This is a genomic window from Microbacterium sp. AK009, assembly GCF_013410955.1.
In the GTDB taxonomy this organism is placed as follows: Bacteria; Actinomycetota; Actinomycetes; order Actinomycetales; family Microbacteriaceae; genus Microbacterium.
In genome coordinates, this window is sequence record NZ_JACCCG010000001.1 from 168,375 (window position 1) to 276,780 (window position 108,406).

Genomic DNA, 108,406 nt, shown 5'->3' on the forward strand with positions numbered 1-108,406 from the left:
GGGTGTGATGAAGCGTCACAACTTCGCGGGCGTCTCGGCTTCGCACGGTGCACACCGCAACCACCGCAAGCCCGGTTCGATCGGCGCCTCGTCGACCCCGAGCCGCGTCTTCAAGGGCATGCGCATGGCCGGCCGTATGGGTGGCGAGCGCGTGACCGTCCTCAACCTCACGGTGCACGCCGTGGACGCCGAGAAGGGTCTGCTGCTCGTCAAGGGCGCCGTCCCCGGTGCCCGTGGCCGTACCGTCTACGTCCGCAACGCAGTGAAGGGTGCCTGATCGACATGGCTGACTCCACGCTCGCGCTCGACGTCCTGAAGGCCGACGGCAAGAAGGCCGGCTCTGTCGAGCTGCCCGCCGCGCTCTTCGACGTCAAGACGAACATCCCGCTGATCCACCAGGTCGTCGTCGCCCAGCGCGCCGCCGCCCGCCAGGGGACGCACGCGACCAAGACCCGCGGCGACGTCTCGGGTTCGGGTCGCAAGCCCTTCAAGCAGAAGGGCACGGGTAACGCCCGTCAGGGTTCGGTCCGGATGCCGCAGCACCGCGGCGGTGGCACCGTCCACGGTCCGCAGCCCCGCGACTACTCGCAGCGCACCCCCAAGAAGATGATCGCCGCGGCGCTCCTGGGCGCCCTGAGCGACCGCGCCCGCGGTGAGCGCCTCCACATCGTCGAGTCCCTCGGCGTGACCGATGCGCCCTCGACCAAGGCCGCGGCATCCGTGCTCACCGCACTCGGCGCCGTCAAGAACGTCCTGGTCGTGGTGGAGCGCACCGACGAGATCAGCGTCATGAGCGTCCGCAACCTCGCGTACGTCCACGTGCTGTCCTTCGACCAGCTCAACGCCTACGACGTGCTCGTCTCCGACGACATCGTCTTCACCAAGGCCGCGTACGACGCCTTCGTGTCGGCTCGCACGGCCACCACCCAGGAGGTCTCGGCATGAGCAACATCGCCGTCAACAAGGACCCGCGCGACATCATCCTGAAGCCGGTCGTGTCCGAGAAGAGCTACGGGCTCATCGACGAGGGCAAGTACACCTTCCTCGTCGACCCGCGGGCGACCAAGACCGAGATCAAGCTCGCCATCGAGAAGATCTTCGGCGTCAAGGTGGCCTCGGTCAACACGCTGAACCGCACGGGCAAGGCTCGTCGCACCCGCTTCGGCATGGGCAAGCGCAAGGACACCAAGCGCGCCATCGTGACCCTGAAGTCGGGCACCATCGACATCTTCACCGCGGTCGGCTGACCGGCGGGATAAGGACGAGAGAACATGGCTATTCGCAAGTACAAGCCCACGACCCCCGGTCGCCGCGGCTCGTCGGTGGCGGACTTCGCCGAGATCACCCGATCGACGCCCGAGAAGTCCCTCCTCCGCCCGCTGGCTAAGACCGGTGGCCGCAACAACCAGGGCCGCATCACGACCCGTCACATCGGTGGTGGACACAAGCGCCAGTACCGCGTCATCGACTTCCGTCGCGACGACAAGGACGGCGTGAACGCCAAGGTCGCGCACATCGAGTACGACCCCAACCGCACCGCGCGCATCGCGCTGCTGCACTACGTCGACGGCGAGAAGCGCTACATCCTCGCCCCGAACAAGCTGTCGCAGGGTGACGTGGTCGAGTCGGGTCCGTCGGCTGACATCAAGCCCGGCAACAACCTGCCGCTGCGCAACATCCCCACGGGTACCGTCATCCACGCCATCGAGCTCCGCCCCGGCGGCGGCGCGAAGATGGCCCGCTCGGCCGGCGCCGCGGTGCGCCTGGTCGCGAAGGACGGCCCGTACGCCCAGCTGCGTCTGCCCTCGGGCGAGATCCGCAACGTCGACGTCCGCTGCCGCGCGACGATCGGCGAGGTCGGCAACGCCGAGCAGTCCAACATCAACTGGGGCAAGGCCGGCCGCAAGCGCTGGAAGGGCGTCCGCCCGACCGTGCGTGGTGTCGCCATGAACCCCGTCGACCACCCGCACGGTGGTGGTGAGGGCAAGACCTCCGGTGGTCGCCACCCGGTCTCGCCGTGGGGTCAGGCCGAGGGCCGCACCCGCCACGCCAACAAGGAGAGCGACAAGCTCATCGTCCGCCGTCGCAACGCCGGCAAGAAGCGCAAGTAGGTAGGAACTTCAGATGCCACGCAGTCTTAAGAAGGGCCCCTTCGTCGACGAGCACCTGCTTCGCAAGGTTGTTTCGCAGAACGAGGCGGGAACCAAGAACGTCATCAAGACGTGGTCACGTCGCTCGATGATCGTCCCGGCCATGCTCGGCCACACGATCGCCGTGCACGACGGCCGCAAGCACATCCCGGTCTTCGTCACCGAGACGATGGTCGGCCACAAGCTGGGCGAGTTCGCGCCCACCCGCACCTTCCGCGGTCACGAGAAGGACGACAAGAAGGGCCGCCGCCGCTGACGCGGGGGCGCAAGGAGAGAGAAATGGTGGAGTCCATCGCACGCGTGCGACACATCCGCGTGACCCCTCAGAAGGCTCGTCGTGTCGTCGCTCTCATCAAGGGCAAGCAGGCTCAGGAGGCCCTGGCCATCCTGAAGTTCGCTCAGCAGAGCGCCAGTGAGCCCATCTACAAGCTCGTCGAATCGGCCATCGCGAACGCTCGCGTCAAGGCCGACAAGGAGAACGAGTACCTCGACGACGCCGACCTGTACGTGAAGAACGCGTACGTGGACGAGGGCACGACGCTCAAGCGTTTCCAGCCCCGCGCCCAGGGTCGCGCGTTCCAGATCAAGAAGCGCACCAGCCACATCACGGTCGTCCTCTCGACGCCCGAGGTGGCCGAGACCGCTTCGGCAGCCACGACGAAGAAGGCGAGCAAGTAATGGGACAGAAGGTCAACCCGTACGGCTTCCGCCTCGGCATCACCACCGACCACGTGTCGCGCTGGTTCTCCGACTCGACGAAGCCCGGTCAGCGCTACGCCGACTACGTGGCCGAGGACATCAAGATCCGTCAGCTGCTGCAGAAGCAGCTCGACCGCGCCGGTGTCAGCAACATCGAGATCGAGCGCACCCGTGACCGCGTCCGCGTCGACATCCACACCGCCCGCCCGGGCATCGTGATCGGCCGCCGCGGCGCCGAGGCCGAGCGCATCCGCGCCGACCTCGAGAAGCTCACCGGCAAGCAGATCCAGCTGAACATCCTCGAGGTGAAGAACCCCGAGGCCGACGCTCAGCTGGTCGCCCAGGGCATCGCCGAGCAGCTCTCGGCCCGCGTGGCGTTCCGCCGCGCGATGCGCAAGGGCCTGCAGGGCGCCCAGCGCGCCGGCGCCAAGGGCGTCCGCATCCAGGTCTCCGGCCGCCTCGGCGGCGCCGAGATGAGCCGTTCGGAGTTCTACCGCGAAGGCCGTGTGCCGCTGCACACGCTCCGCGCGAACATCGACTACGGCTTCTACGAGGCCAAGACCACCTTCGGCCGCATCGGCGTGAAGGTCTGGATCTACAAGGGCGACCTCACCAACAAGGAACTCGCTCGCGAGCAGGCCAATGCGCCGAAGTCGCGCGGTCGTGACGACCGCGGTGACCGCCGCCGTGGCCCCCGCAGCGAGGCCCCCGTCGCAGAAGGAGCGTCGGCGTAATGCTCATTCCCCGCAAGGTCAAGTACCGCAAGCAGCACCACCCGGGTCGCTCGGGCCAGGCCACCGGCGGCACGAAGGTCTCCTTCGGCGAGTTCGGCATCCAGGCCCTCACCCCCGCGTACGTGACGAACCGTCAGATCGAGTCCGCTCGTATCGCGATGACCCGTCACATCAAGCGTGGCGGCAAGGTGTGGATCAACATCTACCCCGACCGACCGCTCACCAAGAAGCCGGCCGAGACCCGCATGGGTTCCGGTAAGGGTTCGCCGGAGTGGTGGGTCGCCAACGTCAAGCCGGGCCGGGTCCTCTTCGAGGTCTCGGGCGTCAACGAGCAGCTCGCTCGCGAGGCGCTGACCCGTGCCATCCACAAGCTGCCGCTGAAGGCACGCATCATCAAGCGCGAGGAGGGCGACGCGTAATGGCGATCGGCACCAAGACGCTCGCACCGAGCGAGCTGGACACGTTCGAAGACCAGCGCCTGGTCGAGGAGCTGCGCAAGGCCAAGGAAGAGCTGTTCAACCTGCGCTTCCAGTCGGCCACCGGCCAGCTCGAGAGCCACGGCCGCATCCGCGCCGTCAAGCGCGACATCGCGCGGCTGTACACCGTGATCCGTGAGCGCGAGCTCGGCATCCGTGCCACGCCCGCGCCGGTGGAGACGGCGACGAAGACGAAGAAGACGAAGGCCAAGAAGGCGGATGCCGCCGACTCGGCCGCAAAGGAAGAGGGGGCTGAGTGATGGCCACCGCCAAGAAGGCCGACGCCGCCACGGAGCAGGTCAAGGGCCACGAGAGCGCCGAGCACGATGTGCGCGACGCCGATGCCCGCGGGTACCGCAAGGCCCGCCGCGGCTACGTCGTCAGCGACAAGATGGACAAGACCATCGTCGTCGAGGTCGAGGACCGCGTGAAGCACCCGCTGTACGGCAAGGTCATCCGCCGCACGTCCAAGGTGAAGGCGCACGATGAGGGCAACACCGCCGGCATCGGTGACCTGGTCGTCATCAACGAGACCCGCCCGCTGAGCGCGACCAAGCGCTGGCGTCTGGTCGAGATCGTGGAGAAGGCCAAGTGATCCAGAACGAATCCCGGCTCAAGGTCGCCGACAACACCGGCGCCAAGGAGCTGCTCACCATCCGCGTGCTCGGCGGCTCCAACCGCCGGTACGCCGGCGTGGGCGACGTCATCGTCGCCACCGTCAAGGACGCCATCCCCGGCGGCAACGTCAAGAAGGGTGACGTCGTCAAGGCGGTCGTCGTCCGGACGGTCAAGCAGACCCGACGTGCCGACGGCTCATACATCAAGTTCGACGAGAACGCCGCTGTCATCCTGAAGAGCGACGGGGAGCCCCGCGGCACCCGTATCTTCGGGCCGGTCGGCCGTGAGCTGCGCGACAAGCGGTTCATGAAGATCGTCTCGCTCGCCCCGGAGGTCATCTGATCATGGCGAAGATCAAGAAGGGCGACCTGGTTCAGGTCATCTCGGGCGCCAAGCCCGAGCGCGGCGGAGACCGCGGTAAGCAGGGCAAGGTCCTCGAGGTCCTTCCCGAGCAGAACCGCGTGATCGTCGAAGGCGTGAACTTCGTCACCAAGCACAACCGCGTGGGCCAGTCCCAGCGCGGCACCAAGACGGGCGGCATCGAGACGATGGAAGCCCCGATCCACATCTCCAACGTCTCCCTGGTCGACCCCCAGACGAAGAAGCCGACCCGCGTCGGTCACCGCGTCGAGGAGCAGGTCAAGGACGGCGTGAAGCGCACCGTGCGCGTCCGCTACGCGAAGAAGTCAGGCAAGGACCTCTGAATATGAGCAGCGCAACTGCCGTCGAGGCTGGCAAAATCCAGCCCCGCCTGAAGCAGAAGTACAAGTCCGAGATCCAGAAGAAGCTGCAGGACGAGTTCGGCTACGCCAACGTCATGCAGATTCCGGGCCTCGTGAAGGTCGTGGTCAACACCGGTGTCGGCGAGGCAGCTCGCGACAGCAAGGTGATCGATGGTGCGGTCGACGACCTCACCAAGATCACCGGCCAGAAGCCGGTCGTGACCAAGGCCCGCAAGTCCATCGCGCAGTTCAAGCTGCGTGAGGGCCAGGCCATCGGCGCGCACGTCACCCTCCGGGGCGACCGCGCGTGGGAGTTCCTGGACCGCCTGATCAACCTGGCTCTGCCCCGCATCCGCGACTTCCGCGGCCTGTCGGGCAAGCAGTTCGACGGCAACGGCAATTACACCTTCGGCCTGCAGGAGCAGTCGGTCTTCCACGAGATCAACCAGGACAAGATCGACCGCGTCCGCGGGTTCGACATCACGATCGTGACGTCGGCGAAGACGGATGACGAGGGCCGCGCGCTCCTGCGCCACCTCGGCTTCCCCTTCCGCGCCGAGGGCGCACAGCAGTAACACCTGACCATGGAAGGTCGTCAGTCGTGTAACGGCTGCCGATACCTCATGAACGAAAGAAGCTAAGAAATGACGATGACAGACCCGGTCGCTGACATGCTGACCCGTCTGCGCAACGCGAACTCGGCGCACCACGACTCCGTGTCGCTGCCGAGCTCGAAGCTCAAGACCCACATCGCCGACATCCTCAAGCAGGAGGGCTACATCTCCGACTGGGCCGTCGAGGACGCCCGTGTCGGCCAGACGCTGACCCTCACCCTGAAGTACGGCCCGAACCGCGAGCGGTCCATCGCCGGCATCAAGCGCGTGTCCAAGCCCGGCCTGCGCGTGTACGCCAAGTCCACCGAGATCCCCACGGTCCTCGGCGGCCTCGGCGTTGCCATCCTGTCCACCTCCTCCGGTCTTCTCACCGACCGTCAGGCCGAGCAGAAGGGCGTGGGTGGGGAAGTCCTCGCCTACGTGTGGTGATCTGACATGTCGCGTATCGGACGTCTCCCGATCGACATCCCCTCCGGCGTCACCATCGAGGTGACCGGGCAGGATGTCGCGGTCAAGGGCCCCAAGGGCGAGCTCGCGCTCACCGTGGCCCGTCCCATCGAAGTCAAGGTCGAGGACAACCAGGTGATCGTCACCCGTCCCGACGACGAGCGCGAGTCACGGTCGCTTCACGGCCTGACCCGCACGCTCATCAACAACAACATCATCGGCGTCACCCAGGGCTACACCAAGGGCCTCGAGGTCGTCGGCACCGGTTACCGCGTCGCGCAGAAGGGCAGCTCCATCGAGTTCGCCCTCGGCTTCTCGCACCCGGTTCTCGTCGAGCCCCCCGCGGGCATCACGCTGACGGTCGAAGGCAACAACAAGGTCACCGTCAGCGGCATCGACAAGCAGGCCGTCGGCGAGGTGGCTGCGAACATCCGCAAGATCCGCAAGCCCGAGCCGTACAAGGGCAAGGGTGTGCGCTACGCCGGCGAGGTCGTCCGGCGCAAGGCCGGAAAGGCTGGTAAGTAACCATGGCTGTGAAGACGAAGTCCGACGCGCGTTCGCGCCGTCACGCCCGCCTTCGCAAGAAGGTCGTCGGCACCTCCGAGCGTCCCCGCCTGGTCGTCACCCGTTCGGCACGCCACGTGTTCGTCCAGGTCGTCGACGACAGCAAGGGCCACACCGTGGCATCCGCATCGACGCTCGAAACCGACCTGCGCGGGTTCGACGGCGACAAGACCGCCAAGGCCCGCAAGGTCGGCGAGCTGGTCGCTGAGCGCGCGAAGTCCGCCGGCGTCTCCGACGTGGTGTTCGACCGCGGCGGCAACCGATACGCAGGTCGTGTCGCGGCCATCGCCGACGGCGCCCGCGAAGGGGGGCTCAACCTGTGAGTGACAACAAGGAGAACAACGTGACCGCAGAGGCCGCTGCCGAGGCTCCGGCCGAGGCCGCCACCGCTCCCGCCGAGCGTGAGCGCGAGCCGCGCCGCGGTGGACGTGAGCGCAACCCCAACCGCGACCGTGGGTCGCGCGACCGCAGCGAGAGCCAGTTCCTCGAGCGCGTCGTGACGATCAACCGCGTGTCGAAGGTCGTCAAGGGTGGACGCCGGTTCAGCTTCACCGCGCTCGTCGTCGTCGGCGACGGCAACGGGCTCGTGGGTGTCGGCTACGGCAAGGCCCGTGAGGTGCCCCTGGCGATCTCGAAGGGCGTCGAAGAGGCCAAGCGGAACTTCTTCCGTGTGCCCCGCGTCGCCTCGACCATCCCGCACCCCGTCCAGGGTGAGGCTGCCGCCGGTGTGGTGCTCCTGCGCCCCGCCGCCGCGGGTACCGGTGTGATCGCGGGCGGTCCGGTGCGTGCCGTCCTCGAGTGCGCGGGCATCCACGACGTGCTGTCGAAGTCGCTCGGTTCGTCGAACACGATCAACATCGTCCACGCGACCGTCGAGGCGCTGAAGCAGCTGGAGGAGCCCCGCCACGTCGCCGCGCGCCGTGGTCTGGACTTCGACCAGGTCGCTCCCGCCCGTCTGGTCCGCGCCGAGGCCGAGGCCGCGGCTGCAGCGAAGGTAGGTGCCTGATGGCTGCGCGTCTGAAGGTGACGCAGATCAAGTCCAAGGTGAGCGAGAAGCAGAATCAGCGCGACACCCTCCGGAGCCTGGGTCTCAAGCGGATCGGCGACACCGTCGTCCGTCCCGACGACGCCCAGACCCGCGGGTACGTGCGCACTGTCGCCCACCTCGTGAAGGTTGAGGAGATCGACTGATGGCGGAGAAGAAGGAAGAGACGGCCGAGGCCGTCGAGTCCGCGCCGAAGAAGACCGCGGCGCGCAAGGCTGCGCCGAAGAAGGACACCGCCGCGAAGAGCGCACCGAAGAAGGATGCCCCGGCTTCGCGCCCGGGCGTGCTCAAGGTGCACCACCTCCGCCCGGTCCCCGGTGCCCACACCGCCAAGACCCGCGTGGGTCGTGGTGAGGGTTCGAAGGGTAAGACGGCCGGTCGCGGTACCAAGGGAACCAAGGCCCGGTACCAGGTCAAGGCCGGCTTCGAGGGTGGGCAGATGCCCCTCCACATGCGTACGCCGAAGCTGCGCGGGTTCAAGAACCCGTTCCGCGTCGAGTACCAGGTGGTCAACCTCGACAAGCTCGCCGAGCTCTACCCGCAGGGCGGGGACGTGACCATCGGCGACCTGGTCGCCAAGGGCGCGGTGCGCAAGAACGAGAAGGTCAAGGTGCTCGGCACCGGCGACATCTCGGTCGCGCTCAACGTCTCGGTCGACAAGGTGTCGGGCTCCGCCGAGCAGAAGATCGTCGCCGCGGGCGGCTCGGTCTCCGCCGGCGAGTCGGCCGGCACCGCCCAGTAAGGCCTGCAGGAGGGGTCGGAGTTCGCTCCGGCCCCTCCTCGCGTTACCCTGGGAGTCGGCGTGCCCGCGTGGCCGTCGGCATCCCCAATGGAGGCAGCCTCTTGTTCAGCGCCATCGCGCGTGTCTTCCGCACTCCGGATCTGCGGCGGAAGATCGCTTTCACCCTGGCCATCATCGCCCTGTACCGACTCGGTGCGCACGTGCCGGCCCCGTTCGTGGACTTCCCGAACGTCCAGTCCTGCCTGCGCGACAGCGCGGGCACCGAGGGCCTGCTGTCGCTGGTGAACCTGTTCTCGGGCGGTGCGCTGCTGCAGCTGTCCATCTTCGCGCTCGGCGTGATGCCGTACATCACGGCGACGATCATCGTGCAGCTGCTGCGCGTGGTCATCCCGCACTTCGAGGCGCTGTACAAGGAGGGCCAGGCCGGGCAGGCCAAGCTCACCCAGTACACCCGCTACCTCACCATCGCGCTGGCGCTGCTGCAGTCCACCACCCTGGTGACCGTGGCCCGCAGCGGTCAGCTGTTCGGCACCACCGGCATCCCCGAGTGCGAGCAGCTGCTCACCAACGACGTGTGGTGGGCGCAGCTGCTGATGATCATCACGATGACCGCCGGCACCGGCCTCATCATGTGGTTCGCCGAGCTCGTCACCGAGCGCGGTATCGGCAACGGCATGTCGCTGCTGATCTTCACCTCGATCGCGGCGGCGTTCCCCGCCTCGATGTGGGCCATCGCGCAGTCGCGCGGCTTCGAGGTCTTCCTCCTCGTCCTCGCCGTCGGCATCGTCGTGGTGGCGCTCGTCGTCTTCGTCGAGCAGTCGCAGCGGCGGATCCCCGTGCAGTACGCCAAGCGGATGGTCGGCCGGCGCACCTACGGCGGCACCAACACCTACATCCCGATCAAGGTCAACATGGCCGGCGTGGTGCCGGTGATCTTCGCCTCGTCGCTGCTGTACATCCCCGCGCTCATCGCGCAGTTCAACCAGCCGCAGCCGGGCCAGGAGGTTCCGGGCTGGGTGGCGTGGATCCAGCAGTACCTCGTCTCGGGCGATCACCCGCTGTACATGGCGCTGTACTTCCTGCTGATCGTCGGCTTCACCTACTTCTACGTCGCGATCACCTTCAACCCGGTCGACGTCGCCGACAACATGAAGAAGTACGGCGGCTTCATCCCGGGCATCCGTGCCGGACGCCCGACAGCGGAGTACCTCGACTACGTGCTGACCCGCATCACCCTGCCGGGCTCGATCTACCTGGGCCTGGTCGCCCTGCTGCCGCTGTTCGCGCTGGCGCTGGTGGGGGCCAACCAGAACTTCCCGTTCGGCGGCGCCTCGATCCTCATCATCGTCGGTGTGGGTCTCGAGACCGTCAAGCAGATCGACGCGCAGCTGCAGCAGCGTCACTACGAAGGGCTTCTGCGCTGATGGCTCGCCTCCTCATCGTCGGTCCGCAGGGTTCGGGCAAGGGCACCCAGGGTGTCCGCATCGCCGAGGCGCTCGGCGTTCCGGTCGTCTCGACCGGCGACGTCTTCCGCGCGAACGTCGCGGGCGGCACCGAGCTGGGCGTGCAGGTCAAGGAGATCATCGACGCCGGTCAGCTCGTCCCCGATGAGCTGACGAGCGCGGTCGTGCGTGATCGGCTGTCGAAGGAGGACGCCGCGGACGGCTTCCTCCTCGACGGTTACCCGCGGAACCTCCCGCAGGTCATGCACCTCGACGAGTTCCTGGGTGGCCGCGACGAGGAGCTCGACGCGGTGATCGTCCTCGAGGTGCCCCGCGAGGAGTCGATCGCGCGGCTGAGCAAGCGTGCGCTCGAGCAGGGCCGCGCCGATGACACCGAGGCCGTCATCGCACAGCGCCTGGCGATCTACGAGAACGAGACCGCGCCGATCATCGGCATCTACGCCACGCGCGGCATCGTCGACGAGATCGACGGCACCGGCACGGTCGACGAGATCACCGATCGCATCCTCGCCGCGCTCCGGGCCCGGGGGCTCGGGAGCTCCGCGGCCGCGTGAGCCCGAACGTGGGACTGCGCCGCTCGATCTACAAGACCCCCGCTCAGCTGCGGGCGATGGTCGAACCCGGCCTCATCACCGCGGACGCCCTTGCCGCGGTGAAGGCCTTGATCGCACCCGGTGTCACCACGCTCGAGCTGGATGCCGCGGCATCCGATCTGATCGTCTCGCGCGGGGCGAAATCGAACTTCCAGATGGTGCGCGGGTACCGGCACACCGTCTGCGCATCGGTGAACGAGCAGGTCGTGCACGGGATTCCCGGTGACCGCCCGCTCGAACCCGGCGACATCCTCTCGATCGACTGCGGGGCGGAGTACAAGGGCTGGAACGGCGACTCGGCGTTCACCGTCGTTCTGCCCGACCCCTCGCGCCCCGAGCTCGTCGCCGAGCGCCAGCAGCTGTCGCGGGTCACCGAGGGGTCGCTGTGGGCCGGCATCGCGGCTCTCGCGTCGGCGCGTCACATCGCCGATGTCGGCGCGGCGATCGAGGACTACATCCGCGCGCACGGCGAGGATTACGGGATCCTCCGCGAGTACGTCGGTCACGGCATCGGGCGGAAGATGCACGAGTCGCCGTCGGTGTTCAACTACCGCGTCGACGACCCCGGCCCCGAGGTGCGGCCCGGCCTCGCCCTGGCGATCGAGCCGATGGTGGTCGCCGGGTCGGATGCGACGTTCGTCGAGGACGACGGCTGGACCGTCTCGACCGTCGACGGCTCGGCCGGTTCACACTGGGAACATAGCGTCGCGGTGCATGATGAGGGTGTGTGGGTGCTCACTGCGCCCGACGGCGGCGCAGCCGGGCTCGCGCCGTTCGGCGTCACCCCGGCACCCATCCGGTAGCGCCGGGATTTCTCGAGGAGGACGCTCATGGCGACGGCCACGCGCAAGGTGAACTGGTTCGCGATTCTGGTGAGCGTCGCCGTGGTGCTCGCGCTCGTCGTGACGGCGGCCGTCGTGGTCTGGTCGAACAATCAGTCGGATGACGCGGGGCCGGCGCCGCAGGCGGCGTCGATCAACGCCGAGACCGGCGCCATCGAGATCGGATCGGGGGAGCAGACCCTCGACACCTACATCGACTTCATGTGCCCGGTGTGCAACCAGTTCGAGCAGGTGTACGGCGAGCCGATCCAGGAGCTCGTCGATGACGGGACAATCACCCTCAACATCCACCCGATCGCGATCCTCGACCGTCTCTCGCAGGGAACCGAGTACTCGACCCGTGCCGCCAACGCGATGTACTGCGTCGCCGAGACTGCGCCCGACTCCGCGGTGTCGTTCATGCAGACGCTGTACGCCAACCAGCCCGCCGAGGGATCGACGGGCCTCACCGACGAGCAGCTCATCGAGATCGCCGGTTCCGTCGGTGCCGAGGGCGTCGACGCGTGTGTGAGCGAGCAGCGTTACAGCGGCTTCGTCTCGTCGATGACGGAGAAGACGCCGCCGAATCCCGAGACCGGGCGAGTGGGAACGCCGACGGTCCTGCTGAACGGTGAGTTCCTGCAACTCACGGGCGATCCATCGGTCGACCTCGCACCGCTCTTCTCGTAGCGAGTCGCCCGTCGGGAGCGCACGTGACTGCGCGCCCGGTACCCCGCGCGCCCCCACCCGCCGAACCTGCGCGGCCCCGCGCAGCGCCCCGCGGCCCTTCTTCTTTCCTTCATCCGTCACAGATGTACGCCTGGGTCCCACCGTGCGTGCATATGCGACGAATGAACCTTCACGGGGCGGCGGAGGGGCGACGGGTGCGCCCGCCCCCGTCCCCCGCCCGCTGCGCGCGCCCCGCCCGTTACCCGCGGCCCGTTGGGCGCGCCCGCCCGTTACGCGCGGCCCGCGCCCCGCGCCCCGCGCGCCGCGCCCCGCGCCGCGCCGCCCCGCCCCGCCCCCGCGCCGCGCCGCGCCGCGCCGCGCCGCGCCATCACCTTCCTTCATCCGTCGCAGATGTACGCCGAAGGCGTGCAGCGCGTACATATGCGACGGATGAACGGCACGGGGCGGCGGAGAGGGCGACGGGTGCGCGGGGGCGAGGGCGGAGGCGGCGGGACGGGCGGGGCGGGCCGGGCGCGGCGGGCGCGGGGGCGAGGGCGGAGGCGGCGGGTCGGGCGCGGCGGGCCGGGCGCGGCGGGCCGGGGCGCGACGGGTGCGAGGGGGCGAGGGCGGAGGCGGCGGGTCGGGCGCGGCGGGCCGGGGGCTGAGGGTCGGGCGCGGCGGGCCGGGGGCGGCGGGCCGGGCGCCGCGCCGACGGTTTGCCGCGGCATCCGTTATCACCTATGCTTGATCTTTGGTGCGTTGCGCCTTCATTGGCGTGTCGCCGCACCACAATCCCATCCACCGCAGACCGGCCGGTCTGCATGCAAGCGATAGCGAGTTTATGGCGAAGAAAGACGGTGTCATCGAGATCGAGGGTGTCATCTCCGAGGCGCTGCCGAACGCGATGTTCCGCGTGGAGCTCACCAACGGTCACAAGGTGCTCGCCACGATCTCAGGCAAGATGCGGCAGAACTACATCCGCATCATCCCGGAGGACCGCGTGGTCGTGGAGCTCAGCCCCTACGACCTCACCCGCGGCCGGATCGTCTACCGCTACCGCTAGACCGGTCGAGAAGTAACGCCCCACGCGGGGTCGGAAGAGTCCGCGTGCCCGGCGAAGACAGCGAACAGGAACATCATGAAGGTCAACCCCTCGGTCAAGCCCATCTGCGATCACTGCAAGGTGATCCGTCGCCACGGCAACGTGATGGTGATCTGCAAGTCCAACCCGCGCCACAAGCAGCGCCAGGGTTGAGCCGCAGGCGGATCAATGCGCGCGAAGCGCGCGTTGATGCGCAGCGGCTCAAGATCGAGTAGCGCCGCCGCAGGCGACGCGTATCGAGATCTCAACAACTGAAGACATCACGGCAGGATCAGAACCCGCAAGGGTGACACCTCGGGGCGGAGGCCCGGGCACCGATCCTGCTCCACACCTCCACCAACTCCTAGGAGAGCCGCATGGCACGTCTTGCCGGCGTCGACATCCCGCGCGATAAGCGCGTGGTCATCGCCCTGACCTACATCTACGGCGTGGGCCGTACCCGTTCGCACGCGATCCTCGCTGAGACGCAGATCGACGAGAACATCCGCGTGAAGGACCTCAGCGATGACCAGCTCATCGCCCTCCGCGACTACATCGAGGCCAACTTCAAGGTCGAGGGTGACCTCCGCCGCGAGGTGGCCGCCGACATCCGCCGCAAGGTCGAGATCGGCTCCTACGAGGGCATCCGTCACCGCCGCGGCCTCCCGGTCCGCGGACAGCGCACCAAGACCAACGCGCGCACCCGCAAGGGCCCGAAGCGCACCGTCGCCGGCAAGAAGAAGGCGCGCTGAGCGCGGCCTGCTGGGTTTAGGAGAACACGCACATGGCACAGGCCAAGTCCGCCGCGCGCAAGCCGCGCCGCAAGGAGAAGAAGAACATCGCCGTGGGTCAGGCCCACATCAAGTCGACGTTCAACAACACGATCGTCTCGATCACCGACCCGTCGGGCGCCGTGATCAGCTGGGCGTCCTCGGGTGGGGTGGGCTTCAAGGGCTCGCGCAAGTCCACCCCCTACGCCGCCGGTATGGCCGCCGAGTCGGCCGCCCGCCAGGCTCAGGAGCACGGCGTGAAGAAGGTCGACGTCTTCGTCAAGGGCCCGGGCTCGGGTCGTGAGACCGCGATCCGTTCGCTGACGGCCGCCGGCCTCGAGGTCGGTTCGATCCAGGACGTCACCCCGCAGGCGCACAACGGGTGCCGCCCGCCCAAGCGTCGCCGCGTCTGACGCTGTCGGAATTTCCGGATGCCGCGGGGCGCGGCCCCTCGTGGAGCGCGCTCTGGCGGCATCCCCGGACATAACTCAATACTTCACCCACCGCACGTGTCATATAGCGGGCACGTGATTGAAAGGAACACATCGTGCTCATCGCACAGCGTCCCACTCTGACCGAGGAGAAGATCGGGGAGTTCCGCAGCCGCTTCGTCGTCGAGCCGCTGGAGCCTGGCTTCGGCTACACGATCGGCAACGCGCTGCGTCGCAGCCTCCTGTCGTCGATCCCCGGCGCTGCCGTGACGTCGATCCGCATCGACGGCGTCCTCCACGAGTTCAGCACCATCCCCGGTGTGAAGGAGGATGTCACCGAGATCATCCTCAACATCAAGCAGCTGGTCGTCTCCAGCGAGCGCGACGAGCCCATCACCGCGTACCTGCGCAAGACCGGCGCCGGTGAGGTCACCGCCGCCGACATCTCCGCTCCCGCCGGTGTCGAGGTGCACAACCCCGAGCTGGTCATCGCGACCCTCAACGACACCGCGCGTTTCGAGCTCGAGCTCACGATCGAGCGTGGCCGCGGCTACGTGTCGGCGACCCAGAACCGCAACGAGTACGCCGAGGCCGGGCAGATCCCGATCGACTCGATCTACTCGCCGGTGCTGAAGGTGTCGTACCGCGTCGAGGCCACCCGTGCCGGTGAGCGCACCGACTTCGACAAGCTGGTGCTGGATGTCGAGTCCAAGCCCTCCATCGCGCCCCGCGACGCCGTCGCGTCGGCCGGTCGCACCCTCACGGAGCTGTTCGGTCTGGCCCGCGAGCTGAATGTCGAGGCCGAGGGCATCGAGATCGGCCCCGCGCCGGTGGAGACCGTCCTGTCGAACGAGCTGTCGATGCCGATCGAAGACCTCGACCTGTCGGTGCGCTCGTACAACTGCCTCAAGCGCGAGGGCATCAACACCGTCAGCGAGCTCGTCGCCCTCTCGGAGACGCAGCTGATGAACATCCGCAACTTCGGCCAGAAGTCGGTCGACGAGGTGCGCGACAAGCTCGTCTCGCTCGGCCTGTCGCTGAAGGACTCGGTTCCCGGGTTCGACGGCGCGCACTTCTACGGCGGCTACGACGACGAGACCGTCTGAGCTGCGGCACCCGACTGACTTTCGACTGGAGTAACTGACATGCCCAAGCCCACGAAGGGCCCCCGCCTCGGAGGCGGCCCCGCCCACGAGCGACTGCTGCTTGCGAACCTCGCCGCGGCCCTCTTCACCCACAAGTCGATCCAGACCACGGAGACCAAGGCCAAGCGCCTGCGTCCCCTGGCGGAGCGCCTCATCACCTTCGCCAAGCGCGGTGACCTGCACGCGCGTCGCCGGGTGCTGTCGGTGATCGGTGACAAGGAGGTCGTGCACGTCCTCTTCACCGAGATCGCGCCGCTGGTCGCCGACCGTCCGGGTGGCTACACGCGCATCACGAAGATCGGCAACCGCAAGGGTGACAACGCCCCCATGGCCGTCATCGAGCTCGTGCTGGAGCCGGTGACCCCGAAGGTCAAGAGCTCGCGCTCGTCGACCAAGGCGGCCCCGGCTGTCAAGCCCGCGTCGGATGACGCCGCGGCGGAGGAGACTGTCGCGGAGGACACCACCGAGGAGGCCCCCGTGGAAGACAGCACCGCCGACCAGAGCGCCGACGCCGGTTCGGAGTCGCCCGAAGAGGGTGCCGCCGCCGAGCAGGCCGCGGAGGACGCCGTGGTGGAGGGTGACTCCACCGCCGACGCCGACACCGACGCCGACGCCGACAAGAAGTAGCGACTCCGGTCGTACCGAGACCCGTCGCCCCGTGGGGTGGCGGGTCTCGTCATTTCTGTGCGCGGTGAAGGTGGCGCAGATTGCGGGGTAGATGACGCGAAGGTCGCCATCTGCGCCACCTTCGCGGGGATGATCGGGCTCGAGGTGGCGCAGATTGCGGGGCTGAGGGCGTGAAGGTCGCGATCTGCGCCACTTTCGGCGCCTGCGGCCGGACCTACTCGAACTCGCGACCGACAGTGAAGTGCGCGCGTCGCCAGGCGCGCATCTCCTGCTCGTAGACCAGCAGCGCGCGATGCTCCTCCGCGCGCTCGACGGCCTGTCCGACAGCGTCGGCGAACACCGTGCCGCCCCCGGAGTCGGGGTGGATCTGATCGCCGGCGAGCAGCTCGGGCCGCGGCGCGATCGCGCCCGACCAGTCGGCGATGAACACGCGCGGGTGCGTCGCGGCGAAGTCCGCCAGCTCGGAGTTGACGCCGGGGATCCAGTCGCGTGGCGCGAAGGCGTTGACGAGGATCAGTGAGCGCTCGGGCCCCGCGATCGCCGCCATCCGCTCCAGGGCGTCGCGATCGACGGGACCGTTGGTCCCGAGGCCCAGGACCACATACGGGCGCAGCTGCCCGGTGTCGGCGAGCTGCTGCAGGATGCCCGGCCCAGCCCACGCCGAACGCGACACGGCGGCGTCGACGGCGATGCCGGGGAAGCGCTCCAGCAGCGCCGGAGCCGAGGCGAGCATGACGGAGTCGCCGACCGCGGAGATCTGATCCCCCGTCACGGGCGTCGGGGCGGGGCGGGGCACGCTTTCGCCGGAGGGCACGCCCGGCATGGCCGCCGGGGGTGCGGATGCCGCGGACTCGACAGGTGACGGCGCGGGCGCCGCGGGGACGTCGACCTCGGCGAGCGCGCGCTGACCGGCATCCACCATCGCCTGTCCCGACGACACCGTCGGTGCCGCGGAAACTGCGGCACCGGTCCCGGCGACGAGCGCGACCGCGACGGCGCCGGCGGTCACCGCTCCGATGCGCGCACCCGCGCCGTGGCGCAGCGCCCGCCCGAGCAGGCGGAGAGATCCGCGGAATCCGTGCCGGCGCACCGGCATCTCGACGAATCGGTACGACAGCTCAGCGGCGACGAGGGTGAGCACGAGGGCGGTGAGGCCGACGCTCCCGGGGACCCCGGCCTCGGCGGCGGTGCCCTGGAGCCCGGCGAGAAGCAGGACGAGGATCGGCCAGTGCCAGAGGTAGATGCCGTACGAGCGGTCGCCGATCCACCGCAGCGGCTGGGCGTCGAGAGCGGTGCCGAACCGCGAACCGGGCCAGACCCCGGCGATGATCGCCGCAGCGGAGAGCACGCTTGCCGCCACGAGCGCGCCCGGGAAGGTCACGAGAGCATCGACCGGCGCCAGGAACGACAGCAGCACGAGTCCCGAGACGGCCGCCGCGCCGACCGGCCCGGCCCACCGCGGCCGCGACACCGCAGGACGCGCCAGCGCCCGTGTCGTCGCGAACGCCAGCGCCACCCCCAGCAGGATGCCGAAGGCGTGGGTGTCGGTGCCGAAGTACACCCGGGTGAGGTCGCCACCGGGTGTGCCGAGGCCGGAGGTCATCAGCACCGCCATCCACCCCGCCGAGGCGGCTGCCAGCAGCACCGCTGCCCCGGCACGCGCCCAGGCGCGGGGGAGGAGGAGGAACAGCGGCAGCACGAGCGGCCAGACGACGTAGAACTGCTCCTCGACGGCGAGCGACCAGAAGTTGCGGAAGAGCTCGGGGGTGGCCGCGGAGAAGTAGCCCCCGTCGCCGGCGAGCGAGACCCAGTTGTAGCTGAAGGTCGCCGCCCCCAGCACCTGCGTCCCCAGGCGCACGAGCACGTCGCCGCCGACGAGGAGTGCCGCGCTGGAGCAGACGAGCACCACCAGCGCGAGGGCCGGCAGGAGGCGTCGGGCGCGCCGCCGCCAGAAGCCGACGAGCGCGATCCGGCCGCTGCGGGCGTGCTCTCGCAGCAGCAGGCTGGTGATGAGGAACCCGCTGATGACGAAGAAGACGTCGACGCCGATGAACCCGCCCGGGAGCATCGCGGGGAAGAGGTGGTAGATCACCACGAGCGTCACGGCGACCGCTCGCATCCCGTCCAATCCCGCGTAACGGCGCGGAAGATCGGGGGTCTGCGAGCGGGGACTCGTGAGGCGTGTGGGGGCGGTGAGCGTCATGGGTAAACCGGTCAGGTCGACGATCCTGCGGAGGGGACACCACAGTGTACGTCGGTCCTCGCCCCGGCCCCCGGGGAATCTCCGAGAGTGGGACCGGGGGCGAACTACGCTGGTGCGGTGCGCATCCGCCTCGATCTCTCCTACGACGGCACGCACTTCCGCGGCTGGGCCCGCCAGCCCGGCCTTCGGACCGTGCAGGAGACGCTGGAGTCCGCCCTCGGCCGCGTGCTGGGCGGCGATCCGCGCGTCGTGGTGGCCGGGCGCACCGACGCCGGCGTCCACGCCACCGGGCAGGTCGCCCACCTCGACCTCGATCCGGCGCAGCAGGAACGCCTGGCCGCGGCCCGCCCCCCGCGCGGGCCGGCGAGCTCCGACAGGGAGCCGTTCGATCCGGCAGCCCAGCTCGCGCGTCGCCTCAACGGAGTGCTGGGCGCCTATGCCGATCTGGCCATACGGGCGACCTCGCTCGCCCCCGCCGGGTTCGACGCCCGCTTCTCGGCGGTGTGGCGGCGCTACGTCTACCGCATCGCCGACCGCGCGACCGGCTACGACCCCCTCGAGCGCCACCGCACCACGAGCGTGCGGTCGCACCTCGATGAGGAGCGGATGGATGCCGCGGCGCGTTCGCTCATCGGACTCCACGATTTCGCGGCCTACTGCAAACCGCGCGAGGAGGCGACGACCATCCGCACCCTGCTGGACTTCCGCTGGCACCGCGGCGCCGAGGGCGTGCTGATCGCCGACGTCACCGCCGACGCGTTCTGCCACAGCATGGTGCGCGCCCTGGTCGGGGGGTGCGTGGCGGTGGGAGAAGGGCGCCTGGATCCGGACGATCTCGCCACGATCCGCGATCGTGGCGGGAAGGTCCCCGAGATCCACGTCCTCGCCGCCCGGGGGCTGACCCTCGCCGAGGTCGGCTACCCCGCCGATGACCTGCTCGCGGCCCGTGCCGAGCAGACCCGGGCACGGCGTGCGGCGGACTGACGAAACCTGATCATCGCTTATGGGTCACCTCCCGGTCAGCCCGCGTTCGACGCCACGGCCCTAGGCTGGGCGTCGATGAGAGTGATCTCGTACAACCTGCGCAAGCATCGCGCCGCGGGCGAGCTGGCCGAGCTGGTCGAACGCCACGGCGCCGACGTGCTGTGTCTGCAGGAGTACGACACCTCCGACATCCCCGACGAGATCGCCGGGCTCCGCCTCGCCGAGGCGACCTCGCGCAACAGGCTGGGCCTCGCGGTCTACTACCGGGCCAACACGTTCCGCGCGGTCGATGTCCGCGCCCTGGCGTTGAAGAAGTCGCTGCACGATCACCTGTTGAAGCCCGCCGAAGAGCGGATGCTGGGCGTGCGGCTGCACGACATCGATCACCGCACCGACCTGATCATCGCGTCGTTCCATGCGGCGCCCCTCACCGCGCTGAACTCGCTGCGCCGCCACCAGATCCGCACGGCCCTGGCCGAACTGGAGCAGCTGGGGGAGGGCCTTCCCGCGCTGATGGTCGGCGATTACAACTACCCGGTGTTCAAGGAGAACCTCGGGCAGAAGGTGCGCGAGCAGGGGTACGAGCTCAGTCTCAGCGACTCGCGCACCTATACGCGGTACCGGTTCTTCCGCGGCCACTACGACTTCGTCACCTCGTCGGGCTTCACCATCGACCACGTCCGTACGCTTCCGCAGGGGCTGTCGGATCACCTCCCGATCCTCGTGACCGCGAATATCACCTCCGCCCAGCCGGCGGAGGTGCCGACGGCGAGCTGAGCGGCCACCGAGCCGGCGCTCGGGGCCGGCGGGTACGTGGCTAAACTCTGCGTATGTTCACGGGGGGCAGGTCGCGAACGGTCGACGCCGCCCCGGCGCCGTTATCGCCCGGGTCTGTCGGCCCCGACACCCGGATGCCGGTTCCCGCGCCGATCTCCAGCCGCACGCGATCGATCTGGCTGAGCCAGCTGGTCCTCGGGGCGACCGTGCTCGCCGTCGTCATCCTCCTGCTGTTCCTTCAACCGGCGCAGCTGGCCAGCTGGACCTTCACCGGCGGCATCCTCCTGCTGGTGGCGATCACCGCGGCGACGATGATCGCACCGTGGGCGCGGCTGTCCTCCGCCGCCGTGCTCGTCGTGCCGTTCGCCGACCTGTTCGCCATCGGGCTGCTGAACCTCGACGGCGATCTGCAGTTCGCGTTCCTGTGGACCTTCCCCATCGTGTGGATCGGCCTGCACTACGGCGCCCGCACGCTCGCCGTCGCCCTCGGCGCGGTCGGTCTCTTTCTGCTGATCGTCGCGAGCATCACCCCCGGCACCGCGTCCACGATCCGCGTGGTGCTGGTCATGGTCGTGCTGAGCTTCATCGGCATCACGCTGTCCGTCGGCTCCACGCGCACCCGGGCCTTCAAGCGGCTGCTGCGCCGGCAGGCACGGCGCCTGCGCGAGACCCTCGACCGCGCCACCGCGCAGGAGCGGCGGATCGCAGAGATGATCGACGGCATCGACCTCGGCATCGTGCGGCTCTCACCCGACGGCGAGCTGCTCGCCCTCAACGCCGCCTATCGGCGGCTCTATGGCCTCGGCGAGCAGGAGGATCCGGCCCACGCCGCTGTGATCGAGCACGCCGCCGTCGACGGCCCCGAGGTGCCCGCTGACGCGCGTCCGTTCGCACGCGCCGCACGCGGCGAAGCCTTCGCGCCCGAGACGTACTGGATCCCCGACGCCGAAGGCACCTGGCGGGCGGTGATCGTGTCGGCGAGCCCACTGGCATCGCGGAGCGAGGAGGAAGCGAGCATGCTGCTGGTCGTGCGTGAGGTGACCGCCCTGCTGCACGCCGAACGCGCACGCGATCAGGTCGTCGCGATGGCCTCGCACGAGATCCGCAACCCCCTCACCGTGATCCTCGGCCGCGCCGAGCTCGCCCTCGAACGGGACGTCGATCCCGCCAGCCGCGACGACTTCACGGTGATCGAGGCGTCGGCCGAGCGGATGCTCACGATGCTCGAACAGACCCTCCGCGACTCCCGATCGTCCTTCACCGCCCCTCGCGGCACCGATGAGATCGACCTGCGGGCCGTGCTCGAGGCGTCGCTGGTGGGGGTCAAGGCCAACGCGCGAGCGCGCAACATCACCCTGCACGCCGACTTCCCACCCGCGCTGCCGGTGCGCGGGGATGCGTTCCGACTTCGGCAGGTGTTCGACAACCTCCTCACGAACGCCGTGAAGTACACGCCCCGGCAGGGGACGGTGTCGGTGAGGGCCGCGGTCGATCGCGACCTGATCCACGTCGACATCGCCGACTCGGGGATCGGGATCCCCGCCGACGACATCGACCGGGTGTTCGAGCCCTACTTCCGCTCCTCCGCCGCAGGGGAGACGGCACCCGGGACGGGCCTGGGCCTCGGAATCGCGCGCGACATCGTCGAGGCGCACGGCGGCACCCTGACGCTGACGTCGCAGGCCGGCGAGGGGACCACGGCGAGCATCCGCCTCCCCCGGGCGGCGACGCCGTGATCGACGGCATCCCCTCCTTCAGCGGTCCCAACCTCGCCCTGGCGCAGGCGACGGTGGCCACCCTCGGCGTCGTCATCATGATCGGGGTCGCGTTCCTGGATCGCCCGCATCGCTCGACGCTGCTGTGGTCGATCGCCTTCCTGGTGGCGATGGTCTCATCGTGGGGGGTGGTGCTGGCCGAGACCGTGGACTCCGAGGTGCTCCGCCGCGTGTCGTTGGGCATCGTCCTGGGCGCGCCGGGCTTCATCTGGGCGGGGTTCCGCACCCTCCGCGGCTCGGCATCGCGATGGTGGCTCGCAGCATCGCTGTCGATCCTCAGCCCGCTCCTGCTCGTCGCGGCGGGCGCCACCGAGGTCTACAGCGTCGTCTTCCGGCTGGTCTTCCTCCTCTCGGCCGTTTTCGCGTTCCTGCTCCTCGTGGAGTGGCTGCGCCTTCCCGATCGCGGCGACACCGTGCTGTACCCCCTCGTGGTGATCTCGGTGCTGAACTCCGCGCTCGCCGCCTTCGTCGCGGTCGCGGGCCTGGTCTTTCCCGCCTCCAGCGGCGACGACCTGCAGTTCGTCCGCTCGGTCAACCAGCTGGGCTTCCTCGTCTACATGGTCTGCGCGCTGGTATCCCTCGTCGGCTTCGCCACCCGCCGCGAGCGGGTGGTGCTGCCGGGATCGCGCTCCCGCTGGGACGAGTTCGCCGCGGGATGCCGCGAACGACTCGTCCGCGCCGGACGACGCGGAGAGCGTTCGTGGGCCCTCCTGGTGTTCCGGCTCGACGACGAGGACGACGTGCGCGATGCGGTCGGGGTCTCCGGTTTCGACGTCGTCTGCTCCTGCTTCGCCGAGGCGATCTGCGCCGCGATCCCCGCCGACGCAGACATCGCCGAGCGCAAGCCCGGCACGATGGTCGTGCTGATCTCCCGGCCGGAGCCCGTGTTGCGGGCAGCGCTGCGCGGGGCGCTCGGCAGGGTCGGGCGGATGGAGAACGCCGGCGGCATGGAGATCCAGGTCTCGGCGAGCGTCGGATGGGTCTCGGCCGACGGCGAGGAGGATGACTTCGACACGCTGCTCGATCGTGCCGAGGCGGCCGCCGGCACGGCGCGCGCCGCCGGGGGCGACCGGTGGGAGCGGATCAGCCGCTGACGGCCGTGCGCCGGATCATCCGTCCGAATCCGAATCCGACCCCGGTGCCGCGGCGATCGCGACCGTGACGGTGTCGCTCGCGGTCTGCTTGGCGAACTCGTTCGAGGTCGGGGTGGTCTGGACGAGGAAGTCGTAGCTGAACTGCAGCTGCACGTGCGTCGCCTCGGCCGGCACCGATCCCACGTTGAAGGTCTGCGAGTAGCTGTACGGAGCAAGGACCAGATACCCGGGGGCGACCGAGGACTGGTCGATCTGCGCCTCCAACGGCGCCATCGCGCCATCCGGTCCCTGCGGCACCGCCACCATCACCGCCCGCTGCAGATAGACCTTCTGGCCGTCGTCGGGGGTGACCGTCGTCGTCATCGACAGGTTCACCGGCTTCAGGGCCTCAGCCGTCCATCGGTCCATCGACAGGGTCGACCAGTAGTCGACCGAGGCCGCGACGGCGCCGGCGACGAGCTCCCGGTTGGTCGACCCGCTGGAGAGGTCGTTGGGCACGGGCGCCGGTGCCGCCGACGCGGTGCGGCTCGGCGTGGCGCTGGGCGTCGGCTCGGCACCGAAGTCCCACGGCGCCGGCCCGCAGCCCGTCAGGGCGAGGGCGAGCGTCAGAGCGAGTGCGGAACTCGCGGCGCCCGTGACGGCACGACGATGGGGACCCATGAGACCTCCTGGGCGGGTGGGACCGAACGCCTTCCGGCCGGGAAGACAGTGGCGTCAGTCTACGGACCTCCCAGCGCAAGGCTGGCGCAAGATCACCTCAAGAAGCTCAAGATCGGCGATCGGCGTGGTTGTGTAACCGGCGAGGGGTGGGACCGGTCGATTTCGCGGCCGCTCGAACCCGAACCGGGCGGTGTGCCCACAGTTCGCAGAATCGGCCGGGCCCCACCCCGTCCCTTGCCGGGCCCCACCCCGTCCCTTCCGGCACGTCAGGAGTCCCGCCGTGAGCACCTCAGCCCCCCGTTCCCGCCGCTTCCGCCGGCCTCTGGCCGTTGCGGCCGCCGGCGCCCTCGTCGTGGCGCTGTCGGGGTGCGCCCAGGTCGCCGATGCGTTCAACCAGTTCCAGCAATCCGCGGGCGCACCGGCCGCGGCGGCGACTCCGACGCCGCTCGCATCGCCGTCGATGGACTTCGACTCGCAGTTCACCTACGACGGCTCGGTGGCGCTGTCCACCGAGGTCGCCGACCAGCTGGAAGTGCGCTTGGACGTCTGGGCCGCCGACCCCAAGCGCACCCTCGAGTGGACTCCCACCCGCGCGAAGACGCTCGGCTTCGCCGTGAACGTCCACGATCACCGCGTGGACGAGAAAGCCGTGCTCACCGAGAAGCGCCGCGTGTACCTCTCCTCGGTCTCGGTGACCTCTCAGACCGCGCAGACGAGCGGGCAGGTGCAGAGCCCGTTCCAGTTCAGCGCCGACCCCCGCACGCTGGTGCCGAGTGACACCCTCCGTTCCGATCGCGGGCTGCTTCTCAACAGCTTCCAGGGCGGCCTCCTGGTGCCCGAGACGACGATCAGCCAGCTACCCGGCGACACCTACGGCATCACGCTGGAGTTCGCTCTCACCGTCTGGGTCGAAGGCAACGCCAACGACGAGAACTCGTTCTCGCAGCAGACGGTCTACCAGTACCTGCCGGTGGCGATCTATCCCGACGGCTCGGCCGCGGTGGCGGGTCCCCCCACCCAGCCTTGAGAGAACCTTGCGGGGCAGTTGGCGAGACCTGGGGCTGGCGTCGCGGTCGGGCGGGCACGGTGTTCGTAGCGGCAGGAAGCCACCCGGCAGCAGCAGGCCGCTCTGAACGACACAGGACGTCACGATGACCGATCAGAACTCTCCCGTCGCCTTCCCTCGCACCGTGCCCATGTCGGCCGTGCCCCGGCCGCCGGCCGACGTGCCGCTGGAGGCCGGCTTCGCCGACGACTTCTCGTCGGTGCTGGAGAACCTCACCGGTCACCGCTCGACGATCGGCTGCGTCATCCCGGCCTACAACGAGGAGGAGTCGATCGCCGGGGTCATCGAATCCCTCCTCGCGCAGACCCGGGTGCCCGATGTCATCCACGTCGTGGTCAACAACTCCTCCGACGCCACGGTGAAGGTGGCCTCGGAGTTCGCCGGCCCCCACCAGATCACCAACGACCTGGGGGAGCAGTTCACCGAGGTCTTCGTGCACGACATCGGCAAGAACCCCGACAAGAAGGTCGGTGCGCTCAACTACGGCTACTCGCTCGTGGAGGGGTACGACTACCTGCTCGGTGTGGACGGCGACACGATGGCCGACCAGAAGGCCGTGGAGTTCCTCGAGACCGAGGCCGTGTCGGACTCGCGCATCGGCGGAATCTCGGCGATCTACTCCATCGACGACCGGCCCATCAAGGGGGTCGTCGGCAAGTTCCTCATCGCCGGCCAGCGCACGCAGTTCGCCGCGTTCAACCTGCAGAACCTGCTGCGCGGCCGCAACATGGCAGTTCTGGGAGGACAGTTCTCGATCTTCTCCACCAACGCCCTGCGCGACGTGATGCGCCAGAACCACCAGTCCACCCCGTGGGTTCGCGACAGTGAGGTCGAGGATTCGCTGCTGTCGCTGCAGATCAAGAGCGCCGGGTACCTCACCAAGATCAGCCCCTATGCCCGGGCGGATGTCGGCGGCATGACCACGCTGAAGGGCTACGACGCCCAGCAGGTGAAGTGGACCTACGGCGCCATCGAGCTGATGTGGCCGGGGCAGCGCGGAGACACCAAGGGCCAGCCCCTCCACCCGAACCTGCGGCTGCGCTGGTTCGAGAACTTCGGCATGCTCACCAACCTCTTCGTGCGTGTGGCCTTCCTGATCCTCCTCGCCGGTTCGCTCTCGATCGGGGCATTCATCTTCTCGCCGTGGTGGCTCATCCCGCCGGTGGTGGCGACTCTGCTGAACCTGCGCGTGGCCCGGACGATGAAGAGCCACAACTCGCGCGACCTGCTCTTCGCAGGGCTCATCTTCCCCGCCGAGATCTTCATGTGGATCCGGCTCAGCCACTTCCTGCGGTCGTGGACCCGCTTCCTCTCGCGCAAGAAGGTCGACAACTGGGCGATGCAGGCCAAGGCCGAGAAGGGCGGCGGCAGCGCCCATTGGCTGCCCCTGGTGCTGCTGATCGCCGTGCTCGTCTCCATGGCGGTGATCTGGACGATGCTCGGTCCGATGGTGCAGTCCACCATCCTGTGGATCGGCTGGCCGATCGTGGGCGTGGTGACCGTGCTGCAGACCCTGCTGATGTTCTTCAAGCTCATCCGCCGTCACCAGGGCTACAAGGTCTGACGCCGAGAGACCGCGCGGCATCGCAGGGCGGGAGATGTGTAGCATGACCGTGGACAGCGCTTACGCACAGCAGACCGTCATGGCTGCTCCGCTTTCCCTTCACAGCTGGGAGCATCCGCCGATGACCGACCCCTCGATGGCACTGCGCACAGCCGTCATCGTCGAAGACGATCCCGACATCCGTCACCTCCTCGTCGAGGTGCTGGAGGCGGCGGGATTCTCGACGGTCTCGGTCGGCAACGGCATCGACGGGGTGCGCGCGGTGGTGTCGTATCAGCCGCTCATCACGACGCTGGATGTCAACATGCCCGGGATGGACGGGTTCGAGGCGGCCCGCCGCATCCGTGCGCAGTCGGACACCTACATCATCATGCTCACCGGCCTCGAGGACGAGGCCGACGTGGTGCTGGGGCTCGGTGCCGGCGCCGACGAGTACATCGTCAAGCCCTTCCGCCCCCGAGAGCTCCGCGCCCGCATCGACGCCCTGCTCCGCCGCCCGCGCTCGCAGCAGGTCTCCCACGCGCCGCGCCAGGACAGCGTGGGTCCGTCCTTCCCCGGCGCCCGCCCGATCGCGCCGCGCGCCTACGATTCCCAGGCGCCGGCGCCCTACCCGTATCCGTATGAGGGGATGCCCGGGATGCCGCAGATGCCGTCGGGGCCTGCGATGCCCTACCCCGGCTACGCCGGTGGGCAGGGCGGGCAGCCGGGCCAGGCGCCCCCGCCGGCGGGCCCCGGTTCGCCCCTCGAGCCGATCGTCATGGCCGCACAGTCGGCATCATCCGCGGACGCCGATCCGGACGCCGGCACCGACCTGGTACCCGCAGACCAGGGACCGCGTGAGCTCGCCGGAGTCAACGTCCTGGCGCACCGCGATCTGCAGCTGGACCCCGACACCCGGATCGTCATGGTCGCCGGCGACACCCTGGATCTCACCCGCACCGAGTTTGACCTGCTGGCAACCCTCATGGAGTCCAAGCGCCGCGTCCGCAGCAAGGCCGATCTGACGCTGGTACTGCGGGGGGAGTCGTACGTCACTTCTTACTTCGTCGGCGAAGCCGACAAGCGGGCGATCGAGGCGCACATGACGAACCTCCGTCGCAAACTCGGCGACAACCCCACCAATCCCCGGTACATCGAGACGGTGCGGGGCGTGGGTTATCGTCTGACCTCGGAACTCGTCGCCGGGTCCTGAATCCCGTCGCGCCCGCTCAGCCGACCTCGCGGGTCAACTCGATCGCCGCCTTCGGCCACCACACCCCCGCCGCCGGACCGCCGTTGCACTCGCCGTCGGACTCGCCCGGGGGCTTGATCCAGAGGTTGGTGTCCACCACGTCATCGGCGAGGGTGCCGCCGGGCTCGCCGATGAGGCGGCCGCGGGGATTGCACCATTCGCCGTTGGATCCGGCGCCGCTGCGCGAGGTGTCGACGACGGCCTTGGAGCCACCGAGGAGACCTGACAGCTGCCGGGCGTAGACGAACTCCTCGCTGGCGTGGTTGTAGTTGGACACGTTGGTGGCGAAGCCCCGGATGCTGCCCGCACGGTCGAGCTGCGAGATGAGGCCCGCCATCTCCTCGGCCGGGAGCCAGGTGGAATGGCCGCCGTCGACGTAGATCCAGGTGTTCGGGCCCGCGAGGCGATCGATCACCCCGCGCAGCTGGTCGACGCGCTCTGTGACGTTTCCGCACTCGGGGGCGAGGGCCAGGCTGTCGGGCTCGAGGATCACGATCTTCTGCAGGTCGCCCGCCGCCCGCAGGCCCGCGCCGATCTCCTCGGTCCAGGTGGCATAGTCCGGTTCATCCAGGCCCCCGGCGGAGAAGTTCCCGCAGTCGCGGCCCGGGAGGCCGTAGACGACGACGGCGATCGAGGCGTCCTGGTCGCGCGCTTCCTCGGCCAGGTGCGTCATGCGTCCGAACACCTCCCCGATCGGGTCCTCCTCAGGGGTGAGCCAGTAGGCGGTGGGCTGTGCGGCGAGGTACTCCGTCGCAGCGAACTCTTCGGTTCCGGGTGTCTCGGTCTCCAGCGCCTTCGCCGCCTTCGACTCGTCGGGGACGACGATGGTCGTGCCGAGGGCGGGAGGCCGGGCGCCCAGCATCTGGAACCCCCAGGTGGCGACCCAGCCGATCGCCGCGAGGATGGCCAGCAGCCCCGAGGCGGCCAGCACGACGAACGCGACGATGAGCCACCGCGGCATTCCGCGGCGGCGGCGGCGCACGGGTGCGGGGGCGACGACCACGAGAGTGATGCTATCGGCGTGCGCGGCCGCGCACGCGCGCCCACCGACGCGCGCGCCACGCCACGCCGGCGATCGCGCGGTGCCACATGCTGCGTCGTCGCGCCCGTCGCAGCGCGCGTCCCCAGAGACGGGTCACGCGCTCGTCGGAGAACTGCGCCGCGCGTTCCCTCGCGGCCTGCCGCTGTGCCTCCCGCGCGGCCGCCGGCTGCGAGACCACGGCACGCACGGCCTCGGCCAGAGCGTCGACATCTCCGTCAGCCACCAGCATCCCGTTTCGTCCATCCTGGATGATCTCGCCGGGGCCGTAGGGGACGTCGTAGGCCACGGGGATGCAGCCGGCCGCCATCGCTTCGAGGATCACCAGCCCGAATCCCTCCGACCGGCTCGTGACGAGGAGGACCGACGCCTGCGGCAGCACCTCTCTGGCGGCCGGGTCGTGGTGATGCAGTCTGATGGCCGGATCGCCGCCGATCCTCGATGCGAGGGAGGCGCGCCGGGACCCGTCGCCCCAGATGTCGAGGGTGAGCGGGGGACGGAGGACGCCGTTGACCCGTTGGACAGCGGCGATCGCATGGTCGACGCGCTTCAGGGCCGACAGCCGCGCGAGCACCACAGCGCCCGCTCGTTCCTCCTCCGCGCGGGGCGGCGCGACGGGGAGCGTGATCCCGAGCGGGATCGTCACCAGGCGGCGCCGCCGGCCGGTCAGCCGGGCGACATCGTCTCGTTGGCGGCCGGTGAGGAAGACCACGGCGTCGAAGGCGTGCAGCTGCGAGAACACGGCCCGCCGGGACGGAACGACCTCCGCCGGTTCGGTGACCGCCGCGCCGTGCCGGCCGTGCGCGCCGTGCACGACGTGGACCATGACGGTTCCTCGCCTGCGGTAGCCGAGCAGATGCCGGGCGGTGGTCTTGCTGTCGACGATCAGCCAGGCCTTCGATCCAGTCGTCAGCGCGTCGATCCACGCCGCGTAGAGCCCGGAGATGTGCGACCATCCGCGTTGGGGCCGCCCCTCCTCGTCGCAGACGACGACCGATCGTCCCGCCGGACGTCCGGGTCGGTCGAGGTCGCGTCGATCCGACAGGACGAGCGATCCGTCACGGCGGTAGTGGTCGACCTGGAGCACCTCGCCGCCGGGTCCGTGCCGCTCTCGCCGCAGCACCGTCTCGCCCGAGCAGACGTCCGTCACGGCGTCCTCGTCGGCGCGGAGGGGCCGGAACGGATGACGGGTCGCGGGTGTCGCCGTGGCGGGGAGGGGGTGGGAGCGCAGCCAGTCGTAGAGATTCAGCAGGGACACCCCGTCGATCACCTCGCCTGCCTCCCGCAGGCGCGCCTCCACATCGGCGTAGTCGATGCGGTCGTCCAGGGTGAGGACGGCCACGTCGACCCCCGCCTCCCGTCGGAAGGCCCGGGAACGGTGCAGGAGTGCGCTCGTCATCCCCCCGAAATCGTCCGGGATCGACCAGGTCACCGCGAAGTGACGGCCGGCCGGGAGCGGGGCGGAGGGCACCGGGGTCCGCAGCTATCGACGTGCGCGACCGCGTCGGAGGACTGCGGCGATGGCGAGCGCGACCCCGGCCAGCAGCAGCGCGCCGCCGCCGACGAAGAGGCCGATGAGCGAGCCCGTCTCCATCCCGGTGATCGGCAATGCCCCATCGGGTGAGGTCACCGTCACCGCGGCGGTGCTCCCCGCCGACGTGGAGGAGACCGCGGCGATGTTGTAGGTGCCCGAGGCGTTCTGCGGGAGCGTGATCCGCACCGGGGAGATCGAGCCGTCCTCGGTCGCGGTCGTCGTGCCGCTGGCGGTGGTGATGGCGAAGCGGACCATGCCGATGTCGGCACCCGCGCCGTTCTCTCCGGTGACGGTGATGGTCACCTGCTCGGAGCTGGAGAACGTCGCCGGCGCGCACTGGAAGTCGAAGCCGCCCCCGGGCTCGACGGTCGCGGGGCTCGTCGTGCACGACCCGGAGGGCGGGTAGATCGACGAGGCGTCGGAGGCGGATGCCGCGTGCGCGGCGCCCGGCGCGCCGACAGCCGCCATCACCACGAGGGCGATGAGCGCGACGCGGGGGGAGCGGCGGGACACGCCTCGAGTCTAGGCGGGCTCGCAGACCGCGACGAGGTCGGGAGGGGAAACCAGGGTGGGGGTTGACACCAGCTCCAGCTGCGGCGCCGATCCTTCGGGTGCGGTGACGGTGACCGTCGCCGTCGCCGATGCGCCCGGAGCCACGTCGACGGCGAAGCTCAGCACCCGGCGCCCGTCGTGGGTGCCGCCGCCGAATCCGACATCGCCGGTGATGGTGGCATCCTGCAGCTCGAAGCCCTCGGGCAGATAGACATAGCCGACGGTCCGGGCGATGCCGGGGTCCACGTCGAACGCGCCGCCGCCGGTGATGTACCGGGGGAGAGAGGTCGCGGCGTCGGTGGGCGCATCGTTGGTCAGCGTGACGGTGAGAGTGGCCGTACCCGAAGCGGTCGGCGAGGCGGGGGAGCCCCCGGTCACGCACGAATCCCAGGTCAGGGTGGGTGTGACGCCGACGTAGTAGTCCATCTTCGAGCCCGTGCCGTCGTTGAGGTACACCCCGAATCGGGCGACGTCGTCGTCGGTCTCGGGGAGGGAGCCCGCGAGGGTGGTGCCGGCGAGGAGGGCCTGCTCGTCTTCCCGGGCGCTCCACAGCAGCAGTCGTCGCTCGTCGCCCGCGCGGGTCAGGGCGTCCACGAGGGCGGCGGGGTCGGTGCCGCCCGCCGTCAGCGCGCTGAACACCGAAGCGGCGGCGGCGGCGAAGAACGCGTCCTGGTCGGCAGGGTTCTCGTACCGGAAGTACACCTCGTTCAGCAGAAGCGGCACCGCGTTCTCGGCGGTGAGCACGTCGCCGGTGGGGAGGGTCACGGGACCGGTCGCCCCGAGGAGGTACGACAGGGCCACCGGGTCGATCGCGATCACGCCGTCGACCTGCTCGCCGCCGCGCTCGCGCGCCCACATCTCGCGGGCGAGCGCGCCGGAGACGGCGAAATCGGGGATCTGGGTGACGTTCTGGATGAATCGGCCGGGCCTGGCGGAGAAGATCCCCTCGACGTCTCGGCCGAGCGGGAGCACCGATTCGTCGTAACGGGGGAAGTCGGAGGAAGACGCCTGCTCCGACAGCGTGATCGCACCGCCGTCCGTCCTCACCAGGGCGGTCGCGCCGGGAATGCCGCCGAGCGAGCGCCACTCGGCGTTGTTCTGGAACAGCACGAGGTACGACCGTGGTCCGTCGGCGCCGAGCATCGCCGGCAGGAGCGTCGCCGCGCGCGTCAGCGCCCCCGTGGCGGTCTCGGTCTCGTCGAGGAGGGCGCCGACCTCGTCGACGGCCTCGCGCAGCGGACCCACGAGCGGGGCGCGGTCGATCGCCGCGACCGCCTCTGCCGCGCCGCCGATCGACGAGGCGCCGGTGGCCGCGGCCTCGCGGATGTCGGTGAACGGAGTCAGGTCGATCCTGCCGTCCTGGGGGCGGAGGGCGGCGAGGTCGAATCCGCCGGCGACATCGGCAAGAGGAGCCAGCGCCGACCCCGCGACGTCGTCGACCGCGGCGGCGACGGTGGAGACCGCCGACAGCTGCGGCCCCGCCCACGGGAGGGTTTCGGCGACCCGCCAGAGCGGGTCGGAGGTGAGGGCGCGGGCGGCCGCGGTGTCGGCCGCGACATCGGCGATGGCCGCGGACGCCAGCGCCGGGTCGGTCAGGTCCTCGCGCACCGCTGCGGCCGTCGCCTGGGCGTCGGCGAGGTGCTGGTACGCCAGGAATCCACGCACCCCCACCCAGCCGGCGAGGAGGACCAGCGCGACGAGGAAGGCGGCGACGACCCAGGCGAAGACGACGCCGGCCTGACGCAGGGCGCGGGGGTTGGCCGATTCGCTCACCCGATCACCCTAAGCGGTCCGTCCGGGCGTGCCGGTGCGCGAGGGAGTATGCTCGCACCATTCATCGCGCGGCAGGGTCGCGGCGCCGGACCCGAAGGGACCGCGTGACCGCACATCCGACGGCGCCTGCCCGCCCCCGCAGCCCGCACCTCGGTGCGATCCTCCTCCTGGGCGCCTACGGGCTCGCCCTCCTCGCGATCGCCTTCTGGCCGACCCCGGTCGACCGCGGAGCGGGTCCGCTGCTCCGAGCGATCACCCGGGCCTTCCCGTGGCTGACGTACGACGCGATCGAGTTCACGGCCAACATCCTGCTCTTCGTGCCGCTGGGGATACTGCTGGCGGTGATCCTCCGCGCCGAGCGCCCGCTGCTCCTCCCGGTGATCCTCGCCACGACCCTCCTCGTCGAGGGGGGCCAGCTCCTCCTCCCCGAACGCACCGCCACCCTCCGCGACGTCCTGGCCAACACCCTCGGCGGCCTGATCGGGTGGGGGATCGTGGAGCTCCGGGGCCGCCGAGGTCGACGTATGCCTTCGCATGGACCGTGAACATCTCGTTACAGCGGGCGATTCGATTGGCGGCGACCTCGGCCGCAGGAGCACAATGGCCGAGTTCGCGTCACCCGAAGATGCGGGCGAGATGAGGAGAGTCATGTCCGACGCCGACCGGCCGCCGCTGCGGCGGCGCACCTCGGCCTCCGCCGGCGTGCCCCCGGAGGCGCTCGACGGGGCCACCGCGGTCTATCGCCGCAGGAAGCTCGGAGCGATAGACGCCACCCCCCGGATCATCGCCGAGTATCACGGCATGCGCGGATGGGAACCGGTGAAGGACCAGCGCCTCGACCCCGACACGGCGCGGTCGCTCCTCGCGCTCGGTGTCTCGCAGGTGCGGATCCGCCGGGCGTTCTCCACGGTCGAGGTCACCCTTCGTCGCTACCTCGGACCCGCCTCGTGAGCCTCAGCCCCGAGGGGGTGCGGTTCGTCGCCGATCGGCATCTGGCCACCCTGTCGACCATCGGTCCGCGCGGGGAGATCCACGTCGTGGCGGTGGGGTTCACGCTCGTCGACGGCGTCGTGCGCGTGATCACGACGGAGGGGACGCAGAAGGTGCGCAACGTCGAGCGCGACGCCCGTGCCACCGTGGCGCAGGTGGAGGGGGCGCGTTGGCTGAGCATCGCCGGCGTCGCGCGCATCGAGCGCGATCCCGACGCGGTGCGCCTCGCCGAGCGTCTCTACGCCGAGCGCTACCGGACCCCCCGCGAGAATCCGCGGCGCGTGGTCATCCGGATGGATCCCGACCGGTTCCTCGCATCCGCGGGGCTCCTCTCCCGCTGACGTCGCAGCGCGCCGGGGCCCCGCTGGGTGGTGTCGGTGCGCAGGAGTACCCTGTGGTCATCGGCCGGAGAGAGGACTCCCATGGCCGAAGGATGGAACCCGATCCTCGCCGCGGTCGAGGGCCCGACCGGAACGTGGCGGATGGTCGATCCGGCCGGCGATGAGTACGGAACGGTGGAGATTCGACGGGTGATGAACGGCGCAGACGTGCGGTACCGCGCGACGTATCGCGGCGAGATCCTGGGGTGGTCGACCACCCTGCGACTGGCGTGCGAGCAGATCCACCGCGCGTACCTTCGCGCCCACGGACCCGGTGGCGGCGCGATCGCCGACTGGGGCAGACGCCCAGTGGCGCGATGATGCAGTGGCACGATGAGCACGGCGACGCGATGACCGACCCCGATGGCCTCGACGCCCTGGCGCAGCCGGCGTGTCCGGAGTGCGGCACGACGCTCCGCGACATCCCGCGGGGATACCGCTGCCCCGCGTGCGCCCTGGTGTTCCTCCCCGACCTCGCTCCGCGGGTCGACGACGACGCCCCTCAGCTGATGCGGCCGACGTCCACGGACACGGTCGCCCCCGCCGGCAGCTGATCGAGCAGGGCGTCGGCGACGCTGCGCGCCACATCGGCGGCGCTGGACGCGCGGTCCACCGCGATGCGCGTGGACACCGACACCAGCTCGCCGGCGGTCTCCACGACGACGTCGGGCGGAGGCACGGGCGCCCCGCGCAGGGCCGCGGTGGCCATGTCGGCGACCTGGGCGAGAGCCGGCCTCGGCGAATACGCGTCGGTCACCCCCGCGACGGCACGCACGATCGGAGACAGGCCGGTGCTGGTCAGCGGTGTGCTCATCGCTTCTCCTTCGAGGAACGGCCTCCGTGCACATCCTCCACCGTGACGTTCACGGCGGCGACGTTGAGTTCGGTGTGGCGGGTGAGGGCATCGTAGACGAGGGAGCGGAGGGTGCCGGCGACGGCCGCGAACGGCTCGCCGTAGGCCACCGACGCGCTGATGTTGATCTCCACCGGAGCCCCGGGGATCTCCGCGTCGCCGACGATCTGCGTGCGCCCCACGACGACGCCGTCCAGCGCGTCGCCGGTTGCCCGCAGGAGCGTGCGCACCGCGCCCTCCGAGACGGTGATCTTCACGCGCGGATCGGGGTGATGGATCGGGAAGCTCCGTCCCGCCTTCAGCTCGGACTGGATCGTGGCGAAGAGCGCATCGAACCAGCTGTCGGACGGGGGAGGAAGGCGCGCGGCGTCGTCGGCGACGAGATCGCGCGACAGCGCCCCGACCCGGGCGAGCGCGTCCAGCGCGTTCAGGCACTCCGGACACGTCTCGATGTCGGCGTCGTAGGGCGCACGACCTGCATCGAGGTACTCGCTGAGCTCCTCGATGGTCTTTCCGCAGTCGAGAACCACCCGATCGTCCTCGCTCATCGCCATCCCTCCATCTGCGCGGTGATCCGCGCTCTCGCGCGGGCGAGGGTGCCCCGCACAGTGCTCACCGGCATCTGCATCTCGTCGGCGATCTCGTCGTAGCTCAGCTCGGCGACCTCACGCAGTAGCCAACATCGTCGCTGATCCGAGGGCAGTGTGTCGAGCGCGGCCGACAGGGCCGACAGCTGTGCGTGGCGCATCGCGACGTTCTCCGGTTGCGTGTCAGCGCTGTACGGGGCGTCGAAATCGGTGATGTCGGCGTCCCTGGGGCGCCGCCGCAGGTGAGCGGATGCTTCGCGGCTGGCGATCCGCATGAGCCACGCCCGCACCGCGGAGTGCTCGCGCAGGCTCGGCAGCTGACGCCACGCGGTGACGAAGGCCTCCTGCACCACGTCGTCGGCCTCGGTGCGCGAACCGACCATGCGGATGACGTACGCCCGCATGAGACCCGAGTGGCGTCGGACGAGTTCACCGAAGGCCACGGTGTCCTGATCGAGCGAGCGCGCGACGAGCATCGCGTCGGACACCTCCACCAGCGCCTCGCTCACAGCGACCTCTCAGAAAAAACCGGCGACGAATTCGTGACGAATCCGCTGCGACCACCCTCTTATCTCTGAAGCGAACGTACTGCTTCGGTGCCGGGACACAGGCTCTTGCGCACGCTCGAACCATCAGATAGTGAAAGGACTTCTCATGGCCACTTCGGACCAGACCCCCCAGACCCCCGCCGCCCCCCAGGTCGCCTCGCGCGTCGACCGTTCGGTCTCGAGCTCGCTGACCCCCACCGACGGCACGGCCGGCGGTCGCACGGTGATCGCCGACAACGTGGTCGCCAAGGTGGCCGGTATCGCGGCCCGCGAGGTGCCCGGCGTCTACGCGCTCGGCGGCGGCGCATCCCGCGCGTTCGGTGCGCTGCGTGACGCCATCAACGCCACCGACCTGACGCAGGGCGTCAGGGTCGAGGTGGGCGAGACCCAGGCTGCCGCCGACCTCACGATCGTCGTGGAGTACCCCGCGGCCATTCAGGAGGTCGCCGCCGGCGTTCGTGCCGCCGTCGCCGGTGCCATCACCCGGCTCGTGGGTCTCGAGGTCGTCGAGGTCAACGTCGAGGTCAACGACGTGCACCTGCCCGGCGACGACGACACCAACGAGGAGTCGCGCGTCTCATGAGTTCGACGATGACCGGAGTCCTCGTGGGCGCTGTGCTCGCCTTCGCCGCTCTCCTGTTCGGGTTCTGGGGATTCCTCCTCGTCGCCCTGTTCATGGCGATCGGTGCCGGCGTCGCACGTGTCGCCACGGGACAGCTCGACCTCCGGGCCGTCGCCGGAGCCTTCAGCGGGAGGCGGACGTCATGACCCTCGCCGACTCGGTGGGACAGGCGGGGGGCGGCCCGCACCCGGCCGCCCCCGCCGGCCGGGTCGACGTCATGGAGCGCGTCTACGCCAAAGTGGTGCGGGCGGCCTCCGCCGAACTGATCGGGATCGAACGCGATGCCCTCAGGGCGGAGGTCGCCGGGTACCGCGGCGGTCTTGCCGTGCGCCTGGCGACACCCCTCCCCGTACCATCCCTCGACGATCCCGATGCCGTCCGGGCCATGCCCGACGTGATCGAGCGCAGCCGGATGCTGCAGGAGCAGCTCCAGCAGCGCCTGACGCGACTCATCGGCCGGGACGTCACGCGAATCGACATCACGGTCACCGGCGCGGTGACCCCGGAACGAAGGAGAGTGAGATGACCGACCGCACGCTGACGCGTGTCGTGCGTCGTGAGACGCACTCGCCGCGCACCGTGGCGATGTTCGTCGCGGTCATCCTGCTGATCCTCGCCCTGATCTACGTCGGTGTGGAGCTGGTGCTGTCACTGCTCGCGCAGCCGGCACTGGTGGCCGCACCCGGACTGATCGCCCAGTGGCTGGTCGCTCTTCCCGGCGACCAGCCGACGCCGCTGGTCATCGTCGGCGGCGCCATCTTGGCCGTCCTCGGTGTCGTGTTCGTCATCCTCGCGGTGACCCCGGGGCGACTGTCCAAGCACGAGCTCGCGCTCGACGGGTCCGACCGTGCCGTCGTCGTCGACAACGGCGTGATCGCTGCGGCCGTGGCCGAGCGCATCAGCGCGGAGACGGGCGTCGCCCGGGACCGCGTGACCGTGGGTGTCGCGCACCGCATCGCCGACGTGACCGTGCGGCCCGACCCCGGCGTCGTTCTCGATCGCGAGAGCGTCCGCCGCGCGGCGACCGAGGAGATCGACGCTTACCGGCTCACCCCGCGCGTGAAGGTCCGCGCCCGCGTCGAGCAGTCCCGACAGGAGGGGGATTTCCGATGAACAGCACCAACCGCGTGCTCAACCGCCTCGTGCTGTTCGTGGTGGGCCTGGTGCTCGTCGCCCTCGGAGCGGTGGCCATCCTCGCCACGGCCTGGAACCCCGCCCGTGAGGCGTGGTCGGCGGCCACCGAGGCCGGCGACTCCTGGCTCGTCGGCGCGGCCGACGCCACCGCCATCGGAGCGACCACGGCGTCCTGGGTTGCGATCGGTGCGGTCGTCCTGATCGTCCTCGCCATCGCTCTCCTGATCTTCCTTCTCACCCGCGTGGGGGGCGGACGCTCGCGCGTGGTGGTGCGAACGGAGGCGTCCGAGACGCCGCTGGGCCGCGTCGTGGTCCGCGAGGGCTTCGCCTCGGATGCGCTGAAGAACGCCCTGTCCCGTCGCGACGATGTCCTGTCGGTCTCGGTATCGGCCTCCGACATCCGCCGCCAGCCGGTCATGCACGTCGCCGTCACTCCCCGCCAGAACACCGACCCACGCGCCCTGGCCGAAGACGTCGACCGACTCGTGACGAACCTCGCCGTCGTCACCGGTCAGCAGATTCCGACCTACGTCTCGCTGCACTCGGGGCTGCGCGCCAAGCTCGCCGCCGACCATCGCCGGCTCGCCTGAAGTGAAAACCCATACAGACCTGAAGGAAAACCCACACAGGAAGGAGACCCCCATGGGACTCGACGACAAGATCAAGAACGCCGCACAGGAGATCGCCGGCAAGGCCAAGGAAGCGATCGGCAACGCCACCGACAACGACAAGCTCGTTGCCGAGGGCAAGGCCGACCAGTCCAAGGCCAACCTCAAGCAGGCCGGCGAGGACGTCAAGGACGCCTTCAACAAATAAGCCGGCCCCTCGAGCGCCCCGACCGTCCCACAGCGGTCGGGGCGCTCGCCTTCCGGCAGCCGTGTAACGCACCCGCGGTCCGCGCGCAAGTGCCTGGCGCGCCGCAGCGGCGCGCGTAGCGTCGAAGGCAGCCGATCGAAAGGAGAACCCTCATGGGACTCGACGACAAGATCCGAAACGCCGCCGAAGAAGCCACGGGCAAGGCCAAAGAGGCATTCGGCAAGGCCACCGACAACGAGCGCCTCGAGGCCGAGGGCGAGCGCGACCAGTCCAAGGCCAACGTCAAGCAGGCCGGCGAGAACGTCAAGGACGCCTTCAAGTAAGGCCGCTGACGTCCGCAGACGACACGCCCCGGCATCCCCTCGGGATACCGGGGCGTGTCGCGTGCGTCAATCGATCGGGTACTGACTGGGCGACCCGGGTGCGCCCTGGAGGGCGGCGTCGCTGCGGATCCGCGAGAGCATCCCCCGCAGCACCTCGTTGAGGGCAGCGACCTCCGACGCCTCCAGCCCCGCGGTGATGATCTCCTGGCCGCGCAGCGACACCGGGAGCATCCTGTCGTGCATCTCCGCGCCCGCGCGGGTGAGGTACAGCGGACGCGAGCCGCGCGGACCGTCGCTGAGGACGATGAGCGTGCGCAGCTGCAGCCGCGTCACCGAACGTGAGACGACGGCCTTGTTCATACCGAGGAACTCGCACACCTCCGTCGCCGACATGCCGGGTCGCATCGACAGCGCCGAGATCACCCGCCACTCGTTGGTGCCGAGCTTGAACTGCCGGCGAAGCTCGTGGGATTCCCGGTAGACCAGCGCGTTGGAGAGCAGGGCGAGAAGGCGCGGCGTGAATTCGTCGGGGTCGATGACCGTTCCGAGTGGGTCTGTGACGACGTCGTCGGTCGCGGCGGCGATCGGGGCGGAGGTCATCGGGAGGTCCCTTCGTCGGCGCCGCGGCGCGGGGTGGATGCGGCGAGGTCCGGCCCTGCGCGGACCGGACCCCGCCCTGTGTTGATCAACGCCTGTCGATCAGTGCGCCATTCCGGCGAGCGCCTCGGGGTCGATGGTAGCGATGGAGCGGGTGTCCTGGAACGCCCGCACCCCCTCGATCCCCTGCTCCCGGCCGAAGCCGGACTGCTTCATGCCGCCGAACGGTGCGCGCAGGTCGAGCCGCGTCGCGCCGTGGTCGTTGACCCAGACGTAACCGCAGACCAGTTGCGAGCCCACGCGCTGGGCCGACGCCGGGTCTCCGGTCCAGACCGACCCGCACAGCCCGCCCCACGTGTCGTTGGCGAGGCGCACCGCCTCCTCTTCGCTGTCGAAGGGGAGGATCGGGATGACGGGACCGAACTGCTCCTGCGTGACCACGCGCAGCTGCGGGTCGGGATCGACGACGATCGCCGGGCGCAGGAAGTTGCCACCGGCGAGGTCGCCGCCGGGCAGCTCGCCGAACTCGCGCACGTCGGCGCCGGCGTCCTTGGCCTCCTGGATGATCTCCTCGACGAACGCCTTCTGTGCCGGCTGGTGCAGCGGCCCCATCGTGGTGCCCTCATCGAGGCCGTAGCCGATGACGGCCTTGTTCAGCCGGGCTTCCAGTCCCGCAACGAGCTCGTCCATCCGCGAACGGTGGACGAACACGCGCTTGGCGTTCATGCAGATCTGACCGGTGGTGTCGAAGATCGCCGCGTAGAGACGGTCGAGGTGGGTGTCATCGAGGATGGCGTCCTCGAGGAAGACCGCCGCGTCGTTGCCGCCGAGTTCGAGGGTCACCCGGGTCAGGGTCTTCGAGGCCATCTCCATGATCCGCTTGCCGCCGTTGACGCTGCCGGTGAAGCAGACCTTGGCGATGTCGGGGTTCTGGATGAGGCCCGCCATGTTCTCGTCCTTGCCGGTGACGACGTTGAGCACGCCCGGCGGGAGCTTCTCGGCCACGCGCTGGACGACACGGGTGGTCGCCAGCGGCGCGGAGGGCGGCGGCTTGACGATCGCGGTGTTGCCCGCGAGGAGGGCGTGCGGCAGGGCGGCGCCCAGGATCGCGATCGGCCAGTTGAACGGCACGATCACGGTCACGACCCCGAGGGGCTGGTAGGCGACCTCGGTGTTCACCGGGATGGCTCCCGGCACCACCGGAAGGGTGTGGCCCTTGTCGACCTCGCCGGCGAGCATGAGCGCGAGGTTCCACCGGATCTCGAACACGAGGGCATCCACCCACGCCTCGAAGCGGACTTTGCCGTTCTCCTGGGAGAGGATCGCCGCGTCGGTGTCGCGGTCGTCGGCGATCCCGGCGATCGCCTCGGCCATGAGGCGGGCACGCTCCTCGGCGCCCATCGCCGCCCACGCGGGGAAGGCCGCCTTCGCCGCGGCGACGGCGTCGGCGACATCCTGGGCCGAGGCGGCGGCGGCCGTGCCGACCGTCGCTCCCGGCTTCGCCGGGTCGGCCACGGTCAGCACGTCGTCCGTGAACCGCTCCTCCCCGCCGATGAAAAGGCCCGTCGACACTCCTGCCGACGTCATCACATCTGTCATGGCTGAAACTCACCTCTCTGTGCGTTCTGGTTTCCCGGGCCATTGTCCATCACCGTGCGAACGTGCGGGCCGTCGCGGGCGGGGTGACCCCGTGCGATGAGTTTACGTGCAGTCCTCTTTACTTGTAAATGAGTTGGTGGTAACTTCACCGACATCCCTCCCCGGAGAGGGATCGCAGCCGGCCGGAGTGGGCCGACTGATCGACAACGACTGGTCAACACCGCGTCATTCAATGAGGAGGCATGTGGTGAGTTCGCCGACCCTGACAGCAGGTCGAGAGCGCAGCGTGGCTGAGCTGGAAGACCTCGCATTCGAGCTGCGATCGAAGCTCCTGCGGCTGTGCGGCACCTATGAGGGGGCCGTCCACATCGGGGGCGACCTCTCGGCCGCCGACATCCTGACCGTGCTCTTCGGCTACGGGCTGCGCGTGGACCCGTCCGACATCTCCGCCCCCGAGCGCGACCGCTTCGTGCTGAGCAAGGGACACGCGGCGGTCTGCATGTACATCGCCATGGCGATCCGCGGCTTCTTCGAATACGACGACATCGTCGCCACCTACGGCCAGCTCGACAGCGCCTACGGCATGCACCCGTGCAAGGTGCAGCTGCCGGGCGTGGAGTGCTCCACCGGGTCGCTCGGTCACGGTCTTCCGCTGGCGGTCGGGATGGCGCTGGGCGCCCGCCACCGGGGTGAGACGCACCGCGTGGTCACCCTGCTGGGTGACGGCGAGACCGGTGAGGGATCGGTCTGGGAAGCGGTGATGGCGGCCCGCAGCAATCGCCTCGGGAACCTCGTGGCCTTCGTCGACCGCAACAAGCAGCTCATGACGAGCTTCGCCGAGGAGCGCGTGATGTTCGAGCCCTATCCCGACAAGTGGCGTGCGTTCGGCTGGAACGTCGTCGAGGTCGACGGCCACGACATGGGCGAGCTCGTCGCCGCGGTCGATGCGCTCCCCGACCCGGCCAGCGAGGTGCCGACCGTGGTCATCTGCAACACCGTCAAGGGCAAGGGCGTGGACTTCATGGAGCACAACCTCGCCTGGCACGCCGGCTCGCTCGGCGCCGCCGACCTGGAGCGCGCGCTCGCCGCGCTCGACGCATCCCGTGCGAAGGAGAGTGTCTGATGCCCGTCACCTTCACCTTCGGTGAGTTCCTCGGAGCTCGATCGGTCATCGGCTCGACCCTGGCGGAGCTGGGGGAGGAGCGCGAGAACCTCTTCGTCCTCACCCCCGACATCGGCGCCACCCTCGTGGAGTTCCGCGACCGCTTCCCCGACCGCTTCATCGACGTCGGGCTCGCCGAGCAGGCGTGCGTCGGGATCGCGGCGGGACTGGCCTACGACGGCAACATCCCCGTCGTCTCCGGCATGCTGCCCTTCCTCAGCATGCGCGCGCTCGAGCAGATCCGCACCGACATCTGCTACCCGAACCTCCCGGTGAAGATCATCGGCACCCATGGCGGGCTCGTCGGAAACGGCGGGTCGACGCACTACGCCGTCGAAGACCTCGCGCTGATGTCGGCGCTGACGAACATGACGGTGACCTCGATCGGCGACCCGCTGATGGTCGGCGAGATCATCCGTCAGTCGATGAGCATGACGGGGCCGCTCTACATCCGCCTCGCGGTCGGCAAGAAGGACATGGTCCTCTACGAGCCCGGCCAGCACGACGTCCGCATCGGCAAGGGCATCATCGCCCGCGAGGGCACCGACCTCACCCTGTTCACCCACGGCACCACCGTCGCGCAGGCGCTGGCCGCGGCGGCGCAGGTCGCCGAGGCGGGGATCTCGGTCCGGGTCGTGGACATGTTCACGCTGAAGCCGATCGACGAGGAGCTCATCCTCGACTCCGCCGAGCGGACCGACGGGCGATTCGTCGTGCTCGAGGACCACCTCGCCTACGGCGGACTCGCCAGCCGCATCGCCGACGTCATCGCCGATCGCCGCCTGCACCTGACCGCGTTCGAGCGGTTGGGCATCCCGCAGGTCTACGCCGGCTTCGGGGAGGACGAGCAGCTCCGTGACAAGCACGGCTACGGCCTCGCCGCCACCGTCGCCGCGATCCGCCGGGCGCACGCGGCCTGAGACGGAGGGACGTCACCATGAAGACGGTCGCCGTCACCCGCGTGGGGAACCTCCGCGCCGAAGACCTCGACGAGCGCGGGCTCATCGGTCTCGCCGATTTCCCCGCGCAGCCGCTCGGTCCGGAGGACGTTCGCATCCGGGTCGCCTACGCCGGCATCTGCGGATCGGATCCCCACGTGGCGGAGGGGTACTTCGGGACCGAGGTTCCCATCGGGCTCGGCCACGAGATCTCCGGGGTCGTCGAGGCGCTCGGCGAACGGGCGCACCGCACGGGCCTGGAGGTCGGCGACCGCGTCGCGGGCAACTTCCTCCGCTTCTGCGGCACGTGCCTGCCGTGCCGCGACGGTCGCCAGCAGTTCTGCGAGTTCATCCAGGAGTACAACCGGCCCGGCATGGCCGAGACCGTCACGTGGCACGAATCGCAGGTCTACCGCCTGCCGCGCGAGGTGAGCCTGCGCCAGGGTGCCCTCCTCGAGCCGGTCTCGGTGGCCGTGCGCATCGCCGACAAGACCCGCCTGCGGGTCGGCGACCGGGTCGTGGTCTGCGGCGGCGGTCCCATCGGCCAGCTGGCGCTGCAGGTGCTGAAGCTGCACGGCGCGACGTCGCTGACGATGATCGAGCCGATCGCCGAACGCCGCGAGATGGCCCTCCGCGGCGGCGCCGACCATGTGATCGATCCCCTCGCCGAGGACCAGGCCGCCCGGGCGGAGGAGATCACGGGCGGAAAAGGCTTCGACGGCGTCGTCGATGCGTCGGGCTCGACCCGCGCCGTTCCGGGGCTGTTGGACCTCGCCGCGCACGGGGGCACCGTGATCTACGGAGCGATGTATCCGGCCGACTACGAGCTGCCGCTGAACCTCTCGTCGTACCTCTACCTCAAGGAACTCACCCTCACCGGCGTGTTCGTGTCGCCCTACGCCTTCCCGCGCGCCGTGCAGCTGCTTCCGCACCTGCGGCTGGACGATTTCACTCGGGCGGTCTACGACCTCGACGACGCTGTCGCCGCCTTCGCAGAACACCTGAGTGGACGTCACCCGAAGGTCCTCATCCGGTGCAACGACATCCCCGACGGGAGCTGAGGAGCATGACGACCGTGGAAGAACGTCCCCAGACGGTGGGAACCCCGACACCGACCCTCCAGGTGGAGGACATCGTCAAGCGCTTCGAGGGCGTGCACGCCCTCAACGGTGCCCGGCTGGAGGTGCGCCCCGGCGAGATCCACGCCCTGCTCGGCGAGAACGGCGCCGGCAAGTCGACCCTCATCAAGATCATCACCGGCATCCACGAGCCCGATGCGGGATCGATGCGCCTGAACGGCGAGGAGGTCCAGTTCACCAGCGTCCGCGCGGCCAATCGAGCGGGGATCGTGGCGCTGTACCAGGAGCTCTCCATCGTCCCCTCGATCAGCGTCGCCGAGAACATCATGCTGGGCGAGGAGACCCCGAGCGTGGGGGGTGTGGTGCGCTGGACGCAGCTGCGCCGGCGGGCGAAGGAGCAGCTGCAGCGCATCAACCAGAAGATCCCTCTCGGCAAGCTCGCGGGTGAGCTCTCGCCCGTGCAGCAGACCATGGTCGCCTTCGCGCGGGCGCTCGCCACCGATGCCCGGGTGCTGATCCTCGACGAGCCGACCGCGTCGCTCACCGACACCGAGATCCGCGACCTCTTCGCGGTCCTGCGGTCGCTGCGCGACGAGGGCGTGTCGATCGTCTACGTCTCGCACCGCCTCGAGGAGGTCTTCGAGCTCTGCGACCGCCTGACGATCATGCGCAACGGCGAGACGATCATCACCAAACCCGTCGCCGAGTCCCACATCGACGAGGTCATCTCCCTCATGGTGGGGCGTTCTCCCGATGCCCTCTACCCCAACCGGGGAACGACGACGGCCACCCCGGTGATGACCGTGTCCGGGCTCAGCGGTCGCCGCGTGTCGGATGTGTCCTTCACCGTGCACGCCGGCGAGGTGCTGGGGATCGGCGGACTGGCGGGGTCGGGACGCAGCGAGCTGCTGCGTCTCCTCGCGGGCGCGCAGCGCCACACCGCCGGCGAGATCGCCGTCGGCGACGTGACCCTCCCGCGCCGCGGCGGCGTCGGTCGAGCCCTCGAGGCGGGGATCGCCCTCGTCCCCGAGGAGCGCCGCAGCCAGGGCGTGATCCTCGGCGCGTCGATCCAGGACAACATCACCCTCGCCAACCTCGGCACTGTCAGCTCCGCCGGCTACGTCGCCGGGGCCCGCGTCGCCGACATCGCCAAGCGCGGCATCGCCGACCTCCGCATCAAAGCGCGAAGCCCCCGGCAGCACGTCGGCGAGCTCTCCGGCGGCAACCAGCAGAAAGTGGTGCTCGCCAAGATGCTCGCCCGCAACCCCCGCGTGCTGCTGATGGACGAGCCCACCCGCGGCATCGACGTGGGAACGAAGGCGGAGATCTATCGCCTCATCCGCCAGCTCGCCGCCCAGGGCACCGCCGTCATCGCGGTGAGCTCCGAGCTCCCCGAACTCATCGGGATGAGCGACCGCATCATCATCCTCCACGAGGGTCGCGTCTCGGGCGAAGTCCCGGCCGAGGGCGCGGACGACGAGATCCTCCTGTCCTACTGCTACGGAAAGGCGGTCTGACATGACCACCACGGAAAAAGAGCGCACCGGCGCCGTCATGGTCGCGGGTCACGCCCGCACCGTCGGCACACGGCTCATGCAGGGCGGCACCGTCGTCGCCCTCGTGCTCCTGGTCATCTTCTTCTTCGCCATGCGGCCCGACGTCTTCCTGACCTTCACCAACGTCCGCAACATCCTCTACCAGGTGTCGATCCTGGCGATCATCGCCGGCGCGCAGACGCTCGTCATGGTCGTCGGCGACTTCGACCTGTCGGTCGCGGCGACATCGGCGCTGGCCGGCGCGGTGGCGGCGTCCCTCATGCTCCAGGGCGTTCCGGTGATGCCGGCCATCGCCATCGCGCTCCTCGTCGGGCTTCTCATCGGCATGATCAACGGGGCGCTGGTGGCGTTCCTGAATCTCTCGGCGTTCGTGGCGACACTGGCGACGATGACCTCCGTCATCGGCCTGGCCTTCCTCGTGACGCAGGGGACGACGCTGTTCAACCTGCCTCCCGAGTTCAACGCCCTCGGCCAGGGGCGGTTCCTGGAGATCCCGCTGCCGGTCTTCATCGCGATCGCGATCTCGGCGGTGCTGTGGTTCATGCTGCGCTACACCACGCTCGGCCGCCGCTGGTACGCGATCGGCGGCAACGCCGAGGTCTCCCGGCTGTCCGGCGTGAACGTCAAGCGGGCCCGCTTCCTCGCCTTCTCGGCCGCCGGCCTCGTCGCCGCCATCGGCGGGGTGCTCCTGGCCGCGCGGCTGGGAAGCGCCAGCGCCATCCAGGGCGAGGACAACCTGATGTTCTCCGTCGCCGCGGTCTTCCTCGGCATGACCATCGTCCGCTCGGGGGCGGCGAACATCGTCGGCACCATGGTCGGCGTCGCGATCATCGGCGTGATGAGCAACGGCCTGAACATCCTCGGCGTCAACGCCTACGTGCAGCAGGTCGTCACCGGCATCATCATCATCGCCGCCGTCACCCTCAGTTCGTTCAAGAACCGAGAACGCTAGCCGTTCTCACCCTCCCGGCGACACCCGCGCCGGGCACCAAGAAAACGCAACCATCACAAAGGAGTAGAGAAGTGCGTAACAGAATCAGGGCATTCGCAGTCCTCGCCGTGGCCAGCGCCCTCGCGCTCGCCGGATGCGCCGGAGGTTCCGGCGGCGGCACCGACAACGGCGGGGGCGGCGACGCCGGCGGGGGCGACGAGCCGCTGCGCGTCGTGGCCTTCACCTCCGGCAACCAGACGCCCATCGGCGCCTGGTGGGTCAAAGAGGTCGAGGCGCAGGCCGAGGAGCTCGGCTGGGAGCTCACCATGGTCCAGGGCGACTTCGACTTCCAGAAGATGAACCCCGCCGTGGAGAGCGCGATCGGCCAGGGCGCCGACCTCGTCTACAACGGCTACACCGACGTCGCCTCGATCGGCTCGATCGTGACCGCGGTGAAGGATGCGGGCATCCCGATGTTCGCCATCGACGCCGGCGTCGAGCCCACCGACGCCTACGCGCTGAACATCACCACCGACCAGCAGGGAATCGTCGACCAGACCATGGGTGCGATCTCCGACGCCATCGGCGGGCTCGAGGGCAAGAACATCATGGTGATCGGGCACGACCCGCACGCCGGCATCCGCACCCGCGCTTCGCTTGCGGCCGAGGCGGTCGAAGCAGCGGGCGCCACCCTCGCCGGCGGAGAGATCCAGCAGGTCGTCTCGCCCGCCACCGGTCGCACCGAGGCGCTGGCGCTCGTCGCCGACTACCTCTCTGCCAACCCCGACGGCCTCGACGCCGTCTGGGTGGGCTGGGATGACGCGGCACTCGGTGCCGTGCAGGCCGTGACCGAGGCAGGCGCCACCGTGGCGGTCACCGGTGTGGATGCCACGAGCGAGGCCATCGCGGCGGTGAAGGCCGGCACGATGCTCGCCACGGTCGAGCAGCCCTGGCCGCTGATCAACGAGGCCGTTCTCGAGGCGATCGCCCAGTGGCGTTCGTCGGGATCGGCGCCGTCGAACAACTTCGAGGAGGAGGCCACGACGCTGGTCACCACCGAGAACGCCGACGACATCACCCCGTCCGACCAGCTCGGCTGACGCCATCCTCTCGGGGGCGGGCTCTTCTCTCGGGCCCGCCCCCGAGGTCCACCACGGAAAGGAATCCTCATGCGCCTGGAAGGCAAGGTCGCCATCATCACCGGCGGCGCAAGCGGCATCGGCCGCGCGACCGTCGACAAATTCGTCCGCGAGGGCGCGAAGGTGCTCATCGCCGACATCTCCCTCGAGGCGGCTGAGCGAGCCGTCGCCGAGGTCGAGGCCGCCGGCCACCCCGGCATGACCGCGGCGTGCGCGGTCGACGTGTCGGACTTCGCGCAGGTCGAGGCCATGGTCGCCACCGCGGTGTCGACCTTCGGCAAGCTCGACGTCATCTTCAACAACGCCGGCATCGCCGGCGGTGCGCCGCTGCTGGACCACGACCCCGCGAAGGACTACGTCCCGATGATCCGGGTCGATCAGGACGGCGTCTACTACGGCATCCTCGCCGCCGCCCGCCAGTTCCGCGATCAGGGGACCCCCGGGGTCATCATCAACACCTCTTCGATCTACGGCGAGCAGGCCGCGGAACTCGCCTTCAGCTACAGCGCCGCCAAAGCGGCGGTGATCTCCTTCACCCGGTCCGCAGCGTACGAGCTCGCCGAGCACGGGATCCGGGTCGTGGCCATCACGCCCGGCCGCGTGGGGACCGCGATCATCAACCAGTTCAGCGACGAACTGAAGAAGGTGTTCGCCTCGGAGCAGCTGCGCAACACCATGACGCAGCCGTCCGAGATCGCCGACGTCGTGGCCTTCCTCGCCTCCGACGAGGCGAACGTCATCAACGGCACGGTCGTGCACGTCGACGACGGCTACTCGGTGTTCAAACAGCGGCTGGACCTCCCGGTGTTCTGATGACCAGCCTCTCCGCAGACATCGCCATGAACCTGGATCTGGCCTGTCACCTCAACGTCCTCGTCGCCGACGCCGAGCCGGCAAGCCTCGACCGGGCGCTGCCGGAGCTCGCCGCCGCGGGGATCCGCCGTGTCGTGCTCCCGCCGCTGGACGCCGGCGCCACCGACGCGCCGGCCCTCCGGCGGATCTTCGAACGGTTCGGGATCACCCCGATCACGATCGCCGGTCAGGGTCCGGGCGCCGATGTCGCCTCGGCTGACGCCGAGGAACGGGCGGCGGGCGCGCAGGCGCTCCGGCGCATGGTGCGCCTGACCGCTGACCTCGGCGGCGACCAGATGAACGGGGTGCCCTACGGCCCCTTCGGGCCGGCCGGAGCGCCGGTGGCGCCGGAGCGGTTCGACCAGGCGGCGCGGCTGGTCGGTGCCGTGGCGGACGAGGCCGGTGACCACGGCATCGTGATGACCTTCGAGGTGCTGAACCGCTACGAGACCGCCGCGATCAACACCGCCGCCCAGGCGATGCGATTCGTCGAGGCGAGCGGGTCGGAGCACCTGCGGATCCACCTCGACACCTTCCACATGGCGGTGGAGGAGGCCGACCTGTCGGCGGCGATCCGCCATGCCCTGCCGCGCCTGGCGTACCTCGAGCTCGGCCAGTCGGGGCGCGGTCCGCTGTCGACGGGTGCCGTGGACATCCCTCAGATCGTCCGTCAGGCCCTGGATGACGGCTACCGCGGCCGGATCGGGATCGAGGCGTTCTCGCGGAGCGTGCTGGCCGAACCGGTCGCCGACATGCTGGCGATCTGGCGTTCGCCGTTCGACGACGGTGCCGCCCTCGTCGGCGACGCGCTGCGCGTCATCCGCTCCGGATGGGCCGCGAGCACCGCGGGGCGTCGGGAGATCCGGCTCGCCCGCGGGGCGATGGTCTGACTCAGCGGGTCGCTCGGCGCAGTGCCTCGTCGATGTCGGCGATGAGGTCGGCGGGATCCTCAATGCCCACCGACAAGCGCACGACCTCGACCGGCACCGCGGCTTCGGTGCCGCGGACCGAGGCGTGGGTCATCGCGTCGGGGTAGTTCACGAGCGACTCCACGCCGCCGAGCGACTCGGCCAGCTGGAACAGCTGCGTCGACTCGGCGAAGCGGCGGGCGACCTCGCCCGACTCGAAGGCGACCGAGACGATCCCGCCGAAGCCCGACATCTGGCGTGCCGCGATGGCGTGGCCGGGATGGTCCTCCAGGCCGGGGTAGTAGACGCGCGCGACGCGGGAGTGGCTCCGGAGCGCGTCGGCGACCGCCGTCGCGTTGGCGCTGTGGCGTGCCATCCGGATCCCCAGCGTCTTGATGCCGCGTGAGGCCAGCCACGCGTCCATCGGGCCCGAGACCGCGCCGACGGCGAACTGGAGGAAGCCGATCTTCTCGGCGAGCTCGTCATCATCGAGCACGAGCGCCCCGCCGACGACATCCGAATGTCCGCCGAGGTACTTCGTCACCGAGTGCACCACGACGTCGGCGCCGAGGGTGAGGGGGCGCTGGAGCGCGGGGGTGGCGAAGGTGTTGTCGACGACGACGCGCGCTCCGGCGTCGTGCCCGATCGCCGCGAGCTCGGCGATGTCGGTGATCTTCAGCAGCGGATTCGACGGCGTCTCGACCCACAGCACCTGCGCGGGGCGCTCCGCGAGCGCGGCGCGGACCGCCGCGGGGTCGGACATCTCGACCGTGCGCATCTCGACACCCCAGGGAGCGAGCACGCGGGCGAGCAGCCGGTGCGTGCCGCCGTAGACGTCGTTGCCGAGCAGCACGCTGTCGCCGGGCTTCAGCGTGGCGCGCAGCAGCGCGTCCTCGGCGGCGAGACCCGACGAGAACGAGAACGCGTGGGCGCCGCCCTCGAGCGCAGCGAGCTGGCGCTGCAGCGCCGTGCGGGTGGGGTTGCCGCTCCGCCCGTACTCGTATCCCTGCCGGAGTCCGCCGATGCCGTCCTGTGCGAAGGTGGTGGAGAAGTGCACCGGGGGGATCACCGCACCCGTGGTGGGGTCGAACTCCTGGCCCGCGTGGACGGCGAGGCTGTCGAAGCGGTGCGTCTCAGGGTTCACGCTCACGGGAGGTTCCTCGTCATCCACTCGTCGTCGAAGATCTTGCTGATGTAGCCGCGGCCCGAGTCGGGGAGGATGACGACGACGACGTCGTCCTCGCCGAGCTCGCGGGCAGTGCGGAGGGCCGCGACGACCGCCATGCCGCACGATCCGCCGACGAGAAGGCCCTCCTCACGCGCCAGGCGCCGGGTCATCTCGAACGATTCGCGGTCGTCGACCCGCTCGTAGCGGTCGACCACGCTCGGGTCGAACGTGGTGGGCCAGAAGTCCTCGCCGACGCCCTCGACGAGGTAGCCGTGCACGGGCCCGCCGGAGTAGATCGACCCCTCGGGGTCGGCGCCGATGACCGTGACGCGGCCGTCGGAGACATCCTTCAGATACTTCCCCGTTCCGGTGATCGTCCCCCCGGTGCCGATGCCGGCGACGAGGTGGGTGACCCGGCCCTCCGTGTCGTCCCAGATCTCGGGGCCGGTCGTCTCGTAGTGCGACAGGGGCCCGTTGATGTTGGCGAACTGGTTGGGCTTGAACGCCCCCGGGATCTCCTCGGCCAGCCGATCGCTGACCGAGTAATAGGAGTCGGGATGATCCGGCGGAACGTTCGTCGGGACGGTGACGATCTCGGCGCCGTAGGCGCGCAGGACGGCCGTCTTCTCGCCGGAGAATTTCTCGGGCACCACGAAGATCATGCGGTAGCCGCGCTGGAGGGCGACGAGGGCGAGCCCCACGCCGGTGTTGCCGCTCGTGGCCTCGACGATGGTGCCGCCGGGCTGGAGCTGCCCGCTCTCTTCGGCGGCGTCGATCATGCGGCGGGCGATGCGGTCTTTGACCGATCCCCCGGGGTTGAAGTACTCGACCTTGGCCAGCACGGTCGGCTTCACGTCAGCGACGACGCGGTTCAGGCGGACGAGGGGGGTGCGGCCGACGAGGTCGGCGACATGGGAGGCGTAGCGCACAGTGTGTTCCTGAGTCGGGGCTGCGGGTGGCAGCCGGAGGTCAGTGGTCGTCGAAGGCGCGCCGAGGGGCGCTCACTCACAACAACGACACGTCAGGGTCACGTCCCGAGGGTATCAGGCCCCGCCGCGCTCGCGCCCGCCCATGACGGGAAGGCCGACGCCGGGCAACCCGTTCGCAACGGCGGGACGCGGGCGAGCGCGCCGCGCCGATCCGCGAGAGACTGGAGGGTGATGATCACCCTCCCGGCCCGCCTGCGCGACGACTTCCCCTTCCTCGCCGCGCATCCCGATCGCGCATACCTCGACTCCGCGGCGACCTCGCAGCGCCCGCGACAGGTGATCGACGCCGAGGCGGCGTTCGCCGCCACCGACTACGCCGCGGTGCACCGGGGCTCGAGCATGGCGACCGGGGCGGCGACCCTGGCCTTCGAAGAGGCCCGCGCGCGCGTGGCCTCGTTCGTGGGGGCGGCGAGCGACGAGATCGTCTGGACCGAGAACGCCACCGATGCGATCAACATGGTCGCCCTCGGGATGTCGGATGCCGCGCTCGGCCTCGGCGGCGACGACGCCCGCGCCCGGTTCGGCCTCGGGCCCGGCGACGAGATCGTCGTCACCGAGGCCGAGCACCACGCGAACCTCCTCCCGTGGCAGCGCCTCGCGGCGCGCACCGGCGCGACGCTGCGCTGGGCGGCGGTGGACGATGACGGCCTCTGGGGGATCGACGATCTGGCCGCCGTGGTCACCGAGCGCACGCGGGTGATCGCGTTCGCCCACGTCTCCAACGTCACCGGCATGATCGCCCCGGTCGCCGACGTCGTCGCGCTCTCCCGGCGCCGGGGTGCGCTGACGGTGCTCGATGCGTGTCAGTCGGTGCCGCATCATCCCGTCGACTTCCCCTCGCTCGGGGTCGATTTCGCGGCGTTCTCGGCCCACAAAATGCTGGGTCCGACCGGCATCGGTGCGCTCTGGGGCCGCAAGGACCTCCTCGACCTGTTGCCGCCCGCGCGCACCGGCGGGTCGACGATCACCACGGTGACGATGGAGTCGGCCCAGTTCCTCCCCGCCCCGTACCGCTTCGAGGCGGGCACGCAGCCGGTGAGTCAGGCAGTCGGGTTCGGCGCGGCATCCGATTTCCTGCGGGGGATCGGTATGCCGGCTGTCGCGGCCCACGAGCACGAGATGACCGGCCTGCTGGTCGACGCGGTCGTCGGCACGCCGGGCGTGCGGCTCATCGGTGCGCCGCAGGGAGCGGAGCGCGGACCGCTCGTGAGCTTCGTCGTCGACGGGGTGCATGCGCACGACGTCGGGCAGTTCCTGGATGACCGGGGGATCACGGTGCGCACCGGGCATCACTGCGCTCAGCCCCTGCACCGCCGGCTCGGGGTGGCGGCGACCACGCGCGCCAGTGCCTACGTCTACACCGAGGCGGAAGAAGTGGCGCGGTTCGCCGATGCGCTCGCCGAGGTGCGCCCGTTCTTCGGAGCCGACCGATGAGCGAGCTGGAGAGCCTGTACCGCGAGGTGATCCTCGACCATTCGCGTCACCCCGAGGGGCGCGGCGACGTCTCGGGTTTCGCCGTCACCCATCACGAGCTGAACCCCTCGTGCGGCGACGAGATCACCCTCGGCCTCGTCGTCGCGGACGGTGTGGTCACCGAGCTCGCCTGGGACGGCCAGGGGTGCAGCATCTCCATGGCGTCGGCGTCGGTGATGTCGGGGCTGCTGAAGGGCGCCGACGTCGAGGCGGCCCGGGCGCTCATCGAGGATTTCCGCACCATGCTGCGCTCGCCGGGCGTCGAGCCGCCCGAGCGTCTCGAGGATGCCGCCGCGTTCCAGGGCGTCGCCCGCTACGTCATGCGGGTGAAGTGCGCGATGCTCGGCTGGGTCGCCGCCGAGGCGTGCCTGCTGCGCGCTGCGGGCTGAGCCCCCCGCTCTGAGTCCCGCGCTGCGCGCTGAGTCCCCCGCGGCGAGAAGGTGGCGCAGATTGTCGGGTTGGGGCGCTCAAGGCGACAAAGTGTGACACTTCCTTCCGCCCGGGCGGCGAGAAGTGGCGCAGATGGTCGGGTTGGGGCGCTCAAGGCGACAAAGTGTGACACTTCGATCGCGAAGCCCGAGCGCAGCCTCGGCATCGTCGATCAGAACGGCATCGTCGATCAGAACGGCACCGTCGATCAGAACGTCGCCGTCAGCCCGCCGTCGATCGTCAGGACCTGACCGGTGACGTACGTATTGGCGCGGCCGGCGAGGAAGGCCACCGCTTCGGCGACCTCCGCCGGAGCGGCCGGCCGCCCGAGGGGCAGGCGTCCGCCCTCGACATAGGTGGCGATGAAGGCCTCGGTCTCGGTCTCGTCGCGGCCGTCGGGCAGCATGCTCATCCGCGTACGCACGAATCCCGGGGCCACGGCGTTGACCAGCACGCCGTGGGGGGCGAGATCGAGGGCCGCGGAGCGCGTCGCCGCTTCCAGTCCCGCCTTGGCGACGTCGTAGGCCAGGCTCTCCCGGCTACCGACAGCGGCGTGGACACTGGTGATGTTGACGATCCGGCCGAAGCCGTTCATCGTCATCACCGGCGCGGCGAGTCGCATCACATCAAGAGGTGCCTCGAGATCGACGGCCCAGACGGGCGCCCACTCCGCCGGCGTCGAGGTGAGGACGCCGCCGGAGCGGAAGACGCCCGCGGCGTTCACCAGGACGTCCAGCCCACCGAGCTCGGACAGGGCGCGAGCGAATCCCGCGGCGCGGGAGCCGGGGTCGGCGAGGTCGGCGGCGACGAGGGGGAGGCTGCCCTCACCGGTCTCGATGTCGAGGCCGACCACGACGTTCCCGGCAGCGGCCAGTCGTGCGGCGATCGCCGAGCCGATCCCGCGGCGGGCGCCGGTGACGAGGCAGCGGAGCGGTTCGATCGCGTTCGGCGGTGACGTCATCGGCGTTCTCCTTTGACGGGACGGGTGAGGGTCGTGCGCTCGGTGACCTGCAGGTCCAGGCGCGTCGCCCACGTCATGCTCTCCCCGGGACCGAGCTCGACAATGCCGCCCGGGTGCGCCGTTCCTGCGCCGTGCGGGGTCGAGGTGGGCTCGACGCCGAGCGCATGGACGGCGCCGCCCCAGGGAGCCTCGCGGCTCGCGCCGAACTCCTCCCACAGCAGGGCGTGCTCCAGCCCCTCCCACGACACGGTCGCGCGAAGGTGCGGCCCGGTGACCGTGATCACCCGGGGGACGGGATGCTGCAGGGCGGCGACCCGCGCGGGTGTGCTCCGGTTCGCGCGATCCCAGCCGTGGCCGGGCCAGGCGGTGGCGCGCCCGGTCGGGTTCCCGGCGTAGTCCAGCTCAGCGAGCGTCCCCGACGCCTGGATCCCCAGCGTGCCGTCGGCCTCGGTGAGGTGTGCCAGCACGTCCTGCCCCAGGACGAGGTGCTCCGCGACGATGATCCGGCGCGCGTCCGCGCCGCCGTTGACGGCTGTTGTGACAGCCCCGAGCGTCCCCGCGCCGATGCTCCAGCGCCGGGCCGCGGACAGGCCCGCCTCGTCCGCCCATGCGAGCTCGGCGGAGCTTTCGCCGACGCGCCGGACGGTCCACGCGTCCTGCGAGGCCACGCCGTGGAAACCCTGGCGGGGACGAGCGTCAGGGTCCGCCGCCCCGGCGGTGGGGAAGCAGAGCTGCCATCCCCCGCGCCATCGGCCGACCCACGTCGCCTCGTCTTCGGCGGGCACCGGCGCGGGCCGCGCGCTCGCCGCCCACGGGGTCCGCGCCAGCACGTCGAAGGCCCCGACCGAGAGCTCGGCGGCGACGCCGCCCTCATCGGGCAGAACGAGCGCACGGGTGTCGCCGGCCCGCAGGGTGATGCCGCTCACGTGCGGTCGTCGTGCGATCCGCTGAGGGCCCGGATCAGCGCCGTCTTCCCGTCGAGCACGACGTCGAGCATCGCCTCGGCGGCCTGTTCGCCGCGTCCCCGGTGGATCGCATGCAGCACGGCGGCGTGCTGCTCGACGTCGCCCGCGAAGACCGCGTCGCCGGACGCGGTCTGCTGCTGGACGCTGAAGCTCAGGTACATGAAGTCCGCGATGACCGCCCCGAACTGCCGCAGGAGGACGTTGTGCGAGGCCCCGTAGACGGCGACATGGAAGTCGACGTCGGCGTGCGCATAGGTCTCGCGGTCGGCGGTGGCGGCGCGCATGGCGCCGAGCGCCGTCTCCAGCCTCCGCAGGTCCTCCATGCTCGCGCGTCCGGCTGCGAGCCGCGCCGCCTGGGGTTCCATGATCTGGCGCACCTCGACGAGGTCGCGGAGGATGCTCTCGCCGCGGCCCTCGTCGCTGTGCCAGCGCAGGATGTCGGCGTCGAAGACGTTCCACTGCTCGGTGCGTCGCACCCGCGTGCCGATCTTCTGCCGGATGTCGACCAGTCCCTTCGCCGCGAGCACCCGCATCGCCTCGCGGACCGAGGTGCGGCTGACGCCGTACGCCTCCGTGAGCTCGGCCTCCTTGGGGACGAGCTCGCCGGGGGCGTAGTCACCCCGGATGATTGCCCGGCCGATCCCTTCGATGACCCGGCCCTGCAGACCGCGCATCGTGTACCCCGAGCCGTGCTCAGGGTCGCGGGTCTCGGCCACCGTCATCTCCTCACGCCTTCGCGGTTGCCTTCACCTTATGCGCGGCGGCCGCCACCGTGGGGCTCCGAAAGGTCTGCTCGCCGTCGATGAGGATCTCCACCTCGCGCAGGTAGGGTGTCAGCCCCACCAGGTCGACATCGACTCCGAGGCCCGGAGCGTCGGGAGCGTGGATCTCGCCGTTGCGATCGGGACGCAGGTGATCGGTCGAGATCGCCAGGGCGACCGCCTTCGGCTCGACGGGGAACTCGGCGATCCGGTGATCGGCCAGGCCCGCGAAGGGCTGGAGAGAGGCCGAGAGCGCCAGGTGGGACGTGAAGGTGTGATTGACGAAGGTCACGCCCTTCGCTACGGCGTGCTGGGCGACATCCCACGCCGGTCCGATCCCGCCGATCCGGGCGGCGTCGATCTGGATGAAGCGGACGTGCCCGTAGTCGATGAGGTTCGTCGCCATGTGGACGGTGTGCGCCCCCTCGCCCCCGGCGATGCCGACCGTGCCCGACTGCCCGGCGAGCTCTGCGTACGCGGCGAAGGCGTGGGGGACGAACGGCTCCTCCAGCCATGTCGCGCGGGCCTGTTGGAGGGCCGCCAGTCGTCGGGATGCCCGCTCGGCGTCGTCGCCCCAGATCTGGCCGGCGTCGACGAGAAGAATCCCGTCATCGCCGAGCCCCTCCCGCGCCGCCACCAGGTGATCGCCGTCGATCCGGGGATCGCCGGTGCCGAACGAACCCCAGCCGAACTTCACGGCGCGGAAGCCGCGAGCGACCTGATCGCGAGCGCGCACGCGGGTGGCGTCGGGATCGGCGCCGAAGAGGAGGGAGGCGTAGGGGACCTTTCCGCGCGACGAGTCGTACCCCAGCATCCGCCACACCGGTTCGTCACGGGCGCGACCGAGCAGATCCCACAGGGCGATCTCGATGCCCGACCACGTGTGGGCGGCCTGGAGCAGGTCCATGCTGTTGCGCTCGACCAGTGCGGCGATGCGGCGGATGTCGACCGGTCCGTCGAGGCGCTCACCGATCACGCTCGCCGCCACGGGCTGACAGACACCGTGCGAGCGCGGGGTGACGAAGGCGGCGATGGAGGTCAGGGGAGACGCCTCGCACTCGCCCCAGCCCTCGTGGTCGCCGGCGCGCACGCGGACCAGGAGCGCATCCTGGCTGCCGTCCGCCTCGAGGGTGACCTCGGGCATGGAGACGTAGAAGAAGTCGACGGTGTCGATGTTCATCGGGCGTCCGTGTTCATGAGGTGATGCCGCCTTCGCATCTCGGGGATGAGTGACCGGAGGCCTCGCGCGCACACAGCCTCACTGCGGTCTGCCGCCTCAGGGTTACATCATATGTATAGCCGCCTCTTCTGCAAAGCGCGAAGAAGATTCCCCGCGACAAATCATGGATTTCTCCGTACACGTATGATGTAATCCTGTCACGCGAGGCCATCGGCCCGCGCACAGTCGATGTGGATGGGACGATGATGTCGCAACGCCCGAGCAGTGGGGCCCGTGCCGCCGCTGCATGTTCGCCGTCGCCCTCTTCCGCGCGCTCACCCCGTGAGCGGCAGCTGCCGCTCATGCGTTGCATCCAAGGAAGGACACAGCAATGAACACACGCGCGCTCGGCGGGCTCGTTCTCGCCTCTGGGCTCGTCGTCTCGTTGGCGGCGTGCGCCCCGGCGGGGGGCGGTGAGTCCGGCGACCAGGAGCTGGTCATCTGGGACACCGGCATCCTCGGCAGGACTCTCGAAAGCGGCGAGGCCGACCTCGAGAACTCCTTCATCGATCAGATGGCCGCCGAGTTCGAGGAGCAGAACCCCGGGGTGACCGTCACCGTCGTCCAGCAGGGTGGCGACATCTCCGCCAACTCCGCGCAGTTCCAGGCGGCCTCGATCGCCGGAGACGGCCCGGACATCCGCATCCAGTACGCCGGCGGCCCGACCATCTCCTTCGCGGAGTTCTTCGAGGACCTCGAGCCCTACCTGACCCCAGAGATCATCGACTCCATGGCGGGCTTCAACGTCAATCGCGCCGACTTCGATCCCGAGGGCGCCATCCTCGGCATGCCCTACGGAGCGGGCAACCTCTTCACGGTGTTCGCGAACAACGCCATGCTCGAGGAGGCCGGGCTCGACCCCGCCGACCCGCCCACCTCGTGGGAGGAGCTGATGGCCAACGGCGAGCAGATCGTCGAGAACACCGACTACAACGCCTTCTGGATGGCCAACCTCGAGGGGTACGTCGGTGCCTGGATCATCAGCGCGCTGGTCGGGGGCGAACTCGGAGAGACCGCCTTCACCCAGATGTACGCCGGCGACATCCCCGTCGACGACCCGGCGATGGTGAAGGCCTACGAGGCTTTCGCCGAGCTCGGAGCGTCGGGCCTTGCCAATCCCGACGCCGGGCAGGTCTCCAACGGCGAGTCGACGGCAGGATTCGTCGGCGGTGAGGGCGCCTACTACATCGTCGGCAGCTGGGAGAACAACAACATGGTCGACGCGTTCGGTGAGGACGTCAGCGTGTTCTTCATCCCCATGTTCGAGGACGCGCCGTATCCGAACATGGCGGCGGGCGGCCCGGAGATCTCGATCTCGATGACGAACTACTCCGATCAGAAGGAGCTCGCGGGCGAGTTCCTGCAGTTCCTCGCCGAGCCTGCGAACCAGGACCGGTTCGTCGAGCTGTACCAGACGCAGGCGTCCAACCACGAGGACGCCGACGCCTCGCTGATCGAGAACCCGCTGCTGCAGCAGGAGTTCGAGCAGCTCCAGGAAGCCACCGACGGCGTCGTCTTCGCCTTCGACTCGGTGATGCCGCAGGCCACGATCGACCTCTTCTACCGCGTGAACGCCGGCGTGTTCCTCGGCTCCATCACGCCCGAGGACGCCGTACGCCAGCTGGCGGACTCGTACGCCACGGAGATCGCCAACCAGTGACTTCCGCCTTCGAAGGCTCGCTGATGGGCGCCTCGGACGAGGCGCCCATCATCGAAGCCACCGCCCAGAAGCACCGCCGGCCCGGGGGCCTGCGCCGGCGCGACCGCCTCGTGGGACTCGCCTCGGTGCTCCCCGCCTTCCTGGTCGTGGTCGGCTTCATGGCCTTCCCGGTCGCCTTCGCCGTCTTCATCTCCTTCACCCGGACCAACGGACTCACCTTCGAGTGGAACGGGTTCGCGAACTACACCGCCCTGCTCACCGACCCGGTCGTGCACCAGGTCTTCCTGAACAACCTGAAGTTCCTCATCTCGGTGCCGCTGGTCATCTTCGTCGCGCTCATCGTCTCGGTGCTGCTGTTCGAGCGCGTGCGGGGGTGGCGGTTCTTCCGGCTGATCTTCTTCCTGCCGAACGTGCTGTCCGTGGCGGTCATCGGCATCATGTTCCGCAACGCCTTCGGGTACTACGGCGGTGTCAATCAGGCGCTGGCGCTGTTCGGCCTGGAGCCGGTGCAGTTCTTCACCGACGGCACGCTGGCGATCTCCGTCATCATCCTCGCGCTCGTCTGGTCGGGCTTCGGCTACCAGTCGCTCCTGCTGCTGGCGGGGCTCACCTCGATCAACCCGGCCGTGTTCGAGGCGGCCGCCATCGACGGGGCGGGGTGGTGGAAGCGGCTGTGGTACATCACCCTTCCCAACATCCGACGGGTGCTCGGCTTCGTCTTCATCATCAACGTGCTCTACACCTTCACGTCGCTGTTCGGCTTCGTCTTCGTCATGACCGCGGGCGGGCCGGGGTTCGAGACCACCACGATCGACTACCTCGTGTACCTCCGCGCCTTCTCCAGCAGCAACCTCGGATCCGGTGCGGCGCTCGCCGTGGTGCTGTTCCTCTTCATCGGCATCCTCACCCTGATCCAGAACCGCGTGTTCCGACTGCAGGAGGAGGACTGATGACCGACGTGGTGAGTTCCCGTCTCAGCAGCAGGCGCACGAGGTGGCCGATCTTCATCGCCCTGTGCCTGGTGGCGGTCTCGATCCTCTACCCGCTGTGGTTCGTGGTGATCACCTCGCTCCGGCCCAACGCCGACTATCTGCGCGATCCGTTCGGCCTTCCGGGGGAGTGGACCCTTTCGAACTACGCCACCCTGGCCAATTCCTACGGCCTCGGTCAGGCCTTCCTGAACAGCATGTTCGTCACGACCGTCTCGGTGGTGATCGTGCTCATCCTGGCCACGATCGCCGGGCATGCGCTGGCGAAGCTCCCGGTGCCGGGAGCGAAGTACATCACCGCGACCTTCGTGTCGGTGATGCTCATCCCCGGCCCGGTGCTCATCATTCCGATCTACCTGCTCCTCGCCCGTCTGGGGCTCGGAGGGTACGCCGGGCTGATCCTCGTCTACGTCGCCACGGGGCTGCCCTTCGCCACGTTCTTCCTGACGCTGACCTTCCGCGGCATACCCGACGAAGTGATGGAGGCGGCGCGCATCGACGGGGCAGGGCTCTTCCGCACCCTGTGGTCGATCGTGCTGCCCATGGGTTCCAGCGGCATCGCCACCCTCGCGGTGCTGCAGTTCCTCGGCGTGTGGAACGAGCTGATCTTCGCGATCATCCTGATCAGAGACCAGTCGATGTGGCTGCTCACCCCCACCCTGGCGACGATCGGTGAGAGGTTCGTCACCGACCAGCCGCTGGTGTCGGCGGGGCTGTTCGTCACGGCATCGGTGCCCCTGCTCCTGCTGGCCTTCGCGTCGCGCTACATCATGCAGGGTCTGCAGGTGGGTGTCAGTCGGTGAACCAGTCTCGGGGCTGATGGGTGGCGTCCAGCGGCAGCCCCCGGCCGCTCGGCGCCGCCCATCTCACCCCGTTGGCGAGCACGCGCTGGATGTCGGGGTGGTGGTAGACCGGGTACTCCTGGTCGCCGGGGGAGAAGTAGAAGACCCGCCCCGCCCCGCGGGTCCAGGTCGCTCCGGAGCGGAACACCTCGCCGCCGGAGAAGGCCGAGAGGAAGATCAGCTCCTCCGGGACCGGGATGTCGAAGAACTCCCCGTACATCTCCTGCTCGCCGATGACGAGGGGGTCGGGGATGCCCTGGGCGATCGGATGCCGCGGAGCGACCGTCCACACCACCTCGCGCTCTCCGTCGTTGCGCCACCGAAGCGAGCACGTCGTCCCCATCAGGCGGCGGAAGATCTTCGAGTAGTGCCCGGAGTGCAGGACGATGAGTCCCATCCCTCCGAGGACCGCGTGGTGGACGCGGTCGACGACGGCGTCATCGACGCCCGGATGGTCCTCGTGACCCCACCACAGCATCACGTCGGTGGATTCGACGACCTCGACGGGAAGACCGTGCTCGGGCTGCTCCATCGTCGCGGTGGTCACCTCGACGTCGGCGCCGAGGTGAGCGCGCAGGCCTGCGGCGATCGCTCCGTGAATGCCCTCGGGGTACAGCTCGGCCGGCCGGGTGCCCGCCCGGCGCTCATGCCGGTTCTCGTTCCACACCGTCACGCGGATCGTCACAGCGTCACCTCTTTCCCTTCGGCGGCCGACCGGTAGCAGGCATCGATGATCTCGGTGCGGTGGAGGGCGAACTCGCCGTGGTGGCCGGTCCAGTCGCCGGAGCGGACCACGTCGACGAACTCGGTGATGACGAGGCTGTGCTCGCCTCCGGCGACGGTGACGTCCGGGCGGAGCGTGACGGGCGCGCCGGCTTCGTGGCGGTACACCCACAGCGTGTCCTGCGGCTTGTACCGGGGGACGAACAGGCGAAGGCCGCCGTCGATGCCGAGGAGCTCGATGGAGATGTCCTCATCGTCGGCCGTGTGGCCGGCCCAGCTGATCTCCAGTGCGACGCTGGCACCGTTCTCCAGGCGCAGCAGGGCCGAGACGAGGTCTTCGACCTCGAAGCGTCCGGACCCCGCCATCTGCTCGCGGTTGTCCATCGCCCCGTACCCGGCGCGGCCCAGCTCGCCGTGGGCCACGGCGCTCACAGCGACCACCCGGGGCTCCCCGATCAGGTAGAGGAGGGAATCGATGACGTGAGGGCCGAGGTCGATCAGGGCCCCGCCCCCGGCGAGGTCGCGCGAGGTGAACCACGAGGTGAGGCCCGGGATGCCCGAGCGCCGCTTCCACGAGGCGCGGGCGTGGTAGATCGGCCCGACCCCGGTCTCCTCGAGATAGCGGTGGGCCCACTGCACATCAGCGCGGCGGCGATGGTTGAACGCCACCTCGAGAACCCGGTCGTTCTCTGTGGCGGCGGCCACCATGGCGCGGGCCGCAGCTGCCGTGATCGCCAGCGGCTTCTCGCAGAACACGTGCTTGCCTGAGCGGAGCGCAGCGATGGAGATCACGTCGTGCAGCGCATTGGGTGTGGCGACGCTCACGACGTCGATGTCGTCCCGGGCGACGATCGACTCCCAGTCGGGGTAGACATCCTCGACGCCCCAGGCGGCGGAGAGCGCCGCCAGCCGGTCGGCTTCTTTGCCGGCGACGGCCACGACCTCCACGCCGGGGATCGCGCGGTACGCCTCGCCGGCGGTGGTCCCGGCGTATCCGGTGCCGACGATCCCGACTCGCAGGGGCGCGGGAGGCTGGGGGGAAGAGATCACGTGTCCTCCATCGATAGGTCGATTGATCGTATCAAAGCGCATCCTCGGCGCTTAGCCGGTTCTCTTGACGGGGGAAGCCTCGCTTTAGATATGATCTAAGAACTCCCGCCACCCTGAGGACGATGATGACCCCAGATATACCGGCCGCCGCGTCGTCGGCCGATGCCGTGCCCGGCGACCACGGTGCCGACCTCCGCCTGAACGGTGGCACGATCGCGCGGCTGGACCCCGGGCAGGTGGTCGCCGACCGCGAAGGGCTCACTCGCGACTGGTCGACGCTGCGGATCGGATCGGGAGGGGTCTGGGAGATGCGACTCGCGCTGCGCAATGACGGCGCCGAGCCGATCACCGTGACGCGCATGGATGCCTGCGCTCTCACCCTCCGCGGTCCCGCAGCAGGCGCAGCCGTGCACTGGCGGACCAGCTGGTACCGGTCGGCCTGGGGGGATGAGTTCCGACCCCGCCACGGCACCACTCGTCACGACCTTTTCCTCGATGTGCGATCAGGTCGATCCTCGCACGGCGCCGCGCCGTGGCTCGGCATCGAGCGGGAAGACGACGCCGCCGCCCTCATCATCACTCCCGCGTGGAGCGGCAACTGGCACATCACCGCACTGTCGGGCGGGGTCGTCACCGCGGGGATCTCGCCGTGGCAGCTGTCGGTGACCCTTCAGCCCGGCGAGCGCCTCACCGCGCCGTCGGTCGTCGTCGCCGCCGCCGCGGATCTGGATGCCGCGGCCGTGGAACTGCAACGCGCCGTGCGCGATCACTGGCTCGCGCGCTCGCCATTCGCCGACACCGTCCCCACCGAGTGGAATCACTGGTGGCCCTACGAGGACGTCGAGGTCACCGAAGAGGTCATCGCCCGGAACGCGGCGGTGGCAGCCGAGGTCGGCCTGGAGGTCGCGACCGTCGACGCCGGGTGGTTCGGTGCGTCGGACGCGGGCAGCGACTGGCAGGAGCAGCGCGGGGACTGGACGGATGTCAACGCCGAGCGCTTCCCGTCGGGCCTCACCGCGCTGGGCGACGCCGTCCGGGCGGAGGGCGTGCTCCCGGGCATCTGGATCGAGGCCGAGGCGGTCGGCCGCAGTGCGCGGCTGAGGAGGGAGCACCCCGACCTCCTCGCGCTCGCCGACGAGTCCCGCGCGCCGGATCCGTCCTACCGGCGCATGACGGTGTCGCTCGATCCCGAGGACGCGGGGTTCCTGGGGTACGTCTGCCTCGGCTCGCCCGCCGGCCGCGCCCACGTCCGCGCCGCTGTCGGCGATCTCGTCGAGCGGCTCGGGGCGCGGTGGATCAAGCTGGACTTCAACATCGACCCCGATGCGGGGTGCACCCGCACCGACCACGGCCATGGGGCCGGCGACGGCCTGTTCCGCCACTACGAGGGTCTCTATCGGGTCCTCGACGAGGTGCGCGAGCGCTATCCCGAGGTCTTCCTCGAAGCGTGCTCCTCGGGGGGCCTCCGCATCGACCTGGGTCTCGCGCGTCACGTGCACGCCTTCTTCCTCAGCGACCCCGATTACACCGAGCACCACCTCGAGGTGCTCCACGGCGCCTCGCGCCTGCTGCCGCCGCTGGGCATCTTGCACTGGTCGCAGTCGCAGTGGCGGGGCGACTATCCGCCGCAGCAGCGGGAGTGGGCGTCCGTCGGCACGGCGGAGTTCGCCTCGATGCTGCGCGCAGCGATGCTCCATCGCTTCGGAGTGAGCCTGCGTCTGACCGACCTCGCGCCCCCACTCCGCGGCGTGCTGCGGGAACATGTGCGGCTCTTCCGCGAGGAGATCGCACCCCTCGTGCGCGACGGCGTGCTCCGGCCCCTCTCGCCGTCGCCCGAACGCGGCGGGATCGGAGAGCGCGCGCCGGCGTTCCAGCTGTCGTCCGATCGCGAGGACCGCCACGTCGTCGCCGCCTTCGTGCTCTCGGGCGGGCGCCCGCCCGCGCGCGTACGACTGAGCGCCCTTCACGCCGACGCGCGCTATCAGGTGACCGACCTCGCCACGGGCGAGGTGCGGCCGGCCGACGGTCGCGAGCTCCTCGACGTCGGAGTCGCGCTGTCCACCTCCGGCGACCCGACATCGTGGCTGCTCGCCATCGCGCCGGCATCCTGACCCCCCTCCCCCGCCACCGAGCCCCGGACCTTCCAGGAAGTCACCGTGCACAGCGATCACCCCCTCGTCGAAGCCCGGCTGCGCCGCTTCACCACCGACCATCTGATCCCCGCGATCTACCGGGACGCCCAGCCGCTCCGGGCCGCCGCGTGGCGCGTGCCGCGCGAGCCCGTGCCGTTCGACGAGGCCATCGGGCAGTCGTTCGAGCCCGTACCGCTCGGCTGGCGGTGGGGGCGCGCGTGGTCCACCGTCTGGTTCCGGGTCACCGGACCGCTCCCCGCCTCGTGGCAGACGGGCGCGCCTGCCGGAACCTCGGTGGAGGTGCTGGTCGACTTCGGGTACAACCGGTCCCGGTCCGGATTCCAGGCCGAGGGCCTCGTCTATCGGCCCGACGGCACACCGATCAAGGCCATCGCGCCGCTGAACTCATGGGTGTCGTGGAACCCCGCGGACGGCGACGTCGACCTCGTCATCGAAGCGGCGGCGAACCCCGATGTGGCGGGCGAGTACACCTTCGACCCCACGCCCCTGGGAGAGTGGGATGCCGCGGGAGACGAGCCCCTCTACGAGCTGCGTCAACTCGAGGTGGCGCTGCGGGATGAGACGGTGTGGGAGCTCGTTCAGGACGTCTGGACCCTCACCGGTCTCATGGAGCAGCTTCCCGAGACATCGTCGCGACGCCATGAGATCCTCCGCGCGCTGGAGACGATGATGGACGCCGTCGACCCCGACGATGTCGCCGGCTCAGCGGTAAGCGGTCGGCAGATGCTGCAGGGCGTGCTCTCGGCGCCGGCGAGCGCGTCGGCGCACCGGATCCTCGCGACCGGTCACGCCCACATCGACTCGGCCTGGCTGTGGCCGATCCGCGAGACGGTGCGCAAGTGCGCGCGCACCTTCACCAACGTCACCGCGCTGATGGACGACGACCCCGACTTCGTCTTCTCCTGCTCCTCCGCCCAGCAGTACGCGTGGCTGAAAGACCACCACCCCCGGGTCTACGAGCGCATCCGCGAGAAGGTCGCCGCCGGCACCTTCGTTCCCGTCGGCGGCATGTGGGTCGAGTCGGACACGAACATGCCGGGGTCCGAGGCGCTCGCACGCCAGTTCATCGTCGGCAAGCGCTTCTTCCTCGAGGAGTTCGGGATCGAGTGCGAGGAGGCGTGGCTGCCCGACTCCTTCGGCTACTCCGCGGCCCTGCCGCAGATCGTCGCCGCCGCCGGCGAGCGGTGGTTCCTGACGCAGAAAATCTCCTGGAACCAGTCCAATCGCTTCCCGCATCACACCTTCCGGTGGGAGGGCATCGACGGCACCCGGGTCTTCACCCACTTCCCGCCCGTGGACACCTACATCAGCGAGCTGTCGGGCGCGGAGCTCGCCCACGCGGAGCGGAACTTCAGTGAGAAGGGCCGCGCGACGATGTCGCTCGTGCCGTTCGGGTGGGGTGACGGGGGCGGGGGGCCGACGCGCGAGATGCTGGCCGCGGCCCGGCGCACCGCCGACCTGGAAGGCTCACCGCGCGTCAGCGTGGGCTCTCCGCGGGAGTTCTTCGCGGCGGCCGAGGAGGAGTACCCCGATGCGCCGGTGTGGGCGGGGGAGATGTACCTCGAGCTGCATCGCGGCGTCTTCACCTCCCAGCTGAGGACCAAGCAGGGAAACCGTCGGAACGAAGCGCTGCTGCGCGAGGCGGAGCTGTGGGCCACGACGGCTGCCGTCCGCCGGAATCACCCGTATCCCGCCGAACGGCTGCGTCGTGCCTGGGAGACCGTCATGCTGCTGCAGTTCCACGACATCCTCCCCGGCTCGGCGATCGCGTGGGTGCACCGGGAGGCGGAGGAGCGCCACGCCGCCGTCACAGCGGAGCTGGAGGAGCTGATCACCGACGCCCTCGAGGCGCTGTGTGCCGACGGATCGACCGAACACGCAGACGACAGGGTGCGCGTGAACGCCAGCCCGTTCCCGCGCGCGGCGACCCCGGCGCTCGGTGCCGCAGTCGCCGCCGCGCCGGTCCGCGGTGTCGAGGCGACCGGCGACGCACGGGCCGACGACGACATCGTGCTCGACAACGGCGAGGTGCGGGTCGTCGTCGACGGCGAAGGTCACATCCGCTCGCTCATCGCCCACGCGGACGGGCGCGACGCGGTGCCGCCCGGAGCGGCGCTGGGCGTCCTCCGCCTCCACCGCGACCTCCCGAACCTGTGGGACGCGTGGGACCTCGACGCCCACTACCGCCGGACGGTCACCGAGCTCACCGCCGTCGACGAGCGCAGCATCGAGCATGACGCCGACGGCGGGGTGGCGGTCGTCGTCGTACGCCGCTTCTCCTCCTCGTCGGTGCGCGAGCGCATCGTGCTCCGTCCGGGTGCTGCAGATGTGGAATTGACGTTCGAGGTCGACTGGCAGGAACGCGAGAAGATCCTCAAGCTCGCGATGCCCTTCGACGTCCACGCCGATCGCATCGCCGCCGAGACGCAGTTCGGCCACATCTTCCGGCCCACCCACACCAACACCAGCTGGGACGACGCCCGCTTCGAAGCCTGTCAGCACCGCTTCGTCCACCTGGCCGAACCCGGCTGGGGTGTCGCGGTGGCCAACGATTCGACCTACGGATACGACGTCGAGCGGCACACGCGCGACGACGGCGGCACGACGACCTCGGTGCGCTTCTCCCTGCTGCGTGCTGCGCTCTTCCCCGACCCCGAGGCCGATCAGGGCGTGCACGTCCTGCGGTTCCGGGTGCGGCCGGGTGCCGAGGTGCTCGACGCGGTCGCCCTCGGGTACGACCTGGCCTTTCCGCTGCGCGCGGCGTCGGCGGCCATCCCGCCGCTGGTCACCTCCCATGCGCCGTCGGTGCTCGTCGAGACGGTCAAGCAGGCCGAGGACGGCAGCGGCGACGTCATCGTGCGCCTCTACGAGGCCGGCGGCCGACGCGCTCGCACGCGGGTGGGCTTCCACGCGCACGCCGCCGCGGTGCGTCTGACCGATCTGTTGGAACGAGACGTGCACGGCGACGTCCCCGTCGTCGAGGTCACCGGCGACGGCAGCGCGATCGAGCTCGAGTTCCGGCCGTTCCAGTTCCGGACTCTCCGCTTCTCGGGGGTGCGCGCATGAGCCGGCATCCGGAGCAGCCGCAGGCGCTCGATGACCTCGGCCCCGCCGTCGGGACCGTTCCGACCGTGGCGAGCTGGACGACGGATGCGGCGGAGTGGGTGCTCGACGGCACCTGGGACTTCCGCTGGTCGCCGACACCCTCCGAGCGGATGGACGAGGGATGGGGGTCGATCCCCGTCCCCGCGAGCTTCGTCATGCCCGCTCTGGATCGCGACGCCGCGCCCGGCCGTGATCATGGCCGTCCGGCCTACACGAACAAGTGGTACCCCTTTCCCATCGATCCCCCTCACCCGCCGGACGAGAATCCGGTCGGTGAGTATCGACGGCGCTTCCCCCTCGCCGACCCGCCGCCGCGCGCCGAGCTGCGCTTCGGCGGGATCGAGGGGGCGGCCGATGTCCGGCTGAACGGGGTCCTGCTGGGGTCGACCCGGGGAAGTCGCCTGCCGATGGCGTTCGATGTGTCGGGACTGCTCGAGGCCGACAACCTGCTCGAGGTGCGGGTGCACCAGTTCAGCGCGGCGACGTACCTCGAAGACCAGGATGCCTGGTGGCTGCCGGGCATCATCCGGTCGGTGGTGCTGCGCGCCCGACCCCTCGGCGGCGTGCGCGACGTTCGGGTGCGCGCCGAGTGGACCGCCTCCGGAGGGGTGCTCACCGTCGTGCCCGACCTCGAGGCCGACGGCGATGCCACGATCGAGATCGCCGAGCTGGGCGTGAGGGTCCAGGCAGGCCACCCCACCCCCGTGCCCGGTGCGCTGCCGTGGTCGGCGGAGGACCCGGTCCTCTACACCCTCCGCGTGCGCACGGCCGCCGAGACGGTGACGCACCGGATCGGCTTCCGCACGGTGCGCATCGTCGATGGGGTCTTCCAGGTCAACGGCGTCCCGGTCTCGCTGCGCGGCGTGAACCGGCACGAGCACCACCCGCGCCTGGGTCGACATGTGCCGCCCGAGGTGGTCACCGCCGAACTGCTGATGATGAAGCGGCACAACATCAACGCGGTGCGCACCTCCCACTATCCGCCGGACCCGATGTTCCTCGACCTGGCCGACCGGCTCGGGTTCTGGGTCGTCGACGAGTGCGATGTCGAAACGCACGGCTTCGGCGAGATCGAGTGGCGCGGCAACCCGATGGACGACCCGCGCTGGGAGGCGGCGCTGCGTGATCGCGTCGCCCGCATGGTCGAGCGGGACAAGAATCACCCCTGCATCATCCTGTGGTCGCTCGGCAACGAAGCGGGCGAGGGATGCAACGTCGCGGCGATGGCCGACGAGTTCCGCTCCCGCGACGACACCCGCCCGCTCCACTACGAGGGCGACCAGTCCAGCGCCCACGTCGACGTGTGGTCGCGGATGTACACCCATCCCGACGAGGTCGCCGAGATCGCCATCGGGGTCGAGCCGGCCCTCGCCGACGAGGCGCTGGATGCACGGCGGCGGGCGATGCCGTTCGTCCTCTGCGAGTACGCCCATGCGATGGGCACGGGGCCGGGGGGACTGACCGAGTACCAGGACCTGTTCGATGCCCATCCCCGGCTCATGGGGGGATTCATCTGGGAGTGGCTGGAACACGGCGTGCAGGTCGACACCGACCGGGGCCCGGTGACCCGGTACGGCGGGGACTTCGGCGAACCCCTCCACGACGCCAACGACGTGATCGACGGACTCGTATCGGCCGAGCGCCGCCCGCGCGCCCAGCTGACCGACCTCGCCCAGGTGTTCGCGCCGTTGCGGTTGACGATCGACGGTGCTCGGCTCCACGTCGTCTCGCGCCTGGACCACACGGATTCGTCGCGGTACACCCTCCGGTACCGGATCGAGGATGCCGCCGGTGTGCGCGAGACGGGCGCGCTGGACGCGCCGCCCCTTCCGCCCCGAGGTCGATGCACCCTCGATCTCCCCGCCGCGCCGCCGTCTGCGGTGCTGACCGTCGAGGCCGTGCAGGTCGGAGAAGCCGCCTGGGCGCCGAGCGGATGGGTGGTCTCGCGCGTGTCGGGCGCCGTGCCGACGGGGATCACCGCTCAGCGGCGTGGTCCGGGATCATCCCGCCGCCTTACCCTCGCCGATGTCGACCTCGATCCCGCAACGGGTGCGCTGCGGCGCCTCGGCGACCTGGCGGTGGCGGATTGGCGGTTGGTACTCGACCGGGTGCCCACCGACAACGACCGGCACGCGGGGTGGGACGAGATCCTCGACTTCTCGTATGCGGAACGGTGGCGGCTGCTCGGACTGCACGACCTGCGGTCCCGGTTGGTCGCGATCGAGCCGGTGTCCATCGACCACCCCGACGGTGAGATCCGCGTCCGCACCGTCGTCGGCGGGCCGGCGGTCGACGCGCGGGTGACCTGCCGCTGGCGGTGGCGGGCCGTCGACGGCGGCATCCGTCTCGATCTCGCCGTCGACCCGGAGGGGCACTGGCCGGCGTGGACCGCGCACTGGGCGCGCGTGGGCGTCGGGTTCTCGATCGCCGGGGAGGGCCGGCTGGAGTGGTGCGGGCGCGGGCCGGGGCCCGCCTATCCCGACCTGGGACAGGCGGCGACCGCCGGCTGGTTCGCCGGTGCGGTCGCCGAGCTTCAGGAGCGCACCGTGCGGCCGCAGGAGGCCGGTGCGCGGGCGGCCTCCTGGGTGCGGGTGGAGGCCGGGCGGCGCGCGCTCGAGATCGGACTCGACACCACGTCGCCCCGCGGGCCGGTGAGCGACCCTGCGATCACCGTGCGCCCGTGGTCGGAGACCGCCCTGTGGGCCGCGGCGCACGACGACGAGCTGATCTCCGACGGACGCACCCACATCGTGCTCGACCTCGTCCGCGCGGGGGTCGGCACGGCGCGGTGCGGCCCGGGCGTCCTCCCCGCCTACCGGCTGACGGCCCAGCCGGTTCGCGGCTCGTTCCAGTTCTTCACCCCCGATGCATCCGATGCGAACGGAGACCGTCATGTCTGACCCCGATCCCTCCTCTCCCGCCGCCGCGGATCCCGCCGGAGATCGCCGGCCCCGCGACATCCGCACCGGTGTGGACGGCATCGTCCTGCGGCTTTCCCCGGTCGAGCGCGTGACGTTCCGCTCCTTCGTCGACTGCAACATGGCTGCGGCGTGGGTGGGGGATCGGTTTCGGATCTTCCCCGGCAAGTACGGCGAGGACCCGGTCTGGGGCAGCGCCGATGACCTGAAGATCGGTGAGGGCGCCACGGTGAGCGAGGCTTTCGCCGCCGAGCCCGAGGCCTTCCGCACGCCGGTCCTGCCGCCCAACGCGCCCCCCGGCACTCCGGGTCTGCACGGTGCGATCTGGTTCGAGACGGTCTATCAGGACCCGCAGGACGCGTCCGGGAGGACGCTCTACGCGCTCTACCACAACGAGAACTACCCCGAGACCCTGCCCTACGATCCGGCCACCGGCGAGGGGATGAGCGACCGGGATTGGCCGCCGGGACTCAAGGGCGACGACTCGATCCAGGCCGCTCCCCGCATCGGCATCATGCGGTCGGTCGACGGCGGCGAGAGCTGGGAGGACCGCGGCATCCTGCTGGAAGATCGGGACGAGCGGATGATCCGGCTGCCGGTCAATCGCAACTACTGCTTCCCGGGCGGGGTGGGAGACCCGAGCGCCGTGGCCAGCGGCGATCACCTCTACGTCTTCTTCGGGGAGTACGCCTACCCCGAGCCGTTCGACGCCGCGACGTGGAGTGCCGACATCGAGGCATCCGGACAGTGCATCAGCGTGGCGCGCGTGCCGCTCAGCGACCTCGATGACCCGGTCGGTGCCGCTCGCCGCTGGGACGGCGAGGCGTTCGCGGCCCTCTGGGACGCCGCGGGGCAGCCCATTCGCGCGCTCCAGATCGACCGGGAGGCCGGCGGTGGCGCGGTGTCGCAGGGCGACGAGCGCTACTACTGGGGACCGTCGGTCAGCTGGAACGAGCACCTCGGTGTCTGGGTGATGCTGATGGGCAGGGTCGATGACGCGTTCTGGGTGGGGGACAGCATCTTCGTCTCCCTCAACCCGCACGCCGATCTCGGCGCGGGGTGGAACGCCCAGGACTGGTCGCCCCCGGTCGAGGTGCTGCGCCGTCCCGGGCACACCCTGTGGTACCCGGCGCTGCAGCCGACCGACAGCGACGACGACCGCGCCGCGCGCCGCACCTCGGTGCGGCTCGGCCGCGAGGCCCGCCTGTTCGTGAAGGACATCACCGACACCGACGCGGACTATGTGTGCGACTTCGCCGTGGAGTTCCTCCGCGAGGGGTGACCGGCCGCGGTCGTGGAGTGGTGCCGGACTACGATTCCCCTAGCGGACGGAGGGGGATCGTATGGCGGAGGTCGTGGGCGAGGAACCGCGACTCGTCGGCAGCGACCGCGTTCTGGCCGTGCTTGCAGCGCTCGGCTCCCACCCCCGTGGGGCCACCCTCGACCAGCTCAGCCACGAGGTGGCCAGCCCCAAGCCGACCGTGCATCGGGCGCTCGCGGCGCTCCGCCGCGCGGGGTTCGCCGAGCAGATCGACCGCGGGGTCTACGCGATCGGCGACGAGTTCCTGCGCATCGCGTTCCAGACCGCCGCGGAACGGCCGGATGTCGTCCGGGTCAGACCGGTGCTCGACGAACTGACGGCGACCTTCGGAGAGACGGCCCACTACGCCGTCCTCGAGGGGGCGGAGGTGGTGTACCGGGCGAAGACCGACCCGCCCGCCGGCGCGGTGCGCCTCACCTCCGTCGTCGGCGGGCGGAACCCCGCCTACCGCACGGCGGTGGGCAAGCTGCTGCTGAGCAGTCGGGTGCAGAGCGAAGCCGACCTCCGCGCGATCGTCGGGGAGGGGCCCCTCGACGCCCGGACGCCCCGCACCATCACCGATGTCGGCGCTCTGTGGCGGGAACTGGAGCTCAGCCGAGAGCGGGGCTACGCCGTCGACGACCAGGAGAACGAGCTCGGCATCACCTGCGTCGCCGTGGCACTTCCGTCGGTCGACGGGGCGGCGCCGGTGGGCGCCGTGAGCGTCAGTGCCCTGGCCTTTCGCATGCCGCTGGCAGACCTCGTCTCGGCCGTGCCGACGATCCAGGCCATCGTCGCCCGCGGCAGCGGCGCGCGCGCAGTCGAGGGCGAACCCGGTCAGTAGACGGCGCGGCCGCCGCTGATGTCGTAGACGGCGCCGGTCGAGAAGCTCACCCGGTCGGACGCGAGCCAGGCGACGAGCTCGGCGACCTCTCGCGGCTCACCGACGCGCTTCATCGGAATGAGGCTGGTGATGTGGGCCAGCACGTCAGGTGCGGTCGTGGCGTTCATCGGTGTGGCGATGACCGCGGGGGCGATGGCGTTGACCAGGACGCCGGTGGTCGCGAGTTCCTTGCCCGACGACTTCGTCAGGGCGATGACGGCGGCTTTGGACGCCGAGTACGCGGCGAGATTCGGGTTTCCGTCCTTCCCCGCCATGCTCGCGAAGTTCACCACGCGGCCCCAGCCGCCCGCCACCATCCCGGGGACGAAGGCGCGCATCATCGCCACGACGCCGAGGACGTTGACCTCGAAGGTCGCGCGCCACGCGTCGAGCCCCGTCTCCACCAGGGGGAGGTTCGGTCCCACGATGCCCGCGGAATTGATGAGGATGTCGATCGTGCCGACTCGTCGAGCCAGATCGTCGACGGCCGCCGCGTCGGTCACATCCACACGCTCGTCGACATCGCCCGCGCGATCGACCCGGATGACCTCCACGCCGTCGGCGGTCAGCCGCTCCGCGGTCGCGGCTCCCAGTCCCTGGGCTCCGCCGGTGACGAGGGCCCGCTTCATCGCGGGCCCACCACGGTCTGCCGCTGCGCGCCGAGCCGGTCGATCGAGACCTCCATCACGTCGCCCGGGCGCAACCAGAGCGGGGGCGTGTGACCCATGCCCACGCCTGGCGGGGTGCCGGTGTTGATGAGATCGCCCGGCTCGAGCACCAGGAACTGGCTGATGTAGTGCACGAGGAAGAGCGGATCGAAGATCATGGTCGCGGTGGATCCGTCCTGGCGACGCGCTCCGTTGACGTCCAACCGCATGCTGAGACTGCGGACGTCGGGAATCTCATCAGGGGTCACGAGCCACGGCCCAGCGGGGTTGAAGGTCTCAGCCGACTTCCCCTTCAGCCACTGGCCGCCGCGCTCCATCTGGAACGCCCGCTCGCTGACGTCGTTGACGACGGTGTATCCGGCGATGTGTCGACCGGCGTCCTCGGGGCTCGCGAGGTAGGCGGCGCGAGCACCGATGACGACGCCGAGTTCGACCTCCCAGTCGAGCTTCTCGCCGCCCCGAGGCATCCGCACATCGTCGTCGGGGCCGACGAGGGTGTTCGGCGACTTGGTGAAGAGGATGGGCTCGGCGGGAACGGCTTGGCCGGTCTCGGCGGCGTGGTCGGAGAAGTTCAGCCCGACGCAGATGATCTGATGCGGGCGCGCGATCGGCGAGCCGAGGCGTTCGCCTCGGCGTCGGTGCACGAGCCCTCGCGTGACGCGGTCGTCCACGACGCTCCGCAGCCGGGCCACGCCGTCGCCGGCGAAGAACCCCTCGTCGATGTCGGGGGTGACGTCGGAGACGTCGACGTAGTCCTCGTCGCCGACGAAGACCACGGGCTTCTCTGATCCGAACGGCCCCAGGCGCGCAATTCTCATGGCGCGAGTCTAGGCTTATTCCACTCTGTGAGGAGAAATTCCGGATGTCGGAATCAGGGGCGTTCCACGCGTGCGCCGGCGACCGACTCCTCCGCCGCCAGCCGGTCGGCGGCGGTGACGCCGAACACGCGGTTCACCGCGGCGTCGAAGACGCGGTCGGGCAGGAGCCACCGCGCGAAGACGATCGCCTTCGCAGCGAACGGCACGGTGTAGCGGATCCGGGGCTTCGCCGCATCCACGGCCCGCCCGATGGCCTCGGCGACGACCGCCGGCCCCGCCGCCGTCTCGCCGTCCGCGGCGCTCAGCGTGCGCACGAGCGCGTGCGCCTGGGCGGCGTACGCGGTATCGCCCGAGACCTCCAGGGCACTCCGGCGGGAGATCTCGTTCCACTCGGTGCGGATCGCGCCGGGCCTGATGAGCACCACCCGCACGCCGTGCGGCTCCACCTCGACCCGCAGCGAGTTGCTGAGCCCCTCCACGGCGTACTTCGTCGCGTGGTACCAGGCGCCCAGGGGTTCGTAGATGCGGCCGCCGATCGAGGAGATGTTGACGATCGTGCCGCGGCGCTGGCGCCGCATCGTCGGCAGCACGAGCTGGGTGAGCCGTGCGAGGCCGAAGATGTTCACCTCGAACTGCCGTCGCGCCTCGTCGATCGGCACGTCTTCGACGGCGCCGTACGAGCCGTAGCCGGCGTTGTTGACGAGCACGTCGATGCGCCCCTGATCGTTCAGGATGCCGGTGACGGCGGCCGACATCGACTCGTCGTCGGTGACGTCCAGACGGATGACGCGGGCACCGTGTTCGGCGAGGTGCGCCATGCGCTCCACCCGCCTCGCCCCCGCGTAGACGACGAATCCGCGGCGGATCAGTTCGAGGACGGTGGCCTCTCCGATTCCCGAGGATGCTCCGGTGACCAAGGCGACGCGTGAATCCATAGGGAACACAAAACCAGGTACTCCTGCATGTCTCCTCCGCGGATCTGGTGCGTTTGCCTAGCCTGGCCGGGTGGGGGAGCGGGCACGACGTCGACGCCGCGCTCGGCTGCGGCGCACGGGCACGGTGCTGGGCGGCATCCTGCTGGTCGCGACCCTGACGGTCGGTTGGCTCGCCCTGACCCTCGGGCCCCTCAACGGCGTCGCGCGGGCCGCGGCTCCCCTCACCCCCCTGCCCACCGCTTCCGCCGACGCGGCGCCCGCCGCCCACGTCGCCGCCCCCGACGCCGCCCCGACCCCGGAACCGACTCCGCTCCTCCCGACGCCGGTCTTCCCCGAGCCGCCCGCCTCCCCTGTCCCTCCGCCGCCGCCCGCGCCCCCACCCACGGCCTGGGTGATCGGCGACTCCCAGGCCGCGGCCGACGCATCGTGGGTGGGCCGCGCCCCGGCCGAGCTCGGGTACGGGGTCACCCTCTCGGCGCGCGGCGGCATCGGATTCGTGGCGGCGCCGCCGGGGTCGGACGCATCGCCGGGGCATCCGAGCATTCGCGACGCGCTCGCCGCCGGGCTGTGGCAACCGCCCGCCGATCCCGCGCTCATCGTCGTGCAGTCCGGTGGCAACGATCAGACTTTCCCGCTCGATCAGGTGCGCGCCGCCGCCGAAGACTCGCTCGACCACCTGCGTGCCACCTTCCCCGAGGCGACCCTGGTCGTCGTCGGCCCGCTCGTGCAGGTCGAGGCGTGGGCACCCCAGCGGCGCGACGTGAGTACGACGCTCGCCCAGGTCGCCGCTGCGCGGGGCATCGCGTTCGTCGACACGACCGGGTGGGTCGCGTCATCGGGCCTGCAGCCGTTCCTCGTCGACGATCGCCACTTCTCGCCTGAGGGGCACGATGCCCTCACCGGCATCTTCGTGCGGGCGCTCGCCGGGCAGGGCGTGAGCGACCCTGCGGCGACGGCGCCGTCAGCAGCCTCCTGAGCCCGCGGCATCCGTTCCCGCGGGAGCACGCTCCCCGCCCGCGAGCTCCGCGGCCAGTGCCACCGCCGCAGGCCAGTACGGCGCGTAGTGGTCGGGCTGGGCGTTGATCTGGGTGCGGTGGGCGACGAGCGTCGGCTCCATCGCCAGGCGTTCGGGCTCGGGAACCTCGGCGAGCATCGCGCGGTAGAACATCGTCGCCGCGGTGTACGGATCCATGCGCGCGTCGCGCGGGCCCCACTCGTCCTGCTGCTGGAAGAGCCCGACGGAGGTGGTGGGGCTGCCGTCGGGGTTTCGCACCCCGCTCGTCTCCCAGTCGCCGTAGTCGAGGTTCCGCAGCGACGACTCGCCCATCGCGGTCATGACGGCGATCGTCTGGTCACGCTCCGACAGTCCGAGATCCTGGCCCGCGCGGATGACGGTGGCGGCATTCTCGCGCTGCTCCGCGGTCCAGGAGCGGCACTCGGGCGGGCTCTCCTGCGGCGAGAACAGCACGACGACGGCGATGACCGCAACGACCGCGACCGTGACGAGACCCGCGAGGACGGTCTGGATCCGGGATGCCGCGGAGGAGCGCACCTCCACATCGTGACATCCGTTCCTGTGATCCTCCCGCCGGGTATAGCCTGCCGCCGATGCGCCTTCGCCCGATCGACCTCGTGGACGTCTTCGTCTACCTCGTCGTGCTGGGCGCGTTCATCCAGCTCTTCCCGCAGGTCATCTCCGAGACGTTCCTCCTCGCCCTCCTCACGGCGATCCTGCTGAAGGTCGTGCTCGAGGGGGTGCTGTGGCTGAAGAAGCGGGTGGTCGCGCGCATCCGCGACTCGAGCACCGCGCTCACCCGCGCGGTCAACATCGTCGCGCTCGTGCTGATCCTCCCGGGGAGCAAGTTCGTGGTGCTGCTGCTGGTCGACGTCGTCTTCGGCGAGGAGGTGCGCCTGGGCGGGTTCTTCGCCGTCACCGCTCTCGTCATCGTGCTGACCCTTGCGCGGGCGGGGGTGCGGCGGCTCCTCGCTCCGCCGGCGCGTTCTCCCGCGAACGATCAGAGCTCACGGAGGTAGCAGAGCATCCGGTAGTCCTCGCCGGGCTCGATGTTCACGAAGCCGTGGCGTTCGTAGAACCGGCGGGTGTCGTGGTCGATCTCGTCGACGTTGATGTGCATCTCGCCGGCCCCGCGGCGGCGCACCTCGTCGATCGCCGCGGTGAGTACCCGGGTGCCGATGCCCTCGTCGCGAACCGCCGGACGCACGTAGAGCTCTTCGAGCTGCGCGAGCGGGCCGCGGTAGTACGGCGTCGGCCGCAGGGTGAGGAAGGCGAAGGCCACCGCCTTGCCGGCATCCTCGGCGAGGACGACCAGCACGTCGTCGCGGCGCAGCAGCTCGGCGAACCGCTCGCCGAAGAACGCCGCGCCGGGGGTGGGCGACTCGAACTCGGTGTTGAAATCGTGAAGGAGGGCGCCGACCGTGGCGGCATCCTCATCGGTGGCGAAGCGCACCGTGACCATCGTCGTCATGGGTTCATCATTGCCGCCGGGGCCGCGCGACGGTAGCGTGCGGCGCGTGGGTCATCCGGTGATGTTCGACGAGGGGGATGCTGCGCTCCAGCGCATCCGCGAGATCGCCCTCGCCTTTCCGGGGGCAGCCGAGCGGGTCTCGCACGGGCGGCCGAACTTCTTCACCACCAAGACCTTCTGCTACTACGGCGGCTCGGAGCGGGGTGACCACGTGGGCGCCCGGCACGACCGCGCCATCCTCATCCGGCCCGATCCCGCAGACGAGCCGGCGCTTCGTCAGGACCCCCGGTTCTGGGAGCCCGCGTACCTCTGGCCGGCCGGCTGGCTCGGGGTGGACCTGCCCGTTTCCGACCGAGACGACTCGGGCTGGACGGAGGTCGCCGAACTCATCGACGCCTCCTACCGGGTCACCGCGCCGAAGACGCTGGTGCGCGAGCTCGACGAACGCACCTCCCCGGCCGGCTGACCCCCGCCACGCCCACCCGCAACCCCTCGCACCCACGGGGGCCACGCCTCTAGAGTGCCCCCATGGGAGAGGATGTCGCACCGCAGGAGTTCACCCGCGCCGACCGCACGCGCCACCGCGAGAAGGTGCGGCAGAACCTCGACGTCTTCGCGCAGATGCTGCGCGAGTCGCGGTTCGACACCGACGATCCGCTGACGGGGCTGGAGGTCGAGTTCAACCTCATCGACGACGTGGGCGACCCCGCCTTCCGCAACGCCGAGGCGCTCGCCGCGATCGCGGACCCTGCCTTCCAGACCGAGCTGGGTCAGTTCAACATCGAGATGAACGTCCCCCCGGCGCGCCTGCGCGGGGGAGGGCTGACCGTCTTCGAGGAGGGGCTGCGTCGCAGCCTCAACCGCGCCGAGGAGCGCTCCGCCGGCGTCGGCGCGCACCTGGTGATGATCGGCATCCTGCCCACCCTCGCCGAGGGGCATCTCCGGCGCGAGACGCTCAGCGCCAACCCCCGCTACGCCTTGCTCAGCGAGCAGATCCTCGACGCGCGCGGGGAGGACATCGCGATCTCGATCACCGGCGCCGAGAAGCTCCGCACCACCGCCGACTCGATCATTCCCGAAGCGGCGTGCACGAGCACGCAGTTCCACGTGCAGACCTCGCCCGACGACTTCGCCGCGTACTGGAACGCCTCGCAGGTGATCGCCGGGGTGCAGCTGGCGGTGTCGGCGAACTCGCCGTACCTCCTCGGCAAGGAGCTCTGGCGCGAGACGCGCATCCCGCTGTTCGAGCAGGCGACCGACACCCGCAGCGAGGAGCTGAAGGCGCAGGGGGTCCGGCCCCGGGTGTGGTTCGGCGAGCGGTGGATCACCTCGGTGTTCGACCTGTTCGAGGAGAACGTCCGGTACTTCCCGGCCCTGCTTCCCGTCGTCGACGACGAAGACCCTGCGGCAGCCCTCGCGGAGGGCCGGGTGCCGTCGCTGGCCGAGCTGAAGCTCCACAACGGCACCGTGTACCGCTGGAACCGCCCGGTGTACGACATCGCCGACGGGATGCCGCACCTGCGGGTGGAGAACCGGCTGCTGGCCGCCGGCCCCACCGTCGCCGACATCATGGCCAACGCGGCCTTCTACTTCGGACTCGTGCGCGCGCTCGCCGAGGACGAGCGGCCGCTGTGGTCGCAGATGTCGTTCAGCGCGGCGGAGGAGAACTTCCACGCCGGCGCCCGGGACGGCATCGATGCGCGCGTCTACTGGCCGGGGGTCGGCCAGGTGGCGGCGACCGAGCTGGTGCTCCGGCGCCTGCTCCCCCTCGCCCACCGCGGCCTCGAGGCCTGGGGCGTCGACACCGCCGAGCGCGAGCGCCTTCTCGGCATCATCGAGCAGCGCTGCCTGACGGGTGTCACCGGCGCGGAGTGGTTCGTCGGACGCATGCACCAGCGCCGCGGCATGGAGCGATTCGACGCCCTGCGGGCGACGCTCCTGGACTACACCGCCGGGATGCACACCAACCAGCCGGTGCACACCTGGGAGCGCTGAGCGCCCCTGGTCTCAGCGCGGTGTCTTCTCCGCCGTCTCGCCGCGCTTCCAGTACCCCTTGATGACGGTCTGCTCGGCCGGCACGCCCCACCGCTCGAGCAGCAGGTCGCGTCCGGGCTTGACGATCGACTGCTCGGCCGCGATGAACCCCAGGATGCTGCCGCGCGGCCGCTCCTGACCGCCGAGGGCGCTCAACCGCGCAGCCAGCGCCGACGCGGGCGCCGTGGTGCCGCGGTGCACCTGCTCGACGGCGACGCCCGCGGGCGCGTCGATCGGCAGCTCGTGGGCGGTGTCGGCGACCTCGACGAGGATGCGCCCGCGCGCCTGGTCGTCCATGAGCCCGGCGAAGCGGCGCATCGCCGGCACCGCGGTCTCGTCGCCCGCGAGCATCCAGAAGTCGGGCCGCCCCTCGACGACCTTCGAGCCGCGCGGACCGCCGACTCCGGCGAGGGCGCCGATCGGCGCGGTCGCGGCCCAGGCGGCGGCCACTCCCGCCGTCCCCGCCGCCGGGTCGCCGTGGACGGCGAACTCGAGATCGAGCCAGTCGGCACCGAAGCGCGCGGGGGTGTACTCGCGGCTCGGCGCGGCGCGCAGCTCCTCGATCGCCTCGGGCTCGCCTTCGGGGAAGAAGATGCGGATGTGGTCGTCGGCTCCCAGGGAGGTGAACCCGGTGAGTTCCTCACCGACGAGGCGGACGCGGACGTACCCCGGGGTGAGCCACTCGCGGCTGTGGAGACGGACGCGGCGGAACTGCATCTCCAGACCTTCGAGGCGGAGGGAGAAGGATGACTCGGGCATGGCGCTCTTTCGTATCGTGTCGGCTCAGTCCCACAACACCACGGGGCGTCCGTCGATGTCGGTGACGCGCGCGGGGGTGTCGTAGAGGTCGGTCAAGGTGTCGGCGGTGAGGACGTCGGGAACGGCTCCGTGGTGAACCACGCGGCCGCCCTTCATCGCCAGGATGTCGTCCGCATAGCGCGCCGCGACGTTGATGTCGTGGAGCACCACGACCACCGTCATCCCCCTTTCCTCCGCCAGTCGGCGGACCAGGCGCATGAGGGCCACGCCGTGACGGGGGTCGAGGTTGTTCAGCGGCTCGTCCAGCAGCAGGTGGTCGGTGTCCTGCGCGAGCGCCATCGCGACGAAGGCGCGCTGCCGCTGCCCGCCGGAGAGCTCGTCGAGGAAGCGGTCGCGCACAGCGCCCAGGTCGAGGTCGGCGATGGCGCGGTCGACGTGCGCGCGGTCATCGGCCGAACGCCCCGACCCGCCGTGGGGGAAGCGGCCGTAGGCGACGAGGTCGTCGACGCTCAGGCGGATGGCGAGGTGGTTGTCCTGCCGGAGGATGGCCAGGCGCCGCGCGAGGTCGCGGGTGCGGGTGGTGGCCACATCCATCCCGTCCACGGTGATGCGGCCACCGCTGGTTCCGACGAGACGCCCGATCGCCGCGAGGACTGTCGACTTGCCGGCGCCGTTCGGTCCGATGATCGCGGTGACCCCCGGGCGGAGCGCGAGGGTGACGTCATCGACGGCGACCAGCGCGCCGTGGCGTTTGGTGACCTGCTCGGTCAGGATCATCAGCGGGCCCTTCCGGTGAGAACAAGGACGATGAAGAAGACGCCCCCGACGAACTCGATCACGATCGGCAGCTCGGTGCCGAACCCGAGGAGCCGGTCGAGGATCAGCTGCCCGCCGATGAGCGCGATGACGCCGAGCGCGAAGGCGGTCGGGATGGTGCGGAGATGCCGATGCCCGACCGCGCCGTAGGCGAGGTTGGCGATGATCAGTCCGAAGAACGTCACCGGCCCGACGAGCGCCGTCGAGGCCGACACCAGCACGGCCACGACGATGATGACGTGGAAGACGACGCGGCGGTGGGCGACGCCGAGCGAGATCGCTGTCGTCTCGCCGAGCGACAGCACGTCGAGCTCGCGGCGGACGGGCCACAGCGACGCGACGGCGAGCACCACGAGCAGCGCCGTCGGCAGGAGGAGCTCCCGGTCGACCGAGGTGAAGCTGGCGAACGTGACGTTCTGCAGGATGGCGAAGGTGTCGGGGTCGAGCAGGCGCTGAAGGAACGCCGTCACCGACCGGAACATCACGCCGAGCACCAGGCCGGCCAGCACGATGACGTGGAGGTCGAGGCGGCGGCGCTGGAAGAGCCACCAGTACAGCCCCAGCACCGACCCCGCCATGAGCACGAGCTCGACCGACCAGGATGCCCAGGGTGGGGCCGCGACGAGGATGAGCGGTCCGAGGACGAACGCCACGACCGTCTGAACGGTCAGGAACACGGCGTCGAATCCGAGGATCCCGGGGGTGAGGATGTGGTTGGCGGTGATCGTCTGGAACAGCACCGTGGCTGCGCCGACGGCCGCGGCCGCGATCAGCATGCCCGCGACGGTCAGCCACCGCAGGCCCAGGGCGTACTCCCACGCGCCGGGGAGGTCGGTGAAGAGGAAGAGCGCGACGAGCGCGAGCGCGACGCCGGTGAGCGACAGGGTGGCGGTGGTCGGGTGCCGCAGGATCGCAGGACGCAGGATCGGATGCCGCGAGCCGGCCGCGCGCGGGAGGGTCGAGGTCATGACGCCGCCACCCTGTCCACCGGGCGGGCCCGGCCCACCAGCATCCAGAGGAAGACGATCCCGCCGATGATGCCCATGACGACCGAGATCGGCAGTTCGTAGGGGTACCGCACGACTCGCCCGATGATGTCGCACAGCAGCACGATCGCCGCTCCCAGGAGCGCGACGAGCGGCACCGCGCGCCGCATGTTGTCGCCGACGAGGCGGCTGACGATGTTCGGCACAATGAGCCCGAGGAACGGAAGGGCGCCGGTGGTGACCATGAGGATGCCGGTCACCACGGCGATGATCCCGACGCCCAGACCCATCACCACGCGCGTGTCCAGTCCGAGCCCGCGGGCGGTGTCCTCGCCGAGACCGGCGACGGTGAACCGGTCGGCGGCGATCCACGCCACCGCCGCAGCCGCCGCGGCGAAGAAGAGGATCTCGTAGCGGCCGCGGAGGATGGCCGAGAAGTCGCCGATCCCCCAGCTGAGCAGCTCCTGCAGGAGCTCGGTGCGATAGGCGAGGAACGTGGTAACCGCGCCGATGACACCGGCGTAGAGGATGCCGACGACCGGCACCAGCACGCTCGAACGCGAGGGGATGCGGCGTGCGAGCAGGAGGAAACCGGCGACGCCGACCAGAGCGCCGACGGCGGCGACGGCGGCCTTCGCCCAGAGCGCCAGCCCCGGGACGGTGAGGAGGATCAGGAGCAGGGCCAGGCTCGCAGCATCCGTAGCTCCGGTCGTTCCCGGTTCGACGAACCGGTTCCGCACCAGCAGCTGCATGATGAGCCCGATGATCGCGAACGCCGCGCCGGCGAGGACGAGTGCGAGCGTCCGAGGTACGCGGCTGGCGAAGAGGATGAACCCGTCGAGCTCGGCGACGCCGATGAACAGCGAGATCGTCGCGAGGGCGGCGACGGACGCCGCCCCCGCGATGATCCACCGGGTCACGCGCCCGCGGCCTCGTGCACCGAGGTGAGCACGTTCTGGATCGCGGTCAGCCCGTTGATGACGATGTACAGCTCGCTGGCCGGGAGGTAGACGATGTGATCGTTCTGGGCGGCCGAGGTCTCGGCGACCAGCTCGTTGTCGAGTGTCTCCTCGGCGGTGGACCCCTCGCCGGTGGCGGCGCCGCGGTCGAACGCGAAGATCCACTCGGGGTTCGCGGTCAGCAGGAATTCGTTGGTGACGGTGTCGCCGTGCGGCGAGCCCTCGGCGCCGGGGAGTTCGGCGGCGGTGACCGCGGGGGTCCATCCGAGCTCGTCGTAGAAGTAGCCGAAGCGCGAGCCTTCGCCGAAAGCGCCGTACTCGCCACCCGACACCGACAGCACGAGAGCCGTGCCGTCGGCCTCGTCGCGGAGGGTGTCTTCGAGCGACTCGATCTCGGCGGTGAGGGCCTCGACCTCGTCCTCGCGGCCGAAGATCTCGCCCAGCTGCGCGGCGCGCTCCAGGCCCGAGCTCGGGTCGAAGGTGCCGGCGTACGCACCCGTGAGGTCGATGGTGGTGCTGATCTCCGACAGCTTTTCGAACTGGCCGGTGCTGCGCGCGGCGGTGACGATCAGCTCGGGGTCGAGCTCGGCGACGGCTTCGAAGTCGGGCTCGAACAGGGTGCCGACCTTCGGCAGATCGGCGTAGCCCGACAGGTAGTCGGGGAGGGGGACGTCGGGGATGCCGACGACGGCGTCGCCCGCGCCGATCGCGTCGAGGGTGTCGAGGGTGGCGATGTCGAACGTGACGACCGAGGCCGGGTTCGCGGGCACCTCGACGGCGTCGCGGGCGACCTCACGGTCTTCCTGATACGACGACTCGCCGCCCTCCTCCACGAGCGTGAGGGTGGGCTTGGCGTTCTCGACGACGACGGTAGCGCGCGTCTCGGCCGCAGGGTCGGTGTCGCCCTGCGCGGCGGGGGAGGCGCATCCGGCGAGGACGAGGGCGGTGCCGCCGAGGGCGGCGACGGCGGTCACGAAGCGAGGTGATGATGGCATGTAGGTGAGGCTAGCCTTACCTCACCTCGCATGTCACCTCGATGTCTCGACGCTGATCTCAGTGGGTGGGAGGAGCGCCGTGGTGTGTGGTATCGGTGTCGGCGTGGTCGGGCTCGAGGCGCAGAATGTCACCGGGCTGGCACTCCAGCGCCCGGCAGAGCGCTTCGAGGGTCGAGAAGCGCACCGCTTTGGCCCGACCGTTCTTGAGGACGGCGAGGTTCGCGGGGGTGATGCCGATCAGGTCGGCGAGGGTGCCGACGGCCATCTTCCGTCGGGCGAGCATCACGTCGATGTCGACGATGATCGGCATCAGATCACCTCGTTGAGCTCGGCGCGCAACCGCCCTGCCTCGACGTCGCGGGCGATGGCCTGTCTCAGCGCACCCTGAGGTCGATCACAGAATCGCGCGAACTCCACAGAATCCCGGCGCTCCAGTGTGGTGTTGGCGTGATTCTGTGACGCTCGCACCATGGAGAGGCCTTTCCCCGACGCATTCGCGTGGGTAACGTGGCGGCCGTGCCCCAGCTCTCGCCTCCCGTACCCGACGCCGCGACCATCCCTCGCCCGCGCACGGCCCTGATGGGCCGCGAGCTCGTCGTTCACATCCGGCGCCTGCTCATCGTCACGCTCGTGGTCTGCCTCGTGTACCCCACCTTCGTCGGCGCTTCGAGCTCCTTCTGCCCGGGTGGCTTCGACGCCGAAGGCGGGTTCCTCGATGGCAACGGGCAGCCGACCGAGATGGCGCCCGAGTGCCTGTCGCTGCAGATGGGGCCGAGTCCTTTCGTCTTCGCCGCCATCGCGGCGATCGTGCTGATGACGCTCGGTCGCGTCATCCGGGTGGCGATGGATCTCGAATCCGCAACACGGATGCTGCGCCGCGCCGCCCTCGCGATCATGATCGTCGGAGGGGTCTCCGTCGTCGTCGCGCAGGTGTGGTTCGGGTTGCTGCCGGTGCGCGAGTGGGACCCGGAGAGCGGGTACTTCTTCCTCTTTCCGTTCCCGTTCGCGAGCGTCGACCTGACGGTCGCGCCCCTCTCACCCTGATCGCGCTCCCCGCCCCGCGCCCTCGCCCCGCGCCTCGCCCCTGTCCCGGCGCCCTCGGCCCCTCGCCCCTGCCCCCGCGCCCTCGCCGCTGCCCCGCCGCCCCTGCCCCGCCGCCCTCGCGTGTGGCCCACACCCCTCGCCTGCACGGTCGCAGAATCGCGCCAACGTCGCAGGAACTCGGCGTGATTCTGCGAGGGACGTGTGATTCTCCGACGCAGGGGAGCGCGGAAGCGCGGACGCCGTTGCGTGGGCGCGCGTGTCGCAGATACACATCCGCGCCCGCCGCGGGCGCCCCGGCCTTGTCGTGCCGCGGCCCGGCGCGGCCCGCCGGGCTCAGACCGCGGGCTGCTGCTGGGTGATGCAGTGGATGCCGCCCCCGCGGTCGAACAGGGGGCGCGCCTCAACGGTGACAACCCGGCGGCCGGGATAGGCGTCGGCCAGGATCTCCCGCGCGCGGGCGTCGGCGACCTCTTCGCCGAAGCCGCAGGCGATCACGCCGCCGTTGACCACGAGATGGTTGACGTAGCTCCAGTCGACGAACCCTGCGTCATCGCGCAGCGTCGCGGGTGCCGGCAGTCCGGTGATCGTGACGTCTCTCCCGCGAGCGGCGAACGCCGCCTCGAGCTCGCCGCGCAGCTGACGCGACACCGCGAAGTCGGGATGGTCGGGGTTCTGCTGCTCGTGGAGCAGCACCCGGTCCGGCGCGGCGAAGGTCGCCACGATGTCGACGTGGCCGTTCGTGCCGAGATCGTCGTAGTCGCGGGTGAGCCCGCGCGAGAGCCAGATCGCATCGGTCGCGCCGATGGTGCGGGCCATCTCGGCCTCCACCCGGACTTTGTCGGCGAAGGGGTTCCGGCGCGGGTCGAGCTGCACCGTCTCGGTCAGCAGCACCGTGCCCGCGCCGTCGACGTGCAGGCCGCCGCCCTCGTTGACAAGCAGCGAGCTGATCACCTCGACGCCGAGAAGCTCACCCACGAACCGGCCGATGAGCGCCGACTTCTGCCACTCCGCCCAGTCGGGTGCGCCCCAGCCGTTGAACACCCAGTCGACGGCCGCGAGCCGGCCGGGCCGGGCGTCGTCGACGACGAAGGTCGGGCCGACATCCCGCATCCAGAACTCGTCGATCGGCGCCTCGACGATCTCGATCTCGCCGCCGAGCATGCGCCGCGCCCGCGTCGTCTCGGTCGGGTCGACCACCATGGTCACCGGCTCGAACTCGGCGATTGCATGCGCGACCGCCGTCCACGCGGCATAGCCCTCCTGGCGCTCCTCGGCGCTGTCGCCGAGGGTGAAGCCCTCGCGGGGGAAGGCTATCCAGGTCCGCTCGTGCGGCGCGGTCTCGGCGGGCATCCGCCACCGCGGGGTCAGGGCAGGGCCATCGGTCATAGGGGAGATCCTTCCGTGGTCGCGACGGCACCCGCCACGGCGCCGGTGAAGCCGCGCGCGACGACGACGACAAGGGGTCCGAACGGTGGCAGCCATTCGCTGAAGGGCACCGTGTGCGCGTCGGCGGCGAGGTGGTGGCGACCGTCGAGGCGCGAACCGCTCACGGTGAGGGTCGCGCGGACACCATCGACGAAGGCGACGACCTCGTCGATCGGGCAGCCGTCGACGGTCGCGGTGAACGTGACGGTCGTGTGGTCGTGATCCGGGTCGATCCGCACCTCGTCGATCCGCACCTCGAGGGGTCCGGCTGCCGCGGGACGCGGCGCGTCGAACAGCACCTCGTCGGCGAGGGCCGGCGTGCGCGGGGGCGAGGTGCGCCGGCGCCCGAGCGCTTCGATCGCGGCGCCCAGCTGCACCAGGCGGACGTCGGCATAGGCGGCGCCGGCGATGGTCACGCCGACGGGCATGCCCGTGTCATCCGACGTCCCCATCGGCACGGTCACGGTCGGAATGCCCAGGTGCCGGGGGACGAGGTTGCCGTTGGAGACCCACACCCCGTTCCGCCAGGCGATGTCGGCCGAGGCCTCGTTCACGTCGGCGTCGGCGGGTCCGACATCGGAGTGCGTGGGGAAGATGACGGCGTCGAATCCCTCGGCGGTGAGCCAGTCGTCGAGATCGACCTTCCGGGTGTGCTCGAGCCCTCGCATCCCCGGCTCCACACTGGGGATGTCGGTGGGCGCGCGCACGCCGGCGCGGGCGGCGTCGACGTACTCGGCGATGTCGTACGCGATGTCGAAGGGGTAGATGCCGTAGCGGTCGGGAAGGGAGCCGGCCGGGCGCGGGAAGATGCGGTCGCCGTCGACGTCGGCGAGCCGGTGCAGCTGCGGGTCGCCGTTGGCGCGCAGGAAGGTGTCGAAGCCCCACACCGCGAGATCGCCGACCTCGTCGGCGAGGAACTGGCGGGGGACGAACCCGCGGTCGACGAAGTCCTCGTCGCCGGCGTGGAGCTTCTCGTAGTTGTTCACCGCGGGGAAGTCGACCTCGACCATCTCTGCTCCCGCGGCCTCGAGTTCGGCACGCATCTGCTGCCAGAGCGCCATCACCGTCGGGCGGGTGGCGATCGGGTGGGCGCTGTCGTCGTCGGCGCCCACGTAGATGCGGGGGACGGCGAACCGCACCCCCGCGAGGTCGGCGGGCGCCAGCCGCGCGAACGATTCCGGGCGCACCTCGGAGGGCGCGGGGAGCTCGATCCACGGCTGACTCCGCCACAGGTCGCCATCGGTCTCGGGGTCGTCGTCGACGACCGCGTCGAGCACGTGAGCGAGGTCGTCCATCGTGCGGGTGTGCGGGACCACGACATCCATCGTGGGAACGAGGGGCCAGTTGCCGCGCACCGAGATCACGCCGCGCGAGGGGGTGTACGCGCAGAGGGCGTTGTGGGATGCCGGGGCGCGACCCGATGACCAGGTCTCCTCGCCCAGCCCGAAGGCCGCGAAGCTCGCCGCGGTCGCCGTGCCCGAGCCGTTGGACGAGCCCGAACCGAACGCCGAGGTGAGGTAGTCGGCGTTGTAGGGCGACTCCGCCCGGCCGTACAGGCCGCGCTGCATGCCGCCCGCGGCCATCGGCGGCATGTTCGTCAGGCCCAGGAACACCGCGCCCGCCTCGCGCAGCTTCGCGACCGCGAACGCGTCGCGCTGAGCGATGAGGTTCTGGAAGGCAGGGGATCCGGATGCCACGGGCAGGCCCGCGACGCAGTAGCTGTCCTTCGCGGTGAACGGGATGCCGTCGAGCACTCCCCGCGTCTCGCCACGGGCGCGGCGTTCGTCGGCGGCGCGCGCCTCGGCGAAGGCCCCGGGATTCAGCACGATGACGGAGTTCAGCGCGATCCCCGCGCGATCGTAGAACGCGATGCGGTTGAGATAGCGGGCGACGAGCTCGACGCTCGTGATCCGGCCCTCGCGGAGGGCGTCGGCCAGTTCGGCGATCGTCGCCTCGACCACGGTGTCGAGCGGCATCGTCGGCGAGGTGGACAGGGGGGCGGTCATGGGCGTAAACATACACCGTATGTTTTTCTTCGCGCCACCGTTTCCTGTCGACCCCGCCGCGTAGGCTCGGCCGAACCCTCGAGGAGTCCGTCATCGCCAGGCCGCCCCGCCCCCTGCTCAGTCGTGAGCTCATCGCGGCCACGGCGCTCGCCCTCGTCGATCGTCACGGTGCCGAAGGGGCGAGCATCCGCCGGGTGGCCACGAAGCTCGGCGTGAACCCCACCTCTCTCTACAACCACGTGCCGAGTCTCGCCGCGATGATCGAGGACGTCCGCTCGCTGGTCTCGGCCGAGATCGACTCGGCGCCGTTGCGGACCCTCGCGTGGGAGGACGGCTTGAGGGAGTGGGCTCGCTCCTACCGCCGTGCCTTCGCCGAACACCCGCGGGCGGTGCCGCTGCTGATGACGAACCCGGTCACGGCGTCAGTGCTGCTGGCGGAGTACGAGGACTTCGCGGTGGCGGCGCGCACGGTGGGGTGGCCGGACCGCGACATCCTTCCCCTCCTCACCGCGTTCGAGTCGTTCATCCTCGGCAGTGTGCTCGACATGTCGGGCCCGACGGTCGTCTTCGATCCGCGCGGCCAGGAGGAGCAGTTCCCCACCTTCGCCTCAGCATTCGCCACCCTCGACGACGAGGATCCGGCAGACCCCATCGCGACGCGCGCCTTCGAGATGGGCCTGGAGATGCTCGTCGCCTCGGCTCGCCCTCCCCGCTGACGCGGCCCCACGCACCCGCGTTCCGACGTACCCTCGCCTCATGACCTCCACGGCCGCCGCAGAGATCACCCTCTCGCATCGCTTCGCCGACGAGCTGCCCGAGCTCGCCGTCGACTGGCAGGCGGTCGAGCCCCCGGCGCCGCAGCTTCTTGTGCTGAACGACGCCCTCGCCGCCGACTTCGGCCTCGACACCGCCTACCTGCGCACCCCCGAGGGCGTCGGCCTCCTCACCGGCACCGCCGTCCCCGACGGGGCGCGCCCGGTGGCGCAGGCCTACGCCGGACACCAGTTCGGCGCGTTCAACCCGCGACTGGGCGACGGCCGGGCTCTGCTGCTCGGCGAGGTCACCGACCGCGAGGGCGTGCTGCGCGACCTCCATCTCAAGGGATCGGGTCCGACACCCTTCTCGCGCGGCGGCGACGGCTTCGCCGCGGTCGGCCCGATGCTGCGGGAGTACATCGTCGGCGAGGCCATGCACGCCCTCGGGATCCCCAGCACGCGCGCGCTCGCCGTCGTCGCGACCGGCCGCACCGTTCTTCGCGAGAGCGCCCTTCCGGGCGCGGTGCTCACCCGCGTCGCATCGAGCCACCTGCGGGTCGGCACCTTCGTGCTCGCGCGCGCGATGGGCGACGTTCCCCTTCTCGGGCGCCTGGTCGACCACGCCATCGCGCGGCACTATCCGCATCTCGGCGGCACCGAGAACCGGGCCCTCGCCCTCCTCGACGCCGTGATCGACGCGCAGGCGCGCCTCATCGCCCGGTGGATGCTCGTCGGGTTCGTCCACGGCGTCATGAACACCGACAACATGACCATCTCGGGCGAGACGATCGACTACGGACCCTGTGCCTTCCTCGACACCTTCGACGTCGGCGCGGTCTTCAGCTCCATCGATCAGCAGGGCCGCTATGCGTATGGCGCGCAGCCCGCCATCGGCGAGTGGAACCTGGCGCGCTTCGCCGAGGCCCTCCTGCCGCTGCTGGCGGAGGACACGGATGCTGCCGTCGCGGCCGCCCAGCAGTCGCTCGCCGCCTACCGCGAGACCTACAACGCCGCCTGGGCCGAGGGGATGCACGCCAAGCTCGGCGGCACCCCCAACGATGAGCGGACCGCCGCGCTCGTGAACGACATGTTCGACATGCTGGCGATGGCGCGGGTCGACTACACCTCGTTCTTCCGTCGCCTCGCTTCGGCGGCGCGGGGTGATCGCGAGCCCGCGCGTGCCCTCTTCGCCGATCCCGCACCCGTCGACCTGTGGGTCGAGCGCTGGCTGGCTCTCGCACCCGACCCCGATCTGATGGACCGGGTCAACCCGCTCTACATCCCGCGCAACCACCTCGTGGAGGAAGCGCTCGCCGCGGCCACCGAGGGCGACCTCGTGCCCCTGGGGGAGCTCGTCGGAGTCATCCGCGATCCCTTCACCGCCCGCCCCGGGCTCACCCGGTACGAGCAGCCGGCGCCCGAGGCCTTCGGCCCCTACGTCACCTACTGCGGCACCTGAATTCCCGCGGCATCGGAGGTCTCTAGGCTGATCCCGTGACGTCGGCAACTGCGTGGTGGGATCGCCATCAGGTCTGGCTGTACGTCGCGGCGATCGCATTCGGGGTCGTCGTCGGGCTCGTGCTCCCTGCCGCCGGCCCCACTCTGTCGCTCGCGACGACGCCGGTGCTCGCCCTGCTGCTGTTCGCCACCTTCCTCGGGGTTCCGCTGATCGAGGTGGGGCGGGCGTTCCGCGACATCCGGTTCCTCGGCACGGTGCTCGTCCTGAACTTCCTCCTCGTCCCGCTCGTCGCCTTCGGCCTCTCGCGGTTCGTCGCCGACGACCGCGCCCTCCTCCTCGGCGTGCTGCTGGTGCTGCTCACCCCCTGCGTCGACTACGTCATCGTCTTCACCGGCCTGGCCTGCGGCGCCCGCGCCCGGCTCCTCGCCGCGACGCCGCTGCTGATGCTCGTGCAGATCGTGCTGCTCCCCGTCTACCTCTGGCTCTTCGCGGGCGGCGCCGTGGTCGCCGACATCGACATCGCGCCCTTCGCCGAGGCCTTCCTGTGGATCATCGTCGTGCCCCTCGCGGCGGCCGCGATCGTGCAGGCGCTGGCCCGCCGGCACCGGATCGGCCGCCGCATCGAGCGGTTCTTCGCGGCGGCGATGGTGCCCCTGATGATGGCGACGCTCGCGGTGGTCGTCGGGTCGCAGATCGCGGATGTCGGTGCCCAGGCCGCCGCGCTCGCGCGCCTCGTGCCGATCTACGTCGGGTTCCTCGCGATCATGCTCTTCGCGGGTCTCGGCACCGGGCGTCTCGCGCGGCTGCCCGTTCCCGAAACCCGGGCCCTCGTCTTCAGCGGCGCCACGCGCAACTCGCTCGTCGTGCTGCCGCTCGCCCTCGCCCTGCCCGCGTCGTTCGCGCTCACTCCCTTGGCGGTGGTCACCCAGACACTCGTCGAGCTCGTCGGGATGGTGGTCTTCCTCCGCGTCGTGCCGACCCTCACCCGGGTGACGGGTCGGTCGTCGGTGCGTCGAGCTCGGCGAGGGCGCTGAGCGCCGCCTCGCGGCGCTCAGCTTCTGGCCGGTCCCACCAGGCGGGGCCGCGCTCGCCGAGTCCGTGCTTGGCGAGGTTCACGCGAGCCCGCGCGGCAGCGAGCGCGTCGGGGTCTTCCTCCGCTGCGCGCCGGGCGGTCCTCACCGCCGAGCGGGCGCGCCCCAGGTGCGAGGTGAGCGCGGCCACGACGTCCTCGGGCAGCGACGGGTCGGTGCGCCGCCAGCGGCGTCCATTGATGACGAGCCACCGGTCCGAATCACCTCTCTCGATCGCCCCGTCATCAGCCACCGTTCCATCATCGCGTCGTCCCCGCATGGGCACGACCGGGATTTGCGTTCGTCTTCGGGTCTGTGAAACGGTGGGGCCGGGCCGGTTGCGGCCCACTCCCGACCAGTCCGCGGTCGCTGGTGGCTCCCGAAAGCCAGACCGGCGAGCGTACGGTCGGTGGCTTCATCCGGCGGGTCCGATGCCCGCTTTTCGGCGTGCCTGCGCCCCCGGAGCCGCCACCCGGGCGTAACCGAATGCAGTCGCGTGACTGCCGAGGTGCCTGTGACCATCACTCCTGCCATCGAGGCGCGAGGCCTCTTCAAAGTCTTCGGTCGTCATCCCCGATCGGCGGTCGAGCGCCTCCGCGCCGGAGCCCACCGCGACGAGGTCGCCGATTCCGGAACAGCGGCGGTCATCGACGCCAGCTTCAGCGTGAACCCCGGCGAGATCTTCGTCATCATGGGCCTGTCGGGGTCGGGGAAGTCGACCGTCATCCGCATGCTCAACGGCCTGCACGACACGACCGCCGGCGAGGTCACGATCGGTGGCGACTCGATCACCGACGTCTCCGCCACCCGGCTCCGAGCCCTTCGTCGCGACCGGGTCTCGATGGTCTTCCAGCACTTCGCCCTGCTGCCGCATCGCTCGGTCGCGGCGAACGTGGCGTATCCGCTCGAGCTTCGCGGCGTCGGCAAGGACGAGCGCCGTGCCAAGGCCGAGGAGATCCTCGAGCTGGTGGGGTTGGCGGGCTGGGGCGACAAGCTGCCTGATGAGCTGTCGGGTGGGATGAAGCAGCGGGTCGGCATCGCCCGAGCGCTCGCCGCCGACACCGACATCCTGCTGATGGACGAGGCGTTCAGCGCACTCGATCCGCTGATCCGCCGCGAGATGCAGGAGCAGCTGCTCGAGCTGCAGCGCACGCTGAAGAAGACGATCGTCTTCATCACCCACGACCTCAACGAGGCGATGTTCCTCGGCGACCGGATCGCGGTGATGCGCGACGGCCGGATCGTGCAGATCGGCACGCCGGAAGACATCCTCACCGACCCCGCCAACGACTACGTCGAGCAGTTCGTCCAGGACGTCGACCGCGCCCGCGTGCTGACGGCGGCCAACGTGATGGAGCGCCCGCGTCCGGTGATCACCGACAGCGGCGGACCCCGCACGGCCCTTCGTCTCATGCGCGACGCCTACATGTCGGCGGCGTACGTGGTCGACCGCGACCGTCGGCTCCTCGGAGTGGTGAGCGATCGCGATGCGGTCAAGCTGGTTCGTCGCGGTGAGCGGTCGCTGCTCTCGGCGATCCGGCCCGCACCTCCCACCGTCTCGGAAGACGAGGTGCTGATGAACCTGTTCGTCCCGGCGGTCGAGTCGCCCCTGCCGGTCGGGGTCACCGACAGCGAGGGACGCCTCGTCGGCGTCATCCCCCGGGTCACCCTCCTCGCCGCCCTCCAGCCGGGCACGGGAGCGACGGGGGAGATCACGATCCCGATCCAGCCGATGCCGACGACGGAGATCGACGAACTGCTGGCCGGGTACCCCGAACCGTCGAACGTCGAGGAGGGGGCACTCTGATGGATGGTTTCCGCATTCCGATCGGCACCTGGGTCGAAGACGCCGTCGACTGGGCTCGCGACACCTTCAGCGGGTTCTTCGACCTCATCACCGTCGTCGTGCGGGTGCTCGTCGAAGGACTCACCGACGGCCTCCTCGCCGTACCGATTCCCCTGGCGATCCTGCTGTTCGCGCTCATCGGCTGGGGCGTGCGCTCGTGGCAGCTGGCGGTCGGGACGGCGGTGACATTCACCTTCATCGTGGCGATGGACCTGTGGGTCGAGTCGATGCAGACCCTCGCGCTCGTGCTCGTGGCCACCGTGGTGGCGCTTCTCATCGCGATCCCGCTCGGCATCTGGTCGGCGCGCAACGACACCGTCCGCGCCGTCTTGAAGCCCGTGCTCGACTTCATGCAGACGATGCCCGGCTTCGTCTACCTGATCCCTGCGATCACGTTCTTCAGCATCGGCGTGGTGCCGGGGGTCGTCGCGACGGTCATCTTCGCGTTGCCGCCGGGTGTCCGGCTCACTGAGCTCGGCATCCGCGGGGTGGATTCCGAGACGGTCGAGGCCGGATACGCCTTCGGTGCGAAGCCCGGACAGATCCTCCGGGGCATCCAGCTGCCGCTGGCGATGCCGACCATCATGGCGGGTGTCAACCAGGTGATCATGCTCGCGCTGTCGATGGCGGTGCTCGCCGGCATCGTCGGCGCCGACGGCCTCGGAAAGCTCGTCGTGCAGTCGGTCTCGACCGCTCGACTCGCGATCGGTGTCGAGGCGGGTCTCGCCGTCGTCATCATCGCCGTCTACCTCGACCGCGTCACCGCGGCGCTCGGGAGTCCCGGCGAGTACTCCTCGTCGCTCCTCGGCGCCCTCCGCCGGCGACGCCTCGCGGGCAGGGCAGCGACCGCCACGAGGGCCCCCGAAGACCAGAGGGTGGAAGCCCTTTGACCGAGCGCGCGGCGACGCGCGCTCACCACCAAGAGAACAGATACGGAACGAGTGACTGACATGCATCAAGGAGCACAGCGAATGAACAAGAAGCACCTCACCGGATTCCTCGCGCTCGGGGCGGCAGCAACCCTGACGCTTGCCGGCTGCGCCGGAGGAACGGATGACGCGGCCCCGGCCGCCGGCGGAGACGCATCCGCCGAGAACTGCGACACCGTCACGCTCGGGTTCCTCCCGTCGTGGACCGACGGGCTGAGCACCGCCTACCTGCTGGAGAACCTCCTCGGCGAGCGCGGCATCGACGTCGAGATGGAGACCCTCACCGAGGCGGGGCCGCTGTACACCGGTCTCGCGCAGGGTGACGTCGACATCTACCCGTCGGCCTGGCCGGAGCTCACTCACGCCTCCTACATGGAGGAGTACGGCGACGACATCGAAGACCTCGGTGCGTACTACGACAACGCCAAGCTGACCATCGCGGTGCCCAGCTACGTCGACATCGACTCGATCGAAGACCTCGAGGGCAACGCCGACCGCTTCGGCGGGCGCATCGTCGGCATCGAGCCCGGGGCTGGTCTCACCGCCCAGACGCAGGACTCGATGCTTCCCGAGTACGGTCTCGACGGCGACTACGAGCTCGTGACCTCCTCCACGGCGGCGATGCTGGCCGAGCTGGATGCCGCGATCGCGGCCGAGGAGGACATCGTCGTGACGCTCTGGCGTCCCTTCTGGGCCAACGACGCCTACGACGTGAAGGACCTCGAAGACCCGATGGGCGCCATGGGCGAGGCCGAGGCCCTGCACTTCCTCGGCACCGCCGGGTTCTCCGAGCGCTGCGCAGAGGCCGCCGAGCTCATCGGCGAGATCCAGCTGAACGATGAGCAGTACGGTGCGCTCGAAGACCTCGTGGTCAACGAGTACGGCGAGGGTCGCGAAGCCGAAGCCGTCGAGGCCTGGCTCGAGCAGTACCCCGACGCCGTGCCCAGCAACAGCTGATCGTCAGCGGCTGACACCCCGTCACCACGCGGCACCGTCACCACGCGGCACCGTCACCGCACATCAGCACCCCCGGCATCCGTGCGGACGCCGGGGGTGCTGTGACTCAGAACCCGCTCGGCTCGGTCCTGCCGTCCGAGCCTCGGCACACAGATCATTTACCGAGCGCTTATGAGTGCTCGTTGGTCTTCTCCAGCAGTTCCACCACCTCGGCCTCGGTGGTCTGGCCGAAGTCGCGGTAGTACTCGCCCACGGCCTGGAAGTCGACCGGCTGCTGAAGGCAGATCACCCGGTCGGCGCCGCGGACGCGGCGGACGGCGTCGCTGCCCCCGACCGGTGCGGCCACGATCACATCGGCGGCGCCGCGTTCTCGGGCGACCAGGCACGCCGCGGAGGCGCTGGCGCCCGTCGCGATGCCGTCGTCGATGATGAGGATGCTCGCGCCGGTGAGGGTGCGCGGCGGTCGATCGCCGCGCAGCGCCGCGGCGCGGCGGGTCAGCACATCGCGCTCGCGCTCTTCGACCGCGTCGATCTCGGCGCGGGTGACCCCGAAGTGACGCACGAGGTCGGTGTCGATGAGGCGGACACCCTCCTCGCCGATCGCCCCCATCGCGACCTCGGGATGACGGGGGTAGCCGAGCTTGCGGACGATGATCACGTCGAGCGGCGCTCCGAGGACGGTCGCCACCTCGGCCGCCACGGGTACCCCGCCACGGGGAAGCCCCGCCACCACATCCGCCGTCACGCCGAGGTTCCGCAGGTGGGCCCCGAGCCGCCGCCCCGCGTCGACCCTGTCGTCGAACATCATTCAAGCCCTAGATCCTGCGGGTCACGCCCCGTCCATCCGCATGCTGTCGCCGCCCGGGCCGCTCGTGCCCGAGCCCGCCCCCGCCGTCTTGCTCCTGCGCGCCAGAACGATCCACGTGATCACGATCGCGAGGATCAGCACGACGAGCGCGATGATGATCCCGATCAGCAGACCCGAGCTGTCTCCCGCCGGCTCCGGGGCCGGGGTCGGGCTTGCGGTCGTCGGCGTGGGCGTCGGTGTCGGTGTGGGCGCGGCCGTGACGGTGACATCCACCGACGCGAGAGGCGTCTCGCCGTCGCCGACCGCGATCACGAGGTCGCCCGCCTCGGTGGCGGTGAACGTGGTGGTCGCTTCGCCGTTCGTGACGGGTACCTGTGCCGACGTTCCGCCGCCGTCGAAGGTGCCGCTCCCGGTGCCGCCCAACCCGAACGAGGCCTGCTCGAGTCCGCCGAGTCCGGTCGCGGTGATCGTGGTGCTCTCGCCCGTGTCGATCGACGTCGGGTTGGCGGTGATCGTGACGCCGCCCCCGCCCCCACCGGCGGTGACGGTGATCTCCACGGTCGCGAGCACGTTCTCGCCGTCGCCGACAGAGATGGTGTTGGTGCCCTCGGCCAGCGCGCTGAACGTCGCGGTCGCCTCACCGTTCGCCACGGGCGCCTCGTAGATGCTGTCGTTGTTCTCGGTGAAGACGGCCGCCGAGGGGTCGCCGAGCCCGAAGAACGCCTGCTCGAGACCGCCGAGTCCTGTGGCGGTGACCGCGGTGGTGTCGCCGACCGCGATCGAGCTCTCCGCCGTCGTCACCTCCGGGGTTCCCGATGCCTGGGCCGCAGCGAACCCTCCGAGCGCCAGGACCGCAGCGCCGATACCGGCGAGCAGGGCGATTCGGAGGCGACGAGGACGACGGATGACGGAGCTGGAAGTCACGGTGGAACTCGCTCTCTGAGGCCGCGGTGGCGTGCCTCGAACGCTACACCCGCACACCGACATGGTGATAGCAACTCCTGGCGGTGCATCCGCGACCGGCCTACGGTGAGAACAACCTGGTGAGCGCCCGGTGTTCTGGCGGAGCGCTCGATGCCACGAGCAAGGAGTCACGATGTCCAGCAAGACCGCGTCTCACACGACCACCGAGCCCACGACTCGCACCCGGGCGATCGCACGCCAGGTGATCATCCTCGTCAGTTCCCTCCTCGCGATCGCGGCGGCTTTCATCGGCTCGGGGGTGTTCTTCGGCACCCCGATCCAAGAGGCGGCGGGCGGGTTCCTCAACTCCGACTCCACCCTCATCGCCCCCGGCACCGGAGCGTTCCGCATCTGGAGCGTCATCTACACCGGCATGCTGGCCTACGCGATCTGGCAGGCCTTGCCCGCGCAGCGCTTCGATGAGCGGCAGCAGCGGATCGGCTGGTGGGTGGCCGCATCGCTCATCCTCAACGCCGTCTGGATCGGCGTCGTCCAGCTGAACCTGTTGGCCCTGAGCCTTCCGGTGATCGCCCTGCTGCTCGTGGTGCTGTGCCGGATCTTCGTGATCCTGCGACAGACGCGCCCGAAGAACAAGGTGGAGGTCGTCGTCGCCGACGGTGCGATCGGCCTCTATCTCGGCTGGGTCATCATCGCCACGGCCGCGAACGCTACGGCGATCTTCTACGCGGTCGGCTTCGACGGCTTCGGCATCGCGCCCGAGGTGTGGTCATCGTTCGTGCTCGCCGTCGCTGCGGCCGTCGGCATCGCCCTGGCCTTCTGGGGCGGCGGCCGCATCGCTCCGGCGCTCTCGCTCACCTGGGGTATCGCGTGGGTCGCCGTCGCACGCTTCACCGACGAGCCCTTCTCGCCCCCGACGGGGGTGGCGGCGATCATCGCCGTCGTCCTGATCGTCATCGCGACCGTCGTCGCCCGCGTTCGACACGACCGCGCGGTGCGCCGCTGACCTCGGCTCGCCTCTATCGCTCCTCTTCGGAGCCGTCATCGGATTCCGGCGACGACCGCGCGTCCAGGGCCGCACCGAGCACAAGTCCGAACACCAACCCGAGCCCCGTTCCGATCGCGATGTTGTCGAAGAGCAGCATCCCGATGACGGCGCCGAAGGGGAGGCCCAGGGCGATGCCCAGGGCGATGCCGTTTCGTGACGTCTTTCCCTCATCCGCCATCCGGCGAGCCTAGCCGTCTCCGTGGGCGGTCTCGTGGCAGAAAGACTCGTGATGCTGATACATTGTGAATAGCATTCACGAAAGGCGCGAGCATGAGCGAGTCGACACACCCGAACATCACCCTGCTGCGCACGGGACTCGACCTGGTCGCCGCGGGCCGGTCCGATGAGGTCGTGGACCTTCTGGCTGACGACTTCCGCATCACCGTCCACGGCGCCCCCGAGACTCTCGTCGGGCGCGATGCCTGGCTCGGCAATGTCGCGATCATGAATGCGGCCTTCTCAGACGTGACGCTCGACATCCGGCACGAGCTCGCCGCGGGGGATCTCGCTGCGTTCAACATCACGTACACCGCTCGTCACACCGGCGAGTTCCTCGGGATACCCGCCACGGGCCGCACGGTGTCATGGCAGAGCCTCGAGCACTATCGGGTGCGCGACGGGCTCATCGCCGAGGAGTGGATCGCCTCCGACATCGGCGCTCTCCTGGGTCAGCTCACCGCGAAGGCAGCTCAGGCGCAGGAGGACTCGTGATGATCGACGCCCTTCGCGTTCTCGACGGTGTGATGCGTTTGGCGGACCTGGTCCAGCGCGACATGGCCGAGCCGTTCGCGGGCACCTCGCTCACCATGTCTCGGGCGGCTCTCCTCTGGGTGCTCCACTCGACCGGGCCGTCGACGCAGCAGGCGCTTGCGACGGCGCTCGATGTGACTCCGCGCAACATCACCGGTCTCGTGGATGGACTCGAGGCGAGCGGCCACGTCGCGCGTGCACCTCACCCGATCGATCGGCGGGCGACGCTCGTCACGCTCACCGATCTCGGCTCCGAGGTGATGCAGCAGATGGTCGCTCAGCGCGAGCACATGGCCGATGATCTGGTCGCCGAGCTCACGCCGGCCGAGCGGGAGGCTCTCAGCGCAGGCCTGGAGAAGCTGGCGGATCGCTATGAGACGATGCTGGCAGCCCGCGAGGGGAAGGGCTCCCCGTGACATCCGCGTCTCCTCCGGCGTCGCCCGCCGCAACAGAGCCGGCGGTTCCCGGCCCTGCCTTCCCCGCCGAGACGCGAGCCGATCGCGCGAGGCGTCTGGCGCGTCGCGCTGCGCAGATGGAGGCGGCCGGCTGGGTCAGTCTCGCCCGGCTCGCCTTCTTCCGGCCGCGCGTCCCCGCGGGAGCGGTCGCTGTGCCGTACCACCGGCCGGTCACCGGCATCCTCACGATCTTCATCGTGCTCTCGGCGCTCGAGGTTCCGATCGTCGATCTGATCGTGCACCCGTGGCCGTTCGTGCGCATTCCCCTTCTGATCCTCGGGATCTGGGGTGTCATCTTCATGCTCGGAATGCTCGCGGGCTATCTCACCCGCCCGCACGCCGTGGGCGTGGATGGCCTCCGCATTCGCCAGAGCACCGACCTCGAGATCGCGCTCACCTGGGATGACGTCCTGTCGGTCGCGCGCCGGCGCGAGATTCGGCACAACGGTCCGAAGTTCACGCCCGGGCGGTCGGATGACGCATGGACCCTGCACCTGCCGATGCAGGATGAGACCAACCTTTCAATCGAGCTCGAGGCCCCGATCGAAGTGGCGATGCCGCAGGGTGTTTTGAGTATCGACGAGATCCGCTTCTGGGCCGATGATCCGACGGCCTTCATGGACGCCGCGCGGCCGCACCTCGAGGCCGCGATTTCCTCCACGACGTGATCGGAACCGATGCCGCGGGGCCAGCCCGTGCGTCCGCGCGCGTCAGTGCGTGGGTGCGCTGCGGGCCGAGACCGCCCGGGCGGGTGCGGCGGGCCGCTCGTGCTGGTCGGCGACGGAGATGCTGCGGCCCACGAGAAGGCCGGCGGTGATCGAGAGGGCGATCCAGACGACGACGGCGAGGATCGCGATGACGAGGAGGGTGGTGACCATAAGACTCTCCTTCGAGTCTCGGTGGTGCTTCCGGACGGGTTGCGTTCCACGATAGGGCTGCCCCGTGGGGGTGGGCCGCTCATTGAGACAGTCCTGTGGAAATGTTGAGGAACCCCGTACGCCGACGATCGGTGGGTGTGCCCGGGCGACAACGGCTTTGCCGTCGCGGGGGCTCGGTTCGACAATCGGTGGATGCGTGTCACACCTCGCCGGTTGGCCTGGGGCATGAGCCTCTGGCTGCCGAACCTCTTCAGCGGCATCCGGGTGCGGCGGTTCTCCGACGACTGGACGGAGGCGGTCGTCGAACTGCACGTCAATTGCTTCACACGGAACTACGTGGGCACGGCGTTCGGGGGATCGATGTCGGCGATGACCGATCCGTACTTCTTCATGCTGGTGATGCACCAGCTGGGGCGCGACTACGTCGTGTGGGACACCCGCGGCGAGATCGAGTTCCTCAAGCCCGGTCGCGGTGTGCTCACGGCACGCTTCCGCGTCGCGCCCGAGCAGGTCGCCGACCTCCGCGCCCGAGCGGCCGGCGGCGCCAAGGTGCGCGAGTGGTTCGAGACGACGATCACCGACGAGAGCGGCGACGTGGTCGCCCGCTGCCGCCGAGAGGTGTACATCCGCGAAAAGCGGCGCGTCACCGAGTCTCAGCCCGCCGAAGCCTGACCATCCCGATCAGGTCAGATCTCCGTTCGCTGGAGCCGGATCGTCCCCGATCCGGTCAGAACGGTGCGACGCCGAGGCCTCCGTCGTCGGTGGGGACGAAGGCGACCCGTGAGGGTGGGTGGCTGTCGTAGGTCTTCCCGCCGGGGCTGGTGAATTTCAGGATGCCGCCGGGCAGCTGTTCGACCATCCAGTTTGTTGCGTGTTTGAGGGTGTGGTGTCGGGCGCATTCGTTGCAGAGGTTGTCGTTGCAGCTGGGCCCACCGAGGGCGAAGTCCTTCGAATGGTCGATGTGGCAGAGTTTCGCTGGTCTTCGGCAGCCCGGTGTTCGACAGGTCACATCCCGGGCATTGAGGAACCGGGTCTGGGAGGGATGCAGCTGATACCTGTCCACCGCGGTGACCACCCCGGTGATGGCGTCGGTCATCACCCGTTCCCAGATCTTCGCGGTTCCTGCCATCCGCCTTGCGGTCTCCGGGTCGACGGGGGTGACCCCGTTCAGTTCCGCCCCGGAGTTCGTCACTCCGGTGAGGGTGGTGATGGGGATGGTGATCTGCACTTCGGCGCGGATCGCCCCCAGCCCGCCCTCCCGGCCGTCGGTGGGGTCGATCACCGGGGATCCGGCGAGGAGCATGTCCAGGGCCAGGTCGCACCGGATCTCATCCAGCGACCGGTCATCGAACCACGGCTCAGCGTCCTTACTGAGCGCTTCGCCTTCGTCGCCGTTTGCTTCCGCTTCGGCCTGCGCGCTCGCGTAGGCGCGCCGTTTCGCGCGGTCGACGTCCTTGACCGTCGTCCCCTGCCCGGTGAGGCGGTGGTAGGCGCCGTGGACGTAGACGTTCCCACCCACGATCGTCAACGCCGACAGGGTGTCGTCGAGGTCGGTGACGAACACCCGCCGCCCTCGTATCGCGGTGTCGTGTCGTTCCTGGAGTGGGCGGGGGTCGAGGACGGCGGCGCGTTGGATGGCGTACTTCTTCGTCCGCGGCACCGTCTGCCGTTCCGCCTCCACCAGCACGATCCGCTCGTTCGCCGCCCGATCCACCGGGTCATCAATGACCCGTCCGGCGTCTTGGATCACCTGCGCATGCGCCCGCGTCACCCGACCCTCCGCCAACGCTTCCATCGTCTGCGGGAACCCGTGAATGAGCTCGTGGGCGTCGTGCATCTGCGTCTGCATCGACCGGTCGTTCACCCGGACGGCCATGCCCAGTTCGAGGGCCATGGACCGCAGCGGCATGTCCCGCTCCCGCGAGGAGGCGGACCCGATCCGCGACCGCTGCTCGAGCGTCAACGCGTACGCGTCCGCCAGCAGTCGGGTCTCTTTCGCCTCCAACGCCGCCCGACGCCGGCGCAGCTTCGCCAGTTCATCCGCGAACACCCCGGCGCGCTTATCCTCCGCCCGCCGCCGCTTCTCGTCCGCGTCCATTGAAAACCCCGTCTCGATGACCTACCCACATCATCGCAGAAGGTTCCGACATTGAAGCCGTCAGAAGCACAACCCTGTAGAAATAATGTTCCCCTTCCCGAGACGCGCAGTCCCGCACTCCTCGCCCCCACCCCTGACGAATGTCACCCCAAAACGTGTCACCCTGACACTGCCGCTGCGCGCCGACATCCGGTGCGATGGATCTATGCCCACCCCCACCCCCTCCTGGCGAGCCCGCTTCGCCGAGCGCCGCGCCAAGCCCGGCGACGGGCGCCCGCTGCCGCCGTTCCGTTGGTGGCAGACCCTCGGGCGCTCGCTGTTCCTCCTCGACCTCGACACGGTCGAGGGTGCGAGAACCACCTTCGCCGTCGACGTGCGCCAACTCGGCGACCGCGACGATGGAGTGGTCCGCGCCCGCCTCTACCGCGACGGCCGCCAGATTGCCGTGTCGAAGCTCCCCGCGCGATTCGCCGTCCCGGGCGGCCATATCGAGGTCGCCGCGCGCGCCTCCGGTCTTCGTCGCTGCCATTTCGTTCCGGATGCCGGTGAGGAACGTCAGCTCACCCCGCACCCTCGCTCGGCCGGAGGCCTGCGGGCGCGCCTTCATCGCCGTCATCCGGTCGTGAGTACCGTCATCGGCGTCATCGCTACACTCGTCGTGCTCGTCGGTGTGTGCATCACCGTGCCGCAGATCATCGAGACGATCTCGCAGGTGCCGGCGATCGCCGAGAGTATCGGTACGTTCGCGTCTCCGATTCATCTCCCGCCCGCACTGAACATCACTGTCACCATCGCCGTGGTCCTCGCCAGCACCGAGCGCGCTCTCCGCCTGCGCTCGTCGTGGCTCGACGAGCTGGCCAACTGACATCGAAGGAGTACAGACGTGATCACTGCGTCCCTTGTCCCCGACCTCGTGCTCGGCGCCGCCGAGATCGAGTCGACCGAACGGGGCCTGCGACCGCATCGCCTCCCGCGCCACGTCCGGGAGCGCGACGCCGACCCGCAGCTGACCCTCATGGAGGCTCAGCCCTCGGGGGTGCGGCTGCGATTCACGACTGCCGCGACGACCGCGGCGCTCGAGCTGCACACCACCCGGGTGGCCTACCGCGGGTTCGCCCGGCCGCGCGGCGCCGTGGATGTCGTGATCGACGGTGTGTCGGCCGGCAGTCATGAGCTGTCGGGCGGTGATGCCCTCGAGCTCGACATGCAGACCGGGGCGACGACCCTCGCGTCCGGAGCGCCCGACACCATCGAGGTGCCGCTTCCGGGAGCGGGGGAGAAGATCGTCGAGCTGTGGTTGCCGCACAACGAACAGGTCGACATCGTCTCGCTCCGCGCCGATGCCCCCGTGCGACCGGCGCCGTCGACCGATCCCGTGTGGCTCCATCACGGCAGCTCGATCAGTCACGGCTCCAACGCCGCGACGCCCGCGGGCATCTGGCCGGTCGTGGCGGCGCGCCGTGCGGGCGTGCAGCTGCAGAATCTCGGTTTCGGCGGCAGCGCGCTGGTCGACCCCTTCCTTGCGCGCGTGATCCGCGACACGCCTGCCGACCTCATCAGCGTCAAGCTCGGCATCAACGTGGTCAACCTCGACGCGATGCGGGTGCGCAGTTTCGTGCCGGCGGTGCACGGATTCCTCGACACCATCCGCGACGGCCATCCCGAGACCCCGCTGGTGCTGGTGTCGCCGATCTTCTGCGGCATCCATGAGAGCACGCCCGGTCCCGGTGGTGTCGATCCCGTCGCCGCGGCCGCGGGCGAGACCCGCTTCATCGCCACGGGCACGCCGGGAGACACCGCCGCCGGCCGGCTGACCCTCGAGGTCATCCGCGAGGCGCTCGCGCAGGTGGTCGCCGCGCGATCCGACGACGCCCACCTGCACTACCTCGACGGCCTCGACCTCTATGGCCCCGAGGATGCGGAAGACCTGCCGCTGCCCGACGATCTCCACCCTGGTCCCGAGGCGCACGCCCTGATCGGGGCACGTTTCGCCGATCGGGTTCTCCGTCCCGGCGCCCTGTTGCGACCGCAGGCGGTCTGAGGGCCGGCCTGAACCCCGCCCCGGTCAGGATCCGGATGACGCCAGCGCACCGTCCACGAGAAGGTGCGCGAGGCGCTCCGGGTCGTACCCGGGCGCCGTGCCGCCGATGCAGAGGTTGCCGATTCCCCGCAGGAAGGCATACGCCTCGATGGGGGCGCCGTGCGGTGCGGCGGCGTGGAGCAGGTCGGCGCAGACGGGCACGAGCCGGTCGGTCAGCAGCTGATGCAGCGCGGCGAAGCGCTCAGTGTCGCCCTGCAAAGCGTCGGCGAGGCCGTGCTTGGTGACGAGGAACTCCACGAAGAGGGCGACCCAGGCGTGGAGTGCCGCTGCGGGACTTGAGCTCTCGCGCAGCAGAGCGGGTCCGGCTGCGGCGGCGGCATCCACCTGCTGCTGGTAGAGCGCGACAACCAGGTCGGCGCGAGTGGGGAAGTGGCGGTACAGGGTGCCCATTCCCACCCCTGCGCGCTCCGCGACCGCCCGGACGGGCGCCTGGATGCCTGCCTCGACGAACACCGCCGCTGCCGCCTCAAGGATTGCTTCCTCGTTGCGCTTCGCATCACGGCGTCTGCCGCGCGTCTCATCTTCGGCCATCAGCCCTCCTTGCAAAACGGAACACCGCTCCGTATAGTTGCGGAACGTTGCTCCGCTTAAGTATGGCCGAGCACGTGACATCCGGAAAAGAGATCCCCGTGCAGACACTCCCACCCCTCCACGACTCCACCATCCTCGCCGCCCTCGACGCGGTGACCGGCCCTTCGACGCCGGTCGTCTCCGTCGCCCCCGTCGCGCTCGAGGCACCCGGCCGCGCCTTCCCGCTCGAGGTGCGGGTCTCGGCCCCCGCGACCGGCACCGACCTGCCGCTCCTGCTCTTCTCGCACGGCAACGGCTGGTCGCTCGACGGCTACGCGCCGCTCGTGACGTTCTGGGCATCGCAGGGCTTCGTCGTCGTGCAGCCGACCCACCTCGATTCGCGTCGCCACGGCATCGGGTTCGATGACGATCGGTTCGGATCGATCTGGATGCAGCGCCGCGACGACCTCGTGCGGGTGCTCGATCAGCGGGCCGCGGTCGAGGCCGCGGTCCCCGGCCTCGCGGGGCGGCTTCACCCCACCGCCACCGCCGCGGCGGGCCACTCGTGGGGTGCGCAGACGGTGCAGATGCTGCTCGGTGCGCGGGTGCTCGAGGCCGACGGCGCGCCCGGCCCCGACCTCGGCGACGCGCGCGTGCAGGCCGGCGTGCTGCTGGCGGCGACCGGCCTCGGCGGCGACGAGCTGCATCCGTTCGCGAAGGCGAACTTCCCGTTCATGAATCCGTCGTTCGCGGAGCTGACCACGCCGACCCTGGTGGTGGCGGGCGACCGTGACCAGTCGCGGATGTCGACCCGCGGTCCCGACTGGTTCACCGACGTCTTCCGCCACAGCCCCGGCGCGACCGATCTGCTCACCCTCTTCGAGGCCGAGCATTCGCTCGGCGGGATTCCGAGCTGGGAGGCGGCGGAGACCACCGACGAGAACCCCGAGCGCGTCGCCGTGCTCACCCGGCTCACCGCGGTGTACCTCCGCGCGACGGTCACCGGCGACGATGCGGCCTGGGAGCGTGCGCGACGGGTGTTCGCCGAGCTCGGCGGCGCGATCGGTCGCCTCGACCGCTGAGCCGGATCAGCGCGCCCCGCCAGCCCAGCGCGCCCCGTCAGTTCAGCGCCTCCAGCGCGGTCGTGGCCGCGGCGGCGACGAGCGCGTCGTCGGTGTCGGCGCCCTCGACGCCGCGGGTGGTCAACACGGCGACGACGATCGGGTCACCGCCCGGTGGCCAGACGATCGCGAGGTCGTTGCGGGTGCCGAACTGCCCGGTGCCCGACTTGTCGGCCACCTCCCACCCCGCGGGGGCGCCCGCGCGGACGAGCGTGTCGCCGGTGGCGTTGCCGCTCATCCAGTCGATGAGCATCGCGGCGTCGGCCTCGCTCAGCCCGCCGTCCACAGCGAACCCCCGCAGGGTCTCGGCCAGGGCGCGCGGCGTGCTGGTGTCGCGCGGGTCGCCCGGCACCGCGGTGTTGAGCTCGGGCTCGCGCCGCTCCGGCCGGGTGGTGTCGTCGCCTGAGGCGGCCAGCGCGGCGGCGAAGCCGGCGGGCCCGCCGACCTGATCGAGCAGCAGGTTGGCGGCGGTGTTGTCGCTCACCCGCACCGCCGCCTCGGCCAGGTCGGCCACCGACATCCCGCTCCCGGCGTACTGCTCGGTGACGGGGGAGTAGGTCACCAGCGCATCACTGCCGTAGGTCACGACCTGGTCGAGGTCGTCGGTCTGCTGCAGTACCACCGCGGCCAGCAGCGCCTTGAACGTCGAGGCGTAGGCGAAGCGCTCAACGGCGCGGTGGGCCACGGTCTCGCCGGTGCCGGTGTCGACCGCGTACACCCCGACGCGCGCGTCGTACTGCGCCTCGAGGGCGGCCAGCTCGTCGGTCACGTCGATGGTCGGCAGGGCGCTCGGCGCCGGCGTCGCGGCATCCGTTCGCAAGGGTGAGGATGTCGGCTGCGCACCGCCCGCACCGCCCGCCTCGCCCGGCGCGCACGCGGGCGCCACCAGGGCGAGGGATGCCGCGAGGCCCACTCCTGCGGCGGCACGGCGGAGGCGCTGAGCATGCCCTGAGGTCATGGTGCTCCTTCCGCTCCTCAGGGTGTGGTTCCTTCCGCGCCGTCGAGGGAGAAGGTGGCCGGTGCCGGCGGCAGCGCCGCAGTGGAGATGGCGAGGTAGCTGTCGAGGTACTGCGCCCGCTCGCCGTCGATCTCGACGTCATCGGCGGGGTCCTGGAGTGCGAGCCGCAGCGTCACGTCCGAGACCGCGATCCGCTGGTACGACGGGGTGTCGATCCAGTCGCTCAGCGGACCGGCTTCGATGGTACCGATCTGCACGGCCAGCGCGTGCCCGGCGGCCAGGCGCCAGTCGCCGGCCTTCATCTCCAGCGTCACCTCGCCGGGGGTCACGGCGGCGACCTGCTCGTTGATCAGCACGGCGGTGCCGTCGGGGGCGACGTCGTACAGCTTCGCCATCAGGTTGCCGTGGCCCTCCGATGTGAGCGTCATCGACGGCGTACCGGTGATCCGGGTGTCCGCGGCCACCGGCGCCGACGTCTGCACGAAGCGGTTGCCGGTGTCGACGGTCGGGTCGCCCTCCGCCCCGTCGTCGAGATACGAGCCCCCC

At 70.2% G+C, this 108,406-nt stretch carries 125 protein-coding genes and 1 pseudogene (2 of these 126 only partly in view); 85 read left to right on the forward strand and 41 right to left on the reverse strand.

What is annotated here, in order from left to right; all coding sequences use genetic code 11:
- The 29 genes from rplC to rplQ all read left to right on the forward strand — a co-directional run.
- A protein-coding gene (gene rplC, locus HDC37_RS00785; RefSeq protein ID WP_179558513.1) for a 50S ribosomal protein L3 crosses the window boundary here: on the forward strand, positions 1-277 show its end. It extends 383 nt beyond the left edge of the window; 277 of the gene's 660 nt are visible here — the last part of the coding sequence; its start codon lies beyond the left edge, outside the window; the stop codon is at positions 275-277.
- 5 nt (positions 278-282) lie between these two features.
- On the forward strand, positions 283-945 hold the full coding sequence (gene rplD / locus HDC37_RS00790; RefSeq protein ID WP_179558514.1) for a 50S ribosomal protein L4: 663 nt from the start codon (positions 283-285) through the stop codon (positions 943-945).
- Entirely contained in the window at positions 942-1,247 is a 306-nt protein-coding gene (rplW, locus tag HDC37_RS00795; protein ID WP_124291710.1) for a 50S ribosomal protein L23, read from the forward strand. The genes rplD and rplW overlap by 4 nt, the downstream gene beginning before the upstream one ends.
- A gap of 24 nt (positions 1,248-1,271) precedes the next feature.
- Positions 1,272-2,111 carry a 50S ribosomal protein L2 gene (gene rplB / locus HDC37_RS00800; protein ID WP_179558515.1) on the forward strand — a complete coding sequence of 280 codons (840 nt, stop codon included), beginning with the start codon at positions 1,272-1,274 and terminating at the stop codon, positions 2,109-2,111.
- Between the two features lie 13 nt (positions 2,112-2,124).
- Positions 2,125-2,406, forward strand: a complete 282-nt coding sequence (gene rpsS / locus HDC37_RS00805) for a 30S ribosomal protein S19 (RefSeq protein ID WP_124291708.1) — start codon at positions 2,125-2,127, stop codon at positions 2,404-2,406.
- A 23-nt stretch (positions 2,407-2,429) separates the two neighbouring features.
- Positions 2,430-2,828 (forward strand): 50S ribosomal protein L22, encoded by a 399-nt coding sequence (gene rplV, locus HDC37_RS00810; RefSeq protein ID WP_179558516.1) that lies wholly within the window; start codon positions 2,430-2,432, stop codon positions 2,826-2,828.
- Positions 2,828-3,583, forward strand: coding sequence for a 30S ribosomal protein S3 (gene rpsC, locus HDC37_RS00815; protein ID WP_124291706.1), 756 nt, complete (start codon positions 2,828-2,830; stop codon positions 3,581-3,583). Before rplV ends, rpsC begins: the two co-directional genes overlap by 1 nt.
- Entirely contained in the window at positions 3,583-4,002 is a 420-nt protein-coding gene (rplP, locus tag HDC37_RS00820; protein WP_124291705.1) for a 50S ribosomal protein L16, read from the forward strand. Before rpsC ends, rplP begins: the two co-directional genes overlap by 1 nt.
- Positions 4,002-4,319 (forward strand): 50S ribosomal protein L29, encoded by a 318-nt coding sequence (gene rpmC, locus HDC37_RS00825; protein ID WP_124291704.1) that lies wholly within the window; start codon positions 4,002-4,004, stop codon positions 4,317-4,319. The genes rplP and rpmC overlap by 1 nt, the downstream gene beginning before the upstream one ends.
- On the forward strand, positions 4,319-4,654 hold the full coding sequence (rpsQ, locus tag HDC37_RS00830; RefSeq protein ID WP_218869247.1) for a 30S ribosomal protein S17: 336 nt from the start codon (positions 4,319-4,321) through the stop codon (positions 4,652-4,654). The genes rpmC and rpsQ overlap by 1 nt, the downstream gene beginning before the upstream one ends.
- Positions 4,651-5,019, forward strand: a complete 369-nt coding sequence (rplN, locus tag HDC37_RS00835; protein ID WP_124291703.1) for a 50S ribosomal protein L14 — start codon at positions 4,651-4,653, stop codon at positions 5,017-5,019. Before rpsQ ends, rplN begins: the two co-directional genes overlap by 4 nt.
- 2 nt (positions 5,020-5,021) lie before the next feature.
- Positions 5,022-5,381 (forward strand): 50S ribosomal protein L24, encoded by a 360-nt coding sequence (rplX, locus tag HDC37_RS00840; RefSeq protein ID WP_124291702.1) that lies wholly within the window; start codon positions 5,022-5,024, stop codon positions 5,379-5,381.
- A 2-nt stretch (positions 5,382-5,383) separates the two neighbouring features.
- On the forward strand, positions 5,384-5,974 hold the full coding sequence (gene rplE / locus HDC37_RS00845; protein ID WP_179558517.1) for a 50S ribosomal protein L5: 591 nt from the start codon (positions 5,384-5,386) through the stop codon (positions 5,972-5,974).
- 69 nt (positions 5,975-6,043) lie between these two features.
- Positions 6,044-6,442 (forward strand): 30S ribosomal protein S8, encoded by a 399-nt coding sequence (rpsH, locus tag HDC37_RS00850; RefSeq protein ID WP_179558518.1) that lies wholly within the window; start codon positions 6,044-6,046, stop codon positions 6,440-6,442.
- 6 nt (positions 6,443-6,448) lie between these two features.
- A complete protein-coding gene (gene rplF / locus HDC37_RS00855; protein WP_179558519.1) occupies positions 6,449-6,985 on the forward strand; it encodes a 50S ribosomal protein L6 in 537 nt (178 codons plus the stop codon).
- 2 nt (positions 6,986-6,987) lie between these two features.
- Entirely contained in the window at positions 6,988-7,347 is a 360-nt protein-coding gene (gene rplR, locus HDC37_RS00860) for a 50S ribosomal protein L18 (protein ID WP_179558520.1), read from the forward strand.
- A 20-nt stretch (positions 7,348-7,367) separates the two neighbouring features.
- Positions 7,368-8,030, forward strand: a complete 663-nt coding sequence (gene rpsE, locus HDC37_RS00865; protein ID WP_124291697.1) for a 30S ribosomal protein S5 — start codon at positions 7,368-7,370, stop codon at positions 8,028-8,030.
- Entirely contained in the window at positions 8,030-8,215 is a 186-nt protein-coding gene (gene rpmD / locus HDC37_RS00870) for a 50S ribosomal protein L30 (RefSeq protein ID WP_124291696.1), read from the forward strand. Before rpsE ends, rpmD begins: the two co-directional genes overlap by 1 nt.
- Positions 8,215-8,811 carry a 50S ribosomal protein L15 gene (gene rplO, locus HDC37_RS00875; RefSeq protein ID WP_179558522.1) on the forward strand — a complete coding sequence of 199 codons (597 nt, stop codon included), beginning with the start codon at positions 8,215-8,217 and terminating at the stop codon, positions 8,809-8,811. The genes rpmD and rplO overlap by 1 nt, the downstream gene beginning before the upstream one ends.
- A 101-nt stretch (positions 8,812-8,912) precedes the next feature.
- Entirely contained in the window at positions 8,913-10,235 is a 1,323-nt protein-coding gene (gene secY / locus HDC37_RS00880) for a preprotein translocase subunit SecY (protein WP_179559054.1), read from the forward strand.
- The gene (locus HDC37_RS00885) at positions 10,235-10,828 is read left to right on the forward strand and encodes an adenylate kinase (RefSeq protein ID WP_179558523.1); all 594 of its coding nucleotides are present in this window, start codon (positions 10,235-10,237) and stop codon (positions 10,826-10,828) included. Before secY ends, HDC37_RS00885 begins: the two co-directional genes overlap by 1 nt.
- 8 nt (positions 10,829-10,836) lie before the next feature.
- Entirely contained in the window at positions 10,837-11,670 is an 834-nt protein-coding gene (map, locus tag HDC37_RS00890) for a type I methionyl aminopeptidase (protein WP_179559055.1), read from the forward strand.
- Between the two features lie 27 nt (positions 11,671-11,697).
- The gene (locus tag HDC37_RS00895; protein WP_179558524.1) at positions 11,698-12,378 is read left to right on the forward strand and encodes a thioredoxin domain-containing protein; all 681 of its coding nucleotides are present in this window, start codon (positions 11,698-11,700) and stop codon (positions 12,376-12,378) included.
- Between the two features lie 820 nt (positions 12,379-13,198).
- Positions 13,199-13,420, forward strand: a complete 222-nt coding sequence (infA, locus tag HDC37_RS00900) for a translation initiation factor IF-1 (RefSeq protein WP_028496510.1) — start codon at positions 13,199-13,201, stop codon at positions 13,418-13,420.
- A gap of 75 nt (positions 13,421-13,495) precedes the next feature.
- The gene (rpmJ, locus tag HDC37_RS00905; protein WP_022893853.1) at positions 13,496-13,612 is read left to right on the forward strand and encodes a 50S ribosomal protein L36; all 117 of its coding nucleotides are present in this window, start codon (positions 13,496-13,498) and stop codon (positions 13,610-13,612) included.
- Positions 13,613-13,815: 203 nt separating this feature from the next.
- Positions 13,816-14,190 carry a 30S ribosomal protein S13 gene (rpsM, locus tag HDC37_RS00910; RefSeq protein ID WP_179558525.1) on the forward strand — a complete coding sequence of 125 codons (375 nt, stop codon included), beginning with the start codon at positions 13,816-13,818 and terminating at the stop codon, positions 14,188-14,190.
- Between the two features lie 32 nt (positions 14,191-14,222).
- Entirely contained in the window at positions 14,223-14,621 is a 399-nt protein-coding gene (gene rpsK / locus HDC37_RS00915) for a 30S ribosomal protein S11 (RefSeq protein ID WP_013583990.1), read from the forward strand.
- Between the two features lie 134 nt (positions 14,622-14,755).
- A complete protein-coding gene (locus HDC37_RS00920; RefSeq protein ID WP_141936816.1) occupies positions 14,756-15,745 on the forward strand; it encodes a DNA-directed RNA polymerase subunit alpha in 990 nt (329 codons plus the stop codon).
- Between the two features lie 39 nt (positions 15,746-15,784).
- Complete coding sequence (rplQ, locus tag HDC37_RS00925; protein WP_179558526.1) at positions 15,785-16,411, forward strand: 50S ribosomal protein L17; 627 nt, start codon at positions 15,785-15,787, stop codon at positions 16,409-16,411.
- A 214-nt stretch (positions 16,412-16,625) separates the two neighbouring features.
- Here rplQ and HDC37_RS00930 read toward each other — a convergent pair whose 3' ends face one another.
- Complete coding sequence (locus HDC37_RS00930) at positions 16,626-18,614, reverse strand: acyltransferase family protein (protein ID WP_179558527.1); 1,989 nt, start codon at positions 18,612-18,614, stop codon at positions 16,626-16,628.
- Between the two features lie 117 nt (positions 18,615-18,731).
- Here HDC37_RS00930 and truA point away from each other — a divergent pair, with 117 nt between their 5' ends.
- The 4 genes from truA to HDC37_RS00950 all read left to right on the forward strand — a co-directional run bounded on the left by truA (position 18,732) and on the right by HDC37_RS00950 (position 23,244).
- Positions 18,732-19,598: a tRNA pseudouridine(38-40) synthase TruA gene (gene truA, locus HDC37_RS00935; RefSeq protein ID WP_179558528.1), complete on the forward strand. Its 867-nt coding sequence runs from the start codon at positions 18,732-18,734 to the stop codon at positions 19,596-19,598.
- 75 nt (positions 19,599-19,673) lie between these two features.
- Entirely contained in the window at positions 19,674-20,375 is a 702-nt protein-coding gene (locus tag HDC37_RS00940; protein WP_179558529.1) for an endonuclease/exonuclease/phosphatase family protein, read from the forward strand.
- Between the two features lie 53 nt (positions 20,376-20,428).
- A complete protein-coding gene (locus HDC37_RS00945; RefSeq protein ID WP_179558530.1) occupies positions 20,429-22,111 on the forward strand; it encodes an ATP-binding protein in 1,683 nt (560 codons plus the stop codon).
- Positions 22,108-23,244 (forward strand): hypothetical protein, encoded by a 1,137-nt coding sequence (locus HDC37_RS00950; protein ID WP_179558531.1) that lies wholly within the window; start codon positions 22,108-22,110, stop codon positions 23,242-23,244. Before HDC37_RS00945 ends, HDC37_RS00950 begins: the two co-directional genes overlap by 4 nt.
- Positions 23,245-23,259: 15 nt before the next feature.
- Here HDC37_RS00950 and HDC37_RS00955 read toward each other — a convergent pair whose 3' ends face one another.
- Positions 23,260-23,904 (reverse strand): hypothetical protein, encoded by a 645-nt coding sequence (locus HDC37_RS00955; protein WP_179558532.1) that lies wholly within the window; start codon positions 23,902-23,904, stop codon positions 23,260-23,262.
- A gap of 280 nt (positions 23,905-24,184) precedes the next feature.
- Between HDC37_RS00955 and HDC37_RS00960 the strand changes: the two genes are divergently transcribed.
- The 3 genes from HDC37_RS00960 (at position 24,185) to HDC37_RS00970 (ending at position 27,726) form a co-directional block, all read left to right on the forward strand.
- Positions 24,185-24,931, forward strand: a complete 747-nt coding sequence (locus HDC37_RS00960) for a fructose 1,6-bisphosphatase (RefSeq protein ID WP_308472039.1) — start codon at positions 24,185-24,187, stop codon at positions 24,929-24,931.
- Between the two features lie 169 nt (positions 24,932-25,100).
- Complete coding sequence (locus tag HDC37_RS00965) at positions 25,101-26,534, forward strand: glycosyltransferase family 2 protein (RefSeq protein WP_179559057.1); 1,434 nt, start codon at positions 25,101-25,103, stop codon at positions 26,532-26,534.
- A gap of 121 nt (positions 26,535-26,655) precedes the next feature.
- Positions 26,656-27,726, forward strand: coding sequence for a response regulator transcription factor (locus HDC37_RS00970; RefSeq protein ID WP_179559058.1), 1,071 nt, complete (start codon positions 26,656-26,658; stop codon positions 27,724-27,726).
- Between the two features lie 16 nt (positions 27,727-27,742).
- Here HDC37_RS00970 and HDC37_RS00975 read toward each other — a convergent pair whose 3' ends face one another.
- The 4 genes from HDC37_RS00975 to HDC37_RS00990 all read right to left on the reverse strand — a co-directional run bounded on the left by HDC37_RS00975 (position 27,743) and on the right by HDC37_RS00990 (position 32,663).
- Entirely contained in the window at positions 27,743-28,768 is a 1,026-nt protein-coding gene (locus tag HDC37_RS00975; protein ID WP_308472040.1) for a glycoside hydrolase family 6 protein, read from the reverse strand.
- Positions 28,769-28,778: 10 nt separating this feature from the next.
- A complete protein-coding gene (locus tag HDC37_RS00980) occupies positions 28,779-30,203 on the reverse strand; it encodes a glycosyltransferase (RefSeq protein ID WP_179558533.1) in 1,425 nt (474 codons plus the stop codon).
- A gap of 84 nt (positions 30,204-30,287) precedes the next feature.
- Positions 30,288-30,851: a cell wall protein gene (locus tag HDC37_RS00985; protein WP_179558534.1), complete on the reverse strand. Its 564-nt coding sequence runs from the start codon at positions 30,849-30,851 to the stop codon at positions 30,288-30,290.
- 9 nt (positions 30,852-30,860) lie between these two features.
- On the reverse strand, positions 30,861-32,663 hold the full coding sequence (locus HDC37_RS00990) for a DUF4012 domain-containing protein (RefSeq protein WP_308472041.1): 1,803 nt from the start codon (positions 32,661-32,663) through the stop codon (positions 30,861-30,863).
- 104 nt (positions 32,664-32,767) lie between these two features.
- Between HDC37_RS00990 and HDC37_RS00995 the strand changes: the two genes are divergently transcribed.
- The 5 genes from HDC37_RS00995 (at position 32,768) to HDC37_RS01010 (ending at position 34,587) form a co-directional block, all read left to right on the forward strand.
- Positions 32,768-33,208, forward strand: a complete 441-nt coding sequence (locus tag HDC37_RS00995; protein ID WP_179558535.1) for a VanZ family protein — start codon at positions 32,768-32,770, stop codon at positions 33,206-33,208.
- A 103-nt stretch (positions 33,209-33,311) separates the two neighbouring features.
- Entirely contained in the window at positions 33,312-33,614 is a 303-nt protein-coding gene (locus HDC37_RS16985; RefSeq protein ID WP_257021228.1) for a hypothetical protein, read from the forward strand.
- Positions 33,611-33,994, forward strand: a complete 384-nt coding sequence (locus tag HDC37_RS01000; protein WP_308472042.1) for a TIGR03618 family F420-dependent PPOX class oxidoreductase — start codon at positions 33,611-33,613, stop codon at positions 33,992-33,994. The genes HDC37_RS16985 and HDC37_RS01000 overlap by 4 nt, the downstream gene beginning before the upstream one ends.
- An 81-nt stretch (positions 33,995-34,075) precedes the next feature.
- Positions 34,076-34,354 (forward strand): hypothetical protein, encoded by a 279-nt coding sequence (locus HDC37_RS01005; protein ID WP_179558537.1) that lies wholly within the window; start codon positions 34,076-34,078, stop codon positions 34,352-34,354.
- The gene (locus HDC37_RS01010) at positions 34,351-34,587 is read left to right on the forward strand and encodes a hypothetical protein (RefSeq protein WP_179558538.1); all 237 of its coding nucleotides are present in this window, start codon (positions 34,351-34,353) and stop codon (positions 34,585-34,587) included. The genes HDC37_RS01005 and HDC37_RS01010 overlap by 4 nt, the downstream gene beginning before the upstream one ends.
- On the opposite strand, the gene HDC37_RS01015 is transcribed toward HDC37_RS01010, so the two are convergent.
- From HDC37_RS01015 to HDC37_RS01025, 3 genes are read right to left on the reverse strand one after another with little or no spacing between them, the layout of a single operon-like run.
- Positions 34,536-34,847 carry a hypothetical protein gene (locus tag HDC37_RS01015; RefSeq protein ID WP_179558539.1) on the reverse strand — a complete coding sequence of 104 codons (312 nt, stop codon included), beginning with the start codon at positions 34,845-34,847 and terminating at the stop codon, positions 34,536-34,538. The genes HDC37_RS01010 and HDC37_RS01015 overlap by 52 nt on opposite strands.
- Complete coding sequence (locus HDC37_RS01020) at positions 34,844-35,434, reverse strand: Asp23/Gls24 family envelope stress response protein (protein ID WP_257021229.1); 591 nt, start codon at positions 35,432-35,434, stop codon at positions 34,844-34,846. Before HDC37_RS01020 ends, HDC37_RS01015 begins: the two co-directional genes overlap by 4 nt.
- Positions 35,431-35,982: a sigma-70 family RNA polymerase sigma factor gene (locus HDC37_RS01025; protein ID WP_308472043.1), complete on the reverse strand. Its 552-nt coding sequence runs from the start codon at positions 35,980-35,982 to the stop codon at positions 35,431-35,433. The genes HDC37_RS01020 and HDC37_RS01025 overlap by 4 nt, the downstream gene beginning before the upstream one ends.
- A gap of 145 nt (positions 35,983-36,127) precedes the next feature.
- Here HDC37_RS01025 and HDC37_RS01030 point away from each other — a divergent pair, with 145 nt between their 5' ends.
- From HDC37_RS01030 to HDC37_RS01060, 7 genes are all read left to right on the forward strand, one after another.
- Positions 36,128-36,604: an Asp23/Gls24 family envelope stress response protein gene (locus HDC37_RS01030; protein ID WP_179558541.1), complete on the forward strand. Its 477-nt coding sequence runs from the start codon at positions 36,128-36,130 to the stop codon at positions 36,602-36,604.
- Entirely contained in the window at positions 36,601-36,789 is a 189-nt protein-coding gene (locus tag HDC37_RS01035; protein ID WP_179558542.1) for a DUF2273 domain-containing protein, read from the forward strand. Before HDC37_RS01030 ends, HDC37_RS01035 begins: the two co-directional genes overlap by 4 nt.
- Positions 36,786-37,169: a hypothetical protein gene (locus HDC37_RS01040; RefSeq protein ID WP_179558543.1), complete on the forward strand. Its 384-nt coding sequence runs from the start codon at positions 36,786-36,788 to the stop codon at positions 37,167-37,169. The genes HDC37_RS01035 and HDC37_RS01040 overlap by 4 nt, the downstream gene beginning before the upstream one ends.
- Positions 37,166-37,756, forward strand: a complete 591-nt coding sequence (locus tag HDC37_RS01045) for a DUF6286 domain-containing protein (RefSeq protein ID WP_179558544.1) — start codon at positions 37,166-37,168, stop codon at positions 37,754-37,756. Before HDC37_RS01040 ends, HDC37_RS01045 begins: the two co-directional genes overlap by 4 nt.
- Positions 37,753-38,367, forward strand: coding sequence for a hypothetical protein (locus tag HDC37_RS01050; protein WP_179558545.1), 615 nt, complete (start codon positions 37,753-37,755; stop codon positions 38,365-38,367). The genes HDC37_RS01045 and HDC37_RS01050 overlap by 4 nt, the downstream gene beginning before the upstream one ends.
- A gap of 52 nt (positions 38,368-38,419) precedes the next feature.
- Positions 38,420-38,593 (forward strand): CsbD family protein, encoded by a 174-nt coding sequence (locus HDC37_RS01055; RefSeq protein ID WP_179558546.1) that lies wholly within the window; start codon positions 38,420-38,422, stop codon positions 38,591-38,593.
- Positions 38,594-38,745: 152 nt separating this feature from the next.
- Positions 38,746-38,916: a CsbD family protein gene (locus HDC37_RS01060; RefSeq protein ID WP_179558547.1), complete on the forward strand. Its 171-nt coding sequence runs from the start codon at positions 38,746-38,748 to the stop codon at positions 38,914-38,916.
- A 66-nt stretch (positions 38,917-38,982) separates the two neighbouring features.
- On the opposite strand, the gene HDC37_RS01065 is transcribed toward HDC37_RS01060, so the two are convergent.
- A complete protein-coding gene (locus HDC37_RS01065) occupies positions 38,983-39,516 on the reverse strand; it encodes a MarR family winged helix-turn-helix transcriptional regulator (protein WP_179558548.1) in 534 nt (177 codons plus the stop codon).
- A gap of 99 nt (positions 39,517-39,615) precedes the next feature.
- On the reverse strand, positions 39,616-41,112 hold the full coding sequence (locus HDC37_RS01070) for an aldehyde dehydrogenase family protein (RefSeq protein WP_179558549.1): 1,497 nt from the start codon (positions 41,110-41,112) through the stop codon (positions 39,616-39,618).
- A gap of 247 nt (positions 41,113-41,359) precedes the next feature.
- Between HDC37_RS01070 and HDC37_RS01075 the strand changes: the two genes are divergently transcribed.
- The 8 genes from HDC37_RS01075 to HDC37_RS01110 all read left to right on the forward strand — a co-directional run bounded on the left by HDC37_RS01075 (position 41,360) and on the right by HDC37_RS01110 (position 49,659).
- The gene (locus HDC37_RS01075) at positions 41,360-42,235 is read left to right on the forward strand and encodes a transketolase (protein WP_218869248.1); all 876 of its coding nucleotides are present in this window, start codon (positions 41,360-41,362) and stop codon (positions 42,233-42,235) included.
- Entirely contained in the window at positions 42,235-43,194 is a 960-nt protein-coding gene (locus tag HDC37_RS01080) for a transketolase family protein (protein ID WP_179558551.1), read from the forward strand. Before HDC37_RS01075 ends, HDC37_RS01080 begins: the two co-directional genes overlap by 1 nt.
- 17 nt (positions 43,195-43,211) lie before the next feature.
- The gene (locus HDC37_RS01085) at positions 43,212-44,273 is read left to right on the forward strand and encodes a zinc-binding dehydrogenase (protein ID WP_179558552.1); all 1,062 of its coding nucleotides are present in this window, start codon (positions 43,212-43,214) and stop codon (positions 44,271-44,273) included.
- A 5-nt stretch (positions 44,274-44,278) separates the two neighbouring features.
- Positions 44,279-45,808 carry a sugar ABC transporter ATP-binding protein gene (locus HDC37_RS01090; RefSeq protein WP_179558553.1) on the forward strand — a complete coding sequence of 510 codons (1,530 nt, stop codon included), beginning with the start codon at positions 44,279-44,281 and terminating at the stop codon, positions 45,806-45,808.
- A gap of 1 nt (position 45,809) precedes the next feature.
- On the forward strand, positions 45,810-46,799 hold the full coding sequence (locus HDC37_RS01095; RefSeq protein WP_179558554.1) for an ABC transporter permease: 990 nt from the start codon (positions 45,810-45,812) through the stop codon (positions 46,797-46,799).
- 71 nt (positions 46,800-46,870) lie between these two features.
- On the forward strand, positions 46,871-47,878 hold the full coding sequence (locus HDC37_RS01100; RefSeq protein ID WP_179558555.1) for a sugar ABC transporter substrate-binding protein: 1,008 nt from the start codon (positions 46,871-46,873) through the stop codon (positions 47,876-47,878).
- A 69-nt stretch (positions 47,879-47,947) separates the two neighbouring features.
- Complete coding sequence (locus HDC37_RS01105) at positions 47,948-48,730, forward strand: SDR family NAD(P)-dependent oxidoreductase (protein WP_179558556.1); 783 nt, start codon at positions 47,948-47,950, stop codon at positions 48,728-48,730.
- Positions 48,730-49,659, forward strand: a complete 930-nt coding sequence (locus HDC37_RS01110) for a sugar phosphate isomerase/epimerase (protein WP_179558557.1) — start codon at positions 48,730-48,732, stop codon at positions 49,657-49,659. Before HDC37_RS01105 ends, HDC37_RS01110 begins: the two co-directional genes overlap by 1 nt.
- A gap of 1 nt (position 49,660) precedes the next feature.
- On the opposite strand, the gene HDC37_RS01115 is transcribed toward HDC37_RS01110, so the two are convergent.
- Both HDC37_RS01115 and HDC37_RS01120 read right to left on the reverse strand, forming a co-directional pair.
- Positions 49,661-50,827: a cystathionine gamma-synthase gene (locus HDC37_RS01115; protein WP_374939120.1), complete on the reverse strand. Its 1,167-nt coding sequence runs from the start codon at positions 50,825-50,827 to the stop codon at positions 49,661-49,663.
- Positions 50,824-51,774 (reverse strand): cystathionine beta-synthase, encoded by a 951-nt coding sequence (locus HDC37_RS01120; protein WP_179558558.1) that lies wholly within the window; start codon positions 51,772-51,774, stop codon positions 50,824-50,826. Before HDC37_RS01120 ends, HDC37_RS01115 begins: the two co-directional genes overlap by 4 nt.
- Before the next feature lie 231 nt (positions 51,775-52,005).
- On the opposite strand from HDC37_RS01120, the gene HDC37_RS01125 reads away from it, so the two are divergent.
- Positions 52,006-53,268, forward strand: coding sequence for an aminotransferase class V-fold PLP-dependent enzyme (locus tag HDC37_RS01125; RefSeq protein ID WP_179558559.1), 1,263 nt, complete (start codon positions 52,006-52,008; stop codon positions 53,266-53,268).
- Positions 53,265-53,696: a Fe-S cluster assembly sulfur transfer protein SufU gene (sufU, locus tag HDC37_RS01130; RefSeq protein WP_179558560.1), complete on the forward strand. Its 432-nt coding sequence runs from the start codon at positions 53,265-53,267 to the stop codon at positions 53,694-53,696. Before HDC37_RS01125 ends, sufU begins: the two co-directional genes overlap by 4 nt.
- 248 nt (positions 53,697-53,944) lie before the next feature.
- Here the strand turns inward: sufU and HDC37_RS01135 are convergent, their stop codons facing one another.
- From HDC37_RS01135 to HDC37_RS01150, 4 genes are read right to left on the reverse strand one after another with little or no spacing between them, the layout of a single operon-like run.
- Positions 53,945-54,697, reverse strand: coding sequence for an SDR family NAD(P)-dependent oxidoreductase (locus HDC37_RS01135; protein ID WP_179558561.1), 753 nt, complete (start codon positions 54,695-54,697; stop codon positions 53,945-53,947).
- Entirely contained in the window at positions 54,694-55,623 is a 930-nt protein-coding gene (locus HDC37_RS01140; protein ID WP_179558562.1) for a hypothetical protein, read from the reverse strand. Before HDC37_RS01140 ends, HDC37_RS01135 begins: the two co-directional genes overlap by 4 nt.
- Entirely contained in the window at positions 55,620-56,378 is a 759-nt protein-coding gene (locus HDC37_RS01145; protein WP_308472044.1) for a FadR/GntR family transcriptional regulator, read from the reverse strand. The genes HDC37_RS01140 and HDC37_RS01145 overlap by 4 nt, the downstream gene beginning before the upstream one ends.
- A 10-nt stretch (positions 56,379-56,388) precedes the next feature.
- Positions 56,389-57,603 (reverse strand): mandelate racemase/muconate lactonizing enzyme family protein, encoded by a 1,215-nt coding sequence (locus HDC37_RS01150; RefSeq protein WP_179558564.1) that lies wholly within the window; start codon positions 57,601-57,603, stop codon positions 56,389-56,391.
- Positions 57,604-57,973: 370 nt separating this feature from the next.
- Between HDC37_RS01150 and HDC37_RS01155 the strand changes: the two genes are divergently transcribed.
- Genes HDC37_RS01155 through HDC37_RS01165 form a run of 3 tightly spaced genes read left to right on the forward strand, consistent with a single transcriptional unit; the run spans position 57,974 to position 61,094 of the window.
- Entirely contained in the window at positions 57,974-59,302 is a 1,329-nt protein-coding gene (locus HDC37_RS01155; protein ID WP_179558565.1) for an ABC transporter substrate-binding protein, read from the forward strand.
- Positions 59,303-59,325: 23 nt separating this feature from the next.
- A complete protein-coding gene (locus HDC37_RS01160; protein ID WP_218869249.1) occupies positions 59,326-60,252 on the forward strand; it encodes a carbohydrate ABC transporter permease in 927 nt (308 codons plus the stop codon).
- Positions 60,252-61,094, forward strand: coding sequence for a carbohydrate ABC transporter permease (locus HDC37_RS01165; protein WP_179558567.1), 843 nt, complete (start codon positions 60,252-60,254; stop codon positions 61,092-61,094). The genes HDC37_RS01160 and HDC37_RS01165 overlap by 1 nt, the downstream gene beginning before the upstream one ends.
- Here HDC37_RS01165 and HDC37_RS01170 read toward each other — a convergent pair.
- Both HDC37_RS01170 and HDC37_RS01175 read right to left on the reverse strand, forming a co-directional pair.
- On the reverse strand, positions 61,084-61,812 hold the full coding sequence (locus HDC37_RS01170; RefSeq protein WP_308472073.1) for a ThuA domain-containing protein: 729 nt from the start codon (positions 61,810-61,812) through the stop codon (positions 61,084-61,086). The genes HDC37_RS01165 and HDC37_RS01170 overlap by 11 nt on opposite strands.
- Positions 61,813-61,814: 2 nt before the next feature.
- On the reverse strand, positions 61,815-62,906 hold the full coding sequence (locus tag HDC37_RS01175) for a Gfo/Idh/MocA family protein (RefSeq protein ID WP_218869250.1): 1,092 nt from the start codon (positions 62,904-62,906) through the stop codon (positions 61,815-61,817).
- A gap of 122 nt (positions 62,907-63,028) precedes the next feature.
- Here HDC37_RS01175 and HDC37_RS01180 point away from each other — a divergent pair, with 122 nt between their 5' ends.
- From HDC37_RS01180 to HDC37_RS01200, 5 genes are all read left to right on the forward strand, one after another.
- Positions 63,029-65,017, forward strand: coding sequence for an alpha-galactosidase (locus HDC37_RS01180; protein ID WP_179558570.1), 1,989 nt, complete (start codon positions 63,029-63,031; stop codon positions 65,015-65,017).
- Positions 65,018-65,062: 45 nt separating this feature from the next.
- A complete protein-coding gene (locus tag HDC37_RS01185) occupies positions 65,063-68,125 on the forward strand; it encodes an alpha-mannosidase (protein WP_179558571.1) in 3,063 nt (1,020 codons plus the stop codon).
- A complete protein-coding gene (locus HDC37_RS01190) occupies positions 68,122-71,064 on the forward strand; it encodes a glycoside hydrolase family 2 TIM barrel-domain containing protein (RefSeq protein WP_179558572.1) in 2,943 nt (980 codons plus the stop codon). Before HDC37_RS01185 ends, HDC37_RS01190 begins: the two co-directional genes overlap by 4 nt.
- The gene (locus tag HDC37_RS01195) at positions 71,057-72,364 is read left to right on the forward strand and encodes a hypothetical protein (RefSeq protein ID WP_179558573.1); all 1,308 of its coding nucleotides are present in this window, start codon (positions 71,057-71,059) and stop codon (positions 72,362-72,364) included. Before HDC37_RS01190 ends, HDC37_RS01195 begins: the two co-directional genes overlap by 8 nt.
- A 61-nt stretch (positions 72,365-72,425) precedes the next feature.
- The gene (locus HDC37_RS01200; protein ID WP_179558574.1) at positions 72,426-73,226 is read left to right on the forward strand and encodes an IclR family transcriptional regulator; all 801 of its coding nucleotides are present in this window, start codon (positions 72,426-72,428) and stop codon (positions 73,224-73,226) included.
- Here the strand turns inward: HDC37_RS01200 and HDC37_RS01205 are convergent.
- Genes HDC37_RS01205 through HDC37_RS01215 form a run of 3 tightly spaced genes read right to left on the reverse strand, consistent with a single transcriptional unit; the run spans position 73,220 to position 75,686 of the window.
- Positions 73,220-73,894 carry an SDR family NAD(P)-dependent oxidoreductase gene (locus HDC37_RS01205; protein WP_179558575.1) on the reverse strand — a complete coding sequence of 225 codons (675 nt, stop codon included), beginning with the start codon at positions 73,892-73,894 and terminating at the stop codon, positions 73,220-73,222. The genes HDC37_RS01200 and HDC37_RS01205 overlap by 7 nt on opposite strands.
- Entirely contained in the window at positions 73,891-74,751 is an 861-nt protein-coding gene (locus HDC37_RS01210; RefSeq protein ID WP_179558576.1) for a fumarylacetoacetate hydrolase family protein, read from the reverse strand. Before HDC37_RS01210 ends, HDC37_RS01205 begins: the two co-directional genes overlap by 4 nt.
- Positions 74,752-74,804: 53 nt before the next feature.
- Positions 74,805-75,686 carry an oxidoreductase gene (locus tag HDC37_RS01215; RefSeq protein ID WP_179558577.1) on the reverse strand — a complete coding sequence of 294 codons (882 nt, stop codon included), beginning with the start codon at positions 75,684-75,686 and terminating at the stop codon, positions 74,805-74,807.
- 70 nt (positions 75,687-75,756) lie between these two features.
- Between HDC37_RS01215 and HDC37_RS01220 the strand changes: the two genes are divergently transcribed.
- Positions 75,757-76,662, forward strand: a complete 906-nt coding sequence (locus HDC37_RS01220) for an SGNH/GDSL hydrolase family protein (protein ID WP_179558578.1) — start codon at positions 75,757-75,759, stop codon at positions 76,660-76,662.
- On the opposite strand, the gene HDC37_RS01225 is transcribed toward HDC37_RS01220, so the two are convergent.
- Positions 76,648-77,238: a peptidase M23 gene (locus HDC37_RS01225; protein WP_179558579.1), complete on the reverse strand. Its 591-nt coding sequence runs from the start codon at positions 77,236-77,238 to the stop codon at positions 76,648-76,650. The two genes, HDC37_RS01220 and HDC37_RS01225, sit on opposite strands and share 15 nt — an antisense overlap.
- A gap of 56 nt (positions 77,239-77,294) precedes the next feature.
- On the opposite strand from HDC37_RS01225, the gene HDC37_RS01230 reads away from it, so the two are divergent.
- Positions 77,295-77,720: a hypothetical protein gene (locus HDC37_RS01230; RefSeq protein ID WP_179558580.1), complete on the forward strand. Its 426-nt coding sequence runs from the start codon at positions 77,295-77,297 to the stop codon at positions 77,718-77,720.
- On the opposite strand, the gene HDC37_RS01235 is transcribed toward HDC37_RS01230, so the two are convergent.
- Positions 77,702-78,172 carry a GNAT family N-acetyltransferase gene (locus tag HDC37_RS01235; RefSeq protein WP_179558581.1) on the reverse strand — a complete coding sequence of 157 codons (471 nt, stop codon included), beginning with the start codon at positions 78,170-78,172 and terminating at the stop codon, positions 77,702-77,704. The two genes, HDC37_RS01230 and HDC37_RS01235, sit on opposite strands and share 19 nt — an antisense overlap.
- A gap of 46 nt (positions 78,173-78,218) precedes the next feature.
- Between HDC37_RS01235 and HDC37_RS01240 the strand changes: the two genes are divergently transcribed.
- Positions 78,219-78,638 (forward strand): MmcQ/YjbR family DNA-binding protein, encoded by a 420-nt coding sequence (locus tag HDC37_RS01240; protein ID WP_308472045.1) that lies wholly within the window; start codon positions 78,219-78,221, stop codon positions 78,636-78,638.
- A 62-nt stretch (positions 78,639-78,700) separates the two neighbouring features.
- Positions 78,701-80,167: a glutamate-cysteine ligase family protein gene (locus HDC37_RS01245; RefSeq protein WP_179558582.1), complete on the forward strand. Its 1,467-nt coding sequence runs from the start codon at positions 78,701-78,703 to the stop codon at positions 80,165-80,167.
- Positions 80,168-80,179: 12 nt separating this feature from the next.
- Here the strand turns inward: HDC37_RS01245 and HDC37_RS01250 are convergent, their stop codons facing one another.
- From HDC37_RS01250 to HDC37_RS01275, 6 genes are read right to left on the reverse strand one after another with little or no spacing between them, the layout of a single operon-like run.
- Complete coding sequence (locus HDC37_RS01250) at positions 80,180-80,965, reverse strand: siderophore-interacting protein (RefSeq protein WP_179558583.1); 786 nt, start codon at positions 80,963-80,965, stop codon at positions 80,180-80,182.
- 24 nt (positions 80,966-80,989) lie between these two features.
- Positions 80,990-81,742 carry an ABC transporter ATP-binding protein gene (locus HDC37_RS01255; RefSeq protein ID WP_179558584.1) on the reverse strand — a complete coding sequence of 251 codons (753 nt, stop codon included), beginning with the start codon at positions 81,740-81,742 and terminating at the stop codon, positions 80,990-80,992.
- Complete coding sequence (locus tag HDC37_RS01260; protein ID WP_179558585.1) at positions 81,742-82,749, reverse strand: iron chelate uptake ABC transporter family permease subunit; 1,008 nt, start codon at positions 82,747-82,749, stop codon at positions 81,742-81,744. Before HDC37_RS01260 ends, HDC37_RS01255 begins: the two co-directional genes overlap by 1 nt.
- The gene (locus HDC37_RS01265) at positions 82,746-83,687 is read right to left on the reverse strand and encodes an iron chelate uptake ABC transporter family permease subunit (protein WP_308472046.1); all 942 of its coding nucleotides are present in this window, start codon (positions 83,685-83,687) and stop codon (positions 82,746-82,748) included. Before HDC37_RS01265 ends, HDC37_RS01260 begins: the two co-directional genes overlap by 4 nt.
- Positions 83,684-84,721, reverse strand: a complete 1,038-nt coding sequence (locus HDC37_RS01270; protein WP_179558586.1) for a siderophore ABC transporter substrate-binding protein — start codon at positions 84,719-84,721, stop codon at positions 83,684-83,686. Before HDC37_RS01270 ends, HDC37_RS01265 begins: the two co-directional genes overlap by 4 nt.
- A 58-nt stretch (positions 84,722-84,779) precedes the next feature.
- On the reverse strand, positions 84,780-85,031 hold the full coding sequence (locus HDC37_RS01275; RefSeq protein WP_179558587.1) for a helix-turn-helix transcriptional regulator: 252 nt from the start codon (positions 85,029-85,031) through the stop codon (positions 84,780-84,782).
- A gap of 206 nt (positions 85,032-85,237) precedes the next feature.
- Here HDC37_RS01275 and HDC37_RS01280 point away from each other — a divergent pair, with 206 nt between their 5' ends.
- Positions 85,238-85,765, forward strand: coding sequence for a hypothetical protein (locus HDC37_RS01280; RefSeq protein WP_179558588.1), 528 nt, complete (start codon positions 85,238-85,240; stop codon positions 85,763-85,765).
- Between the two features lie 333 nt (positions 85,766-86,098).
- Here HDC37_RS01280 and HDC37_RS01285 read toward each other — a convergent pair whose 3' ends face one another.
- Together HDC37_RS01285 and HDC37_RS01290 are read right to left on the reverse strand one after the other, a co-directional pair.
- Entirely contained in the window at positions 86,099-87,151 is a 1,053-nt protein-coding gene (locus HDC37_RS01285; protein ID WP_257021230.1) for an agmatine/peptidylarginine deiminase, read from the reverse strand.
- A gap of 344 nt (positions 87,152-87,495) precedes the next feature.
- Positions 87,496-89,166: pseudogene (locus HDC37_RS01290) on the reverse strand (amidase); the annotation flags it as partial.
- A gap of 224 nt (positions 89,167-89,390) precedes the next feature.
- Between HDC37_RS01290 and HDC37_RS16895 the strand changes: the two are divergent.
- From HDC37_RS16895 to HDC37_RS01305, 3 genes are read left to right on the forward strand one after another with little or no spacing between them, the layout of a single operon-like run.
- Complete coding sequence (locus HDC37_RS16895) at positions 89,391-89,912, forward strand: TetR/AcrR family transcriptional regulator C-terminal domain-containing protein (protein ID WP_218869251.1); 522 nt, start codon at positions 89,391-89,393, stop codon at positions 89,910-89,912.
- A 40-nt stretch (positions 89,913-89,952) separates the two neighbouring features.
- Positions 89,953-91,410, forward strand: coding sequence for a YdiU family protein (locus tag HDC37_RS01300; RefSeq protein ID WP_179558589.1), 1,458 nt, complete (start codon positions 89,953-89,955; stop codon positions 91,408-91,410).
- A 35-nt stretch (positions 91,411-91,445) separates the two neighbouring features.
- Complete coding sequence (locus tag HDC37_RS01305) at positions 91,446-92,444, forward strand: arsenic resistance protein (protein WP_179558590.1); 999 nt, start codon at positions 91,446-91,448, stop codon at positions 92,442-92,444.
- On the opposite strand, the gene HDC37_RS01310 is transcribed toward HDC37_RS01305, so the two are convergent.
- Complete coding sequence (locus HDC37_RS01310) at positions 92,392-92,733, reverse strand: biopolymer transporter Tol (RefSeq protein WP_374939121.1); 342 nt, start codon at positions 92,731-92,733, stop codon at positions 92,392-92,394. The two genes, HDC37_RS01305 and HDC37_RS01310, sit on opposite strands and share 53 nt — an antisense overlap.
- A 261-nt stretch (positions 92,734-92,994) precedes the next feature.
- Between HDC37_RS01310 and HDC37_RS01315 the strand changes: the two genes are divergently transcribed.
- The 3 genes from HDC37_RS01315 (at position 92,995) to HDC37_RS01325 (ending at position 96,212) form a co-directional block, all read left to right on the forward strand.
- Positions 92,995-94,287, forward strand: coding sequence for a glycine betaine/L-proline ABC transporter ATP-binding protein (locus HDC37_RS01315; RefSeq protein WP_179558591.1), 1,293 nt, complete (start codon positions 92,995-92,997; stop codon positions 94,285-94,287).
- Positions 94,287-95,216, forward strand: a complete 930-nt coding sequence (locus tag HDC37_RS01320) for a proline/glycine betaine ABC transporter permease (RefSeq protein WP_179558592.1) — start codon at positions 94,287-94,289, stop codon at positions 95,214-95,216. The genes HDC37_RS01315 and HDC37_RS01320 overlap by 1 nt, the downstream gene beginning before the upstream one ends.
- A gap of 81 nt (positions 95,217-95,297) precedes the next feature.
- A complete protein-coding gene (locus HDC37_RS01325; RefSeq protein ID WP_179558593.1) occupies positions 95,298-96,212 on the forward strand; it encodes a glycine betaine ABC transporter substrate-binding protein in 915 nt (304 codons plus the stop codon).
- A gap of 169 nt (positions 96,213-96,381) precedes the next feature.
- Here HDC37_RS01325 and HDC37_RS01330 read toward each other — a convergent pair whose 3' ends face one another.
- A complete protein-coding gene (locus tag HDC37_RS01330; protein WP_257021231.1) occupies positions 96,382-97,017 on the reverse strand; it encodes a phosphoribosyltransferase in 636 nt (211 codons plus the stop codon).
- Positions 97,018-97,041: 24 nt separating this feature from the next.
- The gene (locus HDC37_RS17355; protein WP_179558595.1) at positions 97,042-97,944 is read right to left on the reverse strand and encodes a hypothetical protein; all 903 of its coding nucleotides are present in this window, start codon (positions 97,942-97,944) and stop codon (positions 97,042-97,044) included.
- 172 nt (positions 97,945-98,116) lie between these two features.
- Between HDC37_RS17355 and HDC37_RS01340 the strand changes: the two genes are divergently transcribed.
- On the forward strand, positions 98,117-98,947 hold the full coding sequence (locus HDC37_RS01340) for a tryptophan-rich sensory protein (protein ID WP_179558596.1): 831 nt from the start codon (positions 98,117-98,119) through the stop codon (positions 98,945-98,947).
- Between the two features lie 13 nt (positions 98,948-98,960).
- On the opposite strand, the gene HDC37_RS01345 is transcribed toward HDC37_RS01340, so the two are convergent.
- The gene (locus tag HDC37_RS01345; protein ID WP_179558597.1) at positions 98,961-99,167 is read right to left on the reverse strand and encodes a glycine zipper family protein; all 207 of its coding nucleotides are present in this window, start codon (positions 99,165-99,167) and stop codon (positions 98,961-98,963) included.
- 92 nt (positions 99,168-99,259) lie between these two features.
- Between HDC37_RS01345 and HDC37_RS01350 the strand changes: the two genes are divergently transcribed.
- Genes HDC37_RS01350 through HDC37_RS01360 form a run of 3 tightly spaced genes read left to right on the forward strand, consistent with a single transcriptional unit; the run spans position 99,260 to position 100,862 of the window.
- Positions 99,260-99,700, forward strand: a complete 441-nt coding sequence (locus HDC37_RS01350; RefSeq protein ID WP_179558598.1) for an ester cyclase — start codon at positions 99,260-99,262, stop codon at positions 99,698-99,700.
- Positions 99,700-100,155: a MarR family winged helix-turn-helix transcriptional regulator gene (locus HDC37_RS01355; RefSeq protein WP_179558599.1), complete on the forward strand. Its 456-nt coding sequence runs from the start codon at positions 99,700-99,702 to the stop codon at positions 100,153-100,155. The genes HDC37_RS01350 and HDC37_RS01355 overlap by 1 nt, the downstream gene beginning before the upstream one ends.
- Positions 100,152-100,862 (forward strand): hypothetical protein, encoded by a 711-nt coding sequence (locus tag HDC37_RS01360; protein ID WP_179558600.1) that lies wholly within the window; start codon positions 100,152-100,154, stop codon positions 100,860-100,862. The genes HDC37_RS01355 and HDC37_RS01360 overlap by 4 nt, the downstream gene beginning before the upstream one ends.
- A 42-nt stretch (positions 100,863-100,904) precedes the next feature.
- On the opposite strand, the gene HDC37_RS01365 is transcribed toward HDC37_RS01360, so the two are convergent.
- Positions 100,905-101,072 (reverse strand): hypothetical protein, encoded by a 168-nt coding sequence (locus HDC37_RS01365; protein ID WP_179558601.1) that lies wholly within the window; start codon positions 101,070-101,072, stop codon positions 100,905-100,907.
- Between the two features lie 192 nt (positions 101,073-101,264).
- Between HDC37_RS01365 and HDC37_RS01370 the strand changes: the two genes are divergently transcribed.
- Positions 101,265-101,744, forward strand: coding sequence for a DUF4442 domain-containing protein (locus HDC37_RS01370; RefSeq protein ID WP_179558602.1), 480 nt, complete (start codon positions 101,265-101,267; stop codon positions 101,742-101,744).
- A 55-nt stretch (positions 101,745-101,799) separates the two neighbouring features.
- Here HDC37_RS01370 and HDC37_RS01375 read toward each other — a convergent pair whose 3' ends face one another.
- Entirely contained in the window at positions 101,800-103,170 is a 1,371-nt protein-coding gene (locus HDC37_RS01375; RefSeq protein WP_179558603.1) for an HNH endonuclease signature motif containing protein, read from the reverse strand.
- A 205-nt stretch (positions 103,171-103,375) separates the two neighbouring features.
- Between HDC37_RS01375 and HDC37_RS01380 the strand changes: the two genes are divergently transcribed.
- Both HDC37_RS01380 and HDC37_RS01385 read left to right on the forward strand, forming a co-directional pair.
- Positions 103,376-104,035 (forward strand): hypothetical protein, encoded by a 660-nt coding sequence (locus tag HDC37_RS01380; protein ID WP_179558604.1) that lies wholly within the window; start codon positions 103,376-103,378, stop codon positions 104,033-104,035.
- Positions 104,036-104,053: 18 nt separating this feature from the next.
- Positions 104,054-105,211 carry a GDSL-type esterase/lipase family protein gene (locus HDC37_RS01385; protein ID WP_179558605.1) on the forward strand — a complete coding sequence of 386 codons (1,158 nt, stop codon included), beginning with the start codon at positions 104,054-104,056 and terminating at the stop codon, positions 105,209-105,211.
- 24 nt (positions 105,212-105,235) lie between these two features.
- Here HDC37_RS01385 and HDC37_RS01390 read toward each other — a convergent pair whose 3' ends face one another.
- On the reverse strand, positions 105,236-105,802 hold the full coding sequence (locus HDC37_RS01390) for a TetR/AcrR family transcriptional regulator (protein WP_179558606.1): 567 nt from the start codon (positions 105,800-105,802) through the stop codon (positions 105,236-105,238).
- A 98-nt stretch (positions 105,803-105,900) separates the two neighbouring features.
- Here HDC37_RS01390 and HDC37_RS01395 point away from each other — a divergent pair, with 98 nt between their 5' ends.
- The gene (locus HDC37_RS01395) at positions 105,901-106,863 is read left to right on the forward strand and encodes a chlorophyllase (protein ID WP_218869252.1); all 963 of its coding nucleotides are present in this window, start codon (positions 105,901-105,903) and stop codon (positions 106,861-106,863) included.
- 37 nt (positions 106,864-106,900) lie between these two features.
- Here HDC37_RS01395 and bla read toward each other — a convergent pair whose 3' ends face one another.
- Together bla and HDC37_RS01405 are read right to left on the reverse strand one after the other, a co-directional pair.
- Positions 106,901-107,860, reverse strand: a complete 960-nt coding sequence (gene bla, locus HDC37_RS01400; protein ID WP_179558607.1) for a class A beta-lactamase — start codon at positions 107,858-107,860, stop codon at positions 106,901-106,903.
- Positions 107,861-107,877: 17 nt separating this feature from the next.
- On the reverse strand, positions 107,878-108,406 hold the 3' portion of the coding sequence (locus HDC37_RS01405; protein WP_179558608.1) for a CocE/NonD family hydrolase. Its footprint extends 1,229 nt past the window's final position; 529 of the gene's 1,758 nt are visible here — the last part of the coding sequence; its start codon lies beyond the right edge, outside the window; the stop codon is at positions 107,878-107,880.

Excerpts from the sequence above, each read along its gene's own strand:
- rplD (WP_179558514.1), top strand. The coding sequence starts at position 283 with ATGGCTGACTCCACGCTCGCGCTCGACGTCCTGAAGGCCGACGGCAAG.
- rplW (WP_124291710.1), top strand. The coding sequence starts at position 942 with ATGAGCAACATCGCCGTCAACAAGGACCCGCGCGACATCATCCTGAAG.
- rplB (WP_179558515.1), top strand. The coding sequence starts at position 1,272 with ATGGCTATTCGCAAGTACAAGCCCACGACCCCCGGTCGCCGCGGCTCG.
- rpsS (WP_124291708.1), top strand. The coding sequence starts at position 2,125 with ATGCCACGCAGTCTTAAGAAGGGCCCCTTCGTCGACGAGCACCTGCTT.
- rplV (WP_179558516.1), top strand. The coding sequence starts at position 2,430 with ATGGTGGAGTCCATCGCACGCGTGCGACACATCCGCGTGACCCCTCAG.
- rpsC (WP_124291706.1), top strand. The coding sequence starts at position 2,828 with ATGGGACAGAAGGTCAACCCGTACGGCTTCCGCCTCGGCATCACCACC.
- rplP (WP_124291705.1), top strand. The coding sequence starts at position 3,583 with ATGCTCATTCCCCGCAAGGTCAAGTACCGCAAGCAGCACCACCCGGGT.
- rpmC (WP_124291704.1), top strand. The coding sequence starts at position 4,002 with ATGGCGATCGGCACCAAGACGCTCGCACCGAGCGAGCTGGACACGTTC.
- rpsQ (WP_218869247.1), top strand. The coding sequence starts at position 4,319 with ATGGCCACCGCCAAGAAGGCCGACGCCGCCACGGAGCAGGTCAAGGGC.
- rplX (WP_124291702.1), top strand. The coding sequence starts at position 5,022 with ATGGCGAAGATCAAGAAGGGCGACCTGGTTCAGGTCATCTCGGGCGCC.
- rplE (WP_179558517.1), top strand. The coding sequence starts at position 5,384 with ATGAGCAGCGCAACTGCCGTCGAGGCTGGCAAAATCCAGCCCCGCCTG.
- rpsH (WP_179558518.1), top strand. The coding sequence starts at position 6,044 with ATGACGATGACAGACCCGGTCGCTGACATGCTGACCCGTCTGCGCAAC.
- rplF (WP_179558519.1), top strand. The coding sequence starts at position 6,449 with ATGTCGCGTATCGGACGTCTCCCGATCGACATCCCCTCCGGCGTCACC.
- rplR (WP_179558520.1), top strand. The coding sequence starts at position 6,988 with ATGGCTGTGAAGACGAAGTCCGACGCGCGTTCGCGCCGTCACGCCCGC.
- rpmD (WP_124291696.1), top strand. The coding sequence starts at position 8,030 with ATGGCTGCGCGTCTGAAGGTGACGCAGATCAAGTCCAAGGTGAGCGAG.
- rplO (WP_179558522.1), top strand. The coding sequence starts at position 8,215 with ATGGCGGAGAAGAAGGAAGAGACGGCCGAGGCCGTCGAGTCCGCGCCG.
- HDC37_RS00885 (WP_179558523.1), top strand. The coding sequence starts at position 10,235 with ATGGCTCGCCTCCTCATCGTCGGTCCGCAGGGTTCGGGCAAGGGCACC.
- HDC37_RS00895 (WP_179558524.1), top strand. The coding sequence starts at position 11,698 with ATGGCGACGGCCACGCGCAAGGTGAACTGGTTCGCGATTCTGGTGAGC.
- infA (WP_028496510.1), top strand. The coding sequence starts at position 13,199 with ATGGCGAAGAAAGACGGTGTCATCGAGATCGAGGGTGTCATCTCCGAG.
- rpmJ (WP_022893853.1), top strand. The coding sequence starts at position 13,496 with ATGAAGGTCAACCCCTCGGTCAAGCCCATCTGCGATCACTGCAAGGTG.
- rpsM (WP_179558525.1), top strand. The coding sequence starts at position 13,816 with ATGGCACGTCTTGCCGGCGTCGACATCCCGCGCGATAAGCGCGTGGTC.
- rpsK (WP_013583990.1), top strand. The coding sequence starts at position 14,223 with ATGGCACAGGCCAAGTCCGCCGCGCGCAAGCCGCGCCGCAAGGAGAAG.
- rplQ (WP_179558526.1), top strand. The coding sequence starts at position 15,785 with ATGCCCAAGCCCACGAAGGGCCCCCGCCTCGGAGGCGGCCCCGCCCAC.
- HDC37_RS00930 (WP_179558527.1), bottom strand. The coding sequence starts at position 18,614 with ATGACGCTCACCGCCCCCACACGCCTCACGAGTCCCCGCTCGCAGACC.
- HDC37_RS00940 (WP_179558529.1), top strand. The coding sequence starts at position 19,674 with ATGAGAGTGATCTCGTACAACCTGCGCAAGCATCGCGCCGCGGGCGAG.
- HDC37_RS00945 (WP_179558530.1), top strand. The coding sequence starts at position 20,429 with ATGTTCACGGGGGGCAGGTCGCGAACGGTCGACGCCGCCCCGGCGCCG.
- HDC37_RS00955 (WP_179558532.1), bottom strand. The coding sequence starts at position 23,904 with ATGGGTCCCCATCGTCGTGCCGTCACGGGCGCCGCGAGTTCCGCACTC.
- HDC37_RS00965 (WP_179559057.1), top strand. The coding sequence starts at position 25,101 with ATGTCGGCCGTGCCCCGGCCGCCGGCCGACGTGCCGCTGGAGGCCGGC.
- HDC37_RS00970 (WP_179559058.1), top strand. The coding sequence starts at position 26,656 with ATGACCGACCCCTCGATGGCACTGCGCACAGCCGTCATCGTCGAAGAC.
- HDC37_RS00980 (WP_179558533.1), bottom strand. The coding sequence starts at position 30,203 with ATGACGAGCGCACTCCTGCACCGTTCCCGGGCCTTCCGACGGGAGGCG.
- HDC37_RS16985 (WP_257021228.1), top strand. The coding sequence starts at position 33,312 with ATGTCCGACGCCGACCGGCCGCCGCTGCGGCGGCGCACCTCGGCCTCC.
- HDC37_RS01005 (WP_179558537.1), top strand. The coding sequence starts at position 34,076 with ATGGCCGAAGGATGGAACCCGATCCTCGCCGCGGTCGAGGGCCCGACC.
- HDC37_RS01010 (WP_179558538.1), top strand. The coding sequence starts at position 34,351 with ATGATGCAGTGGCACGATGAGCACGGCGACGCGATGACCGACCCCGAT.
- HDC37_RS01015 (WP_179558539.1), bottom strand. The coding sequence starts at position 34,847 with ATGAGCACACCGCTGACCAGCACCGGCCTGTCTCCGATCGTGCGTGCC.
- HDC37_RS01020 (WP_257021229.1), bottom strand. The coding sequence starts at position 35,434 with ATGAGCGAGGACGATCGGGTGGTTCTCGACTGCGGAAAGACCATCGAG.
- HDC37_RS01030 (WP_179558541.1), top strand. The coding sequence starts at position 36,128 with ATGGCCACTTCGGACCAGACCCCCCAGACCCCCGCCGCCCCCCAGGTC.
- HDC37_RS01035 (WP_179558542.1), top strand. The coding sequence starts at position 36,601 with ATGAGTTCGACGATGACCGGAGTCCTCGTGGGCGCTGTGCTCGCCTTC.
- HDC37_RS01040 (WP_179558543.1), top strand. The coding sequence starts at position 36,786 with ATGACCCTCGCCGACTCGGTGGGACAGGCGGGGGGCGGCCCGCACCCG.
- HDC37_RS01045 (WP_179558544.1), top strand. The coding sequence starts at position 37,166 with ATGACCGACCGCACGCTGACGCGTGTCGTGCGTCGTGAGACGCACTCG.
- HDC37_RS01050 (WP_179558545.1), top strand. The coding sequence starts at position 37,753 with ATGAACAGCACCAACCGCGTGCTCAACCGCCTCGTGCTGTTCGTGGTG.
- HDC37_RS01055 (WP_179558546.1), top strand. The coding sequence starts at position 38,420 with ATGGGACTCGACGACAAGATCAAGAACGCCGCACAGGAGATCGCCGGC.
- HDC37_RS01060 (WP_179558547.1), top strand. The coding sequence starts at position 38,746 with ATGGGACTCGACGACAAGATCCGAAACGCCGCCGAAGAAGCCACGGGC.
- HDC37_RS01065 (WP_179558548.1), bottom strand. The coding sequence starts at position 39,516 with ATGACCTCCGCCCCGATCGCCGCCGCGACCGACGACGTCGTCACAGAC.
- HDC37_RS01070 (WP_179558549.1), bottom strand. The coding sequence starts at position 41,112 with ATGACAGATGTGATGACGTCGGCAGGAGTGTCGACGGGCCTTTTCATC.
- HDC37_RS01080 (WP_179558551.1), top strand. The coding sequence starts at position 42,235 with ATGCCCGTCACCTTCACCTTCGGTGAGTTCCTCGGAGCTCGATCGGTC.
- HDC37_RS01085 (WP_179558552.1), top strand. The coding sequence starts at position 43,212 with ATGAAGACGGTCGCCGTCACCCGCGTGGGGAACCTCCGCGCCGAAGAC.
- HDC37_RS01090 (WP_179558553.1), top strand. The coding sequence starts at position 44,279 with ATGACGACCGTGGAAGAACGTCCCCAGACGGTGGGAACCCCGACACCG.
- HDC37_RS01095 (WP_179558554.1), top strand. The coding sequence starts at position 45,810 with ATGACCACCACGGAAAAAGAGCGCACCGGCGCCGTCATGGTCGCGGGT.
- HDC37_RS01105 (WP_179558556.1), top strand. The coding sequence starts at position 47,948 with ATGCGCCTGGAAGGCAAGGTCGCCATCATCACCGGCGGCGCAAGCGGC.
- HDC37_RS01110 (WP_179558557.1), top strand. The coding sequence starts at position 48,730 with ATGACCAGCCTCTCCGCAGACATCGCCATGAACCTGGATCTGGCCTGT.
- HDC37_RS01125 (WP_179558559.1), top strand. The coding sequence starts at position 52,006 with ATGATCACCCTCCCGGCCCGCCTGCGCGACGACTTCCCCTTCCTCGCC.
- sufU (WP_179558560.1), top strand. The coding sequence starts at position 53,265 with ATGAGCGAGCTGGAGAGCCTGTACCGCGAGGTGATCCTCGACCATTCG.
- HDC37_RS01135 (WP_179558561.1), bottom strand. The coding sequence starts at position 54,697 with ATGACGTCACCGCCGAACGCGATCGAACCGCTCCGCTGCCTCGTCACC.
- HDC37_RS01150 (WP_179558564.1), bottom strand. The coding sequence starts at position 57,603 with ATGAACATCGACACCGTCGACTTCTTCTACGTCTCCATGCCCGAGGTC.
- HDC37_RS01155 (WP_179558565.1), top strand. The coding sequence starts at position 57,974 with ATGAACACACGCGCGCTCGGCGGGCTCGTTCTCGCCTCTGGGCTCGTC.
- HDC37_RS01160 (WP_218869249.1), top strand. The coding sequence starts at position 59,326 with ATGGGCGCCTCGGACGAGGCGCCCATCATCGAAGCCACCGCCCAGAAG.
- HDC37_RS01165 (WP_179558567.1), top strand. The coding sequence starts at position 60,252 with ATGACCGACGTGGTGAGTTCCCGTCTCAGCAGCAGGCGCACGAGGTGG.
- HDC37_RS01180 (WP_179558570.1), top strand. The coding sequence starts at position 63,029 with ATGATGACCCCAGATATACCGGCCGCCGCGTCGTCGGCCGATGCCGTG.
- HDC37_RS01190 (WP_179558572.1), top strand. The coding sequence starts at position 68,122 with ATGAGCCGGCATCCGGAGCAGCCGCAGGCGCTCGATGACCTCGGCCCC.
- HDC37_RS01195 (WP_179558573.1), top strand. The coding sequence starts at position 71,057 with ATGTCTGACCCCGATCCCTCCTCTCCCGCCGCCGCGGATCCCGCCGGA.
- HDC37_RS01200 (WP_179558574.1), top strand. The coding sequence starts at position 72,426 with ATGGCGGAGGTCGTGGGCGAGGAACCGCGACTCGTCGGCAGCGACCGC.
- HDC37_RS01205 (WP_179558575.1), bottom strand. The coding sequence starts at position 73,894 with ATGAAGCGGGCCCTCGTCACCGGCGGAGCCCAGGGACTGGGAGCCGCG.
- HDC37_RS01210 (WP_179558576.1), bottom strand. The coding sequence starts at position 74,751 with ATGAGAATTGCGCGCCTGGGGCCGTTCGGATCAGAGAAGCCCGTGGTC.
- HDC37_RS01215 (WP_179558577.1), bottom strand. The coding sequence starts at position 75,686 with ATGGATTCACGCGTCGCCTTGGTCACCGGAGCATCCTCGGGAATCGGA.
- HDC37_RS01230 (WP_179558580.1), top strand. The coding sequence starts at position 77,295 with ATGCGCCTTCGCCCGATCGACCTCGTGGACGTCTTCGTCTACCTCGTC.
- HDC37_RS01235 (WP_179558581.1), bottom strand. The coding sequence starts at position 78,172 with ATGACGACGATGGTCACGGTGCGCTTCGCCACCGATGAGGATGCCGCC.
- HDC37_RS01245 (WP_179558582.1), top strand. The coding sequence starts at position 78,701 with ATGGGAGAGGATGTCGCACCGCAGGAGTTCACCCGCGCCGACCGCACG.
- HDC37_RS01250 (WP_179558583.1), bottom strand. The coding sequence starts at position 80,965 with ATGCCCGAGTCATCCTTCTCCCTCCGCCTCGAAGGTCTGGAGATGCAG.
- HDC37_RS01255 (WP_179558584.1), bottom strand. The coding sequence starts at position 81,742 with ATGATCCTGACCGAGCAGGTCACCAAACGCCACGGCGCGCTGGTCGCC.
- HDC37_RS01260 (WP_179558585.1), bottom strand. The coding sequence starts at position 82,749 with ATGACCTCGACCCTCCCGCGCGCGGCCGGCTCGCGGCATCCGATCCTG.
- HDC37_RS01270 (WP_179558586.1), bottom strand. The coding sequence starts at position 84,721 with ATGCCATCATCACCTCGCTTCGTGACCGCCGTCGCCGCCCTCGGCGGC.
- HDC37_RS01275 (WP_179558587.1), bottom strand. The coding sequence starts at position 85,031 with ATGCCGATCATCGTCGACATCGACGTGATGCTCGCCCGACGGAAGATG.
- HDC37_RS01285 (WP_257021230.1), bottom strand. The coding sequence starts at position 87,151 with ATGACCGATGGCCCTGCCCTGACCCCGCGGTGGCGGATGCCCGCCGAG.
- HDC37_RS01300 (WP_179558589.1), top strand. The coding sequence starts at position 89,953 with ATGACCTCCACGGCCGCCGCAGAGATCACCCTCTCGCATCGCTTCGCC.
- HDC37_RS01320 (WP_179558592.1), top strand. The coding sequence starts at position 94,287 with ATGGATGGTTTCCGCATTCCGATCGGCACCTGGGTCGAAGACGCCGTC.
- HDC37_RS01325 (WP_179558593.1), top strand. The coding sequence starts at position 95,298 with ATGAACAAGAAGCACCTCACCGGATTCCTCGCGCTCGGGGCGGCAGCA.
- HDC37_RS01330 (WP_257021231.1), bottom strand. The coding sequence starts at position 97,017 with ATGTTCGACGACAGGGTCGACGCGGGGCGGCGGCTCGGGGCCCACCTG.
- HDC37_RS01340 (WP_179558596.1), top strand. The coding sequence starts at position 98,117 with ATGTCCAGCAAGACCGCGTCTCACACGACCACCGAGCCCACGACTCGC.
- HDC37_RS01345 (WP_179558597.1), bottom strand. The coding sequence starts at position 99,167 with ATGGCGGATGAGGGAAAGACGTCACGAAACGGCATCGCCCTGGGCATC.
- HDC37_RS01350 (WP_179558598.1), top strand. The coding sequence starts at position 99,260 with ATGAGCGAGTCGACACACCCGAACATCACCCTGCTGCGCACGGGACTC.
- HDC37_RS01355 (WP_179558599.1), top strand. The coding sequence starts at position 99,700 with ATGATCGACGCCCTTCGCGTTCTCGACGGTGTGATGCGTTTGGCGGAC.
- HDC37_RS01365 (WP_179558601.1), bottom strand. The coding sequence starts at position 101,072 with ATGGTCACCACCCTCCTCGTCATCGCGATCCTCGCCGTCGTCGTCTGG.
- HDC37_RS01370 (WP_179558602.1), top strand. The coding sequence starts at position 101,265 with ATGCGTGTCACACCTCGCCGGTTGGCCTGGGGCATGAGCCTCTGGCTG.
- HDC37_RS01375 (WP_179558603.1), bottom strand. The coding sequence starts at position 103,170 with ATGGACGCGGACGAGAAGCGGCGGCGGGCGGAGGATAAGCGCGCCGGG.
- HDC37_RS01380 (WP_179558604.1), top strand. The coding sequence starts at position 103,376 with ATGCCCACCCCCACCCCCTCCTGGCGAGCCCGCTTCGCCGAGCGCCGC.
- HDC37_RS01390 (WP_179558606.1), bottom strand. The coding sequence starts at position 105,802 with ATGGCCGAAGATGAGACGCGCGGCAGACGCCGTGATGCGAAGCGCAAC.
- bla (WP_179558607.1), bottom strand. The coding sequence starts at position 107,860 with ATGACCTCAGGGCATGCTCAGCGCCTCCGCCGTGCCGCCGCAGGAGTG.